The following is a 115,343-nucleotide window of genomic DNA, read 5'->3' as shown; positions in this document are numbered from 1 at the left end:
TAATTAAAAGTAAGTTACAAAACAAAAAAGCCTTGCATAGAGGCAAGGCTTTTTTGTTTTGGTCAATATTTTCAAGGTTGTTCAGAACCTTTATTGCCTAATCCATTCAGCAAGGCCTTAAGAGCTTCAGCGGTTTTATCAGCTTTCGCATAATCTTCCCTCACACTGAGCAATGGGGCATAATATGGAGAGGGCTCCTCAACAAATTGAGAAACAAGACCAAAGATTTTCTTCGAGTCGGAATTTAAAACATCCTGAACCCGCTCTGTAATGCCCGCTTGAGTTTTTTCCAATTCAGAAAGTAGAATTAATATTAGTGCACGGTTCAAGGCAACCTCATAAATGAGATTCTCAACCTCCATTGGGGTGGGCTGTTTCGCATAAGGATGTTCCATTAAATTCGATTTATAATGTTTTGTTGCTAAGGTGACTTTTTTTCTTAAGTTGAGAAGATGCGTTTCGGCACCGGTCTGAACAGTACTTTACTTGCTCCCAATTCTTTTCCCAAGACTTTCGCCACACCATCGGGCGCTGACAAACAAGACAGATTTTTTCGGGCAAAGTAGATTTTGTGTATCGCTTTTTGAGATTCATAAGGCTTTTCTCAATTCAAGTCTAAGCCATTCTAAGGCATACACTCTAAACAGAAGTGGGTAACGATAAATTTAATCTTACCTCGCATTCTTATGTTTGCAACACCCCAACCCGAAATGGGGGGATTTCTGGATTCATATCGGCGATTTCAAGGCACTCAGCAACAATTTTGCGAGTCTCTCGCGGGTCAATAATGCCATCGATCCATAATTTTGAAGCCCCGTACATTGGGTTCATTTGCGATTCGTACCGGGCAGAGATTTCTCTTAAAAACTTTCCCTTTTCCTCTTCACCAATACTTTGCCCCTTTTTCTCTAATTGCCCAAGTTTTATGGAGAGCAAGGTTTCAGAGGCTTGTTTGCCCCCCATCACCGCAATCTGCGCAGTCGGCCAAGCAAAAATAAACCGAGGGTCATACGCCTTACCGCACATTGCATAATTGCCGGCACCGTAGCTATTGCCAACAATGATTGTAATTTTGGGTACTACAGTGTTAGAAATCGCATTGACAAGTTTTGCACCATCTTTAATGATTCCTCCGTGTTCTGCACGTGAGCCAACCATAAAACCAGTAACATCTTGTAAAAATAAAAGAGGGATTTTTCTTTGATTGCAATTCATGATAAATCTGGCGGCTTTATCGGCACTATCAGAATAAATTACACCACCAATTTGCACTTCCCCTTTCGCATTTTTTACAACTAACCGTTGATTCGCCACAATACCAACAGCCCAACCATTTATACGGGCATACGCGGTAATGATTGTTTTCCCATATGAGGATTTGAATTCAGTAATAGAATCTTCATCGCAGATTCGTTCTAATACGCCCATCATATCATAAGGCTTGGCGCGGTCTTCGGGCAAAATGCCAAGCAATTCATCCGGCGGATATTTTGGGCTTCGCGCCTTAAGCCTTGTAAACCCTGCTGACTGCGGCTTTGGAAAGTGAGAAACAAGTTCCCGAATTTTTTCAATACATGCCTCATCGGTTGGAACTTTATAATCAATGTTGCCTGAAATTTCTGTTTGAGTGGTGGCACCGCCAAGTGTTTCATTATCGATTACTTCGCCAATTGCCGCTTTAACCAAATGTGACCCTGCGAGAAATATGCTGCCCGTACCATCCACGATAAGGCTTTCATCGCACATAATTGGTAAATAAGCGCCACCCGCTACACAAGAACCCATCACGGCGGCGATTTGTGGAATACCCATTGCACTCAGTTTTGCATTATTCCGAAACTGCCTTCCGAAATGTTCTTTATCAGGGAAAATTTCATCTTGCATTGGGAGAAACACACCGGCGGAATCGACGAGATAAATCACCGGAAGCCAATTTTCCATTGCAATCTCCTGAGCCCGCATGTTCTTTTTTGCTGTCATCGGAAACCACGCACCAGCTTTGACCGTGGCATCTCCGGCAACAATCATAACCCACTTTCCGTGAATTTTCCCAATACCTACAACCACACCTGCCGAGGGACAACCGCCTTCTGCTTCATACATTCCCTTCGCAGCAAAAAGCCCTATTTCAAGAAATTCAGAATCAGTGTCTAATAGCAACTTGATTCTTTCGCGTGCAGGAAGTTTGCCTTTCTCTTTCATTTTTTTCAAAGCCTTTTCACCGCCGCCTAATTTGACGATAGAAGACTCATGAGAGAGCTTTTGTAAAAGTGTTTTAAGAAGATCTTCTCTTCGGTAGAATTCAGGTGGATGTGGCAAGGTGTGGTGGACTTCAGAAGTCTGACTGTGCATGATCAAATGAATTGGAATGGATTCAAAAATACCGTGTGTAAGTTAGGAAAGTCGAAAGAGAAAATTGGATTTATTCAATTGAAGCAAATAGAGATGGTCGAAAGAAATGATATCTAGATTGAATTACAAAGAGAGCTTTTTTCGAACTTCTTGAGCAATCAATTGACACTCAAGCGGATTCAAGTAAGAGGTATTTTTGCAGGCACAATCTGAATCGAAGGACGAGGATTGCTCAATAGCCGTTTCACAATCTAATAGTTTTCCTTCCTTTCGATACACCGGGTGAGTCTCGTATAAGTAATCAATTTCCTTTTTCGAAAGCGGTACAGAGCCCCCTATAATCTTGGCGTAAAGAACGGTTTTTGCCGCGTGCTCTAATTTGTCCATCCTATAAAATGCGTCTTGTAGATTCTCTGCATAAGTTACTAAGCCGTGATTGGCCAGTAAAATTGCATTTGCGGAGCCAACAAAAGGCTTTAGTGAATTTGGAACTTCTTCGGTACTCGGGGTTGCATATGCAGCTAGTGGTACGGGGCCAATATCCAAAATAACTTCCGGAAAGAGTGCGGCTTCAAGGCTAAGACGAGCGACCGCAAAAGCCGTTGTAGCTGGAGGATGTGCGTGAACAATTGCGTTAACATCGGGGCGCATTGCATAAATCAATAAATGCATCGCAGTTTCGGTAGAGGCCGGTCGCAAGCCTTCTATAAAACGACCATCAGGTGAAACAAGACAAATATCTTGAGCCGTAGCATTGCTCTTCAATGTTCGGGTAGAAGTGATATAAATCCCTTCGGCGCTTCGGATACTTAGATTTCCATCATAAGCCGCGACAAAATTTTTTTCAGCACAAAGTCTTGAAAAGTGGGAAAGGGATTCTTGAAGCTGCTTTTGCATCTATTCTACTTCGGTTGATTTCGTTGACTTGGGTTGATATCGCTCAAGTGTAAAACTTTCGCCAAAATAAAGGCGGCGGGCTTCTTCGCTCGAAGCCAAGTCTTCAGCGCTACCTTGCATTAAGATCTTTCCTTCAAAGAGAAGATACGAGCGGTCCGTGATGGAAAGGGTTTCGTGAACATTATGGTCTGTGATGAGAACGCCAATTCCACGCTCTTTCAATTTTCGAACAATTTCCATAATGTCTTCAACGGCCTTAGGGTCAATACCGGCAAAGGGTTCATCTAATAAAATAAATTTCGGTTCAATGGCGAGAGCCCTTGCGATTTCAGTTCTTCGGCGCTCTCCACCCGAAAGGCCATACCCGTATAACTTACGCTTGTGGGTCATTCCGAAATCGTGGAGCAAAATTTCTGTTCGCTCGAGTCGTTCTTTTTTTGTTAAGGGAGAAAATTCAAGAATACTGAGAATATTTTCTTCTACGGTTAACTTTCGAAACACCGAGGCCTCTTGGGGTAAATATCCTATCCCAAGTCGAGCCCGTTTGTACATTGGCAAGGAGGTAATATTTCGTTCATCCAGATAAACCGTTCCCCCTTCGGGTTGAATGAATCCGACAATCATATAAAACGAGGTTGTTTTTCCGGCACCGTTCGGGCCAAGCAACCCCACAATTTCACCTTGTGAAACTTCAATCGTATCATACTCACCCTGCAGCCCTACCACCGTTCGTTTCTTATAAACTTTCTTAAGGCCTTTAGCTTTGAGTGTGGACATATTTGAAGAAAGTATTACAAACAATTATTGAAATTTAATTTACAATCATAGCAAGAAATAGCCACAGAGTCCATTCAAAAGCCTTATTTTCTTTGTAAAAACGCAATGCTTTTGTTATGTTATTTTGAATTTTGCTTTGTTTACAAGGGTTTTTACCATTTATGTGATGCTTCGCTCAATTTTAATGTTGAAAAGAAAGTCAAATTGATGACCGTCTTTTCATTAATTTTGCAAGAATGAATAACCCTAAAGCGTGGATTCACTTGAGAAATCAAAGGAATACAGTGGAAGCAAAGTAGAAATGGGTTTCCCATTTTAATTCGTCTCGTTTGAACTTTATCGATTGAAACCGGTATGGCAGAAAATACAACAACAGATCTTTCAGTAAAATCGGGTGTAGGAAAAAAACTCACTCGCGATTTTATTCTTGCAGCCACAATCCCTGCCTTTGTTGGAGGATTGCTTTTGGTTCTTGTGATGCTTTACTTCGCAGGGCTGCTTGTTGATCAATCAAGCCGCGAAACAGATCGTCAGAGTCAGGGCCGACTTCAAGAACACTCACGAGTTCTACAGAATATTGTAACACAAAAATTGCAATCCATACAAGAAAATGTTGCTAGCGAAATCAGCAATGATTATTACGCCCTCATTGTTTCACCAAAACAAAATGCTTTGAATCCTGCTGATACAAAAGATAAGAAAGCACAAAAAACCGCGCCAAAAGAAGAGGTCTCAAGTCCTCGCGGAAAATCAGCAAAAGATTTTTTATATGCTCAAATGCGTAAAGCGATGACCACTTATGGTTTAAGTATGTTTACGCTTTTAGATAAAAATGGAAATGTGGTTTTACGAGCAACGGATTCTACCCGTTACGGCGACGATGTCTTCCGAATTGATTATTCAAGGACAACAAAGGGCGCCGTTGCAATGTTAAAGCTTGTAGAAACTTCGCTTCAAAATGGAAGAACAACAACTTCTTTCGAATTATATCCCTCTGAACTTTTAAGCACTGAGCTGGTCATTAACGAAAACATGATTCCGGGTGTAACAACGCCTCAAAAAAACACTTTGGCCGACCAAGCAAAAATTGATGCAACAGCCTTACAAGGTCAAGTCACCAAAGATGACCGAGGGTTAATGCTAAGCACGGTTCAACCTATTCGAAATATCGAGGGGCAAATCGTTGGCTGCGCGATTGCAGCAAAATTATTGAACCGAAATCCGAAATATGTACTCAGCGAGTATCATCAAATTGTTCCTGAAGATATTTCAAAAGCAGGTATTACGGTTGACGATATGCGCATTATTACTTCTGAAACCGCGGAAAATAATGCTGCCGCAGAAGGATTTAGAATTCCTGAAGAAATTTGGAATAAACTTGGCTCAGAAAAGGAATATTTCTCCCGCGGTGCAAGTACCAATGTGATGCAGAAAGCATTTTCACAATACGTTGGAATTAAAAATAGTCTTGGAAGCTCGATCGGAACTTTAATGGTGGCAAGCGATTATGAGTTTTTCAATAAAGCGATCGAAGAAGAATCTCAAAGCTACAAAGCCCTGATGCTTTATGCCGCCATATTGTTTCTTATTGTAATTGGCTCAGCGGCCTTTGTGAGTTACTCCTTTGCACGTCGCCAAACCAATCGAATTTCTGCTTCACTTGAAGACATCAAGAATTTGATGAAAAGCGTTTTGGCAGGAGACTTTAACGCAAGGTCAAACATTTCGTCTGGTGATGAATTCGAAGAAATCTCTGAGCAATTCAACGAAATGATTCGACGTCTTTCGGCCCTGATCGAAACAGAAACTGAGCGAGATGCGATGCAAAAGCAGCTAACGGATTTGCTTATCGTTGTGTCGAACTCCGCAGAAGGTGACTTTACTCAGCGAGCAATTGTGACCGAGGGTGCCTTAGGAGCATTGGCCGATTCATTTAACCTGATGGTCGATGACCTTGGAAATCTAATCTCGGAAGTTCAAACGGCCGCGGAGCAAGTGCGTGAAGCAGCATCGGAAATTTTATCTTCAACGGAACAAATGTCGCGTGGGGCAGAAGAGCAGTCAGTTCAGGTTGCGAACGCGTCGGCGGCCGTAGAAGAAATGGCGGCGTCTATTCGGCAGGTTGCGATGAACGCTGACTCTGCAGCAGAAGCCGCTCAGCGTGCTGTGCAAGTGGCACAAACGGGGGGTAATACCGTTGTGGAAACCATCGAAGGGATGAGACGCATTCGTACAACCGTGCAAGATTCAGCACAAAAAATTAAATCACTTGGGGAATCATCACTCGAAATTTCCAAGATTGTTCAAACCATCGAAGACATTGCAAACCAAACAAACCTTTTGGCGCTAAATGCGACAATCGAAGCTGCACGAGCCGGTGAAGCCGGGCGCGGTTTCGCTGTCGTTGCCGATCAGGTTCGCGAACTTGCAGAACGCTCCGGAAAAGCAACTAACGATATCTCTCAGCTGGTGCAAACGATTCAATCGGAAACGCAAGACGCTGTGTCAGCAATGGAACGCGGAACGCTTGAAGTGGAACGTGGGACAAAACTTGCAGACTCCGCGCAAAAGGCCCTTGAAGAAATTCGAAACGTGGTCAATCAATCGACAGAATTGATTCAAGAAATCTCCTTGGCAGCTAAACAGCAAGATATTGCTTCATCGGGGGTTGTGAGCGCAATGGCGGAAGTATCTCAGATTGCAAAGCAATCGCTTTTAGGGTCAAAACAATCCGCTCAACTTGCGATGCGGCTCAATTCTATTACTCAGCAGCTCTCTCGATCTGTGGCTCGGTTTAGAATTCCTCAATCTCGCCTAACGCAAGAAAAGATTGGAGAGTCTCCGCTTGAAATGATGCGTCAGGCGGCAAATCAAGGGGTAAGCGACGGTGTATTTAAATCTTCCGGTGCTTCAGCGGGAGATGATTCGAACCTTCCTCCGCTTCAAACCGCCGATGATTTATTTTTGGAAGATGATATTCCAAACTTGAAGTAACTGCCGTCTTTTTGAAAAACACGGCTAATCTTGAAATTTAGAGATAAAAAGGAATGGGATATTTTGGATTAGGGACATTACCGGTGCGAGGCGAAAAAGCAGTCAAGAAAACTGCGACTGCTCAGCCTTATGCCTTGGCAAATGAAACACTTCGGCTTTTTATCTCCGATATTGGTGAGCGAATTCGCGAACTTCGCCGTTATTACAATACCCAAAACAATTCCATTATTCTCGAGTTTCTCTCCAAACTTTCATCAAGTCAAAATCCGGTAAGTGACCTTGAACTCATTGATTTAAGTGAATTTTCAGATTTATTGCAATTCCTTAGGGCTACTCGTGATAAACTTCAAGAAGAATTTGTAACCGAATCTTCACCGGCAGTCTATCAAACACTCACCGAAAATTTAGAATCAACGGCTGAATATATAAATGAGATTCTTTCAGGAGTTTATCAGAATTCAACAGCCTTATTGCGACTTGACGATTATGTCAGTGAAACACTTCGGAAAACGGAGCCGGTTGTAGAAGAAGCAGATTCCTTTGAAATACCGGCCTTAAAACCGATTGAACCAATCGTAACAAATTTTCGCCCACCCGAACCCTTTGGGTTCTCTCTCGCTGAATTATTTGAAAACGGAACGAACGGTACTTATGATGATATTCCACAACCTGCTGTAAAAGCGCCCGTCTTAAAGCAGCCTGAGATTTTGCAAGCACCGACTTTCCACGATTTGTATGTCGTGATTGCTGAAACCATTGATCATATTTGCTTAAAGAAGAATAAATCGGATATAATCGCAGAGGTGTTTCGACAAGGGCAAAAGGTAGGCAGTGCAGAAAGCCTTTATCAATACCTAAAGCAGTTTCAATTTATTGATGGCATTTTAGATTTCATTGATTTCCTCCATTCAAACGAAGGCGTATCACGGGCTTCGATTTCACGAGAATTGACTGAACAAGTGAGCGCTCATCTTATCTCAATTTTCGAATCTGTACTCGACCACTCCGCGACGAAACTTCAAATTGAATCCATCCTATTTCCGCAAGGCGTTTCATTACCCGATTTCACATCGCTCAGCGAAACCGAGTCAGCCTTAGAAGTTTTAAGCCATACCGAACCACTGAAAGAATCTGTTGAGGCTTTACCTACATTTGATTTAGATGACTTAACCTTTGACCTCGAATCGAATTCCACGCTTTCAACAGAACCGTCAGAGCAAAACTATGCGCAATTCGCAAAAGCAATGCTGGAGCAAGTCGCTTCACAATTACCCTCTGAAAGTGCTGCTGCGAAATCGTTCGTGAATACAATGCTAAAAGCGAGTGATGTCCTCACCGCTATTGCTGAATCCGGTATCGGGGAATTTTCCCTCTTCGGTGATTATTTAGGAGAATCTTGGCTGAAGAAGGCGACACTTGATCAATTAGAAATTAGAAAAAGCGAATGGGTGACTCGGTTGTTACGAGCGGTTCAGCAAGAATTTATGGCACAAACAAGCGAGGAAATTAAAATCCTTGAGCCATTGAGCGAGTTGCATGAGCCAGTTGAACTACCACCACTCGATGATTTAAATCTCACTGAGTCATTTGAGGTGGATTCAGTGATTGAAGCGTTTAGTCATAACACCGCTTCGCTCGAAGAAAAAGCGGATGATTTACCATTGATTTCGTTGGGTGACCTCACCGAAAGTTTAGATGTAGTTGATCAAAGTTCAAATCAAATAGCAGAACCGCTTCATACATCTCTCTTGAATGAGCCATCTCAACTTCAAAAAGAAAGTGACGAGAACACATCTTCATTAAGTTCGTTACCGGAATTAACCAACATCTTTGAAGATGACTTTGAAGGAAAGCCGCTTGAAGAAACTCAAAGCGATACGCCTTCGGATAATACCTCTATGCTTCTGACAACGGATAATATTTTTCTCAGAGATGATGTCCCTCCTTCGCCTCAAGCGAAAGCATATTCAGATCTTCAATATTCGGCAATCCTCAAAGAGGCGATTCGAAAATCGCAATCAAGAATTCCTCGCTCACAGTATGGATTGAAGGCCATTGATTATTTGCAAAACCTTCAAGAGGATGACAATCTGCTTAACACGCTCGAGGAAGAACCCTACCGTGGAACAAAAGCACTCTACGAATTATTTATAACTGCAAAAAGCAAAGGCCAATCGCCGGTATCGCTTGCGAAGCCTGCCGAAGAACTGGGTGTGATGCTTTCGGGTGAGTTACTGGCGTTTTATGCAAAAAATGAAGTTGCCGATTCAGAATTGGAAGAAACCGGTTTCAGTATAGGTGATTTTATCGCAACTCCTGAATCTGATGACAATTTGCCAAACCTCACCGATGAATCAGATGAGATGGTCGTTGAAACTGCACCAATTGCAATTCAACCTCCTCAAAGCAATCATCTTGACTTTGATGATTATGATGATGATATTCTCACCGTAAAAAAAATGCCGTCGAAGGGAACTGTTTCAGAACCTGAGGAATCGCTCTCTACCGAAAAACCAAATCCCGATGATGAACGGCTCCATCAAAGTCCTGAATCTGAAACGATATCTGAACTAAGCCAAGCAAATGACGAGCTTTTTGGGATTGATGACAACTTTATTCTCGATGATTCTTCACTAACCTTAAGTGATTCTGCGCTTGATCAACCAAGCGAATCAAAATCAAAAGACCCCCTTTCATCGCTTCTTTCAAAAGCAACGCCGGAGCAAAGTGACCAAAATCTTGGTGTTGATTCATTGGGTGCCGATTTGCTATTGCCCGAGGATGATGTATTTACACTGAGCACACCCGAAGAAAATCTACTCGCTAAAGACTCGAATCAAGAAAGCGAATCAAGTTTGCAAAACGAGTGGGAACAACAAAACTCCTTGCCTGCATTTGATTTAACTTACGAACTCAGTGAAACTCCATCACTCTCATTTGCTGAGAAAGATGAACTTTCTTTTGAAACAACAGAAGTATTAGAGGAATCTCCCCTTGAATCGATGCCTGAAATTCAAGATGAAATGCTGGAAGATTTGCCTCTTCTTTCCACGGAAACTCAGCTGACAAACGATGCATTTGCAGATTCGTTGCTTTCAAATGAAGATATGCTTTTTGATGACATTGCCGAACAAGCCCCGCTGTCTCAAGAGCAAACCGATACAAAACAAAGAAATGAATTGAAATCAATCAGTAAACTCTCTGATAAATCCACCGAATCGAATGCTGAAGATTTGGCAATGGGCGAGGATTTAGTGCTTGATTTTGATGAAGGATTTCTCTTAAAAGAAACTGATGATGAGCTTTTAGGGAATCCCGAAATCGAGACAGCTTCAGAAAAGGAAAGTCCAAAACAAGAAGAAATTCTTTCTGGTTTAGATCCAGTTAGCGACCTTTTACCCGAAACCGAGTTATCCTTTGATACCAATGAACCGGATTTAAATTTTACTACCACCGAACTTGAACAAGAAACGGCGCCGGTTCAAAATAACGGATTGGATTTTAGTACACTAAATGCCGACATCCAACTCTCCGACCTTTCGGATGAGAATATCGAACTCAATGCCATTAAGGATGCGATTCTCTCCAGCCTAAATCCACAACCGGAAAAAAGAGAACGCAATACAAATTTCGTTCCTGACGAAATCCAGCAGATATTTTTGGAAGAAGCAAAAGAATATCTCGAAAAGCTGAATGAAGACTTGCTCGCGTTGGATAAAGTCGCAGAGACGGTTCAAACCGATTTGGTCCACCGTATTATGAGAGGGTCTCACACCTTGAAAGGCTCTGCTGCGATGGTTGGACTTAAAAATATTGCAACACTTGGCCACAAAATGGAAGACTGCTTGCAAGTGGTTCGCGATGGAAATCTTCCGGCTCAGAAAGTTCTTTTGGATGCCTTGTTTCAGGCCACCGATGCGCTCACCTTTATGGTGAATGAATTCAAAGAAACAGGAAAAGATGATTTCGATCATCTCGATGAAATTACCCAAGTTCTTGCTGGTTACACTCAAGAATTGCAAAAGAGCGGTAAAATTTCAGTAGCAACAAGTGCCCAAAAAGAAGTAGCACAGGCTCCTGCCAAAAAATTTGTTCCCGATGAAATCCAACAGATCTTTTTAGATGAAGCCAAAGAATACCTCGAAAAGCTAAGTCAGGATGTTTTAGAATTGGATAAGCTGATTGGTACCGAACAGCCTGAATTGGTCAATCGTGTCTTGCGCAGTTCACACACCCTGAAAGGCTCTGCAGCAATGGTGGGTCTTAAGAATATCAGCGAACTTGGGCATCATATGGAGGATTGCTTGCAAGTGATGCGCGATAGAAATTTGAAAGTTTCTCGTGAAGTTATCGACCTGCTCCTGCCTTGCAGCGATATGATTGCAACATTGCTTAAAGATTTTCGCGAGACCGGCGGTGATTCAGGGGGCAAGCAAGCTCCGTTTGTAAAAGCACTTGGGAACTACACGGAGCAGTTGAAAACAGTAGGAAAGATTACTACGCCTATCAATATTACTGAATTAAAAAAATCAGGTTCAGAAACCTTGCAAAGCCAAGGGCAAGAAGCCGAAGGTGGTCAAGGAAAACGACCGGCGATTGCGGCAGAACAAACCGTTCGTATCGATATCAAATCGCTGAACTCGCTCGTGAACCTCTCTGCAGAATTGGTTATTTCACGTAACCGGTTGAATAATGAATTGCACACACTCCAAAAGTTTATCAATCGTGTGATTAAAGACCGTACGCAACTTACCCAAGTTGCAAAAAAGGTCAATACGATGATTCAGAAGTCAAATGAAAGCAAGGAACTTGAAAAAGCCCAAGCTTTCAGCAGCGAAGTGCTTAGAGAGTTCTCTGATACAGAGTTCGATCGATTTAGTGATATGGATATCATTAATCGCGATTTGAAATCGACAATGCTCAACTTAGACGACTCGATTTCAGACCTTCGCGATATCACATCCACATTTAACCAAAATATTGCAAAGGTTACCACACTTGCCAACGACTTCAACCGCGAAGTTGTGACGATGCGTATGGTGCCCGTCAAGCAAATGTTTACGCGCTTCAACCGTTCCGTTCGCGATATCGCTAAAACAGAAGGAAAGGAACTCAACTTCACAACGGAAGGCGAAGAAACAAAGCTCGATAAAAACGTGATGGAAGAAGTTATCGAGCCCGTGATGCACATCGTCCGTAATGCCATTGGCCACGGAATTGAAACGCCAGAAGTCCGGCTCGATAACGGTAAAGACCCGATGGGAAATTTATCAATGCGTGCCTACCAAAAAGGAAGCCGATTTATTCTTGAAATTGAAGATGATGGCGGCGGAATTAAAGTGGCTAAAGTAAAAGCAAAGGCCTTAAAGCAAGGAATTATTACACAGGAAGAAGCCGACCGGATGTCAACCGCCGAAGCCTCCGCGCTCATTTTCAAAGCTGGATTTAGCACGGCAGATAAAATTACCGAACTTCAAGGACGGGGCGTCGGGCTTGATGTCGTTGCCAATACCATCAGAAAATTAAAAGGCAGTGTGCATATCGATTCTGTTGAAGGAAAGGGAACTAAATTTATGATTTCACTGCCCCTTACGCTTGCAATCGGTCAAGCGCTTTTGGTAGGTGCAATGAATCTTACTTATGCCATTCCGCTTGAAATTGTCACAGAGACTGCGTTCGTTTTAACCGAAACCGTTGAAACGGATGAGGATGGAAAAAAATGGATTAACCTTCGTGGGGACCAAATTGAACTTCGCTATCTCAACGCCATCTTAGGTGATTCCTCAGATGCGATGCAGTTTAAGGCAAAAGTTGCTGTGGTCGTCGTGGAAATTGAAGATGTGGGTAAATTTGCGATTGCTGTTGAAAAGCTTGGAAATAAAGAAGAAATCGTTGTTAAGTCACTCGGCAAACATCTTCGAAATGTTAAGGGCGTTATTGGTTCTACCATTTTGGGCGATGGTCAAGTGGTTATCATTTTAGATATGGAGTATCTCCTCAAGTCTGAAGCCGCACGTGCAGATGTGGGTGTTTCTGTTGAAACTGCACCGGTTGAAGTAGAACCGGATACACCGCAAGTGGTACGCAAAAAGAGAAAAGGCGAACGCATCTTGGTGCTGCATGCCGACGACTCACCCTCCGTACGCAAATATGCCTCGTCCGTTCTTACTCAAGCCGGGATTGATGTCGTTTCCTGCGATGACGGGCTCAATGCGCTTACACGCCTTCCGAAAACACCCGCCGATATTATTATTACCGACCTCGAAATGCCTCGTATGAACGGCTTCGAATTGGTCTCGGAAATTCGAAAAATGCCCGAATACAAAGATATTCCCATCATCATCGTCTCTGCTCGTGCCGGCGATAAACACCGCCGTACCGGTCTTGAATTGGGAGCGAATTCATTCCTCAATAAACCCTTCGACCCGCAGCAACTTATTGAAACGATCGAAAATTATATCGCCTAAACACAATCGGTAAAAAAAAGGTCGGAACAATCCGACCTTTTTCATTCTATTCTTTCGCTGTTAACGGTAATCCACCTCTGAGGAATCGCCCACATTCACTCTTCTGAAATTACCGACAATGGTTGCATTGTTGCCAACAATCGATTGCTTCATCAATAGCCCCTCAACTTTCGCGTTTTCACCAATAATCGAATTCTGAATCATTGAATCCTTCACCATCGCTTTGCTGGCAATTGTTGCATAAGGACCAATAATTGAATTGGTGATAACGGCATCCTCTGCAATGTAAACCGGCGGGTTCACGATGCAACCAAAAAACTCACGATGCCGCGGCTTATGATTCAAAAGCTTTTCGTTAGTGTAAAGCAAAGTATCCGGCTTGCCACAGTCGTACCAGCCACTAACAGGGAAGGTGGAAAATTTCTCCCCCCGTTCAATCATCAGTTGCAAGGCATCCGTTAATTGAATTTCACCTTTGGTGCGAATATTACGATCAATGTTATGCTGAAGCGTTTCAATCAGGAGATTCGGATTCTTGATATAATAAAGTCCAACAATCGCAAGGTTTGAAATTGGAACTTCAGGCTTTTCGACAAGTTTTTTAACGAAGCCGTCCTGTACTTCGGCCACGCCAAATCGACGGGGATCCTCTACTTCTTTAACACCCAATGAAGAATGCTCTCGCTTAAACACCGAGGAGAGTTCAACCTCAAAAATTGTATCGCCTAAAATGATAAAGACAGGATCATTTCCAAGATGCTCACGCGTCATCCAAATGGCGTGGCCAAGCCCTTGTCGCTCTTCTTGCTCAATAAAAGTAAATTTGATGTCGTAATTTTGTGTCAGGTAATCTTGAATCATATCGCCTAAATAACCGACAATCACTACTGCTTCTCGAATACCTTCTTCAATGATTTTATCGATAATATGTCCGATGATCGGCTTTCCGGCGACATTTAACAGAACTTTTGGTAATGTATAAGTATGAGGGCGAAGCCGGCTTCCAACTCCGGCAACAGGAATAATTGCTTTCATAAAAAATAAAGAGAATTGTGCGCATTGCGCGAAAATGAACATTGAACTTCAAATTAAGAAAAAAACCGAAGCCACAATGTGAGGAAATCATCAACCGTTCGCCAAAACGATGAAGGGAATTCCAAGATGGAAGAACAAAAAAGAAGTCAGAAAAGGAAGGCGACAAACAAAAAAGCAAAAGGCTCAAACCGAAAACCAAAAGAAATTGAGATCAAAACCGCAACGCCAAGGCGCGATGCGTTGATTCATCTTCAATATGAACTTATGATTGAACGCAAAAAGTGGATCAGAGGCGAAAGCTCAGTTGAGAAAATGAGAGAAAAGGCATCTCGATTTATTCATGCCCTTGAAACGAGGTATCGCGATAAATTTGAATCAAAACGTGGAATCAAATTCAAACTCCACCCCGCGGAAATCATCGCAATGCCGCTCTTCTCAAAAATGGAGTAAAGAATGAATTGAGGAATGAATTGACGAATGAAATTAGAAAAGGAAAAGGATAAAAAATGGTTTGAAACGCAACGTGTATATTACGCGGTTTAATCGTTTTAACGGTCTCTCCCGAAATCAATCAGCTAATTGCAAATTGAATGCCTGAATTTAGTCATCAAAAGGAAATAGAAAGCTCAACCACTGAAATGGAAAACATTATTGTGCGCGGGGCAAAAGTGCACAACCTGAAAAATGTCAGTGTTGAAATCCCAAGAAACAAATTGGTGGTAATTACCGGGCTTTCGGGGTCTGGGAAATCAAGCCTCGCCTTTGATACCATCTATGCCGAAGGGCAACGGCGGTTTATGGAAACACTTTCGTCGTACGCTAAACAATTCGTCGGCGCAATCGAACGCCCCGATGTCGAGTATATCGATGGACTTTCACCCGTGATTTCGATTGAACAAAAAACCACTTCCCGTTCGCCGCGTTCAACAGTTGGAACAATTACTGAAATCTATGATTTCATGAGGCTCTTGTATGCCCGTGCCGGAACCCGTTACGACCCCAAAACCGGCCGGAAACTTGAAAAGCAAAGTGAAGCAGATATTCTCTCCGCGATTCTTTCTTTGACAAAAGGCACTAAAGTTCAACTCTTAGCCCCGCTTGTTTCGGGAAGAAAAGGACACTACCGCGAGCTTTTTGAAGATGTGATGAAGCGCGGCTTCACAAGGGTGAGAATCGATAGCGAAACAGTGGAACTTAAGAAAGGACTGAAGGTCGATAGGTATAAAATCCACGACATCGCGCTGGTTGTTGATCGCTTCATTATTGCTCCCGATATCAAAGATAGGTTGAAAGATGCAATCACCTTGACGATGAAACTCTCCGAAAATAAAGCGTCAATCATCTGCGAGACTTTAGGAGAACTTGAAAATAAAGATCTCTACTTCAGCAAAAATTTTGCTTATTCCGATGGCTCTAGCTCCCTGCAAGATTTAGCCCCAAACAATTTCAGTTTTAACTCGCCCTATGGTGCTTGCCCTCGCTGCGAAGGCTTGGGCGAAGTAATGGAACTTTCGGAATCGCTCATCATTCCCGATTTAACCAAAACCATTGCCAATGGTGCATTGGCTCCGCTCGGCAAAGAAGGGCGAGACAATACTTGGCAATTGATCAAAGCCTTGTCAAAAAAATATAAGTTTGCCATTGACACCCCAATTGAAGATTTGCCCAAATCGGTTTATGATATTCTGATGAAAGGGGCGAAGGAATCGATTGATGTTACTTACAATTACGGCGCAAGAGAATTTAAGTACCCACAAGAGTGGAAAGGCATGATTGACTATGTCCGTCAAATTCATACTACAACCCAATCCACCAGTGTCCGCGAGTGGGCAGAAGGCTTTATGCAAAAAGAAGCTTGCCCGGAGTGCGGCGGGGCAAGGCTTCGCAAAGAAAGCCTCTTTGTGAAAATCAAAGGGAAAAATATTTCTGAAATTTCTGACTATTCCATTGGTGAAGCCAAGGAATTTTTTGAATCGCTTCCCGAAACAATTTCGGGAACAGAGAAAACCATTGCTGAGCCAATTATTGCTGAAATCACCAAAAGGCTTGGATTCCTGCTCAATGTCGGGCTCGGTTACCTTTCCCTTTCACGCTCTGCAGCAACCCTTTCGGGCGGTGAAGCACAGCGAATTCGCTTGGCATCACAGTTGGGCTCTCAACTAACGGGTGTGCTTTATATTTTAGATGAGCCATCTATCGGCCTTCATCAGCGCGATAACATCAAACTCATTCGTTCATTGCTTGACCTTCGCGACCTTGGTAATAGTGTTCTCGTTGTGGAGCACGATAAAGAAACAATGCTTTATGCCGATCATATCATCGATATGGGCCCGGGCGCCGGAGAACACGGCGGCGAAGTGGTGGCTCTTGGTACAATGCAAACCCTTGCTGAAATCGGAGAAAAGAAATCATCAACCATCGGCTATCTCAATGGCACACGACGGATTGATGTGCCACTCTCAAGGCGTGAAGGAAATGGAAAGAAAATTATACTGAAGGGGTGCACCGGTCACAACCTGAAAAATGTGACTCTCGAAGTGCCGCTTGGGAAGCTTATTGCCGTAACGGGTGTCAGCGGAAGTGGGAAATCCTCGCTCATCAATGAAACGCTTTACCCAATTTTGGCCAATCACTTCTACCGCTCCCGAATGCTCACCTTGCCTCACAAAGGGATAGAAGGATTAAAGGAAATCGATAAAGTCATTGATATTGATCAATCGGCGATTGGCCGAACGCCGCGCTCAAATCCCTCAACCTATGTGGGCGTTTTTACTCTCATTCGCGATTTCTTTGCCACTTTGCCAGAAGCGCAAATTCGTGGGTATAAAGCTGGGCGATTTAGTTTTAATGTCGCCGGTGGCCGCTGCGAAGTGTGCGAAGGCGATGGAATGAAGAAAATCGAAATGAACTTCCTTCCGGATGTCTATGTCCTCTGTGATGTTTGCAAAGGAAAACGCTACAACCGCGAAACGATGCAAGTGCATTATAAAGGCAAATCCATTGCCGATGTGTTGGATATGACCATCGAAGAGGCCGCCAATTTCTTTCAAGATTTCCCACGAATCCGCCGAATTCTTTCAACAATGGAAAGTGTTGGACTTGGCTATTTAAGGCTCGGGCAATCGTCAACCACCCTCTCCGGCGGTGAAGCACAACGCGTGAAACTTTCAACCGAACTCGCGAAAATTCAAACAGGTAAAACACTGTATATTTTAGATGAGCCTACAACCGGTCTCCATTTTCAAGATATTCAGCTCTTGCTCGATGTTTTGCAACGCCTTGTTGAAAAAGGAAACACGGTGGTTGTGATTGAGCATAATTTGGATGTTATTAAACAAGCAGATTGGATAATCGACTTAGGCCCTGAAGGCGGTGCAGGCGGTGGTGAGATTGTCATTGCAGGTACACCCGAACAGGTTGCTTTGGAGGAAAAATCAATTACCGGGAAATTTCTCAAGAGCGAATTAGAACAATCGGAAAAGCAAACGCAAGACTAATACTTTTGGCATACTTTCCTTCTAACTGTAAGTTTTAGTAAAGAGAAAATGAAAAGAATTTTCAATAGTTAAAAACCGAAAAATTATGAACATCATCCTTAAAAACGCCCTCGTTTTCATTCTTGCCTTTGTCTTGGGCAGCATCGCGAATATGGCATTGATTTTATTGGGTGGTGTATTGATTCCCTCTCCGGCAGGCGGCGACACCACAACAATGGAAGGCTTAAAAGCCGTGATGAGTCAAATGGGGCCGCAGCATTTTCTTTTTCCCTTTTTAGCGCACGCAGTGGGTTCGCTGGTGGGTGGATTTATCGTTGGGAAATTTGGCGAGAAAGTCACGCTTTATTTGGCCATTGGTATCGGCGCATTGTTCTTTGCGGGAGGCGCATTCAATGTGGCCGTGTTGCCCTCTCCGTTGTGGTTTACCATCCTTGACCTTGCTGTCGCCTACTTTCCAATGGCTTATTTCGGTTATTTCCTCTCCGCCAAAAAGCCGAATTGAAATATTCATAAGGAAATACATGTTGATGTGATACTTGAAAATCCCCCATCAATTCTTGCCAATATTAAATTTCTATATGGTATTTGTTCCCCCCGAAACCACTTAGTATTTTTAAAAATGTTCTCTCACAATCTGCCCAAACTCTCCAAAAGTTTCAATTCATCGGTATTCAATTCACTCGTTAGTATTGTCAGAACTTTGGTCAAAGAGTTCAATGCGATTGGGAGAAAATCAAAAACGACTATCGGGTAGTTAACAAGTGCCCCTGCTCGAAGTTGAAAATTTGGGCACTAAAATAAAGGAGAAAAAATGAAATCGATTGTTATTCTTACAGCGGCAACTGTGTTTTTGACTTTCACCGGCTGTGCGTCGATAATGAGTGGAAGCTCGCAAGACATTGCAATTTCAAGCACACCGAGCGGAGCTTCGATTACGGTTAATAATGTGATACTCGCCAAAACACCCGCAAAAGTAAAATTAAAACGAAAAGACGAACATAAAATTAAACTCGATCTCGCGGGATTTTTACCTTATGAAGTTGTTCTTACAACTTCAAGCAACGGATGGGTTTGGGGAAATATTCTGTTTGGAGGATTGATTGGGCTTGCGATTGATGCCATCACCGGCGCGATGTATTCCCTTGAGCCGAATATCATTAATGCAGAAATGAAAAAGGAAGAGATTGGGGCAATCCCCGATGCCGATCTTTACATTTCAATCGTTTTGAAAACTGAGCCCGGCTGGAAAAAGATTGGTCAGTTAGAAAAAGCGAAATAAAGAAAAATTGATCAGAAAAGGCGGCTTTTCCACTTCAGACCTGTTGATTTTTTTATTCATTACACGATCTGAATTAAAAAAAGGACTTGACAAGAATTTGTTTCTCTTTTTATATTTCATTGTAGGGTAACTACTGGCATAAGGCATAGGGAAGCGCATTGATTGCTGGGTGTCAATGCGCGGATGGTGGAGGAGATGCCGCACTTGTAAAAAGTGCGGCATTTTTTTTGTTCCCACCAATGAAACAAAAATAGAAAAAAGGACTTGACAAGAATTCGGTTCGCTTTTTATATTTCGGTGTTTTCTATTGGTATATGTTATGTAGGAAAAATGCACTGAATGTGGTTGGTCAGTGCGTTTTATTGGAGGGATGCCGCACTTTTGAGATGGTGCGGCATTTTTTTTAACAAACTCGTTTCGCAGCAGTTCTTTTCCACCATTGTAAATCGAAGAGACTTCGAAGGAATCACATTGAATTTATCTGATGCCCTCTCTGTAATTCAACAGTTACAAAATGAAGACCCTACGAGGGCGAGGGTTCTCTTCACAAAAGGGTATCAACCGTTAATTCTTCAGTAGAAATTACTCACAGCAATGCCGGTCAAATACAACTTACAGTTCAATCACGTCTCGCGTAAACGCAAGGAATTCATTGCACGAGTTCGTCCCAATCATGTCTATAACACTGAAAAAATTATCCGTGAAATGAAATCCTACGGAACAATGGTCTCCGAAGCGGATGCAAAGGCGGTATTGGATTTATTTTTTCATGTGGTCACAGAAGTTGTGGCAGATGGGAATTTTGTGAACCTTCCGCTCGTCAATATTCGCGTGGGAGTTTCAGGGGTGTTCGATAGAAGCACTGATCGATTCAATGCAAAGCGGCATAAAGTGAAAGCAACCCTTTCTGCCGGAAAGCTGCTTTATAGCAAAATGGAAACCCTCACGGCAGAAAAGGAATCCCAAGCGCCGGCGGCACCAGAAATTTTAGAATTTCTTGATATCGCCTCAGAATCTCAAAACCAAATTCTTACGCCTAAAGAAATTGGGAAAATCAGAGGAAAACGGTTGAAGTTTGATCCAAAGAACGCAGAGGAGGGAATCTTCTTCATCAGTGAATCCAACACCGAAACGAAAGCAACCACTGTTGCCACACGCACCGAATCGAAACTCATCTTTCAAATTCCTGCGCTCAAGCCCGGAAAGTATTGGCTCGAGGTGCGGCGTGCCTACACCAAAGCAAAAGCAATTCGCACAGGAACAATGGTCAAACCCTTGCAAGTCTTGCTCCCCAACAATTTGCCTTAAAGGGCGCTGCAAAGCCTCAAAGTCAACCAAAAATCAAGGCTTCCAAAAGCAGAAAAAAGGCTATTCTAAAGCTATTTTTAAGTTAAAAACATTTTGTTTTTAACCTTAAAACAATTTGTTTTATGCCTATAAATTTTTTGTTTTAAGCTTAAAAACACTTTTCCGAAGCCTTCTGAAAAAGTCACTTTTGCCTTAAAAACAACGCGGGAAAGCCTTGAGGTGAGCAAGAGGAAGGGCGAGAAACAAAAAAAATCTATTTTCAAATACCCGTGTTTCTTGTATATTTGCGGCTCTTTTCTCCAATCGATGTTGAGAAAAGAACGATTCAGACGGGTGGCGTGAAGCGATGAAACAAGAGAGAGATAGCGAGAGAGAAAAGGAGAAGAGTTCTGAGAAACATAGCGGAGATGCCCGCGTGCCAAAGGAAGTTCAATCTTTTCCGCCGTTAGTGAAAATCAAAATCACCGGCCTAAGCCTTGGCAAGCATACTTATGAATTTGTGCTCAAAGCCGTCGAATTCGGAGATCAAGAAATCTCAGAAGAAGCCTTTCCGGGCGAAATTTTCGTTTCGGTGGCGTTATCGAAAATGCAGGATGCCATTTTCGCTGAAGTTTGGGTAGAGGCCGAGGGATGTGTTCCGTGCAATCGATGCCTTTCACCAATTCAAAGACCGCTCTACAGTGAATGTTCTGTTGCGATTCTCTTGCATCAAGACGCCAAACTGACCAAAGAGGAAGAATCGATTGCCGATGATGTTCGCTTGATGAAAAAGAACGATTCGGAAATTGACTTGACAAGGGATGTCCGTGAAGCCCTGCTGCTTTCGATACCGATGCGAAATGTCTGCCCGAAAGTTTTGGCCGAAGACCCGGAAGCAGACGATGAAGAGATTGAAGAAGCAGAAGAATTTATCATACCGGACTGCCGCTACGAAGAGTCAGAAAAATGGCGTAAGGAATTGCAAGACCGCAATCGTGAAGCCGCCGTTGAAAGCGAATGGTTAAAAGCCTTAAAACAGTTAAAAAAGAATTAAGAGAGAAGATTTAAGTGACGAAAAGTTGGGTGTCGTGATTTCATGATTGAGAAATCGATGGTCAACGCAAACTGAAAAGCAGCAAAAGATTATTCATAACTAAAACTAAAAGAGGAAACAATGCCAAATCCGAAACGCCGCATGTCGGCATCTCGCCGCGATAAACGCCGCGCCCAATTTAATGCCAAGCACAGTGTTGCACCGGCGCTCGCCGTTGATAGCGCAACCGGTGAAGCACACCGTCCGCATCATGCGCATTGGGTTGGCGATAAGCTTTACTACAAAGGCCAAGTGGTAATGGATAAGAGCAAGGTCAATAAAGAAACCAAGTAAGGTTTAACTTTTGTGGGTTTTAACCCCAAATGGCGCAACGTATTCGACCAAAAAGCTCAATACCCTCGGGTATTGAGCTTTTTTTATTGAGCGGCTTTTATAACTTTGCGCCTTGATTCAAAAAAATGTGAAGCCCTTTTGAAGTCATTTCAAAATGCGGCGGCTTTAACCATCAAGCGAAAACCACAAGTATGAAAATTGTCTTGGATGCAATGGGAGGCGACTTTGCGCCGAAGAATGAAGTGCAAGGGGCATTAATGGCGCTCCGTGCCGCATCGAATCGCTTTGAAGTTTTGCTTGTTGGAGATGAGGCAAAGCTTCGGCCACTTCTCCAAGAGAATGGATATTCGAACGAAAAACTTACAGTGGTTCACGCTTCCGAGGTCATTACAATGTCGGATTCACCGGCACTTGCAATGAAGCAAAAGAAAGATTCCTCAATGGTTCGAGGTCTCACGCTTTGCAAAGAAGGAAATGGAGATGCTTTTGTCAGTTGTGGGAACACGGGCGCACAAATGGCCTGTTCACTCTTCATTTTGGGTCGAAGCCAAGGCGTCTTGCGGCCAACCATCGGAACGCCTTTCCCAAGTGAAGCGAAGAATATGATGATTTTCGATGCCGGTGCGAATGTTGATAGCAAACCCGAACACCTATTGCAATATGCCGAAATGGGCAGCATTTATCAGAAACTCGTCTATGGCAACCCGGCGCCGCGTGTGGGTTTATTGAATATCGGCGAAGAAGAAACAAAGGGAACGGATTTGATTCAAGAAACCTACGGCTTGTTAAAGGAAGCCTCTGAAAAAGGAAAAATCAATTTTGTGGGAAATATCGAAGGGCGCGACATTTTGATGGGCTCCGCAGAGATTATTCTTTGCGACGGCTTTGTCGGGAACATTGTGCTCAAATTTGGCGAAAGCGTTCCGAAATTCCTCAAGGCGCGATTCGCGGAATTTGCTAAAAAGAGCCTCTTCAATAAACTCTTGATTGGCCTCATGCGCCAGCCGCTACGCGCAATGTTTCGCACTTGGGATCCGAATGAATTTGGAGGCGTTCCGCTTTTAGGGCTGAACGGAGTTTCGCTGATTTCGCACGGAAAATCTTCACCACGAGGAATTATGAACATGATCTTTCGTGCCGAGGAAGTGGTGAACTTGGAAGTCACCAAAAAAATTGCCGAAGCATTAAGGAAAGAGAAAGTTTAATTATTAAACGGAAACTCTTTATCTTCCCCCTATCAACAAAACAACATTGACATATGCTGCAAAACATTCGAGACCCGAAAAGGGCTTCCCTGTTTACTCTATTAATTTTCTCCCTAACTGTTCTCTTTATCGTAAGTTGCGGTAAAAAGGAGAATCAAAAATCCGATAAACCGGCGGTTGCGGAGTACCTTGTCTTGATGAAAGAGAAGGAAAGCGGTAAATACGGCTATATGGATAGTAACGGAAATACAGTGGTTCAACCGATTTACTTTGAGGCAGGAAAGTTTTCAAGTGGCCGAGGCCGCGTGAGGCGAAATCAAAATGACCCGTTTATTTACATCGATGCCACTGGCCGCGTTGCAATTCAAAGCGAATTTGTGGATGCGCGTGATTTTTCGGAAGGACTTGCCGCGGTGAAATTGGGCGACTTGTGGGGCTATATCGATACCACGGGAAAGGTCGCGATTGAACCGAAGTTTCAAATCGCAAGCGAATTCGACCACGGACGCGCCAAAGTTCAATTGAAACAAGATTTTAACGGGAAGACAATGGTGACAACGGTTGAAATCGACCCGAAAGGGAATTTGCTGGATTAAATCAAGGCACCCACAACACCTAATGAATATTGATTTTTCACCTATTTAAAAAAAAGGTTATTTGCGGGTGAATGGATTGTCTGATTGATAAAAAGAATCATTTTCCCAATTCAAGGGGTTGGCGATGATATAATGATGGATGCGTGTGTATTCCTTTGGGTTACGAATAATATGATCGTGAAAACGCGATTGCCATTGAAAATCAGGATTGATTTTTCGGATTTCAAATGAACACCGGCCTTTATACCATCGGATGATTCGGGATAAATTATCATGATTCATTGGATTTTTATCGCCGGTAATCCCGCCGGATATTTTGTTCCCGTTATTGTTTGCGTTATCGTCAGGGGTTTCGTCCCGTAGAGACGCGATTAATCGCGTCTCTACAATATCCGCGTTATCAACGATATTGGCGTCATCAACAATATCCGCGTCATCAACGATATTGGCGTTAACAACGGTATCCCCATTCCCATCAAATTCCGTGGTTTCACCGTTGGGTTTTGGTGGATGGGGTTTATTCGGATTATTGATAATGATTATTCCGTGAATATGATTAGGCATCACAACAAACGCCCCTAAAGCCGCATAGGGAAATTGGTGAGGAATTTCGGCCCAGAATTTTTCAGCAACCTTACCTGCCGGGGTTAGATTCAATTCCTTTTGTATGAATCGTTTTGCTAACTGATATTCACGATTCGCAACAAAATTATTCGGTGATGGATGAATAGGAACAATTTCCCCAAAATGATGAACCCTATTGTGCGTGCAAATGGTGATAAAATAGGCGGCATGATTGCCATAATCCCACCAAGAGGCACGCGCTGAAGGAATCCGGTATTTGTTACGAAATTTATCCATCCCGTACAATTTTTTTACACCAACCTTGGAATCACAAAAATGTCAATGACCATTGCCAGCATCGAAATGCCGTGAATCAGAACGCCTGCCCATACATTCTTCGTTTTTGCGATCACATAGCCGTTGATGATTCCCAAGGGTAAGGCCATCATTGCCAGCATTCCTCGCTCCTTAAACCCAACCGGCGCAACCGCAAAATGATTGACCACAAATAATAAGGTTGTCAGTAAAATTGCCCAATGCTTATTCATGCCCCGCTCAAGTAATGACGAAAGCATCAGGCCTCGCCACAAAAATTCTTCACCAATGATGAGAATTGGAAAGAGATAAAGAAAATTCATCCCGACAAGGATTTCTTCCATTTGCCCCATCGGTGCACCGCCTCGCTTGAGATAAAAGAAGGTGTTCACAATATCCATCGCAAAAAGAAAGAAGCCAATTGAAAGACTCCATTTTAGAACTTCACCGAAGTTTTCGGAAGTGATAAATGACGGTTTCCAAGAGCCTTCCAATCGAGCGACATAAAACGCAAGCCCAATTGCGCCAAGCACATATAAAAACAATGCAGGCCATTCTTTCAACGGAGTGAAGTGGCCGATGAACCCCAATACCCAAACCGTGAGCATCAATTCGAGGGAATATTTTAAGCGGCGGTCGGCGGCGGTTTCGGAGGTGAAAATTGATAAACCAGACATAATGAAATGCAATTTAAAATGTGTTCTCAAAAAAAAAGCCCCCACAGCCCCAAAAGGCCGCAGAGGCAAATCAAAAAAGAAAAAAATGCTTATCCCAATGGTGTTGGTTTTCGTGATGCCAAGAATTCGTACAATTGATACCGAACGGTTATATCGTTCTGAACCTCTTTGAAGAGATGCTCGGCCTCCTTCGGGTTCAATTTTTCAAGCGCATTAAAGCGGTTTTCAAGATGCAAGAAATCCGACGCTTGTATCTTCGGCGGTTTGCTATCCAACTTCAACGGGTTTTCACCTTTTGCGATGAAATCGGGGTTGTAGCGATAAAGCAGCCATTGACCAGAATCAACAATTGCTTTTTGATGCCCGAGCGACTCCGACATTTCCATTCCGTGCGCGATGCAATGCGAATAAGCAATGATTATCGAAACCCCTTCATATTGCTCAGCTTCCAAGAAGGCCTTAAGCGTATGTTCATCGCGGGCGCCCATTGCTACCGAGGCGACATACACATTTTCATACGTCATTGCAATCAGCCCCAAATCTTTCTTTCGGCCGGGTTTCCCGCCAGAAGCAAATTTCGCGACCGCGCTGCGCGGTGTAGCTTTCGAGGCTTGACCGCCGGTGTTGGAATAGACTTCGGTATCAAGCACAAGAATATTGACATTCTTGCCGCTTGCAAGAACATGATCAAGCCCGCCGTAGCCGATGTCATACGCCCAGCCGTCGCCGCCGACAATCCAAACCGATTTCTTCACGAGCATATCGGCAAGGAATCGAAGTTCAATGGCATTCGGTGTAGTTGAAACAGCAAGCTTCTCTTTCAAAATGTCCACACGGGTGCGTTGATCATAAATTTCGGCTTCGGTTTTTTGCGAAGCGTTGAGAATGGCTGTTGCTAGATCATCTCCAATTTCTGAGGCAATGCTTCTTAAGAGATATTTCGCACGATCTTCTTGTTTATCAATCGAAACACGGAATCCGAAACCAAACTCCGCATTGTCTTCGAAGAGCGAATTTGCCCACGCCGGCCCTAAGCCTTGTGCATTTTTGCTCCACGGTGTGGTGGGTAAATTTCCACCAAAAATGGAAGAGCAGCCGGTGGCGTTGGCCACAACGGCACGGTCGCCAAAGAGTTGTGTAAGAAGTTTCAGATATGGTGTTTCGCCACAGCCGGAACAAGCACCGGAGAATTCAAAGAGCGGCTCTTGCAACTGCTGTTGTTTAATGGCACTCACATTGATTTTGCGGCGGTCATACTCGGGTAAGTTTAGGAAGTAAGACCAGTTTTTCTTTTCAGCTTCCAAAAGGGCTGCCTGAGGCGACATATTCAAGGCATGATGATTGGGGTCGGTTTTGCTCTTCGCGGGGCAAATATCCACGCAAAGCGTACAGCCGGTGCAATCTTCAGGTGCGACTTGAATGGTATAATTCAGCCCTTGCCACGAGCGGTCTTTTCCGGCCGTAGATTTGAAGGTTTCAGGCGCATTGGCCACCAGTTCAGGTTCATAGACTTTAACGCGGATGGCGGCGTGCGGGCAAATCATTGAGCACTTGCCGCATTGAATGCAGAGATCCATATCCCACACCGGGATGTTTTCGGCAAGGTTGCGTTTTTCATAACGAGCTGTGCCAACAGGATAAGTCCCGTCAACAGGAAAGACGCTTACAGGCAAATCATCGCCTAAGCCGCTGATGATGTTCCCAAGTACATCGCAAACAAAATCGGGTGCGTCTTCTGTAACGGCGTGTCGCATTGGAATATTGCTGGTGATTTCCTTTTTGATAGCCACTTGATATAAATGTGCCAAGGTGTCATCAACCGCTGCAATATTTTTTGCCACGACAGCATCCCCCTTTTTTTGATAGGTTTTTTTAATCGAATCTTTGATTTGATGGATTGCCTCGTCTTTGGGTAATGCTCCTGAAATGGCAAAGAAACAGGTTTGCATCACCGTATTGATTCTGCCGGTCATTCCGTTATCTCGCGCCACTTTATAGGCATCAATCACATAAAACTTCGCTTCTTTTTCAATCAAGGCTTCTTGAACTTTGGCGGGCAATTTATCCCAAACCTCTTCAGCCGAGTAAGCAGAATTCAAGAGGAAAGTGCCGCCTTTGACGAGCAATTTGAGCATGTCATAGCGATCAAGAAAAACCCATTGATGGCATGCAAGAAAATTAGCGCGGCTTACCAAATAAGTCGATTGAATTGGCGAGCTGCCAAATCGCAGGTGAGAAATTGTCATTGACCCTGATTTCTTTGAGTCGTAGACAAAGTAGCCCTGCGCGTAGAGATCGGTGTTTTCACCGATAATCTTAATCGAATTTTTATTGGCTCCCACGGTTCCATCGGCGCCTAATCCAAAAAAGAGAGCGCGGACAACCGTATCGGGTTCAGTTGAAAATGAGGCATCATAAGGAAGGCTGGTATGCGAGACATCGTCGTTGATGCCAATCGTAAAGTGATTTTTGGGTTGAACGGATTTCAGATTTTCATAAACCCCTTTTACCATTGCAGGTGTGAATTCTTTTGAAGAAAGGCCATAGCGGCCGCCAACGACTTTCGGCATCCGGCGAATTTTCCCGTATTCATTTTGCATCCCTTCATAAAGAGCGCTAATGACATCAAGATAAAGCGGCTCGCCGGTGCTGCCGGGTTCTTTGGTACGGTCAAGCACGGCAATCGTTTTAGTTGTGGCGGGCAAAGATTCCACAAACTTTTTGACATCAAACGGGCGATAGAGATGCGAAGTCACAAGCCCATACTTTTCCCCTTGCTTGTTAAGAACAGCGATGGTCTCGCGGACGGTTTCGTTACCGGAGCCCATCATGATAATAATATGCTCGGCATCGAGTGCCCCGAAGTAGTTGAAAATATGATAGCTGCGCCCGGTGAGGTCAGCAAATTCATTCATTGTTTTTTGAATGATGTCGGAAGCGGCAGCATAAAAAGGATTTGCGGTTTCGCGGCCTTGGAAATAGACATCGGGATTTTGCGCCGTACCGCGAATCACCGGATGCTCGGGAGCAAGTCGCCGCTCGCGATGGGTGCGAATGAGTGACTCAGGCAGCATCTGACGGATGATGTCATCCGAAATAACCGAAATTTTTTGAATCTCGTGCGAGGTGCGGAAGCCATCAAAGAAGTGCAAAATTGGCACGCGAGATTTTAGTGTGGCCACTTGAGCAATCAAGGCAAAATCATGAGCTTCTTGCACTGAGCTTGAAGAGAGCATCGCAAAGCCTGTTGAGCGAACCGACATGACATCGCTATGATCGCCAAAAATGGAAAGGGCTTGCGTAGCTAAAGAGCGTGCGGCAACATGCAAAACGAAGGGTGAGAGTTCGCCGGCAATTTTATACATGTTTGGAATCATCAGCAATAGCCCTTGGGATGCCGTAAATGTGGTCGTGAGTGAACCGGTTTGTAATGCCCCGTGAACAGCGCCCGCTGCGCCGCCTTCGGATTGCATTTCAACCACACTGGGAACCGTGCCCCAAACATTCACGATTTCTTTGCTTGCCCATTCATCGGAGAGTTCACCCATCGCAGAGGCGGGCGTAATCGGATAAATGGCGATAACTTCGTTGGTGCGGTAGGCGATGTGTGAAACCGCTTCGTTACCGTCCATCGTTTTAAAACTTAAGTCTTTTGCAACAGGGTCGAGTAATGCAGACATGTTGAACTCCTTACAGATAAATGAAAAATAAAAACGTCAGAAAAACCGTATGTACGGAACAGTGTAATTTACCCAAAGGAGATGCGCAATTTTCTCTAAAACAAATTAAGTAAAAGCCGATTTAGCCGAATTCAGGGCGAGAAGGCGGGAAAAGCGGGGGTTGGAGCAATCAATCGAAAAGATTAGGATTTTGAGGCAGGCGGAACGTCTTCATCGCGTGCACCGCCGTGCAATCGTATATGCGGGTAATGAGCGCCTGTTCTTTCAACCCAAACATCGCCGCCCTGCATATGGCTTGCTTCGTTGTTGGTAACAGAAAATCGATTTCGAGCAAGCGCAAAAACCTCTTCGGCAAAATTCAGATTTACTCGATCTGCATTGGTTGCGGTGTCATCGGCCGCTTTTGAGCGCAAGCTTAATAATTTTTCTGAGAGCACTTCGCCAATGACTTGATGAAGCCTTTGAAGTTCTTCAGCCGTTAATGTGGTGGTATTCATCGGTATTGTTGTTTACAGTATTTAATCCAGTTGGAAAAATAGCGATTTCAATCGAGACCGAGCATTATTTAAATGTGTTTCAATTTCTCGTTGTTCTATATGCTGTTCAATGGCAATTTCACTTAAAGATTTTTTGCGAATCTCAAAAAGCGTAATGATTTCGCGCTCGACTTTCGGCAAGGCATCAATGCAAGCCAAAAGCCGCTCGTGGTCTGTCTTCGGCGGCGGTGCTGGCTTTTCGGCCAAAGGGTTCTCAGCGCGCGACGCCAATTTTCTTGCGGCCATCGGTGGCAATTTTTTTGCAGGAGCTTTTTTGATGAATTCATCTGTTTCTGGAAGCGATGCCGCATTGCTGCCAATCGCCACTTTATCGCCCATTGTATTTTCAGCTTTTGGCAATTGAATCGAAATCAATCCGCTACCTTCGGCCTTAAATCCGTTTGCGATAAATGCTTCCTTCGCGGCTTCCTTTTCCAATTTCTCTTTGACCATTGCTGCGGCATCGAGATCTAAATTTTTGGAGAGCCGCAAGTCTTCGGGATGAGCGGGGTCTGGTTTGCGGGAATCAACTTCGCCGAAAAGCCTCATAAAATCATCATAATTCAGCCCTTTCGCTTCGCAATATGGCACTTCGCGATTCCAAATTTGATCGCAAAGCCTATGGTACTTTTCCCCGACTTCGGGCAAATGAATTGCTAAATCAAATCCATCGGCTTTATCTCGCGCTTCGGAGTTGTAAGGCAATTTCATCAGAATATTAATCCCTGCGGCTTCGGCGTAGCGATCGGCAATGCCGCTGCCATCATCGCGGTTAACGATGAGCCCCAATAGCCGCGAAGTTCCGCCAACGGTTTTGAAGTGATTATTGGCGATGCAAATATTATTGGCGGCGAAGATGGATTGCCGGTCATTCGAAACCACCAAAATCACTTCTTCGCAAAGCGAACGCGCGAGTGGTGTTGCAAAGCCGCCGCATACGACATCCCCAAGAAAATCCATTAAAATCACATCCAAATCCCATTTGAAAAGACCGAGCTTTTCGAGCACATCAAAGCCTGAAATAATGCCTCTGCCGCCGCAGCCTCGCCCCACTTCAGGGCCGCCGAGTTCGATGCCAAAAATATCGCCCCACGAATCGGTGAGCGAATCGGGGTGGCGTTTGAAGACGATGTCTTCCACTTGCACTTTTTCGTGTTTCATAGTGCGTTCGCCAAAGACTTCAGTAACGGTGGGCAATGAGAGTCCGCCGAATAGGGTGGTTGTGGAGTCGTGCTTTGGGTCGCAGCCAAGTTGAAGGGCGCGTTTGCCCGATTTGGCAAAAGTTGCTGTTAAGTTGGTGGTGGTAAAACTTTTACCGATTCCGCCTTTTCCATAGATGGCGATCGTTCTCGCAGGCATTGGATTCATAATTTGTGCATTGCAAACGGTCAATGCGATGATCAAAGATGATTGATGAGAGTGCAAATTCATTGCACCCGTCAAAGTTCTTCACACAGTTAATCGGCTTCCCACTCCAGTACCAATTTCAGGCAAGAGGAATCGTGAAAAGCGGCATCATAACTGTGTGCAATGTCTGTCCAAACGCTCTTTTGATGTGTGATAATCTTTTCAAACCCGATTTCGCGCTTTGCCATAACATCGAGTGCGCGGTCGAGATCGCCCATTGCCCACTGCTTCGCGACGAGAAAGCGTAGCTCTTTCATAAAGGCCATATTGTAGGGCAAGTCAATTTTTTCATAATATCCGCCAAGAATGACAGCGGCATTCATTTTGAGATAGCGAAGGCTTTCAGCTATTGCATTCATTGAGCCCGTGCAGTCGATAACTGCGTCAAAGGGTGTTGCCATCAAGACATCGGCACTGCCGGTTTCGGTGAGGTTGATTCGTAAATGCGCGGCGGATTTTTCCAATCGGGCGGCATTGAGATCCGTGGCGGCAATAAAACTTGCGCCAAAAAGCCGCGCAAATTCAGCCACTAAAAGCCCAACCGCCCCTTGCCCTAAAATGAGAATGCGCTTGTTCCTAACTGCCGCGAGATCGATGATATGAAGCGCGGTTGATGCAAGGGGAAGGAGAATGCCAAGCATTGGATTTTCAAGTGAATCAAGAAGTGTGACTTTATGCGCCGGCGAAACCAAATTATGAGAGGCACCGCCAAAGGCTGCATTGACGCCCACATAACCGAAAGAGCCTGAAACATAAACATACTTTCCTAAAAGCTCTTCGGGAACATGATCGCCGCGACCGATGATTTTTCCGACGGTTTCATAACCCGGAATTACGGGGAATTGGGTCATTTGCATTGTGGGCAATTTCCCCGAAAGAAGCATTTTTTCCGTTCCTGCGCTGACGCTTGACCAAACGGTTCGCACCAACACATCTTCATCCGTCATTTCGCGCAAGCCAACATCTTGAATTTCAATTTGGTTGGGGCCTGTAAATACCACGGCTTTCGTTCTCATCCTTTACTCCTTTCGACCTATACCAACCCTTGGGCTTGCAGGCGTTTTTCGTTTCGTTTCTCTAAATAAATCCGTATCAAATATTGCAATGCATTCAAGAGGTAGCTGATGTAAGCGGCAAATGCAGCCCAAACCAATACTTCTCGATCGTGAATAAAAATTGCCAAAATGAAATACAAAAAGTGAATACCCATTGCAATTGAACTGCCGACATCTTCCCAATAAAACTCCGGCGAAAAAACCCACTCGCCGAAGACCTCCTTTTCAAAAAAGGCACCGGTTACAAAGAGTATGATGAAAAAGAGTGTTTTGACAGCTACACCAATGGTAACCCAATAGAAATCGTGTATTTGATCGATGTAATAGAGGTAGGTAATGACCAAGCCGCCGAGGAAAACAAAAAATTGAATCGGGGCAAGAATGATTTGAATTTTTGTCCAAATCGATGCGTTGCGCAAACGGAGTTGCTCCGGTGTATAGCGTGGCATTGTTATGATTCCTTTTTCAAATATTGAGCTAAAACTTCACTCACACTGCTATAAATCTAAGCAAAAGGGATTCGGCTTCAAAAGAAAAAAAATTCCCTTATACGTCACAAACCGTCGATAGCTCAAAATACTTACTCAATCAAAGAGAATCGCCACGATTCACGTATCTTTGCCCGCTCTTTTTCTCCTCCGATAAAAGTTTCATCATTGATTTAATTCATACGCAATGCAACAGCTTGTTCAAAATGCCCAAAGCGGCACCATTAAAGTCAAAGAAGTTCCGATGCCCGCGCTCAAACCCGGAATGATTTTGGTTCGAAACCGATACAGTTTAATCAGTGCCGGAACCGAACGCACGAAAGTGGATTTCGGAAAAAAATCTTTGCTCGAAAAAGCACGCTCTCGCCCCGACCTTGTGAAGCTTGTGCTCAAACAAATGAAAGAACAAGGCATATTGGAAACATTGGACCGCGCCTTCAATAAGCTCAATAGCGATACCGCAATGGGTTATGCCACCGCCGGTACCGTGCTTGAAGTGGCGGATGACGTTGCAGGCATTCGCCCCGGCGATAAAGTGGCGTGCGCCGGGCAAGGCTACGCTTCACATGCCGAATTCGTGGTGGTGCCAAAAAACTTGTGTGTGAAAATTCCTGAAGGCGTCGGCGAAGATGCCGCATCTTACACCACTTTGGGCGCGATTGCCATACAAGGGCTTCGTCAAGCCAATGTCACACTCGGTGAAACGGTGCTTGTGCTGGGTTTGGGACTTGTGGGGCAATTGCTTTTGCAATCGCTCAAAGCCTCCGGCGCAAAAGTTATAGGCGTCGATGTCAATCCCGATTCCGTAAGGCTTGCCAAGGAACTCGGCGCTGACCTTGCACTAACGCGTTCAAGCGAAACCATCTTGGAAGAAATCAAAGGCTTTACCAATGGCTTTGGGGTGGATGCCGTTATTATTACCGCTTCGACTTCGCAAAACGATCCCGTCGAATTCGCCGCCGAAATCATGCGCGACCGTGGCCGCGTGGTGATGGTTGGCGTTACGGGAATGAACTTGCCCCGCGGCCCATATTATATGAAGGAATTAGACTTTCGCCTGTCGCGCTCTTACGGCGCAGGCCGCTACGATACCAATTACGAAGAAAAGGGAATTGATTACCCCATCGGGTATGTCCGCTGGACAGAGCAGCGCAATATGCAAGCCTTCCTTGACCTTTGCGCCGCCGGACGAATGAATACCGATAAACTCACCACGCATCGCTTCCCGATTGAATCGGGCGCGGATGCTTATAAACTCATCAGTGGTGAGGTGAAAGAGCGTTACATCGGCATTCTGCTTGATTATGGGACTTTCGACTCCACCGATGGTTATTGGGAAAAAGCGAAACACGATTCATCCACTAAATCAACCACGAAGCCAAAGCCAATGGAAGGTAAACTTGGCATCGGCTTTATCGGTGCGGGCAGTTTTGCGCAAGGCTATTTGATTCCGGCGCTGAAAGCGTCGGAAGTGGTGCGCTTAGAAACCGTTTGCAATGCTACGGGAGTCACGGCGGAAAATGTGAAATCGAAATTTGGCTTCGCGAAATCGACTTCGGAGATCAAAGCCGTTTTAGAGAACGACGCGATTGACGCCGTTTTGATTGCTACCCGCCACAATCTGCATGCCGAGATGGTGGTTGCTGCGCTTGAAGCCGGCAAGCATGTGTTTGTCGAAAAGCCACTTTCAATTGATGAAAACGGGCTTCGCGCGATTGTGGAAGCCAAAGCCAAACATCCGAATTTGGTGGTGCTCACCGGATTTAACCGCCGCTTCAGTGAGCCGGTTCGCGCACTTCAATCGTATTTTTCAGCATTGAAAGAACCAATTTCCGTGCATTACCGCGTGAATGCCGGCCCGCTTCCGCCCGACCATTGGACACAAGATCTCAGTGAAGGCGGCGGCAGGCTCATTGGCGAAGGGTGCCATTTTATCGATACGCTTCAATTCCTCATTGGCTCGGCGATTGAAAAAGTCTATGCCGAGCTTTTGCCGACGGCCGTGCGTGAAAACTTGGTGATTACGCTGCGGTTTAAAAATGGCAGTGTGGGGTGTGTGCATTATCTCTCGAATGGCGATAAGCTTTTCCCGAAAGAGCGGATTGAAATTTTTGGCGGTGCGCGAATTGGGATGATGGATAATTTCAAAACCGTGACACTTTCGGAGCAAGGGGCGCAGCGGGTGCGGGAGTTTTCGGGATTGAAAGGCCACCGTGAGGAAGTCGCGGCGTTTCTGAATGCGATTCAAAAGGGCGGCGCACCCATTTCATTCGAAAGTCAAGTCATGACAACTCTCGCAACCTTCAAAATCAACCAAAGCCTCAGTACGGGAATGCCGGAGTGGATGGAGTGAGTTAAGATTTAAGAGTTAAGTTTCAGTTGGCTGTCATTTCGAGCGCAGCGAGAAATCTCGGAACTTCCGCACACCAGAGATTTCCCAACCCTCTTCAAACCGCGTTGCTCCGTTCGAAATGACAAGCGTTAAATGAGAAGGCTACGCAAATCAAGGTGGTTGAGCTTGTCGAAACCACCGTGTCGTGAAGGGAGTCATTTCGACAGGCTCAATGACCCCCTTCACTTTGTCATTTCGAGGCTTAAATCTGCTCGTCAAGCTCGCCGCGGAATCCAGCTCGCTAATCATCCGGCATGTCATACCGACTTGTTCGGTATCTGACATGCCGCGAAGAGGAAATGAATCACCGGTTGAGCCTGTCGAAACCACTATATGAGGCTACGGGTTCTCGCAAAGCCGCAAAGGTGGATTTTCATTAAAGCAAACTGATATCTTCAACAGATATATCACATTGATTCAGAATGGCGCGGAGCGTTCCCCTAGGAATTGAGCCTGCGTGATGAGGAATCGTTGTTCTTTTTTTTGTTTTGGGGTTATACCAAATTTCATGACTTCCCTTCGCTTGTCGGTCAAATTCAAAGCCTGCTTTGCGAAGCTTTTGAATCAACTCTTTGTAGGTGAGGGTGGGTAGCTTACTCATTGTGAAATCGCAACGGGGATTTTAAGCGTGATTTCACGATTGGGATGGGCAAATTGAGCTTTGATCTTGTCCGGTAAGGCGTCGCCGTGTTCAAGGTATGATTCAATCAGTTTTCGGGCGACATCTTGCGCGATTTCAATGGTTTCGGCATAAGTTCTGCCTTGTGCCAAAAAGCCTTGAAGATCACTGCTCGTAGCTAAAAACCCACCTTCGTCTAAGGCTTCAATTTGTAAATCAATAAGAATTTCCATCGTGCTTATGGATAATGAATGATACTGGTCTTATACAACTAATTCCTAATTCAAATATAACGATGAATATTTTCAAGTAAAGATAAAGAGAGATGTTTTATTCAATTTCATGAAAGGAGAAAAAAGGGTATAAAGAACCCTTCAAATGGAGGAGATTTAGATCGTTGGAAAGAGCAAAGAATTGAGCATATATAAATCACTGTACCGCACGCCACAAAACTCTGTCTGAACCGTGATTCTTAGGATTAAAGGATGAACAGGATTAATACAACCAAGAGTGGTGGTTGAGCTTGTCGAAACCACCGTGTCGTGCACCACACTTCCGCAGCAAGTCATTCCGGCTTGTCCGGAATCCTGCACGCCACTCACCAACCGCATGTCATTTCGAGCGCAGTGAGAAATCTCAGACTCTTAACAAGCTTCAAAATTGAGGTGGTTGAGCTTGTCGAAACCACCGCGACGTGTAGGGGGGCATTTCGACAGGCTCAATGACCCCCCTTCACTTTGTCATTTCGAGGCTTAAATGTGCTCGCCAAGCTTGCAGCGAGAAATCTCCGACCTTCCGCACGCTTGAGATTTTCCAACCTTCTTCAAACCGCTTCAAGCCTTTCTAATTGACAGATTTTAAGCCGAAAATCGTTCGTTTTCATAACTATTCGCGTCTGATTCGATATTTGAAACATCTGATTCAAAATCAGGGGTGTCTGATTCGATATTTGAAGCATCTGATTCGATATTAGGTGGCTCTGATTCGAAATCAGGGGCGTCTGATTCAATATTTGAAGTATCTGATTCGAAATCAGGGGCGTCTGATTCGAAATTAGGTGGCTCTGATTCGAAATCAGGGGCGTCTGATTCGATATTTAAAGCATCTGATTCGTAATCGGAGGCGTCTGATTCAATATTTTAGGCTCTTGATTCGAAATCAGTCGTATCAAAATCAATATTTTGTCAAAAGAAATCGATATTTATCAGGTGCTTTCAATATTTATTGCAGTGATTTTAATTATTGAAGTCGTGTTTTCGATAAGCAGTGTGGTGCTTTCGATTATATGTTCAGTGCTTTCGATTTATCGGCCATAAGAATTTGATTTTTAATAAGAGGATTCGTTTTCAAGGAAAATTTCGGCGTTGGAATTATGTTATGAATAGGTGAACTTCACTGGTATAAGTGTAAAGGTGTGTTGAAGACATGTTCAAGGTTTGAAGAATTGTTTAGGGTCAAAAATCGTCCAAATCAACTTTTGAATTTTCGAGAAAGCGACGTTTGCGGGTGGATAAAAGGGTAACTTTACGAAGTTCTGTGAAGTTCGCTTTCAAACCCAAAAAAGGAGTGATTATGAAACCTATCCTTAATTTATCTCGCCGATTCGCCTTAACTTTTGTGTTATTAACGGGAATTTTCTCATTACAAATACTTGACGCCCAACCTATTCCCCCTTTTGATACCACCGCCTCACTTTACACTTTTAATCTACCGATGGAAGTTTATGGTGTAACCGAGTTTAAGGGGAATCTGCTGTTCTCAACCAAAACGAAATGGCTCATTACCGACCGATTTGGGAAAATCTTAGATAGCAGCAGAAGTGGAAGTTTTCAAGCCAATTTGACCAACAGCAACGGTAGGCTATTTGCCGCAAAAACCTCGCCACTTTTCAAGGGCTTGTATGAATTAGATACGGCTACTTTTTCCATTCAAGCGACTTTAAATGTAAAGAACAAAAATATTGGTGTCGTTAGTGTAGCAAATGAAAAAGGGGTACTTCGTTACATTGATTTATCAACTACGCCGAATACTTCAATGTTTCTCGTATCATCAGATACGATTTCAAACCAATACACATTTGAAAAGCAATTTCCACCTTATTTCATATTGACGTTAAATCTTCCCTCTGTAACGATAGAGCCGCAAGAAATCCAAACAAACCGATATTGGTTTGCCAGTACTTGCTATTTGGGTAGTAGCAGAAAGGGCGTTGTGGTGAATATCGATTCAAGCTTTCAAAGGCCCAAAAGGCAGTTTATTATTAATGACGTAAACTATGAAACAAACGCGACTCCTATTACCGGAATTACTTTCGTCCCAACCGGCGATACTGCGGCAGGCAAAACGGCGCTGCTTGTTGTCGCACAAAGAAGTGGGAAAGTAAAAGTATTTGACCCCTCGCAAAATGATTTTCAATATGACCCGATTCAACCCATTTCACCCACGTTCAACGCGCCAATCAATGCTGATAAAGGATTTACCCCTATATACACGGTTAGAAATCAAACCTACTTTTTTGTTGATAGCATTTATGCAGAATTAGAAATAAAAAATTCTCAAAATCAAAGCATTTATAAATCCACCAAGCGGCCAAAGCCCTTAGGCAATTGGGATGAAGACACGGTGGTATTCAACCCCATCACCGGACTACCAAAAGGCGAGTATTCATTAACCATAAGCATAAAACGAGATACTCTTCAGCCCGCGATTTCTTCCCGATCCCATACATTTACGGTTGAAGTCGTGGGATCGGAGAAATTGAACCGAAGAGTTGGATATCTCGCTGCGAATCGCGTGAAAACCAAGTTCCAAAACGACGGATTGATTGGAGGTAAAACATACATTTCACCTTTACTTCCTTCGCTTTCGTGGCCGGTAGAAGCCAATGAATACATTTATGATTTAAGTTTGATTCTTGGAACGGAACGCGTCTTCAGAGATACATTAGTGCTACCCTTTGTTGGAAGCTCAAACTATACTCGTTTAAGAGACAACAAGTCGGTTCCAGCACCACAACCCAACCCGAGAAGGGTCATTTTGCCGTTGACTTATCAAGGTAAAGATGCTTTTGATGTAACCGATACCGCCGTCTATGTCACCACTCATCAAGGTCCAAGGAGCGGAGTTTATCGAATTATCAATGGAAATTTTGAAGGGTTGCAACCTCAAAGCACCGATTTTAATCCGTTAAGCGCAAGCCCGGCATTGAAATCAGACCCCACAACTTACCCTGCATCGTGGGGTGGGAAATGGAAAACCCGCAGAAATGACGGCGTTTCGGATGCGAATGAAGAAACATACTTTGTCTTGGATGATGCCACAGACGGGCGTTGGTTCGAGCAGTATGGCTACCTTCCATTTAATAAGGCAGGCATTTACGGAGTTGGTTTTACCGTATCCGCGCGCTATTTGCAATTTACTCGTAGCGATTTGCAGGATGCGATTGTCTTTGCGTATGACATTAAGAATAACACCGCGTCACCGATGCAAAAAGTGGTAATCGGTAATGTGGTGGGAACTGCTGTAGGAAGGATGTTTAATCTAAATACTTCACTTTACAACAAAACGTTGAATTTAACTTATTCCTATAATCCGGGTTCAGAAGTTGATGCCTCTTGGGATAAGAGATATCCTGTTGGATATGTGGGCTTAAAACTTCTTGAAACGCCTAATCAATTAGGGTTAACCAGTTGGAAATTTGATTTGTCCTCTTTGCCAAGAATGGGGGAATCTGATAACCTATGGGAAATATCAAAACCGGGAACTTTTGATGAATTAATCCCCGATCCCAGAGATGGCGATTATACGCAAGGGACAGGTTACTTTACCCTGAATGCCGGTACAACAAAGCGATATGCGTATGCCATCGTATTTGGTGAAAATTATGATAAGCTTGTTGCCAATTCCATTGCGATTCAAAGTGCGTATGATTCTGTAATGAATGGAAATCCCGTCGATGCCCCACTTAGCGTTCAAAAACCGAAACAAGGTGTTGAGCGGTTTGAAATCATGCAAAACTATCCCAATCCGTTCAACCCTGCCACAACGATTCAATACCGTGTTCCCAATCGGAGCAATATCGAGTTGGAAGTATTTGATGTCTTGGGAAGAAGGGTCGCGATTTTAGATCAAGGCGTGAAAGAAATGGGAAGCTACTCGGTTGTATTTCGAGCGAGTGGCGTTGCAAGTGGCGTTTATTTTTACCGTTTGAAGTCATCAACTGGATTTATTGAAACCAAAAAGATGATATTGGTGAAATGAGGTCTTGATTCATTTTATGGAATTTATATGGGGTGAGTATCATTCATTTTTTTTGAATGAATGGGTCTAAAGCAACCTGATTTTATTCATGTCCACAACTCATATTGCGCTATGAAAAAAACATTGAATCTCTTAATTCTCTCTGTGTTATGCGGAACTGGAAATGGTTTAACACAAACCGTGAATGAAAACCTTTGGACTACAAATGGTCAAGTGAATGCTATAGCTATCGTGGGTGATACTGCATTCATCGGTGGTAATTTTACAATAGTTGGTCCTGCTTCGGGACAAGGAGTGGTTTTGGATACGAGTTTAGGTCTTAGAGATGATAAGTTTCCAAAAGTTGTAGGCGTAGTTCTAACTGTAGTTGCCGATGGCACCGGTGGCTGGATTATCGGAGGAGAATTTACGGCGGTAGGCGGTGAGCCAAGAAATAGGCTGGCTCGAATTAAGGAAGATAAAACGCTTGACCCGACTTGGAATCCGAATGTGAATAACATTGTCTATTCTCTGGCAATCTCGGGAAGCACGGTTTATGCAGGCGGAAATTTTACGACAGTCAATGGCAGCACACCGCGCAATTATTTAGCGGCGTTTGACTTGACCACAGGAACAGCAACCGGGTGGAATCCGAATGCTAATAGTAATGTCTATGCGCTAGCGGTTTTGGGCAATACGGTGTATGCAGGCGGCGATTTCATAATGGTCAATGGCAGCACACCGCGCAATTATTTAGCGGCTTTTGACTTGACTACAGGAGTGGCAAAGGAATGGAATCCGGAATTGAGCGGCGTTATTTATCCTACTGTCCGGGCACTAGCGATTTCAGGCAACACGGTTTATGCGGGCGGTGAATTTAAGATCGTCAACGGCAATGTAGGTCGCAATAACTTGGCGGCATTTGACCACACAAAAGGCACGGTGAAGGAGTGGAATCCAAATGTAAGCGCCGGTGAAAATTATCCTATAATCCGGAGTCTGGCCGTTTCAGGCAACACGGTTTATGCAGGCGGAAATTTTAGGATGGTCAATGGTAGTGTCGATCGCAAATTTTTGGCGGCGTTCGATACGACTAACGGCACGGTGAAGGAGTGGAATCCGAATGTAAGCGGTGGCTATTTTCCCAATGTCAATGCACTGGCGGTCTCTGGCAGCACAATCTATGCCGGGGGTGATTTCACAATTGTCAATGACAGTGTCAAGCGCAACTATTTGGCGGCGTTCAATACTAACGACGGTACGGCAACGGTGTGGAATCCGAATGCGAGCGGCGGCAATTTATTTTCTAAGGGAATTACGCCGGATTCTAAACTCTATGTCAGTTCTCTATCCGTTTCGGGCAACTCGGTTTATGCGGGTGGAAATTTTACGATGGTTAATAGCATTATCGAGCGAAATAATTTGGCAGCAATTGACCTCAAAACAGGTGCGGTTACATCGTGGAATCCGAATGTTAATGGAGATGTCAGCGCTTTGGCTGTCTCGGGCAGCACCCTCTATGCCGGCGGTATGTTTACAAAGGTTAATGAAAATGTCCGTCGTATATTTATAGCAGCAATTGACCTCAAAACAGGTACGGTTACATCGTGGAATCCGAATGTAAATGGAGATGTTAGCGCGTTTGCTGTCACTGGCAGTGCGGTTTATGCAGGCGGCTATTTCAGCAGGGTCAATGACAGCGTCGCGCGAAACAATTTGGCTGCGTTTGACCTGACCACCGGCACAGCAATTGAATGGAATCCTAATGTGAGCCACTTAAGAAATGGCTGTTGTCCTTTTATCAGTGCACTGGCCGTCTTAGACAGCACAGTCTATGTGGGCGGGAATTTCACCTTAGTCAATGGCAGCACGACGCGAAACAACTTGGCAGCATTTAATATGAAAGATGGCACCGTAACTGCGTGGAATCCGAATGTGAATAACACTGTCTTTGCACTGACCGTCACGGGCAATACGGTCTATGCGGGTGGATTATTCACAGCGGTTAATGGCAGCACATCTCGTAACAGAATGGCAGCGTTTAATACAAACGATGGCACCGCAACGGTGTGGAATCCGAATGCGAGTGGCATTGTCAATGCTCTGGCGGTTTCAGGCGGCACAATCTACGCCAGCAGTTTTAACACCTTGGCGGCGTATGACCTTGTGAATGGCGCAGCTATGGCTTGGACTCTCAATGTGAACGGTGAAGTCAGAGCGCTGGCAGTTTCGGACAACGCGGTTTATGCGGGCGGCAGTTTCAAGGCAGTCAAAAACATTCCGCAAGCAAATTTTGCTGGAATTAACACTAACCTTTTATCCACTAAAGAAACCAAAGCGATACAATTAAGCCAAATCGCGCTTCAGCAAAACTATCCCAATCCATTCAACCCTGCCACAACGATTCAATACCGCGTGCCAAGTCGGAGCAACATTGAATTGGAAGTATTTGATGTGTTGGGAAGAAGGGTCGCGATTTTAGATCAAGGCGTGAAAGAAATGGGAAGCTACTCGGTTGTATTTCGAGCGAGTGGCGTTGCAAGTGGCGTTTATTTTTATCGGTTGAAGTCATCAACTGGATTTATTGAAACCAAAAAGATGATTCTTATCAAGTAGTCAGGCGGTCATTTTAGTAAAAGGCGCAAGTGAAAAGACTTGCGCTCTTTTTATTTAATGACACCTACTATTGAATAAACTTATGGTCATTTCGAACGGAGCGAAGCGGTTTGAAGAATTTTGGGAAATCTCTGGTGTGCAGAAAATCTGTGATTTCTCGCTTCGCTCGAAATGACTCCTTCAAATGAAGGGTTCACAGATTCCCGACGCGTCGCTAAAGCGACTTGCGGGGATGACATGTAAGGAAAGATTCACCCTTAACTCATAACTGAACACTCTTAGCTCTTCCCTGAACTTTCATTTCTCAGCTTGCTATTGCGGTAGCCATATCCGAAGTAAATCACAAGTCCAACCCCGACCCACACCAAAAATCGAATCCAATTTTCAACCCCAAGCTCAGTCATCAAAAAGAGATTGACCAAAATCCCAAGCTGCGGTATTAAAGAAAGCCGAAGCCTCACACTCTGCACGGCAAGACCGAAAAAGACTATCCAAAAAATGAGTTGCTGCGGTTTCTCAAAAAAAGACGCTGTGTAACCCTCCATTTGGGTAAAGGCAACAGCAAGCGAAAGCACCAATAGCACCGGAATAATCACTTGCCCATTCACATACGGCACACGGAATTTCGCCGCCGTGTTTTTCCCTTCCGGATCCAAAACGAGCACACCACCACACACCAAAATAAACGCGAAGAACGTGCCCACACTTGTAAGGTCGGTAACCACTTGCATATTCAAGAAAAGTGCGGGAACGCCAACAAGAAAACCGGTGAGAATCGTCGAAAAGTCGGGTGTTTTATACTTCGGGTGAATGCGTGAAAAGATTTTCGGCAAAAGCCCATCGCGGCTCATTGCCATCCAAATTCGCGGCTGGCCCAATTGATACACCAATATCGCGCTCGTGATCGCAACCACCGCGCTTACGGCAATCACGCCCGATATAAAATGCATCCCAACCTTTGCAAAGACATACGCAAGTGGGTCAGAGACGCCAAGCTCTTTATAAGGCACCATTCCTGTAAGCACCATTGTAATCGCGACATAGAGCACAGTGCAAATAATGAGCGAGTAAATCATCGCTTTGGGCAAATCGCGCTGTGGGTCTTTGCACTCCTCCGCAGTCGTCGAAACGGAATCGAAACCGATAAACGCGAAAAACACCGCCGCGACACCGCTGAGCACACCGCCCACCCCATTCGGCGCAAAGGGCGTCCAGTTTTCGGGCGTCACAAAAAAGACGCCGGCCACAATCACAAAAATGATTACCCCAACCTTAAACACCACAAGCGCATTGCTGGCGGTGCGCGATTCCTTAATCCCGACATAAACAAGCGCGGTGATAAGAAGAACGATAAGAAGTGCAGGGAAATCGGCGATGAATTTCAATCCTAAAAAAGAAGGTGCGGACTCGTAGGCCTTTGCCGCCGTGAGAACGGAAGAAGGAAAATCACTGAGCGGCTTTCCTGAAGCAAGTGCCGCTTGCACATCTGCAAAAGACTTGCTTGCCGTTCCGAAGTCCATTGCTAAGTATTCGGGCACATGCAAGCCAAATCCCGAAAGCATCGACGTGAAATACTCCGACCACGAAATGGCCACCACCATATTGCTCACGGCATATTCTAAAATCAATGCCCAGCCAATCATCCACGCTGTCATTTCACCGAGCGAAACATAGGCGTAAGTATAAGCACTGCCACTCACGGGAACTGTAGAGGCAAACTGCGCATAGCAAAGCGCCGTGAATACACAAGCAATGGCCATCACAATGAATAGAATCGAAATGGCGGGGCCCCCGTTGAAACTTGCATTCCCGATGGTTGAAAAAATCCCTGCACCGATAATGGCCGCCACACCAAGCGAGGTAAGGTCAAAGGTCGTAAGCACCCGATTGAGGCTGTTTTCACCGTGCTTTTCGGGCGGTGCAATAATTTTCTTTTGAAGAAGCGATTGAAAAAAGGGTGGAGTGGAATCGGATGACGATGAAGCCATAAAAACGTGTTGCTTGAGATGTTGTTGATAAAAAAAGAAGATACATCTGAAATTGCCGTTTGAGGAAAGGAATGCGAAAGAAAAAAGAGATAATTCGTTGAAGAAATCAATGTTGTGGAAACTAATGAAGGAATGCAATGACGAGAAGAGTTAATTCAACTGCGGGTTTTCGGGAAAATTAGCGAGCAGCGCGAAATCTCCGCCAAGCCGCTTAAGCGCACGGCTCCAGATGCGGTCGGCAGGTTCATCAAAAAGTTGCGCGTCGGAAATATCGCCCATAATCCAAGCAGATTCGGTGATTTCACCGGCAAGTTGACCTGCCCCCCATCCGGAGTAACCCAAAAAGAAACGAACGTCATCGGGAGAGCCAATGCCTGAGTCGAGGAGGGTTTTGACCAATTCATACTCGCCGCCCCACCATATTCCCGGGCTAATTTCAAGACACTTGCCCGCCTTGGTTCCAAAACGATGCAAGAAGTGAATGGTATTCGGTTGAACCGGCCCGCCCAAGTAGAGTGGGGCATCCCAGCCTTCAATATTTTCCATTACCTCGCTTACCGTGAGATTGAGCTCGCGGTTTAAGACAAGCCCGAACGTACCGCTCTCATTATGCTCGCAAAGCAACACGGCTGTTCGCTTAAAGTTTTGATCTTCAAGGGTAATGCTTGAGATGAGGAGTTTTCCTGCTTCTATTTCAAATGCCATAATCTTCTTTGAAATCATTCCTTAACAAAACGCACCGGAAACCTTTTTTTGTCCTTTTCACGAATGTAATACCCTTCAAGCGGTTTTCCTTTCCACGCTTTCGTGAAGTAAAAAGTGCCTAATAATTTTTCGCCTTCGTGCTCCATAAAGACAAACTCAAATTTGGGGTCTTCGGTGAGTGAAGCCATAGTCCCTACCGTATCGCCTTTGGAATAAACGATGTTAAAAAGCCCGGCTTCGCGGTCAGCCTCTGAAAGTACTCGCGCCCGAAAGGTCGTTTTACCAATCCGATAAGTCCCTTCAAAGCTTTGTGCAGAAAGGGAAAGCGAGCTTAGAATAAGAAATACCGCGAAAAGAAATGCAGGCAAACGGTTCATGAAACGATAGGTTTAAGTATTACTAGAAAGTATAGATAAAGTTCTACTTGGCCTGTGCTTTAGGTAACGACAAATTTTTTAATTCCCAAAGCCGCCACCACTCCGTTCTCGGCGACTCGTGATGCTCCCAATGGTAGCCAAAAAAGTAGCACGAAAAAAAAGACCAGAGATGATTCTTCGCCTGCGAGCGCGCCCGATGCGGTTGCATTTGTGGTTCGAGCGGCAATCGATGCGGCAGATAGGTGCCGAAGTAAAAGAGTTGTAACGAACCCCAAAGCGAAGGGATGACCCAAAACAACCAAATGGTGATTTCTGAAATCCCTAAAACGCGTTCAAAAAAGTTGTAGAGAAGTGCCATTAGGATGATTTGCGACCACGTTTTATACCGCCAAATAAACGAGCCAAACCAAACAAAGAAATTTTGCGATGCAGCGTTGAAATCAGGGTCTTCAGGCGTCGCAGGGCCTTCGTGATGCTTAAAGTGATTTCGCCGCAGCATTGGGTAGCTCATTGCTGCATAGAGAAACGAGGCAACTGCACCAATCAAATGATTGAGCCACTTTATGCGGCTTACGGTGCCGTGCATTGCATCGTGCGCGGTGATAAACAGCCCTGTTGTCAGCCACCCTTGAAGCGCAAGGTGAAAAAACGCGGTCAATATGAAAGCGCCTTGCCTATTGCTTGGCTCAAAAGTCGTAAAGAGATACGCCAAATGCGTGCACCACAAAAAGATGATAAGAAGCCCGATTGCCGAGCCTAAAAAGGCCGGTCTTGGAGGTAATGGATAAGCGTTCGTCATACAGTTTAGCTGAAATAAAAGAAAAGGAAAGAAGGGCGAAAAAGATTTCCTAATTCTATGGGGTCAAGATAAAAAATTAATTTGCAGGATTTGTGAGATGCCGTATATTTGCGCCCTTGATTTTTTTTGTGATGTATTTCGTTTTGTTGAGTAGGTAAGATAAAGATGAAAGAGGTTTCTTGGTCAAGGTTTTGGTCGGAAACTGTATCAGGCGCGGGGTTATGGGCAAGTCCTATACAGCGGCCGACTACCCAATCATGTCAGGTCCGGAAGGAAGCAGCATCCGGTAGTTCGGGCGTGTGATATAGATCGCTTGCCCTTTTTTTATTCCCAAAGGTATAACAAACAAGTTGGTATTATTTCTGTTAAATTGATAAACTGTTAAACTGAATAGAGGAGATGACAATGCCTTCGAAAAGCGATTTCTTGAAAGAAACAATTCAGCACATCGATATGAAAAAATACGATGTGGTTTCTATGGTTGAAGATATGGATAAAATGGCCTTTCAGGCCCGCAACCTATCAAAAGCCGCCAAGTATTTTGATATGATGCAAGCCGATAAAGATTGCGCCGTGATTCTCACGCTCGCCGGCTCTCTGATTAGTGCCGGGCTCAAGCAAATCATTATTGATATGGTTGAAAACAATATGGTTGATGCTATTGTCTCAACCGGCGCTAATATTATCGATCAAGACTTTTTCGAAGCATTAGGCTTTAAGCATTACATAGGTACTCCGTTTGTTGATGATGCCATTCTTCGCGATTTGCACATCGATCGTATTTACGATACCTACATCGATGAAGATGATCTTCGCGTTTGTGATGATACCACCGCCAATATTTTCAAATCTTTGGAGCACAAAGCCTATTCTTCACGCGAATTGCTCGTTGAATTTGGCCGTTATATCAACGAACATCATCCCAACGCCAATTCGATTATTCTTTCGTGCTTCAAGAAAGGCGTGCCGATTTTCGTTCCGGCATTTTCCGATTGCTCCGCCGGTTTCGGTATTGTTCATCATCAATGGAATAACCCCGAGTCGCATATTTCTTTCGATAGCGGAAAAGACTTTTTAGAACTCACCCGCGTGAAAATCGAAAATCCAACCACCGGTATTTTTATGATTGGTGGGGGCGTTCCGAAAAACTTTACGCAAGACATTGTTGTCGCGGCAGAAGTATTAGGTTACGAAGATGTTGCGATGCATAAATATGCCGTTCAACTCACCGTTGCGGATGAACGCGACGGGGCGCTTTCGGGCTCAACGCTCAAAGAAGCCAGTTCGTGGGGCAAAGTGGATACCACTTACGAACAAATGGTTTTTGGTGAAGCCACGGTAACCCTTCCATTGATTGCCGGCTACGCTTATCATAAAAAGAATTGGAAGAGCCGCCCTGAGCGCAATTTCAATAAAATGCTCGCTACAAAGCATGAACCTGTTGGTGCCAAATAAGCACTCATGAATTGGGGAAATAAAATTCAAGCCCCGTGAAAAAAAGTTCGCGGGGTTTTGTTTTTTTTGGTAAGTTTCAACATTACGATGTTATCACGGAGTTTTTTGGCAGCGCATTGAGTGTTCGATTCGCTTGCACTCTTCAACACTTGAAATTGTTATCTCAGCCGAACTATGAAATTTTTTATTGATACAGCCAATCTCGAAGAAATCAAGGAAGCGCAATCGCTTGGTGTGTTGGATGGTGTAACCACCAACCCGACACTAATCGCCAAGGAATTGAAACCACTGACATACGACGCATTTACCAATCATATTTTAAAAATCTGCCAATTGGTAGATGGCCCGGTCAGCGCTGAGGTGACAACCCTTAAGGCCGATGAAATGATTGCCGAAGGCGAACACTTGGCAGATATTCACGAAAATGTTGTGGTAAAGGTTCCATTGACCTACGAAGGAATTAAAGCCACAAAGTATTTTAGCACCAAGGGGATAAAAACCAATCTCACGCTGGTTTTTTCAGCCAATCAAGCGTTGCTTGCGGCAAAAGCCGGCGCAACTTATGTTAGCCCGTTCATTGGTCGCTTGGATGATGTTAGCACCGACGGAATGGCGTTGATTGAGCAGATTGTCACGGTTTTCAGAAACTACGATTTACCAACACAAGTTTTGGCGGCGAGCATCCGCCATCCGGTTCATGTGCTTGAAGCTTCGCTGCTTGGCGCCGATGTTGCCACTATTCCGCTTAAGGTGATTGAGCAATTGGTGAAGCATCCACTGACCGATTTAGGGCTTCAGAAGTTTATGGAAGATGCGAAATCGATGCGTGAAAAAACGGCAAAAGTTTAATTAAGAAGTACTATTTTTGAGTTTCCAACTCCTTAAAAACATCAAACCAGTACAACAATGACACGATTTGAAGAATTGAAGGCAATGATTTCTGAAATGGAAGAAGATTTTCGGAAGTTTTACGACAAGGGCAATAAATCTGCGGGCACGCGCGTCCGTAAGCATATGGCCGACCTCAAGCGGAAAGCACAAGAAATCCGAACGGAGGTTCAGAACCTGAAACAAACCGATTCCGGCAAAGAGGAATAAGTTTCGCTTCAAAACAATAATTGAAAAAGCCGCATTTGCGGCTTTTTTTGTTTGAAAGTGTTTCTGTTAAATGTGATTTTACTTACAACCTACACCCCTTCCTTTTGAAATGGTCCCTTCATTTTGTCATTCCGGTGCTATATGATGCTCGTCATGCTCTCTGCGGAATCCTGCAAGCCACAATGTGAGGTGGTTGAGCTTGTCGAAACCACCGCGTCGTGAACCACTCATTATAATGAATTCATTTCGAGCACAGCGAGAAATCTCAGACCTTCCGCACACTTGAGATTTCTCACTTCGCGTTGCCCCGTTCGAAATGACCCCCATTTTAGTTTGTCACTCCGGGCGATGAATAACGCTCGTCAAGCTCACTGCGGAATCCTGTACGCCCCAAAATAAGGTGGTTGAGCCCGTCGAAACCACCGTGTCGTTGCCAATAAACTTAAAGAAGTCATTCCGGCTTGTCCGGAATCTGAATGCCCTTCACTTAAAAGAGTCATTTCGAGGTGTTGATGTGCTCGTGAAGCTCACTGTGGAATCCCTCATGCAATGAATTCGTGGCTCACTTCAGTTTCCCGACGCAACGCTGAAGCGACTTGCGAGAATGATAGTAAGGATATCCAAGAAAAAATAGATCATTTCGGTAAGGAAGCGCATTCGGAATCATTCTAAACCTTAGATTTCCGAGAAAACAATAAAAAGATTGCAGGAAGAATAGTAAGTACAAGGAGTGTGGAAGAAATCATCCCACCGATTGTCCCGATTGTAAGCCCGTACCAAACGCTTGATTCTTCGGCACGAATTAAGATTGGAATGAGGGAAGTGATGGTTAAAAATGAAGTGATTAGAATCGGTCGTGTTCGTTCATAAGTTGCTTGAACAATGGCATCAATCCATCGACTTGGATGAAGCGATTGGGTATTTTTTATAAGACGATCAATTAAAATAATTGAATTATTTACCGTAATTCCACCTAAAAGCAATAAAGAAATATATCCGCCCCTGCCAAAATTCGCATCAAAAAAATAAAAACTTAAAAATACACCAATAAGAGCCATCGGTGCTGCCAAAATAATTAAAAATGGTTTGGAAAAGGATTCATAAAGCGCAGCTGAAACAATAAAAACAATAAAAAGAGATAATAATACTGCAAAAATAAAATCCATATAATTCCTTTCTGAAAAAAGGAAAAATCCTTCCTGCTTTAAATTAATAGTATAACCCGGCGGAAAGGGAAATCGTGATGCAACTGCTTCAAGATGACGCTGCCCATAATCATATCGACCTTTATAGTCAAAAGTAATCCAACGTAGATTCTGCTGATTTTCTCTTAAAATATGGGATAAAACGGATTGCTTTTTTATTGATAAGTAATCGGCGAAACGGCTTTGCTTCTCATTATCAACATAAGATTGATTCAAAAAATCCTTTGCGGAAAATCGCGGGGCTTGAGAGAGAGTGAGTTCAGCAGGAAAAATGCGTCCATTTAAATGAACCATTTGATAAGAAAAAACATCGTCGCTTTTCTTTCTTATGTTTTGAAATAAATTGGTTAAAGAGATATTTTCATGAAATAGTTTTTCTCGATTTATTGATAAAGCGAGTTCTTTCCCGACCTCATAAAAACCATACGCCTTATCAATTTTGCAATTATCGATACGGGGGTTTTTCTCTAATTCACCCTTAAACTTTTGAGAAAGTTGTTTCAATTCCTCGTAGTTATATCCTGTAATTTTCACGCGATAGGTTGAAGTTTCATTTCCACCGGAGTAAAAGCCCGGTCCAAACCCATAAACTCCAACATTCGCCCCGCCAACACGTGCAGCAATCGCGGTTAAATGCCCTTTCAGAATATAAGGGAAATTGGCAGGCGCATCTTTTGAAAATGAAACCGTGATGGTTGATTCAGTTGTATTAATTTCTGTAGTGAAATTTGAAATACCTGTTGAATATTCTGAGAGTGGAATTTCAAAACAGCGTGCAATTTCGTTCAGCCGTTCCGGGCTTGTTCCCTGCGGGGCAGTTATATCCACAGTTAGGAAAGTTTCTTCTCCAAAACCAAAGAATTCAGCCCGTGAGACATAATGATAAAATAAATATGAAGATCCGCCTAAAACGTAATTAAGAAACGGCTTAACGGTTAAAAAAGGGTCACTTCCTAACGTTGAATTATAGGATTTCTCAAATAAAGTTGGATTTATACTTCGATCATCGCCTATTTTTTCGGGTAAAAGATAAATCGGAAAACCTATTAATAGAGCAGTAAGAGTTATAAACCGCTTCGGACGATTTAAGATATAAATCAAAACCAATTTATAAATATCAAATTTGAAATTATATGGTAATGAATGATGAATTTGCCGATCTTTTGCAAATTGATATACAAGTGTAGGAATAAGGGTGAATGAAATGAGAAGAGATGACAGGAGAGAGACAGAAATTGAGGTTACAAATTCAATAAAATAAAGGCGTATTTCATCCGGGAGAAATAAAACCGGTAAAAGCGCCCCGATGGTGGTGAGTGTTGAAGCAAGAACAGGGAGAAAAACTTCGATGGAAGCCGCGGCAATAATGGCATCGCGATTTCTATCCAATGTAAGTTTTCTTTCGATATTATCCATTACCACAACGGCATTATCGGTTAAAATGCCAAAAACAAGAATCATTCCTGCAATCGTGATTAAATTGAGGCTAAATCCTAACGCAGAAAGAACTAAGACGCTTGCGGCAATTGAGAATGCTATGTTAAGCAATACAATGAAAGTAAAATGAAGATTCCGCAGAAATAAAAAGAGCACGAGAGAAAGCAGAATTAAAGCAAGAAAAAAATCAACTCGTAAATGACTCAGTTCACGGCGAAGCGGTTCAGTGCGATCAAGGGCTTTAATATAATTTAGGTCAGTCAATTCAGAGTTTAGGATTCGATCAAGAGTGACTTGAATTTTATCAGCGAGTTTTAAGCTGTTTGAAGTTGCTTCACGGTTTATATAAAGTGTTACGGCGCTTTTTCCATTAATTCGAAAAAAATTATTTTGCTCGGGCATTTTAATTTTAATTTTTGCAAAGCTGCCCAATAAAATAGCTCGGGAGATTCTCTCTTTAGATGTATCGGAGGTCGATTTAATTACCAATTGCTCAAGTTCTCGAAGATTGCGAAATTCCTGATGAGACCGCAGAGAAAGGGTGTGCTTATTTTCAATGATGGTGCCATACGTTTTTTTATCTGATGAGGCATAGAGGGCATTTTCTACATCAGAAATGGAAACTCCGAAAGATTTCATTAGTGCTTCATCTAACTCAATTTCAATGAGTTCTTCAGCAGCACCAAAGAGGGTCATCTCTCCAATTCCATCAATAGGACTCAGTGCCGGAATCAGCAATTGGTCAATCGTCTCTTTGATTAATGCCGGAGAGGTGGATAAATTACTTTTGGGATAAAATTGATAAACTAAAAAGCCTTGTAAATCTCTAAATTCTTTTGGCACAAATTTTTCTAAAGCCGGGCGTGAGACTCCCGCCGGGAGCTTTTGCCACAAGGCTTCAAGTTGTTCCATCAATTCGATTTTTATCAGATTCTGGTCAATTGACTTTTCAAATTCTAACTGAACGACCGACGAGCCTTCGCGGGTTGTAGAATTCACTTTTTTAACTCCGCGAACCGAAGACGCAACCTCTTCAATTGGAGCTGTAACCTGCTCGGCCATTAATTCAGGAGAAGCACCGCTCCAAGAAGTTCGTATGGAGAGACGGGGAAACTCCGCTTCGGGTGCTGTCGATATGGGTAAGCGAATGGCAAAGAAAATAGCTAATCCCAAAATCAAAAATCCAACCATAGAAAGGGCTACCGGCCGATGCAAAAGAGATTTGAGAAAGTGATGCATAAGTTGGAGCAAATGAACTTGTGAGAGTTAAATGGTTGACTTTTTATTTAATTATATATTACAAATTATTTATGAAATACAAAAGTATATTTTATTTCACTAATCATCAGATTAAAATACTGGTTCTTACTTTAAGCATATTTACAGTTAATGACGTTATTTATGGTCAAACGCAATGTATCCCTCTCTTAATAGAAACAATTACATTCAAAGGAAAAAATAATAAGGAAATCCTTATCGGTGAGATAACCGCAATTAATATCAATTCTAAAGGGATGATAGCCCTTGCAGATAGTAAAACAAAGAAAGTTTTTCTGCTTAATAAAAATGGTGAATTGATTAATGAAATATCAGATCAAGAAATTGATGCAATCGACCCCGGAAGAGGGAAACTTTTTGCACCTGAAAGAATTATAATTAATAAAGATGATGACATCTATGTTCAATCACCGATTAATCACCTTGGGTACTTGTACCGTTTTAATTCAAACTTAAAATTTATTGAAAAATATGAATATAGTAACATCAACAATGGACACTCATTCATTTTTAATCAAAAAGGAGATTTATTTAGTTATATCATTTCAGATTCAGAAAAGCCCTTATTGCTTATTCAAGGAAAACAAATCGTAGAAAAGAAAATTGCTCTAGATGATGAATTTAAGAACATTAGTCGCAGGAGGCCTATTCAAAATGCTCATGCTCTTGAAGAAAATGGGAATATAATAGTGGGTTTTTCTGGGTCACATAAGATTCACGTTTATGATAAAAATGGGACTAAATTATATATAGTAGATAACAAGCCAAAGGAATTTATTGAACCTGTAAAAGATTACCCCGATAAAATAACTACACATAAAGATTTTCAAGAGATTGCGCGCAATCAAAGCAGTTGGATGATGGGGATTTATCTCATTGATAAAAACGCTCTTCTAAGGCACTTTGTGAATAAAGAGGGTGAGTATTACGATGTCATTGATTTAAAAGGAAAAACAATTTGCGAGACGAAAATTCTAACAGAACGATTTCTTTTTGCCAAAAACGGATATGTTTATTCCGAATTTAGACAAACAAATGGGAATAGGGAAGTGAATCCACAGATAAATATGTATAAAGTGAAGCGAAAGTAACAACGTAAAGTTCTTAACCAAAGTGAGTTGTAAAATTCATTGCCTTTTCTTAAGTTTTGGAAACAACACACAACCAAAACAAATCAACCTCTATGCTATCCTCACTTACTCCCGTTAACGCATTTCAGAAAAATAACAACAGAAAACAACCCGAGACGGCCTCGCGCCATTTGGAATTAAATACCGTGTTTGGCTGGGCACACGAAGCGGAATACAAGGTGGAACGCGTTGCTAAAAAACTGGATGTTAGCCCAAAACACTTTTGGCAGTACTGCGCCACGCATTATCACAGCGCGCCAAAGGCACTAATCGACCTTGCACGTGCAAGTAAATTCATAAATCTTATACAGGAGCAAAGCGAAGTGAAGTGTGTGATGCTGAAAAAACTTCTTGGCTTTAAAAGCGAAAGCACATTTCATGCGTTTGCTTACAGAGTCTTTCACTGCTCACCTGAACAAGTGAAACTAAACCCCAAATTAGCAACAGAAATTTTGGTTAAAAAGATAAATGAAATATTAGATAAGTTGCCAAAAAGCGATGACGAAAGCAGAAGGGAAGAAAGGGAGAATGATAGAAGAAAACCGAAAGAGAAAACCGAAAGAGAAAACCGAAAGAGAAAACCGAAAGAGAAAACCGAAAACGATTTTCCTTGACAAAAAAGAAAAGAAAAAGTAAAATGAGGTAATTCCTCAAGTGAAGGAAGACTATTTTATAACTAAAATATTAACAAATATGAAAAAGAAGATTTTTCTCAGTTCTATCGCGGTGCTGTTTGCTTTAGCAAGTTCAACACTAATTGACATCCAGTCAGCACAAGCTGACGGAACAAAGCCAAAAAAAAGATGGAATTTCACGAAAGATACTTGCTCGAGCGGAAGCAATGAATATTGTGTTGACGAGATAATTGTAACCGGAAATCAATAGTATTAGGGGGGTTAAATTCCCCCTATTTAATTAATCACATGAAAAGATACATTGTAATTATATTTTGTTTAATCGTTTCCTGTAAGGAAAATAAAAGTAAACATAATATTAGCTTAACGAATACAAATAAAATTATATTGAACGAAAAGGAACGTAAGATTGGTTCGTTAGCAAGTGTATTAATATCAAAAAATGAAGAAGTATTTCTGCTAGACGAATCCGCGTCAACAGTTAACGTATACTCAACTGAAGGTAAGTTATTGAATGTGTATGGGAAGAAAGGATCGGGCCCTTGTGAAATAGAAGAAGCATCAGAATTTTGTATTGACAGCATTAATAATAGGCTAATAGTTGTAGAAGGAGGTAAGGGATTAAAGATAATTCCATTAAATAGTAAAAAGGAGGATTCTAAATCTATATTTATTAAGGATGATGGGTTTATGGTTGTTCACGGTTATATCTCTATTGATAAAAATGGTAATTTAATTTTAACATCATTTTGGAATCCGAAAGATATTAATACTAATTTAATTGTAATAAATGAGGATGGTATAGTGTTATCTAAATTTAATTTCTTACCCAGTGGTTATGAAAAATTTGGATTTGGAAAGGAGAATTGGCATGATTGTAATGAAAAAAACGAATTTGTAGTGACTTTTCTGAAATCACCATCATTATTTGTAGGAAATTTAGAAACAGGTATAGTTAATGAATATTCGTTTGAAAATCTCAAAGAAAAATATATTTCTGAAAAAAGAAAAAGTAAAATGAGTCTAAAAGAAAGTATCAAAATAAATAGAGAGGAACGGATGAATTACACTGTTAGGTTTGTAAATGATACAATTATTGCAAGAGCTACACATATTAGTACAGAAGCATCCTCAAAAAATAGAAGCTTTGTACAACGAGCAGAACAACGGGTTGAGTTTATTACTACAAAAGGTGAATATCTTGGAGAAACTCTAATAAATGGAGTATTGAGATGCATTTATAACGGTCAACTTGTTATAGAGGAGTCTGATGAGCCGGATAATAGAATACTTGGCTTTTATAGGGTAAAAATTACTGAAAAATAAAATAAGGTGTGAAGAATAACTTATTGGTCTTCGGTTTTGTCTTCTTTTTTACATTCTCTATAATCCTTACTTTAAGGATTATTTTAAATGCGAAAAGTATTGAAGGTAGAAAAATTGAAACTAGTCAATCCCATTTTAATTTTAGTCGATGGCTTCAAGAAATTCCCATTAACTTACCTAAAAATGTTTCTGTTCTTATTATTGGTTCAGACGATAATGGTTGTAATTTATGTCTCTATGAGGAAATACAAGATTGGCAAAAATGGTTAAAAAAGGATTCGATAAATAATGTAAATAAGATTTTTTTACTTTTAGAAACATCAAGACCAAAAAGAGCAATTCGTGAACTTGAAGTTGCCGGTATCACTTATTCCATTTTGATTGATAGTACAAAAATAGCTAAAATTCTAGGTATTACAGATTATCCTAGTGTTATTTTTGTAACTAACGGTCGAGAAATAATGCGATATGTACCTGATATAAATAATAGAGAATTGACAAAGCAAATGCAGCAGAAATTTGATACGCTTTTAAGCAACATGAGATTTTAAATAAAATTTTACAATAAGGTGTTCAAAAAAATGTGAAATATCTCCCTAAAATTATTCAATACTTCCTTGCTTTAGTTCTTGTCCTTTCTTTCATCGGAAAAATTCAAGACCTTTCGAATTTTGAGCTTCAGGTGAAAACGATATTTATCATATCCGCAGAAAGCATTGGGTATTCTAAAGCCGATACTAAAGTGATAGTTGAAAATGGAGCACTAATTTTTGAGTTAATTACCCTTGCTGTCCTTTTCGCCGAATTGCTGCTTGCTCTCCTCTTATGGCTAAATCTTTATACAAGAAGTGCTTTACTTCTTTTAATTGCACTTTTTGGTTTATTTAGCCTTTCTACGGCAATACTTCTATCCAATCCAGCAAGTGAATTCCTTACCTGCGGCTGTTTCGGGAAATTGTGGGAAGAGTCGCTATCTGGTTGGGCTCTGGTGAGAAATGCTCTCTTAATTGCAATGGCGGTTTATGTTTATCGCTATTCACCTAAGGTAGTAGAAATCGATAAAAGCGATAGCCCATTCAGAATGAGAGAAAGGTTCTAGAGATGACTTGCATATTTCCTTGAGGTTTATTAAGTTTTGGAATCAACTCAAACACCAAAATAAATTTACCTCAATGAAACCCACTGTTTCTCCGGTACGCTCACGAAGCATTACAAGTCAACTGACCCAACTCACCACTGCAAAGAGTGGAATATCTCTAAACAACCTTTTTAGGATAGCGCAAGAAGCGGAATATAAAGTAGAACGCGTGGCAAAGGCACTTGAGAGTAGCCCTTCTCACTTTTGGCAGTATTGTGCGACAACCTTTCATTGTACGCCAAAAGTCCTCTTAGACCTTGCACGAGGAGATGCGTTCATAAAACGAATAATGAGTGAAAGAGAGATAAAATGTGTTCTCCTTAAAAAAATGCTTGGGTTTAAGAGTGATAGTGCATTTAACGCTTTTGCAGCCCGCGTATTTAGCTGTACACCCGAGACCGTAAAGTTTAACCCCAAAAGAGCAAAACTGATTTTAGAGCAAAAGCTCAGTGAGATAGAGGATAGATTGAAGATAGGCGATAATGAAAGAGAGGGGAAGAAAAGGAGAATGATAAAAGAAAACCGAAATGCAAAACCAAAAGAGAAAACCGAAAGAGAAAACCGAAAGAGAAAACCGAAAGAGAAAACCGAAAACGATTTTCCTTGACAAAAAGAAAAAGAAAAAGTAAAATGGTGTAATTCCTCATGTGAAGGAAGTGTTTTACAAATAATTAAATTGTCATAACGATGAAAAAGAATAATTTCAGTTTATATGTGTTTCTAGGAACAGTAGCTTTAGCTTTAGTAGTTAATTTAACTACAATTACTGATGCAAAAGCAAATAGTGGCAAGCCAAAATACTGTTACAAGTCTAACCCAAATCATCATTGTGGAAAGGGTGGAAGTATTTCATGTGGACAACATCAATCAAATGGCAATCAATAAAATAAAATTTAAGCAGGTTAATAATATGTTAACCTGCTTAAAATATTAAATATGAATAGTAAGTTAAATATCATAAGCTTAGCTGCATTGATACTAATAGAAATACTTTTTTGCAGTTGTAATCAAAAACATAAATCAACAGAAAAAGAAATTGAATTTGCATTATTAGTAGAAAAAAAAATAAAATTAGAAGAAAGCACAAAACCAATAGGATATATAGGTGGTGCTTTAGTTACGAAAGATTCTCTGCTATATATACTAGATTATTCAGCATCGGACATAAAAATTTATAATCTTAATGGAGGTTTAGTTAACTCAATGTTTAGTAAGGGAAATGGTCCTTTAAATTTAAGAACTCCAAGGAGTTTTGCCTTGTTTAATGATAAAGTAATTGTGGGTGATGTAGGATTTTACTCATTTAAGCTTTTTAATAATAATGGAAAAGAACTGAAAACAAGTATTTTTATCAATGGAATAAGACCTATAGGTGGTGATACAAAGTTTATTGATGTTAATTCTATTTTATCAACAGGCTTTTGGGATTATGAATTTAACGGTGAAAGTAAAAGTGCGTCTAATTCCTGTATTATTTTTGATACAAGTGGTAACATTAAAAAAAGATTTGGAAAGTATCCTCTACAATATGAAAAGTTTAAATACTTAGATGGGTCATCATTTTTAGATATAAATAATTTTGGTGATTTTGTAATTGTGTACTCACAATCTCCTGACATTTCAATTGGAAATATTTACCGTGATAATATATTTGAATACAAATATCCTGAAATTGAAGGAAAATATATAATAAGTGATCTTGAAAACGCAAAACCAACGGAAGAATTTTGGAATCAAGTAAACACAAAAATATTTTATAATACTGGTGTGCATTTCTTGACCGATTCACTGATAGTTCGTTCTCTTTCAAGGCATAATATTGAATCGGTAAAATCCGGTTCTTTTGTTAGTGCAGAAAATTATATTGAACTGTTTACAATAGATGGTAAAAAAATCAAGGAATTCAAAACTGATGGCACACTTATTGCTGTGCAAAAGAAAACAAATCTATTATTTTTTGAATCAAGTGATTTACCTGATAACCGAATTATTACAATTTGTAAAATTAAAATCCATTGATGAAAAATACTATCTATATTATTCTCTCTCTCTTATTAATTATTTATACACTTTTCAATGTGTTAAATAGAAATACATTTGTAGAAACAAGTGAGATAGATATTGAAAGTAAATTCAATACAAATTCTTTATCTTATAAAGAAGAGTTTATTGATTCATTAAAATTAATTGATAAATTCGGTAATAAATTTGAAATTGGGGATGGGAGCAGAGAGATTTTATTTGTATATAGTGATAATATTAACGAGGGTTGCAGAGAATGTCTTGGTCTTGAACTAAATGATTGGGAAAAATTTAGCAATCAATATAATAAAAAATTCATTTTCTCATTAATCATAAGTAAACCAAGAAGTAAGTTGAAATTAGAACAAGAATTAAAAGTGATTGGTTATAAAGGAGCTATATATTATGACGAAAACGGAAAATTATATAATTCGCTGAAACTAAAGTGGTCTCCTGCTATACTGATTTTTGAGAAAAAGAACCTTTATAAACTTTATATTGGCGATATGAACGATAGAAATAAAACTCAGGAAATTTTAGATAAATATCAAACAGAAATATTAAGTGCCAAAATATAAGGTCAATTGAATATTGGTGTTTCTGTGAAAATCATGAAGTTTTATCTTATTCAGACAAATTGAGTTTAATAAATCATTTTAATAAATTATTTTTGGACTTTATTGAAAATTGTGGCAAGAGCCGCTTTCAGGTTGGTCGTTGGTGAGAAATGGGGTGCTTATGGCTATGGGGGTATTTGTATATCGTTTTACTCCCAAAGAAACGGATACCAACTCCTTAAGGTTGAATATATTAAGTCAAGGATAATGATATGAAAAGTCATTAGGAAGCAATTGAATTTTCTCTTATAAATTATTCCAATATCCCCTTATCTTATAAGTAAACACAAAACTAGTAACACCTGAAAACCCTCTTTTGTCAAGTTCATTATGCGATCTCAGTTACTTCGTTATTTGATTGGTACTATTCTGATTATTGTGGTTTTAAGTTGTTCAAAAGAAACGGAGCGTACACCAAAAACCGAGACAGCTCTTCCCGAGATTCGAATTGAACCCCTAAAGGTTAAAACAGAGCAAGCACGTAAACGAGCGTTAATTCAATCGGTAACCGCAACTGGAGTATGTGAAGCCATTCAACGGGTGCAAATATCCGCTCGAATTGCTGCCGAACTCCAACGCTTAGATGCAAAAGAAGGGCAATATTTCCGCGCCGGTGATACCCTTTTGAAATTGAATGACCGTGAATACCGGATTACACTCCAAGAAGCGAAAGATGACTACCTGAAAACCCAAAGCGATTATGCAACACAACGGAATGATTACGGTGGTTTAAGTTCCTCTAAGGAATGGAAAGAAAAATTAAATGAACTTCGGCGAAAACTTTCGAACGCAACTGAAGCCTTTCGAAAAGGTGAAGTGGAAATCAAAGAAGTTGAAAAGATAAAGGAAGAAACGGAATTGGCTGAAATTTTAGCCGGTGAAAAACTTGACGATGTACTCAGAACACGAACCGGATTTTCAGGAGCAAAAACACGGCTGCAACGTGCGGAATTGAATTTTCAAAATACAGCCATTCTTGCCCCATTTGATGGTTATGCTTCGGGTATTCGGGTGTCTCAAGGGCAAGTGTTATCCATCGGGCAGGCCTGTATGGAATTTGTGAATTTATCACGGATTCGGGTGGAAGTAGGCATATTGGAGAAGGAAATTCCGATGATAAAAATTGGAAACCGTGCGCGAATCATTTTAGGGGCTTTCTCAGGAGATACCCTTATCGGCAATGTTACGGCAATAAGTCCTGTAATTTCCCTCGATTCCAAAACAGCAAAAGCCGTCATCGAACTTCCGAATACGACCTTCAAGATAAGACCCGGGATGTATGCCACGGTTTTAGTCGAAGCCGCGCGATACGAAAATAAACTTGTGGTTTCCAAAAGAGCGATTCTGGAGCGAGATGGGAGGAAAATCATTTTTGTTTTGGAGAAATCGGCAGATGGAAAAGAATTGGCTAAATGGAACTATGTTGTAACGGGTTTAGAAAATGAAACGGAAGTAGAAATTAAAGAAGGCATTAAGGCAGGGGATGAGGTTATCGTAGAAAACAATTTCACCCTCTCGCACGATATGCCTGTGACTAAAATCCCCTAAGCGAAAATGCATATTGCCGAGCTTTGCCAAAAAAGACCAATCGCAACGCTTATGGTCTTTATCTCATCCGTTTTGGTTGGGATAATTTGCTTTCAAAAGCTGAGTGTCAATTTTCTCCCCGATATTTCAACGCCACGCTTAACGGTAAAAACAACCTACCGCAATGCCTCGCCTGATGAGGTCTCGCGGCTCATTACAGTGCCGATTGAAGAATCAATGAATACGCTGCAAGGCGTCAAAAATATTCGCTCGCTTACGCGCGAGGGAATGGCGCTCATTCAGGTTGATTTTTATTGGGGCACCGATATGAATTATGCCTTTATCGATGCAAGAGAAAAGCTCGATCGATTGAAAGCACAACTGCCCAAAGAAATTGACCGACCAACCATTTTACGGGTGGACCCGGCAAGCGAACCGATTATGATGCTCGTCATTTCGCCAAAGCGGGATTCACTTCCGAAGGAGATGAGCAGTATAAAAAACACGCAGCGAGGGCGGAGCAAAATAGCAGAACTTGCCAATGCTGTGATTAAACGCAGAATTGAGCAGCTTGAAGGCGTGGCGCAAGCGGCAGTTTTGGGGGCGCCAACCCGCGAAATGCGAGTGAAATTAAATACGGTTGCAATGAATTCGCTTGGCCTTTCAATCGCCGACGTCTCGCAGCAATTGGCCGGGCAAAATGTCATTCTTTCGGGTGGAAGCCTGCGTGATGGAAATTACCGCCTTCCTCTGCGGCTTGAAGGGAAATTAAAGACGCGGCAAGATATTGAACGCGCGGTAGTAGGCCGTACGAAAGATGCCCGAGCGATTCTCCTCAGTGATATCGGAACGGTGACCGACGACTTTGCCGCCCCAAAAGGGCTTTCGCTTTGGAATGAAGAAGAAACGATTCAAATCTTAATCCGAAAAGAATCGGATGCCAATACTGTAGCCACTGCCGAAAAGGTGCGGGAAGTTTTAAGGGTGTTAAAAGGCGAGTTGCCCGCCTATGAGATTGAGGTCATTTCAGATCAATCTAGTTACATTAAGCGTGCCATAGATGATATCATTGGCGCCATTTACACCGGTGCATTTCTGGCCTTTTTTGTGCTCTTCTTTTTTTTGAATGAACTTCGCTACTCCGCAGTCATTGCAATTGCAACCCCGCTTTCAATTATTCTCACATTTATTTTTCTCTACGCGTTCGGTGTCGATTTAAACATCATCTCACTTACGGGAATTGCCGTCGGTATCGGGATGCTGGGTGATAATGCCATTATTGTGGTTGAAAATGTCTCGCGGCTGTGCGATGAAGGAATGGAGCGGCGGCGGGCGATTATTGAAGGTGTGAAAGAAATCAATCTGGCGGCGGCAGCTTCTACCTTTACCAATGTGGCAATTTTTTTGCCGGTGATTTTTACCGACGGAATCGCGCGGGAGATTTTTCGGGATATGGGTTTGGCAATGACCTTTTCGTTGCTTTCTTCGCTCATCATTGCCATTTCATTGGTGCCGGCACTCCTTAGTTTGGGTTTTGGAGAAATCAACCTATTAAATTTCTCGCCACGCTTGCAAGCCATATCCGAAAAGATTGCAACCAAGCGAATGAAGATTCAATTACGGTTGATTGAAGCGTATGAAAAACTTTTGAAGAAAATTTTGTTTCATCGGGGTAAAGTGATTTTAGGGTCGTTGGCAGTGTTGGGGCTGACGGTGTATTTAGGCACATTTATTCCGGTTCAAATCGTACCGAAGTTAGCGCATAAAGAGCTCACCCTCACCTTAATGTACCCTGCGGGGTTTTCATTCGAATCCATCACTGCTTCGGTCAAAGAAACTTCGCGGGCACTCCGCAAAGAAGCGGGCGTGAAAGCGGTTAGTGCGGAAATCGGGCAAGTATCTGAAACGGAATCGATTTTTTCGTTGGATGAATCAAGAACTACCCATTCAGCTTTTCTAACTATTTCACTTCAAGAAACGATGAATGACAAAGTAGAAGAGGAGAAATTGGAAGAAAAGAATGTAATAGAAGGGTTGCGGAAAAAATTGGAATCGCTGTCAAGTAATACGGCGTTCGAATTTTCGTTGCATCGAAAGCAAACCACGCTCGAAAGAATATTCCGTCCCGAAAAGGATGATTTCAAAATAAAGATTATCGGAAACCAAGTTGATGAGCTTCAGCGCTGTGCCCCCGCAGTAGAAAAATTGGTGAGAGAAATTCCGGAAGTAAAAGACATTCGAACAGGAAAGGAAAAGGTTCAACGAGAGCTTTGGGTGTCGCTGAATCGTGAATCGATTGCTCGCTACGGCTTGCGTGCAAGTGATGTGGAGCGTTTTCTGGAATCGGCGACAGGTGGCCTAAATGCAACCGTTCTGCAAGAGGCGACTGAAAAAATTGCCTTAACACTTTACTTGGAAAATGACTCTCCGAAATCTGCCGAAGAGTTACTGTCAAAGCGAATGAAAACCCCTTTTGGCGATATTGAACTGCGTAATCTTCTCACCCTTCAGCCGATTACCTATTATGGTGAGCGGTTTCGGGAGAACGGGAAAAATCAACTCGTACTCAAGGCCAATGCAGCGGAAGGGGCATCGGCTACGGAAGTAAGCGCAGTGATTGAAGAGCGGATTAAAAGGGCTGGGATTTTACCGACCGGACTCAGAGTGGAAATCGGGGGAGAAAATGAAGAAGTGAAGTCGTCGTTTAAGAGTCTTTTTATCATTCTCCTGCTTTCGCTTCTTTTGGTGTATATGATTTTAGCGGCTGAATTTGAATCGTTGCTTTATCCTTTAGTTATTATGCTCACAAGTCCGTTGGCAGTGGTTGGCGCAATTATTTTGATGATGATTCTTGGAGAAAGTTACAACTCTCTTTCACTGATTGGGCTTGTGATTATGATTGGGGCGGTTGATAATGATGCGGTAATTGCCACCGATTTCATTGTGGAATTGCGTCGAAACGGTTATTCACAAAGTGAAGCCATCTTTCTGGGCGTTTCCAAGCGACTTCGATCAATTGTGATGACGACGGTAACAACAGTCATCGGAATTGTGCCTTTGCTTTTTAGCGGCGGAAGCGGCTCGGAACTCGGCGCATCGATTTCAACGCCTTTAATCGGTGGTCTGATATCAGCTACCGTGTTTACGCTGGTCACAATTCCGGCAGTGTTTACTTATTTAGATAAGCACAAAAGTTCTTGAAGCATTGATTTCCTTAATCTGCTCAGGCTTACTTAATGATCCCCTTCACAATGTCATTCCCGCAAGCTAAGCGCGTCCGGAATCCTGCACGCGAAATAAAATGATGCTCACACAAATTCTCGACGCGTCACTTCGTGACTTGCGAGAAAGACATGAAAGGTATTACACACTTGAGATTTCCCAACCTTCTTCAAACCGCGTTGCTCAGTTCGAAATGACTGAAAATTAAAACCAATATCGCGCAAGAGGTGTATATTTGCGGCACTTTGCGTATTCATTTGTTTTCAAACGCTAATCACTGAAATTATGTCTCATAAGGAACCAAAGAAATTTACCCATTCCTATCAATTTGATTTTCTCATTGTTGGCTCCGGACCGGGCGGCTATGAAACCGCGATTCGCGCGTCCCAATTGGGCTACAAAGTTTGTGTTGTCGAAAAAGAAACCACGCTTGGCGGCGTTTGTTTGAATTGGGGATGCATTCCCACCAAGTCTCTTCTAAAAAATGCAGAGATGATCAATGGACTCAAGCACGCCGCAGAATTTGGGGTCAAGATTGATAAGTATGAAATCGACTTTAAGAAGGTGATTGAGCGAAGTCGCGGCGTGGCGTCGCAAATGGCGAAGGGCGTGGAGTTTTTGATGAAGAAGAATAAGATTACGGTGAAGAAGGGCTACGGGACTTTGAAATCGGCGCACGAGGTGGAAGTTGCCGGAGAATCAAAAGAAACCGTAACGGCGCAGCATATCATTTTAGCGACCGGAACCAAAGCCCGCTCCATTCCTTCCGTACCCGTTGACCGCAAACGAATCATCACGAGTTATGAAGCAATGATTCTGCCGGAAAAGCCGGAATCGCTCACGATTATCGGTGCCGGCGCAATTGGCGTTGAATTCGCTTATTTCTATAACGCTGTGGGAACAAAGGTGACCATCGTAGAAGCCCTGCCGCAACTTCTTCCGAATGAAGATGAAGAGATTGCCACCATTTTGCAGCGCGAATTCAAAAAACAAGGGATGACCATTTATACCGGCGCGAAGGTGGATTCAGCAACGGCCGAAGGCGATAAGGTGAAAACGGTTGTCACCGATTCCAATGGCAATAAGCAAGAGCTCATTTCGGACTATACCCTTGTCGCTATTGGTCTTACGGGAAACATTGAAAATCTTGGCCTTGAAAAAGTGGGCGTGAAAACCGATCGTGGATTTATTGTCACCACAGGGTTTGGGAAAACAAGTGTTGAAGGCGTTTATGCCATTGGCGATGTTGCCGGCGGCATGCTTTTGGCGCATAAAGCCTCAGTTGAAGGCATCAATTGCATTGAAGCCATTGCCGGGTTAAATCCCTCGCCGATTGACCCGCTTGAAGTTCCGGCTTGTACCTATTGCCAGCCTTCGGTGGCGCACATCGGTTTAACAGAAAAGCAAGCCAAAGACAAGGGTTATGAAGTAAAAGTGGGCCGATTCCCCTTTAAAGCATCGGGAAAGGCGACCGCTGCCGGCGAAACCGCAGGAATGGTAAAACTTATTTTTGATGCCAAGTATGGCGAAATGCTCGGCGCGCATATCATCGGTCATGAAGCGACGGAAATGATTGCTGAACTTGGAATCGCCAAGAAGTTGGAAGCCGACGCGCATTGGATTCATAAAACCATTCACGCACATCCCACATTTTCGGAAGGGGTTAAAGAGGCCGCCGCTGATGCGTATGGCGAAGCGATAAATATTTGATTGACTAAAAATTGGGGAGGAGAAATCCTCCCATACTTTTCCTTTCAATAATGATTTAATGGAGAAGAAAAGATGTTAACTGAGAAGAAAAAAGTGAAAAAAGTGGGTGAGATTACTCCAAAGAAAGTGAAACCCAAAGTAAAGACGTTGGGGAAAACAAAAGGAAGCCAACAATCATTCTTTGAATTATCAAAAGATCTTTGTGGTGTAATTGAGGCTGATGAAGATTTGTCATCAAATAAAAAACACCTTGCAAACTACGGAAAATGAGCGTCATTGTGGATACGGGTCCTTTGGTTGCATTTATCAATAAAAAAGATCAGTTCCATTTATGGTCTAAAAAGGTATTCGAAAGTATCTCACCACCTCTCATTACTTGCGAATCTGTAATCTCTGAATCAGTTTATTTGCTAAAAAAATATCCTAATGGTGTAAATATTATTTTTCAAATATTAGAGAGGGGTTTGGTGAAAGTTGATTTTAGCCTTGCCAACGAAATAAATAATGTAAAGGGATTAGTTGAAAAGTACTCAGATGTACTAATGTCTGTTGCAGATGCTTGTTTAGTAAGATTAGCCGAATTAAACCCAAAAACACCAATTCTTACGGTTGATAGTGACTTTCTTATTTACAAAATGTTTGGAAATAAATCTTTAGTTACAATTTCGCCCATTTCCTAAGCGAGTATTCTAAACCCTATAAAAAAAAGTACAATTACATACCAAATTTATTCGTGACAGATCTCGAAAAAGAAGCCATCGAAAAGAGCCCGTACGACGACCCCCGCGAAATCTTCGGGTGGGCGATGTACGATTGGGCCATCAGTGCCTTCAGTGCCACCGTGGTTACGGTCTTTTTCGGCCCTTATCTCACCAGCCTTGTGAAAGCCGCTGCCGATTCCGCAGGAAATGTTTATCTCGGCCCGCTGCCGATTCGTTACGATTCATTTTATGCGTATGTGGCGTCCTTCTCGGTGTTTCTTCAAATATTTTTTCTTCCGTTTCTCGGCGCGATTTCCGATTACTCCAACCGCCGTAAGCGCTTTATGCAGTTTCTCACCTTAATTGGCGCTGTTTCAACGTTTATGCTATTTATGGTAACTGATGGGCGGCATTGGTTGGGCGCGGGACTTTTTACGATTGCCAATCTTGCCTTTGGAGCCTGTATGGTTCTTTACAATGCCTATCTCTCCGAAATCGCTAGTGAAAAGGAGCGAGACCGCGTTTCGGCTTACGGTTGGGGCTTGGGATACATTGGAGGAGGAATTTTGCTTCTAATCAATTTAATCGTCTTTCAATTTCGTGAGAGCCTTTTGCTCGAAACGGGCGATGCCGTGAGGCTTTGCCTTGCTTCCGCAGGGCTTTGGTGGCTCATCTTCGGTCAATTTTCCTTTGACAGGCTTCGAAGGCGAAAGGCCGAGAAAGCTTTGCCGGCGAATGAAAATTACTTTTCACTTGGACTAAAGCAGATTTTCCAAACCTTCCGCGAAATTCAGTCGCTCCCTGAAACGCTTAAATTTCTTATCGCCTATTTACTTTATAACGATGGCGTGCAAACGGTAATTGTCGTCGCCACTGTCTTTGGTTCAGAAGAACTGAAGATGGAAGCAGGCACGTTAATTTCTGTCATTCTGATGGTACAATTCGTTGCATTTTTAGGGGCTATCTTTTTTGGGAAAGTAGCCGAGCGATTTGGAACCAAGGAAGCGATTGTGATAACCCTTGTCATTTGGTGTGGAATTGTGGTCTATGCGTGGCTATTGCTTTCGACGCCGTTGCAGTTTTGGATAATGGCGGCGGTTGTCGCTTTGGTAATGGGGGGCTCGCAAGCTTTAAGCCGAAGTTTGTTTTCGCGGATGATTCCAAAAGGAAAGGAAGCGGCATTTTTTTCGTTTTATGAAGTCAGCGAACGCGGAACCTCTTGGATTGGCACATTTCTTTTTGGGTTTGTCAATCAAGTATTAGGTGGGCTGAGATATGGAATTTTATCGTTAATCGTGCTATTTGCTTTTGGACTTTGTTTGCTATTTTTTGTCAATGTGTCAAAGGCGATCTCACGTGCTCAAATTCAAAGCGGATCATAAATTTTTTCCGATGAATGAGATAGTGTTTGTTCAACGCGGCAAGGATGTGTATTTTAGCCCGAAATTTATCTGTTCGAATAGGAACGCTAACACCAAATTATTCAACCTAACCTTTCATATTTATGTCAGCAAAAGCAGCAGCCGCGCCGGCTAAAGGCGAAAAGCACATTGGAATGGAGGATAAGATTGTCCATATCGTCAGTTTGCTGAAAACCAAGTATTCGCTTGGATCTTATGAGATGGCCTTTCATTTAGACCCTGATCGAAATAAGGGCAAGGGAGAAGTATTTTATGATCGTGTGGTAGAATCGATTGAAGATGTCGGTGGATTTCGAGCACGATTTCGCGATAAAAGTTCCGTTGATATTCCCTTGAGTGCAGTCAATGATTATCAAAACCCGAAGTTCCTTGAAAAATGGGGTGAATCCATTATGAAGACAAGACGCGAACCCTAACCGATAAAATTTTTTCTGAATTTAGAAGCGGCAGAAATTCTGCCGCTTTTTTCACTTTAGGGTTCCGATTTATGTTTAAGCGTTTTTTTCAATTTCTTCATTTCCTTCTTGGTGCGTTTAGCGAGCTTTTTCATCATCTTCTCTCGGTATTCCTTGGCTAATCGAAAAGCTTCCTCTTCACCAAATTTGGCTATTGAAAAATATTTTCGGCGAAGCTTGTAACGCTCTTCATGCCACTGCGCTACATAGTCTTCCCGAAGAATGCCATACTGTGTTCGTGAAAGTTTTAAGACCCCGGTATAACCCGATTTGTTTCTCTTGTTTTCCTTTAAAAATCGGAAACGCGGAATTTGAATCCCGGCAATATGATCCAATTGCCCAAGCATTTCATCTCTGAATTGAATCGCCTTTTGCAGAGAAGCATCTTTACCCCCGAGCTTTCGATCACTAAATGTTTTTGAAAACACTTTCCCGTTACGCCGCATCCTAACAAACCACGCGTGGGTCGCGCCGCTATCAATCCGCGAGATATGATCTAAATTTGAAGAAATCCCTTTATCCTGAGAGGGTTTGCGTTTAGCTGCTTTTGACTGTGCCTCTTTGGGTACAGTGTCTTTTGGCTCATTGGGTTTAATATGAACTTGACGTGGGTCAGGCGTCTTGTCATTCTTTAGCTTGAGTTTCGCAAGCTTCCCCAACTTTTTAGGTCGATTTACGCTACTTTTCTTCTCTCTTTTATTTTTATTCTTTTTAGGCACAGATGATGAATTCAAAAAAAATTAGTTATTTGATAAAATGAATCAGCCATCTTATGAATCGTTGAATCAAATTATTGATTTACTGTCAACTAAATGACGGAATTTATTGTCTTAAAATCAATTTCCCTTTTCAATGAGAAGAAATCGCGTGAAACACTGTTCTAAGTCTTATTTTCTTCTATATTCTTATTGAATACCCTTTTCAAAGCGCTCTCGGTTCGATTTCGGTACTGGTTTTGGAGTTGGTTTAATATTTGGATTTATAGTCTCAGGTTTTGCTGAAGGCCCTTGAACTTGAGACGATTTCTTTTTCACAGCGGGTTTTGTTCTCTTATTCGATTTCGATTTTGGACTAACCGGATTCTCGGTAACGGGAGGCAAGGTAAGCCTTGGGCGTTCATTCTCTCGCCATTCAAAGCCCTCAAGGTTGTTTAATCGAGCAAGTAACCGCTCGGGATATTGAGCACCTTCGACATCACCTTTAACAACAATCTTTGTCGCACTCCCGTCTTCAAAAAACAGATTGATTTCATCGCCGCTCGTCAAATTCGCACCTTTGGCAGTGCTATCGTCATAAGTGAAATAAAGGCTCTGCGCCTCTCGGTAAACATCGGCACGGGAAAGCCGCGAGTCATTATTAAACGAAAGAAAAATATTTCGCCCAGAAACCTGATTAAACTTATTCCCCTCGGTGTTCATTGTGTCACGCGAAACCAAAAACGCGCTGCCATAAACGGCAATTGACTTTAAGCGTGTTTTTTTTCTGGATGGACTTTTATTGACTTTTCGCTCGGTTGTGACCTCTTCTTGAATTTTCCCTTTTGCGGATTCAAGGGAATCGGAAACTTCCTCTAATTGCACAAAAATAGAATCGCCGGTGAGTTGAGACGCATCGAACCACAAAATGGGTGACTCGTAGAGCGAAATCCGTAAAGAATCAAAAAGGTAAACCGCCTTTTGCGCCAAAGCAGAAAGTAACCCGCGTTGAATTTTAACGCTGTCAAGCATTTCAATTCTTTTGAGCGTATCCTCAAAACCACGAAAACTCTTCATTTCTTTAGCGACAATGAGAAGTGTATCAATTGAGAGATTCGCTTCACTTTTTGACGAATCAAACTTGAGCAGCATAGGTGAAAGGGTGATGCGGCTTCGGTTTTGTTTTAAGAAATGCTCAGCAAAGCCACCGCGTATTTCCACATTGTCGGCAGTGTTAAGAATGCGGGTATTTCCAATGACAATCGTTCGGTTTTCTCTTCGAAAAAAAATTAAACTATCAGTAAACACAGTATTGGTGCTATCGCGCAGCGAAACATTTTCAGAAAAAACAGCGCGCTGCTCCTCGGTGAAATAGGTTCCTAAAGCGCTTCGCAAGGTCACGGTGTTATCGCGCAGCGAAACGGAGCCTTTCATTTCAGCACGGCTATCGGAAGGGAAGTAAAATCCTTGAACCCCTTGAATGGTAACGGTATCACGAACAATGGTAGCAAGGCCATTCTTTTTCGAGGCAAGCCGCACTTTTCGTGATTGAAGATATTCAACGGCGGTATCGCAACGAACGGAGGTAGTTGAATCGCGCAGCCGAACATTGCCAATGAGAATCCGAACCGGCTCGGAGGTAAGAAGCGAGTCATTCAATTCAGTGAGTGTTCCTCCTCGAATTTCATCGGCGTGTTCCAATACAACACGGCGTGCAGCAGCAGAATCGGCCGTTTGTGAAAAACCAAAGTCTATGAAAGAGGAAAAAAGAATCAAGCAAAAGAAAGAACGAAAAGAGTTGTTCAAATTGAAAAATGATGTTTGACTTGCTTGTTGCGTTAAAGCAAGGGCTTGATACTGTTGGCATTCGAATGAAAAAAAATGAACCTGCGGCAATGAATCTCTGTGATGAATGATTTTTTTCACGCTTAACATAGCACTATTTTTGCGCTCTTAAAACGACGGCATTACGCCGGTCACATATGAATTAAAAAACGACTCAGTTGAAAAAGATTATCCTTGTTGCCGGTGCCCGCCCCAACTTTATGAAAATTGCACCACTCCACCGCGAATTGCTAAAAACCGGTTTGTATAAAACACTTATCCTTCACACCGGCCAACATTACGACGAAAAAATGTCAAAAGTTTTTTTTGAAGAATTGGCATTGCCCGAGCCGGATATTTATCTCGGTATCGGCTCCGGATCTCACGCGGTTCAAACGGCGAAGGTCATGATTGAATTTGAAAAAGTCTGTTTGGAGCATGCCCCCGATTTGGTCATTGTTGTAGGTGATGTGAATTCAACTTTAGCCTGTACGCTTGTGGCGGCAAAGCTCTGTATTCCGGTAGCGCATGTCGAGGCGGGGCTTCGCAGTGGCGACCGCACAATGCCCGAAGAAATTAATCGCATTGTTACCGATTCGATTTCCGATTTGCTCTATGTCAGCGAACCCTCGGGAATTCATCATTTGATTATGGAAGGCATAGCGGATGAAAAATGTGTGCTCGTCGGTAATGTGATGATCGATTCTCTCGTTTCGCACATTGAAAAAGCCCGCACAAGCGATGTGCTCGAAAAGCTTGGGCTAACCCCAAAATCCTATTCATTGGTAACCTTGCACCGCCCAAGCAATGTTGATGAAAAAGAAAGCCTTGAAAAAATATTAGGTCTCTTTGAAGCAATTTCAGAAAAGACCGATATCGTTTTCCCAATTCATCCCAGAACCCGAAAAATGCTTGAAAATTTTGGATTGCTTCCACGCGTAGAAAAGATTCGCGGGCTGAAGCTCATTGACCCACAAGGCTACATTGAATTCTTAAAACTTATGAAAGAATCAAAAATGGTGCTCACCGATTCAGGGGGAATTCAAGAAGAAACCACTGTGCTTGGCGTGCCTTGCCTAACAATGCGCGAAAACACAGAGCGGCCAATAACGGTTGAAGTTGGAACAAATATTCTGGTTGGTACCAATGCCGATGATGTTCGCGAGGAGGCCTTAAAAGTGTTGAACGGAACCATAAAAAAAGGGTTGATTCCACAGTATTGGGATGGCCGTGCAGCCGAGCGAATTGTCAAGCACTTGGGTGAAGTCTTTGCAGAATTAAAATCGAATCAGGAAGCATTGGGCGAAAACAAATCAAACCCCTCGCTGAACTGATATGGTACACGGCAAAAAAGTGGTGGTGGTGCTGCCGGCTTACAACGCAGCAAGAACGCTTGAAAGAACCTACCGCGAAATCCCGTTGGGGGAAGTCGATGAAGTGGTGCTTGTTGATGATGCCAGCCGTGATGACACGCTTGCAGTGGCAAAGCGTTTGGGAATTCGCCACATTATTCCTCATCAAAAAAATCGCGGTTACGGCGGTAATCAAAAAACCTGTTACGATAAAGCGCTTGAACTCGGCGCAGATATCGTTGTGATGTTACACCCCGACTATCAATACACGCCAAAACTACTTTCGCCAATGATTGGCATCATTGCCAATGAGGTTTATCCCGTCGTTTTGGGCTCACGTATTTTAGGCGGGGGCGCGCTCAAAGGTGGAATGCCAATCTACAAGTACATTTCAAATCGATTTCTTACCCTTGCGCAAAACATTCTGATGGGGCAAAAGCTTTCGGAGTATCACACCGGCTATCGTGCTTTTTCAAAGGAAGTGCTTACCCGCATCGATTATCATAAAAACTCGGACGATTTCATTTTTGATAATCAAATGATTGCACAAATTTTTTACGCGGGCTTTGAAGTCGCCGAAATCACCTGCCCAACCAAGTACTTTGATGAAGCTTCATCAATCAATTTTACCCGAAGCTTGAAATATGGCTTTGGTTGTTTATGGGTTTCGGTGCAATATGCCTTGCAAAAAATGGGCGTTGCAAATAATCCGATTTTCTTGAAGCGTTAAAGAGTGGCTCCTTTTCCTTAGTTCAAGTTTAACTGTTTTGCCTTCTCTTTGAGATATGCGTCCTGAATCGTTGCTGAAAGCCGAAAGAAGAAGAAAGGGAGAAATAGCGAAAAAAGCAGAAAACCCACTCCCAATTGAATCACAAATTGCCACGAAGCTGAAAGCTGCAACGCCGATTCTTTGGGGTTACTTGGATTGATAAAAACTTCCACAGTATTGCCAGCAGAATACTCTTTCAGAAGTTCGTTTGAGGTTTTTTTACGGGTTTCTTTGCTGCCAAATTGGGGCGCATAAAGTTCCGTTTCACCGGTGAAGCGTTTTCCTAAAAAATTGTATTCATAAGTCACAAAGGGAATAAACGCCTTTTTGCCCTTCATTTCCGAAGTTAATATTAAAGCCTTGCTTACGGCCCAAGAGCGCATGTCGCTGCTCTTTTTCAACTTAAGATAGTTAATTGAAACAAGGCTTGCGCCAATAAGAATCAAAAAACTAATAAGTGCAAGCAGCCCACGGTGCTTGATAAAAGCCCAAGAGCTAATCGGAGATTTCATCCAAAATGCAGGCAAACCCCCTAAAAAGAGGCTTGCGATCGTGATGGTGAATAAAATCAAAAAAACTTCACTCACTGTCCCCCCGTTTCCTGCGGTGCTTCAAGCCCTTGCGATTCAATAATCTCTTCCAATTTCATCGATAAATCGAGCGGTGTGCCGTCAATGAGTGTTAATTCAGGCTTTGGATGGCCTTTTTCATGTGCACGATATTCAGCTTCATATGCTGCCTGCTTTTCTTCATCAATATCTTTCCACGATTTTATTCCGCGACATTTTGGGAATCTTGTACAACTAAACCAAAGACCTCGCTTGCTTTCGCGCAAGTACATTGGCGATGAACATTTTGGGCAAGATTCTACAGTTGTCAGCGGTGGGGTTTTCGGCGGTGTTACTCTGCCGCCTTTATCCAAATTTAAAAGCCCATCGCAATTCGGGTAATTGGTACAAGCCAAAAACTTTCCGAATTTCCCAATGCGAACCACCATTCTGCCGGTTTCGCATTTGGGGCACTTGATGCCGGATTCTTGCGGGGCTTGTTTAATCGTGGCAATGGATTTAGCGTTATCACACTTGGGGTAACGAGAGCAGGAAAGAAACTTTCCTGACTTCGTCCACTTGATCACCATTTTACCTTTATTGCATTTATCGCAGGTTTCGGCATTGTCGTTTTGCGGCAGAATGGGCGACTTTTCCCTCAGTTCCAATGCTTTTGAAAAGGGCAGATAAAAATTATCCAAAAGCTTTTCATAGTCGTCTTTTCCTTCAGCTACTTTATCAAGCTTCGTTTCCATCTGCGCCGTAAAGTCAGTATTGAACAGCTCCGGAAAATTGGCAATTAGTGTGGTATTGACATCTTTCCCCAATTCAGTTGGGGTTAATCGGCGGTTTTGATTGATGACATACCCTCGGTCGGCGAGTGTCGAAAGAATTGATGCGTAAGTTGATGGACGGCCGATACCAAAGTTATCAAGTTCCTTCACCAAACTCGCTTCACTATATCGCGAAGGCGGCTTGGTAAAATGCTGATTCTCCTTGAGTTCACTGAGTTTCAGTGTATCCTTTTCATTGAGAACACGTGGAAGATTTGCGGGCTTTTCATCTTCGTCGTCTTCGTTTTTAGTGGTTTTACGGTCTTCATAGTCAAGTTCTTTGCTATCGCCATAAACTTTCAAAAATCCTTCAAAGAGCACCACATTTCCCGAGGCGCGGAAAAGAAACTCGCGTTCCACATCTTCAATATCAACACTGGTTTGCTCGATTTCTGCGGCCGACATCTGAGACGCTACAAAGCGCTTCCAAATAAGTTCATAAAGCCGGTGTTGATCTTTGCTCAGATAACTTTGCATTGCTCGCGGTGTACGGTCAACTGCCGTTGGGCGAATCGCTTCGTGGGCATCCTGCGCAGCATCGTTCGATTTATACGCAATCGGATTTTCCGGAATGAATTCATTGCCCATTTGAGAGCGGACAAAATCACGTGCTTCGTCTTGAGCCTCTTTTCCAACACGCTTCGAATCAGTTCTCATATAAGTAATAAGCCCGACTGCACCTTCGGAACCGATTTCAATTCCTTCATAAAGCTGCTGCGCAAGGATCATCGTTTTTTTGGAACCAAAGCCCAATTGATTTGAAGCCGCTTGCTGCAAAAGAGAAGTCGTGAACGGTGAAGGCGGGTTGCGACGCGTTTTCTTTCTTCGAATTTCCGAGACGCCAAAAAGCCGTTTTCGAATATCTTCAGCAACTTTTCGCGCATCGGCTTCATTTCCCAGCTCAACATCTTTCCCTTGTATCTTGGTGAGTTTGGCGGAAAAAACTTCACCCTTTGGGGTTTGAAAATCCGCAAAAATCGACCAGTATTCGCGGGGTTTGAACGCCGTGATTTCCGCTTCTCGCTCGCAGACAAGGCGAAGCGCAACAGACTGTACCCGCCCCGCAGAAATGCCGCGCAAAACGGTGTTCCACAGAAATGGCGAAACCTTATAGCCCACAATTTTATCAAGGGCTTGACGGGCCTGCTGAGACCGAACCAAATTAAAATCAAGGTCACGTGGCTTGCTGACCGCTTCACGTACCGCTTTAGCTGTGATTTCATTAAAGAGCACGCGTCGAATCGATTTTTTGGCCACTTTGGCATCATCTGTAATCACGGAAGAAATATGCCAAGAAATGGCTTCTCCCTCGCGGTCAGGGTCGGTGGCTAGAAAGATTTCAGAAGCGTCTTTGGCGAGCTTCTTCATCTCTCGAACAACCTTTTCTTTACCAACAATGATGTCGTAGCGAGGCTCATAATGATGGTCGAAATCGAGTCCGATTTCCTTTTTTGGCAATTCGCGAATGTGCCCAACAGATGCAAAAACAGTAAACTCTTTGCCGAGATATTTATTGATGGTTTTAGCTTTTGAAGGGGATTCAACAATCACAAGGCTTTTGCCAAGGGCGCGTGATTCTGTAGTTGAATCGATGTCAGCTGCATCGTCCATTTTTTTCTTCGATTTTGAAGCAGCTGGCGATTTCGATGTCTTTTTTGTAGGCATATAAATTGAATGTGCTTTTTGAACGCGTTTGTTTATGGTGTGCGCTTACCTTGAAATAACAGCAAATGAAGGGTGATTTGCCGGCGCGAAAAACAATATTTTCTTGTCCCTCTCGTAATAGAAAGGCGGTAAAGAAAACCCTTTACACGAAAAAAAACAAATCCCGGATAAGTCTCTCCGGTTTTCTCACAGTATGTGACGAAACTTCTCCATCCCTTTGAAATTCAAAAAAGTGAATGTGGCTAGGGATTTTTGATGATTTTACCCGATTCAATCCAAAGGAAAATCTCAGGTTTTTCACTTTCGTTCCATATTTCATATAGCCCTGAACCGTTTTCATAAATATGGATTTTATGAATTAGAGGAGATGCGCCTTTGAGTCGCGAGGAATAATAGGTAAACGTGATTTCCGAAAGTGAGTCAAGTTGTCGCCAACTAAAATACTTATACGGGGCTGTGAAGGCGAGATCATAATAAAGTTGAAACCGCCCAAAAGCGACATTTTTCCCAATCGCAACTTCATAACTCGATTCCGGTTTTCCTGATTCTCCAAAAAGGAAGCCGCGCTCCAACAATGTCTCAACTTCATAAGGCTTTGAGAGCTTATTTTTTCCACCAACACCGGTTCTCCCTTTTTGAGAAATAAATTTTGCTGTACCAAAAAAATCGACTGAGATAGTCGTTATTATGCTGTCAAGCTTTCGAGACAAGGTATCTTCCAAAGATTTCCTTAAAGAAGTGACTGTTGTTAATTTGGCTCGCTTAACCGAATGAAAAAGTTTTGATGCACTTTGAGCCAGTGTAGCTCCGCTGAAGCATAAATGGGTAAGGACAAAAAACAAGAGAATTTGGATCGCTCTTCGAGTGGGTTTAAACTTCATGTGTATTTTTGCCGTATTAATTAAAAGCGTTTAGGTAAAAGCAAATGACGGGTTTCACTTTTTCAAGACCAAAGTTAGTTTCCAAATCGCGAATCTCTTATTTCAATTTTTCCTCAAAATGAAAAATTCTAATTTTAATTCAGTTCTCAGTAAAATCTCCATCACGCTTTGTTTACTTCTTCTATTTTCAGTAGCAATGCTTAAGGCACAGCCTGTTTTAACGATTGAAGGAAAAATAGGGACTTCAAAGAGATTCAGTGACCGCGTTTTGATTGCATCTCTACCCGAAGCAGAAAAAGCAGTGTCCATCGAAGAGCTTTTTGGGGCACTCAAGATGCGCGCATTGCCGTTAGCCGATACCATTTATGGCATCGCGCCGCCCCTTGCCGGAAAAGTACAAACCCAAATCCGTTTAATGGTTGGAAATCACTTCGCGGTAATCATTTCCGATAGCGGAACCTCAGCAATACAATTTCTTTACACACCATTAAAACAGGACGGAAGACTTTTTCTCCCGCTTGAAATGATTGTACCCGTCTTAGAACAATGGTTAGCGCCATCGGGTGTTAGAGCGTTTTTGAATGAAGCTACAATGAAACTCACGCTATCATTTCCCCCTTTTGTTGAAGCGGCTGCACCGGTAATTGTAAAAAATGATAGTACTTCACGCATACCCGAGCCCGAATTTGCATTACGAAGCATTCATGTTGATGAAAGAACCAATGGTGTCATTATCCGAATTTTAGCTGAAAAAAATTTGCAATATGAATTTATTCAACCCGATAAAAACGGTATCGGATATGTAACATTCATTAAAGCCACCGGAAATTTAGATTCCCTCACGAAATCATTTGAAGGCGGATACTTGAAAAAAATCAAACCGATGAAATTGAAAAGTGGCGCCGTTCAACTAACACTTGAATTCGATTACAAAAAGTACAAAGCAACATCGATTCAATTTCAACGCGAGCCCCGCACCAACAATTTTATTCTTCTTGCCCTTCGAGAAGCCAATGTTGGTCAAATCCATCAAACCGAAAAAGAGCAGGCAATTCAAGAATCTTTAGAGCAAAGCCGTGAAAAATGGAAACTTGATGTCATTGCGCTCGATGCCGGTCACGGTGGAAAAGATGCTGGCGCAATTGGCAAAGGCGGAAATTATGAGAAGGATGTTGCGCTTAGTGTCATCTTGAAAGTCGGGAAAATTTTAGCTCGGGAGTGGCCCGAAGTCAAAGTGATATACACCCGTGAGGAAGATAAGTTCATCGAGCTTGATGAACGCGGGAAAATTGCCAACAATGCCAAAGCAAAGCTTTTTGTGAGTGTTCATTGCAATGCCAGTATTAATCGAAATGCCGAAGGCGTTGAAGTTTATCTCTTAGGCCTGCATAAAACCGACGCCGCTCTTGCGGTCGCGCAGCGCGAAAACAGCGTCATTCGCGAAGAGGTCGATTATGCAACCCGCTATAAAGAGTTTACTGACGAAAATGTCATCATGATTGCAATGGCACAAAGCGGATTCCAAAAACAATCACAAACCCTTGCTGACTATGTCAATCGAATGATTACGGCACGTACTGCACAAAATAATCGCGGAGTAAAGCAAGCCGGATTTATGGTTTTATGGACGCCCTCAATGCCCAGTATTCTCATTGAAACCGGATATATCACGAATCCAAAAGAAGAAAAGTTTTTGATTTCCGCAGACGGTCAAGAGAAAATCGCGAGCGCCATTTTTGAAGCCCTTCAAAAGTACCGCGCGGAATACGAAAGCCATTAAAGACGCTGTTCTAAGGTGTTTCGAATTTTTTTTGAATCATCTTTACCTCTTTCTGAATAGATTCATCTTTTGTCAAATAAGGCTTTAGGAGAATCGGAAACATTGCCTCTACAATCAATTCGTTTTCTGAAGTTTCATGATGACTACGGTGAGTTGAAAGCTTTACGGAAGAGACAAATTCTCCGTCATGCCCTGTTGAGACAATAAACTTTCCTCTTTCTGTCTCCCCAATTTTTAAAACCTCGCTTTCTTCTTTCAAATAGATTTCTGAAGTTGTAATCATGCCATTGATCTTTGGAAAAGCAAAAAGAAGTTTTTTTTCCACTTCAGGGTCGTAGCTGTTTGAAAGCAAAATAACGGCATCAATTGTCTTGTCATTCAATTCTTGTAAAACTAATCCGATTGCAGAGTCTTCTTTAATCCAGAAGTATTCCTTTCGTTCAAGAGAATCGAGAAGCATGAAAGCGTCTTTTGATAAAATACCAATAATTGCAATTTGCTTTTTTCCTCGCTTAAGAATGCGATATTTCGGGAGAAAAGACTTTCCCTTCGCATCAAAAATATTCGCAGCTACAAATGGTAATTTCTTTTGTTTTTTCAAGTGACGAGCGCCTAATCGCAAATCTTGCCAACCGATATTAAGTGCATCATAGTTTAATTTTTGAAACAAGGAGCCAATTGCGCTTGCCTCGGCTTCCAATTTCCGATGAGCAGATAAACGATTTCCTGCATCAAGAAGGAGATAATATCGGCCGAGGGAATCATTGTGAAGAGAAGGTTGAAATCGACGAATCGGTTGAAAAATACCCGCACGAATCGCAACTCCACCCAAAAGTTCCTTTGAACAAGGGCAAGGCTCTAAATAACCATTGGTGTTTCCTGTGGCGTAAATCGTTAGTGATTTTAAATCGACGCTGCTTTTCGGTTCAATTGCCTGTGCATTTATTGATGTAGAAAGGCGAAGAAAAATGCACAAAACAAAAATCCCTGTAATCCAAACCCTCATATTACATTCCTTGAAAATCGGCGGGGAGTGTCACACCTAAAGCATCAGCCGATTTAATGCTGAATATCCGCTTTCTTACTTTTACTTCGTCCGGTGCGGGTATCGGTTCACCTCGGAGCACTTTCACTGCGGCTTGCCCTGCTTGATATCCCCACGAATACATGTCTGCGCCATAGGCGGCAAGAGCACCTCGAGAAACGAGCCCGGCTTCGCTGGAAAGAATAGGCTTTTTGGCTTCGGTCATAACACCGTAAATGGTTTCGAAACTTGAAAAAATGATGTTATCGGGAAGTGCAAAAAAAACATCAATATTATCTGAAAGAAGAGCAAAGGAAGCTTGCTGTGTTTCATTTGAGTTATTGACCGAGCGAGCGGAAAGCTCTAAGCCAATGCTTGAAGCAAAACTTCGAAGGCGTTCAAGACTATTAAGCGAATTGGGTTCGCTGCTGTTATAGATTGTTCCGATTCTCTTCGCATTCGGAAAAAGTGTTCGGATTAATGTTACACTGGTATCAATGTAGGCTAAAGTTTCATAAGTACCTGTAAGATTTGCTGGTGCCTTCCCATTGGCATCCGTAAGCTTTGCTAAATCGGGGCGAGGAGAAACCATCATACAAACAGGAATTGTTTGGGTACGTTGGACGGCCGCGATGGTTGACACCGTTGGATTCGTTGCAATTAGATCAACGCCCTCACCCAAAAAAAAGTCAAAGATTTGGCCTTGAGTAGTGCCATCACCTTGTGCATTTCTATAGTAAAACTTTAGATTTTTCCCTTCTTCAAAACCGCCGTCTTTGAGGGCGGCTTCAAAACCGGTTTTGGCATCCTGCAACGTCGCATCTTCAAAAAAAAGCACATAACCCACTTTTTTGAAGGTTGACTTTGGTTGACAAGAAAAAGTAAATGCAGTTAAAAAAGTAAAAAGTAGAATTCGTATCGTTGATGAAAATGTCATTGGTTCAGGTCTTTAGTTAAAAAATATTTGTGGAGAGCCCTTTGTGAATATGCAAAGTTTCAATCAAAAAAATTGAAAAAGTAATTGAAAAAAAGATAAAAAAAACCCTTGCTTCAAGCCTCTCTTGTTTCATTATATTTGCCGCTTCAAAAATTAAACAAGTTCTATTCTATGTCTGAATCGCGCCGTCATAAAAATTGCGTCGATAATTTACACATCTGTAAGGCCAACTGCTGCCGAAATGGAGTTTGGGTTGATATCGCGCAGGCTACCGAAATTGAAGCGTATGTTAACCGTACGCCGGAACTTTCAGACCTGCACGGCAAAACACTCTTTATTGAGGAAGACATCGATTCCGACTATTATCCATCAGGCAAAGCCGTTGGAACAAATCTTCAAAGCCCCGAGGGACCGTGTATCTTTTTAAGCAAAGAAGGGTTTTGTAGAATTTATCAAGTAAGGCCTCATTTCTGTGCCGACTACCCCTTTATGCACCCGCTTGTTGGCAGTGAGCAACCAATTATGCTCGATAACATGTTCGAATCAATGCCCGAATGTATTTACCACGATTTGCTTTCGGCAACTCTCAAAAGCATTGATGAAGAAAAGAAAGAAGCCGAACAAAAAAAATTAGCATAGAATTTCTTTCGTTGAATGTTGTAGGATGAAGGAGTAAAAAGGGAATATGGGAGTTATCGTACAAAGTGTATGTGTGTTTTGCGGGTCATCGAATGGAAAAAAATCCTCATACCTCGATGAAGCACGCGAAATCGGAAAGTTTTTTGCAGAGCGTAAAATTCGAGTTGTTTATGGTGGTGGCTCAAATGGGCTGATGGGCACTGTCGCAGAAAGCGCCCTCAAGGCCGGCGGGGAAGTTATTGGCGTTATACCTGAAACCCTCCTGCAAAAAGAAGTGGCACACCAAAAACTAACTAAACTTCACATCACCACCGGGATGCACGAACGCAAGGCATTAATGGCCGAACTTTCAGACGCATTTATAGCTCTGCCCGGTGGTCTTGGAACTATGGATGAACTTTTTGAAATCTGGACGTGGTCACAACTTGGCTTGCATCGTAAGCCTATCGGTCTTCTTAATGGTTCACATTACTACGACGACTTACTGAAATTTTTAAAACACACCGCTGAAGAGCAATTCGTAAAAACAAAAAACTTAAATACACTGGTCGTTGCCGATTCTGTGGAAAAACTTTGGGAAAAAATCAACACACACTTTCTTGCCAATCAACTAAGCGGGTCATAAATAATAAAATAAATTTCCGCATTTGTTATTTATTTCTGGCTTCTAAACCCACTATGGCTTCGTGTTGCTTTAGAGATGAATTAAAACGGGACACTTGAAATCATCACTGCCACAAAATGACAAACACTTCCAACAAGAACAAATAGATGCCAAACCCCGTGATGATAAGGCAGCGATTTCCAAACATAAAAAACTACCCCGCCTGTGTAGAAAAGCCCACCCGCGATAAGCCACCAAATTCCCGCCAACGGAACATGAGCAAGTATGGGATTGATTGCAACCAAAATCAACCATCCTAACCCGATATACAACACTGCGCTAACCCATTTCTTTGCCCCAATCATGAAAAATTTCAAAGCAATCCCGAGGGACGCAAGGAGCCAAACAACAACCAGCAACGGAATTCCCCAATCTTCACGAAGATTAATCAGCGTGAAGGGCGTATAAGTACCGGCAATAAGTAGATAAATGGATGTATGATCCAGTATTCTTAAGCGAGATTTCACCCCTTCATTTTTTGCACCGTGATAAAGAGTTGAGGCCAAGTACAATAAAATCAATGAACTCCCGTAAACTGCAAAACTCACCACATGCCAAGCCGTGCCGTTAGTAAGTGCAAATGTTAAAAGTGTAACCAATGCGCCTGCGCCAAAAAAAATACCGATAATATGGGTAATGAGATTAAAACGCTCTTCAGATGGCGAGTAGTGCGGTAAACTGATATTCATGTTTTGCAATGTTTATGATTCATTACAAAGATAATTCTTTCGTTTTGGCATTCTTAACAGAGGCGTTGAAGGTATTTGCAAAAAAAAGCTGCACCATATAAGTGCAGCCAAAAAATTCTAAACAAAAAAAATCAAAAAAAATGGTTAAGGTGTAATAAAAGCGTTCATAACAGCTGCAACACCGCTGCCAACCTCAAAAGGATGTTTGATTTTTGCGAGAGTCATTTCAAGTGCGCCAATGACCGTAAGCATATCCAATTCATCATAATATCCAAGATGTGAAATTCGGAAAATTTTTCCGGCAAAATCATCTTGCCCTGCCGCAACCGTGATTCCGTTTTCCATTTTTAAGACCTTGTTAAACGCCTTCCAATCAACGCCTTCCGGAAGCCAAACGGGCGTTACGGCAAAGGAAGGCGAATTGCTGAAAAGTCTCATCCCAAGCGCTTCGCACCCTCTGCGGCAAGCGGCAGATAATCGCTCATGCCTAGCCCAGATGTTTTCAATTCCTTCCTTTTTTATCAATTGAAGCGATTCATCCAGACCAATGATGAGTGAAACGGCAGGGGTAAACGGTGTGTCATTATCTTTATGAGACTTAAGTGCTTTTTTGAGGGAAAAGTAATAAGAAGCAAGCTTTGCAGTTTCAACCGCTTGAATCGCGCGTTCAGAAAGTGCAACAAGCGCAAGCCCCGGCGGCATCATCAATCCCTTTTGAGAACCCGTAACACAAACATCAATGCCCCAGTCATCAAATCGCATTTCGTGAGCACCCACTGCCGTGATTCCATCAACGCATACCAAAGCTCTTGAATTTTCTCGAATCGCTTTCGCCATTGCCTGAACATTGGTGGCTGTACCGGTTGAAGTTTCTGAATGCGTAAAGTAAACAGCTTTTGCATCGGGGTGAGTTTTGAGTGCCTGAATGATATCTTCGGGCTGAATGCTCGTCCCCCATTTGACCTTTAACTCCACACAATTCCCCGTAAACTTCTTTACCATATCTACCCAACGTTCACCAAATTTTCCACCATTAACTGCAATTATTTTGTCACCGTGTGAAAATAAGGAAGTCATTGTTGCCTCCACACCGCCTGTGCCAGAACAGGTTAAAACGAGCACAGGCTGTTTGGTCTGAAAAAGGTATTGAAGGTCTTGATGAACCCGAGTTAAAATCTCCATAAATTCAGGGTTGCGATGATGAATCATCGGAGCTGCCATTCGCAACATCACTTCTTCAGGTACAGGGGTCGGGCCGGGTGTAAAAAGTCTTTTTTTCATGTTTTCAATATTAACAGTGCTTAATTATTTAGTTGCTTTGCGCGAAATCATTAAAGCACTTTCGTTGAGTTCAAATTTGAGCGGCAAAGATACGAAACATCCCCTTGAGATGGCGGTGCTAAACAGCAGATAGTTCTTTGGAAATAAGAGAGTAAATAAAAATGTTGAAAGGATTTTGGAAAAATGAAGCCGTCGCTTATTTTTGCAGTCCTCTTTTGATTTTGGGTCGTAACAAAAAGGGGTTCGAAGGATATCTTTTATCCCAAGAAACCACACAAGACCGCCGATTGCGATGGTGTTTGAGTGTTGAAAATGAAAAGAGGTTGTTTTTTTAGGAAGGGTTTTGATGCAGAATTTTCCGATTCGCTCTTTTCTATCCTACCCTAAATAAAAATTAAAAAAAAAGATTCCTTAGAGTTCACCGTAAAGGCTTCGAATCGGTATTGGATTCTGTTATTTATAGTTAAAAGACGATATGACTGAAAAAAAATTATACGAAACAACTGCCGTAATGGACGGTAGCCTTGAAGACGACGCCATAAAAGCGATTGTTGAAAAGGTCAAGAATACCTTGACCAATTTAGGTTGCGAAATCAAATTGGTTCACGATTTGGGGCGTAAAAAACTCGCCTATAAAATCGGTAAAGCGACAATCGGTTATTATATCCACATTGAATTCGTATCCGGCCCTGAAGCCATTGCGGAAATTGAGCGACAGTATCGTCTCAATGAGCAAATCATCCGATTTTTAACCATCATTTTGGATAAACGTCTCCTTGAAATTCGAGAACGCGTTGCAAAGTATGGCTCAGCTCAACCGCAGGCAGTTGAAGTACCAGCCGAAGTTGTAGCCCTTAAAGACGCAGAGTAAGGATCTTTCAAAATTTAGGCCTATTGTTCTTTATCAATTAGAAGAGAAAGTTTTTGAAACCATAGACGAAGAGTGTGATAAATGGCTGAATTAAAAATGCCGGAAATTAATAATGTGGTTATTGCCGGTAATTTGACGAAAGACCCGATTTTTAGACAAACCACGACAGGCACGCCGGTTGTTAACTTTACCATTGCTTGCAACCGCCGCTTTCGTGATAGCAATAATGATTGGCAAGAAGATGTTTGTTATGTCGGCGTTGTTGCTTGGAATAAACTTGCAGAAAGCTGCCGAGATAATTTGCATAAAAGCAGTGCCGTTTTAGTCGATGGTGAACTCCAAAGTAGAACGTGGAAACAGCAGGACGGAACGACTAGAACAGTGGTAGAAATCAAAGCAAGAAGAATACAGTTTTTGAACAAGCGTAAGCGCAATGATGAAGAAAGTGTGGTTGAAGAATTTAACGACGATGCACAAGTTGACAGTAAAGACCTTTACGAGTACAAATATCTTTCGGGCGATGCCGAATTAACCGGTACCCCGTAGTTTAGAAGCTAGTTTTTTGGTGAATGCCAATTGAATTTAATTAACCACGTATATCAATGGAAAAAAGAAAGCCGACCGGAGCCGCCGGAAAATTTGCCGGGAACCGCTCCGCAAACGCGCAGCAGCGCATGTCCGCATCGGCTAAGCAGAATGCGCCGGCAAAGAATCAAGTTGTATTTTTTGATTATCGTGATGAGCGCAAACTTAAGCGTTTTATCAACGAGCAAGGTAAAATCATACCTCGCCGGATAACCGGTCTCTCGGCTAGTGAACAGCGACTGCTCACAAAGTCGATTAAGTGGGCACGCCACCTTGCGGTGATTCCTTTTGTGTCTGAACAAATTCGCTAAGCAGCAATTTCTATATTGAATTTATAACAGGAGATTATATCTAATGAAAGTCATACTTAAAAAGGCTATCGAAAAACTTGGTGAGCAGGGGGAAGTTGTCACTGTAAAAGACGGATATGCTCGAAATTATTTGATTCCGCTCGGAATGGCTTCACGCGCGACTGAGGGCTTGCTTGTTGCACTTGAAAATGAAAAAAAGCAAAAATCATTTAAGATTGAGCGTGAGCGAAAAACAGCGCGAGAATTAGCTGCTTCGATTTCACACGTCACCTTAACTGTCAAAGCAAAAGCCGGAGAAGGTGGTAAGCTTTACGGAACGGTTACGAATCAAATGCTTGCTGATGCCTTGAAAGTAAAAGGGTTTGAGATTGATCGGCGAAATATCGAAGTCGAGCATGTTAAGTCGCTTGGGAATCACACCGCGAAGGTCAAGCTTTACAACGATGTTTTTGCTGAAGTACAAGTCAGCGTAGAAGCGGAGTAGTTTTCACTAAGAAAGCTTAGCCATTGAAAAGTTTTTGATACACCAGTTGCATCTGCATTTGGTGTCTTTTCGGAGTAACTTGCTTTAATCCTTGAACGGTGTAGGCAAAAAGCAAGTTCTCCGATTCCATTTCATTTCCAATCATACCGGAATCGCCAGTTGGCAGTTCCAAACGGAATAGGAAGTTCGCTTCCGAATCAGCTCTCCGGATGATTGAAGTACTAACAAAAAGCAGCTGATTATTTTGCGTCGCAAATTCCTTTTTGCGATGAATCGTTTTTGATTTTATAAGCCTTGCGGACTGCAAGAAAAATATGAGTGATTTAATTCGCCTGACTTTGCCCGATGGCTCTGTTCGCGAATACCCAAAAGGGTCTTCCGGGCTCGATGTGGCAAAGTCTATTGGCAAGCGTCTTTTTGAAGATGCCTTGGGTATCAAACTCAATGGGGTATTAAAAGACCTTGCTCTGCCTATAGAGACCGACGCTGCAATCGAAATTTTAACTTTCGATTCAGATGAAGGGCGGGAGCTTTATTGGCACAGCTCAAGTCACTTGATGGCGCAAGCAATTGAAGAACTGTTTCCCGGTACAAAGTTTGGCGCCGGTCCTGCAATCGAAAATGGGTTTTATTATGATATTGACTCCGAGCATCGATTTAGCGAGGAAGATTTTCCGGCAATCGAAGCGAAAATGCTTGAAATCGCAAAGCGAGATATTGAAATCGTTCGTCAAGAACTGACTTATCAAGAGGCGATTGAATATTTCAAGACCAAGAGAATAGACCCTTTCAAGGTTGAAATTCTTGAAACAAAAAAAGATCTGACAACCGCTTCGATTTATCATCAAGGGAATTTTACAGATCTTTGTACAGGGCCACATTTGCCGCGAACTTCGAAGTTAAAAGCGGTTAAGATTACCGCAGTTTCTGGGTCGTATTGGCGCGGTGATGAAAGCAGGCAGAAATTGCAGCGCATTTACGGAATTTCGTTTCCCTCCGAAAAATTGCTCAAAGAGCATTTTAATAGGATTGAAGAAGCCAAAAAGCGCGATCATCGCAAAATCGGGCAAGAACTTGAGCTCTTTACACTTTCTCCAAAAGTTGGCGGAGGTTTGCCAATTTGGTTGCCAAAGGGAGCGTTGATACGACAAGAACTTGAGAGTTTCCTGAAAGAGGAGCAGCGAAAGCGCGGGTATCAAGCTGTTTACACGCCTCATATCGGTAGTATTGAGCTGTATAAAACTTCAGGGCATTATCCTTATTACAAAGAGTCGCAATTTCCGCCGCTCGAGTTTGAGGATGAAACCGGGAAAAAGGAGCAATACTTGCTCAAGCCAATGAATTGCCCGCATCATCATCAAATTTATGATGTAAGGCCGCGTTCGTATCGTGAACTGCCCATTCGGCTTGCTGAATTTGGAACGGTTTATCGCTATGAGCAATCCGGAGAATTGAATGGATTGACTCGGGTGCGAGGATTTACGCAAGACGATTCGCACATTTACTGCCGGCAAGATCAACTCTTGGATGAAATGTGTCGTGTTATCGAACTCACCCAATTGGTTTTTTCAACACTCGGGTTTAAGGATTTTCAAACAAGACTTTCATTCAGAAACCCGGAAAACAAAGAGAAGTACGGCGGCAACGACGAACTTTGGGCTCAGGCTGAAAAGGACATCTTCGAAGCCGCTCAAAAAATGAATTTGAACTACTTCGTCGGAATTGGTGAGGCAAGTTTTTATGGTCCGAAGATTGATTTTATCGTCCGCGACGCCATAGGAAGAAAGTGGCAGTTGGGTACCGTTCAGGTTGATTATGTAATGGCCGAGCGTTTCGACTTAACCTATGTTGGCGCCGATGGTCAAAAGCATCGCCCGGTGATTATTCATCGAGCTCCCTTTGGCTCATTTGAGCGATTTGTGGGTATTCTCATTGAAAATTATGCAGGTAATTTTCCGCTATGGTTAGCGCCTGTTCAGGTCAGTGTTTTGCCGGTAACTGATGCGGCTATGGATTATGCCGAGCTTATAGCCGAAAAGCTTTCGAGCGATAAAATTCGGGTTGAACTTGACGATCGATCCGAAAAAATAAATCGCAAAATTCGCGATGCCGAAACGATGAAAGTGCCTTACATGCTTGTTGTAGGCGAAAAGGAAAAAGCGGCAGGCACCGTTGCACTTCGTAAACATAAAGAGGGCGACAAAGGGGTAATGCCATTAGATGAAGCAGTTGCAAAATTAAAAAAGGAAATCGCTCATAAGGAATAATCCTTAGAGCAAGTATAAAACATAAACGAAAGGTTGGAACCTTATCCGAAATAATAGCATCTCGAAGCCAGTGATGAAAGAGCGTAGACACAGAATCAATGCCGAAATCCGCGTTCCTCAATTGCGGGTTCTTTTCCCTGATGGCGCTTCTCAAGTCATGAGTTCAATCGATGCGCTGCGTGAAGCGCAAAAATTGAATCTTGATTTGATCGAAATTCAGCCGCAAGCCTCGCCACCTGTATGCAAAATTGCTGATTATGGTAAATTTGCGTATGAATCGGAAAAACGAGATAAAGAGCAAAAGAAAAAGCAAAAAGTTTCAGCCTTAAAAGAAGTGCGGTTCCACCCAAATACGGATAAGCACGATTTTGACTTCAAAGCCAATCACGCAGAAGAATTTTTGCGCAAAGGTGATAAAGTGCGTGCAACAGTGGTGTATCTCGGGCGCCAAATTGTTTATAGTGAACAAGGTTACGCTCTTATTGAAAGGTTGACTGAAAGGCTTTCAAGCGTTGGAAAACCGGAAGCACCGGCAAAACTTGAAGGAAAAAATCTCTTCATTTTCTATGTGCCCGATAAGCCGAAAATTGAGGCCTTAGAGCGCAAAGAGCAACAAGATCGCTTTGATGAAGAAAGAATGCTCAAAGCCGAGCGTGAAGAGCGCCAACGAAAAATGAAAGAAGCCGAAGAAAAACGTGCTTCAGAATAATTCAAGATTTCATTATGGGAGATCGAGAAGTTTCAAAACAGTTTTAGAGGTAGAATTTATTAACAAGGATTTCAAAAAAAAAGACAGAGGAAAAGAGATATGCCTAAGATGAAAACACTCAGCTCGGCAAAGAAGCGTTTTAAGGTCACTGCCACAGGTAAAATTAAGCGCAAAAAAACCGGAAAGAGACACAATTTGTATCAAAAACCTACACGCCGTAAGCGCGAACTCTCAAATCAAACCATTGTAGGGCCGGGTCAAGAAGCAACCGTTAAGGAAATGCTTGTAAACTATAAAGCCTAAACTTGAATTTCATTGAACACTAAACGATAAGAAAAAACTATGCCACGCGCTAAAAATGCAGTCGCTTCTCGTGCTCGACGCAAACGAATTTTAAAGAAAGCAAAAGGGTTTTGGGGAAAACGCGGAAATGTATTAACTATTGTTAAACACGCCGTTGATAAAGCCGGTCAATATGAATATCGTGACAGGCGTCAGAAAAAGCGCAATTTCCGCGCACTTTGGATTACACGTATCAATGCGGCAGCCCGCTTGAACGGAACTACTTACTCAAAGTTGATTTCCGCAATGGAAACCAAAGGGTTAGAAATTAACCGCAAATCACTTTCAGATTTAGCAATTAAAGACCCAGAAGCATTTAGCGCAGTTGTAAAGGCAGCGCTAAATTAAACTGCGGTTTGAATTAAAATTTAGCCGTTGATTTTTCCTATTTGGAAGTTCAACGGCTATCGTTTTTATAGGGTTCGACTTGGCGCCAAATGATACGCCTTCACAATTGAAACGCATTAACAAAACCGAACGATGAGCATCATTGAAAAAGCAACGGCTTTGAAATCGGAAATAGAGTCTCTTCGCCTCGTCACTATTGAGGATTGCGAAGCTTTTCGATTGAGGTATCTTGTGCGAAAAGGGATAGTTGCAGAACTTTTTGATGAAATGAAATCTGCGACAAAGGAAGAAAGACCCCTATTAGGAAAGTTACTCAATGAAGTGAAGCAACTTGCGGAATCGAAATGGGAAAACGTTAAAACGACACTCGAAACCGCAGCCAAAGCCAAGGAAGAATCGACCGTTGACCTTACTCTTCCGGGTAGAAGACCGTTTATAGGCGCAGAACATCCGGTACAAAAAGTCTTGCACGAAATGGAAGACATCTTTCTGGCGATGGGCTTTTCAATCGAAACAGGTCCTGAAATTGAAACTGATGAATATAATTTTTCAATGCTCAATTTCCCTCCTGATCACCCCGCGCGCGATATGCAGGACACGTTCTTTATCCGAAAGTCAAAAGACGAAGGCGATGTGGTACTCCGAACGCACACCTCTCCGGTGCAAATTCGAACGATGCTGAAGCAAAAACCACCAATTCGAGTAATTTGCCCGGGGAAAGTTTATCGCAATGAGGCCATCTCGGCAAGAAGTTATTGTGTTTTCCATCAGCTTGAAGGATTGTATGTCGATAAAGGTGTGACTTTTGCCGATTTAAAGGGAACGCTATTTTCATTTGCCAAACAACTCTTCGGTAGTGATGTCAAAACCCGATTTCGCCCAAGTTTCTTCCCTTTCACAGAACCCTCAGCTGAAATGGATGTCACTTGCTACTTGTGCGGCGGCAAAGGCTGCCGCGTTTGCAAACATACCGGCTGGCTTGAAATCTTAGGCTGTGGAATGGTTCACCCGAATGTTTTGCGTGGTTGTGAGATTGATCCGCAAGTGTATTCCGGCTTCGCTTTTGGAATGGGCATCGAGCGGACGGCATTATTGCGATATGGCGTGAGCGATATTCGACTTTTCTACGAAAATGATATCAGAATGCTTTCTCAATTTGAGTAAACTTGGACGAAAAGATTTAATTTTCTAACCCCGGGGGGAGCCCTTTAGGATACAATTTTTTTATTGTTGCTTGAATCTTTTCAACGCGATTTTCAGGATTTGGGTGCGTGCTGAAAAATTCAGGTTGACGCCCACCGCCACTAGCCGCTTCTAAAACCTTCATCACTTCTATCATAGAATTGGGGTTGTAGCCCGCCTCTGTCATGTAGCGAATTCCAAGCGCATCCGATTCCAGTTCATCTTCTCGACCGTACTTCATATTGATTAAAGATGCCGCCACAGCCGCCATTTGACCCACGGCCATTTTCCCGGGATTATCAGGGTCAAATGTGGCTAAAAAAATGGCTCCTGTAAGCCCTTCTGTTAATTCTGCCTTTGCCAAGCGTTGCGCACTATGGCGTGCAATGACATGTCCGATTTCATGCCCTAAAACGCCGGCAATTTGGCCTTCAGTTTTTAACTTCGAAAAAAGAGCATAAGTAATAAAAACCTGACCACCGGGCAACGCAAAAGCGTTGACTATTTTTTTATCTTTCAAAAGATGAAATTCAAATTTGTACGGGGTTTCTTTTGCGTGCGATTTCCTCAATAGTCGATTCCCGATGGCATCAACCAATTTTTGTAATTGTTCATCGGGATGAAGCCCGCCATATTGTGCAATCAATTTTGGTGTAGATTGCAAGCCAAGCGCAATTTCTTGTTTAGGAGAGAGAGAAACAAACTGCATTTCGCCGGTTTGTTCGTTATAATCACCTTTAGAGAGATAAGAGAAAATGGAAAAGCCGGCAATCGCGACGGCAATCCAAAGTTTTAAACCCCCAAATCCTGAACCGGATTGTGGGTAGAGTCGATTTCGAAACATTCTATTCGCTATAAACTTAAGTGTTTCTAAAATTAAATCGTTAAGGAATGAAACCGATATTAATCTATGACGGTCACTGTAATTTATGTATTGGGCTTATTAAACTCATTGAAACGTGGAATGTTTCGACAAGCGGAACACGGGTAAATCTCGTGCCATTTCAAGAAGCAAAAAAAGAAATCGACGAATTTTCGCTTGATCCAAAAAGGATGGAAAAAGAAATTCATTTTATTTCAATGAAGAGAGAAGTTTTAACCGGTGCAAAGGCTGTTGAAGCACTGAAGGAGATCTTCCCTTTACTTTCAATTGGGGCGAGTTTCTTTGGAGGGGCTACAGGGTCATTACTTTATCAAGTGATTGCTGAAAACCGAGTACGGTTTTTTGGATGCTCAGAAGCGTGCTATGTTTCCAAACAAACAGAATAAAAGTCAATCAAATTTCATCCAACCTCGGCGATTAAAATCATAATAAATACCGGCGGCTGAACAAATCCCAATAAAAAGAAGAATTGAACCGAAGATGACTTGACCAAAAATAAATTTCCCAATTGCAAATAGAAATGCAAACACCATCAAACAACCCAAAATCCAATCGATAAACAATCTGAAAAAATCTTTATCTGATTGAACTTCGGGCAAGTCTTTCGAGATTTCATACCATAGAATGCCGCCGACGCGAGTTCGACGGTAGAAGTTAATTAGATGTTCACGGCTATCCGGCTTCGTGATAAATGTTGCAATGAGAGTTGCGGAAATCGTGAATGAAACAATATAAAAAAGGGAATTTGGAAAGGGAATTTTAAGCAACAACGAAAAAACGATATACGCAAAAATTGGAGCAATCATCGCTGTGATTTCAGACCACGCATTGAGCCGCCACCAAAACCAACGCAAAATCAAAACAAAGCCAACACCTGCACCACACTGAAGAATAAATTCCCAAGCCCCACGAATGGTATCAAGAACAAAAAAAGTGATGAAAAGCGAAAAGAGCGTAAGAAGCGCGGTAAAAATTCGGGATACAAAAATGTAATGTTTCTCAGTTTCATCGGGCTTAAAGAAACGCCTGTAAAAATCATTCAGGATATAACTCGTCCCCCAATTCAGATGAGTAGAAAGGGTTGACATATATGCAGCTAGAAAAGCGGCAATTAATAGGCCTCTTAAACCCGCTGGAAGTAAATCTCGCATCAAATAAACAAAACCATCTTCTTTACTTTCCGGCGGAAGGTGAGGATAAAGTACCGCGCTGACAAGCCCCACCATAATCCAAGGCCAAGGCCTAACGCAATAATGGGCAACGATAAACCAAAGAGTCGCAAAAAGTGAATGCTTTTCATCTTTAGCCGACATCATACGCTGTGCGACATATCCGCCGCCGCCCGGCTCTGAACCCGGGTACCAACTCGCCCACCATTGAACCGCCACTAAAGCAAGAAAACCCATCGCCGTAAGTTCAAAAATTCCCGAAACATCAGGCGAAGGAGCCGCTTCTGAAAGACGAGGTAAAAATTGAAACATCCAATCGGGAAGAATTTTCATAAGTCCACCCGAGTCCGTTACCGTAGGGTGGTGAAGCGCAAGCACTGCTAGCACAATACAGCCAAACATTGCAATTACAAATTGAACGGCATCTGTAACCGTAACTCCCCATAAGCCTGAGAGAACTGAGTAAAAAGCCGTAGTAAAAGCAAGCGCAGTAATAACCAATTCGGTATTGACCGCAGGGAGCATAATCTTGATGATTTTGTACATCGCCAAATTTACCCACCCCAGAATAATGGCATTCATTAAAAGCCCAAGGTAAAGCGCCTTGAAACCACGCAAAAACTTTGCGGCTTCACCGCTATAACGAAGTTCAATAAATTCCAAATCGGTAAGGATCTGAGCTCTTCGCCAAAGCCGCGCGAAGAAAAAAACCGTAAGCATTCCACCAAATACAGAAGCCCACCAAATCCAATTTCCTGCAATGCCGTTTCGTGCCACGATTCCCGCCACGGCAAGCGGAGTATCAGCTGCAAAGGTTGTGGCTACCATTCCGGTTCCCGCTAGCCACCAAGGCAGCCTACGGCCCGAAAGAAAAAACTCCGTGGTATTCTTGGAAGCGGTTTTGGTATAAAGTAACCCTACCAAAAGACTGATGAGAATGTAAACGGTGATAACTGAAAAATCGATGAGTGTCAGACTCATGATAAATAAGACTTAAAAATGTGTCAATTGAAAATCATCAAAGATTGAGGGCTCAAAATGGAGAAAAAGAGACGATTGGGCAAACAATTGAAAAAAAAACTTCTGAACTCAAAATCATATTGATTTTCGAATGAGATGTATAAGAAGCCCTTACACCTTGTTCAAGAAGGGAAATTTCAGTACTATTGCCGCTCAAAATTTCACAAAGATTAAAAAATAGACTTAACCACTGAATCGTAATGAAAACAGTCATTCAAGAAAACTCTGGATCAGGGTTCAAAATATTTATCAGAAATGGCATTTTAGGACTTCTTCTCACCGTTGGTTTCTTCGGTTGTTCCGAAAAGTCTAATGAACTCCCTCAAGATTTACCGCTTGCAACGCTCTCGCAGGGTATAGAATGGAAAGAAACCATTACCGTAAAAGAATTTGAATCCCGCTACACCGAAAACAGAAAAATTGAAGATGCGATAAAGGACAGTGTCTCGGCCTATCGCGATTTTTTAGATCGCTTTATAGACTTCAAATTGAAAGTGAAAGATGCCAAGGATAAGAAAATTGATAAGGATACAACCGTCAAGGCTGAATTTGAGAACTATCGAAAAATGATTGCAAAACCTTATCTCTTGGAAAAGGAAGTATTTGAAAAAGCGGTAAAGGAGCAGTATGAAAGAAGCAGAACCGAAATTGAAGCATCCCACATATTAATTCGATTTTCAGAAGATGCTCGCCCTGAGGATACCCTTAAAGCTTATGAGAAAATTACAGAGGTCTATCAAAAAGCAATCAAAGGTGATAGTTTTGATTCATTGGCAGCCGCCTACTCAGAAGAGCCGAATGCTGCTCAGAGCAAAGGGCGTTTACCGATTTATAGTGCAGGGATGATGGTTTATCAATTTGAAGATAAATCGTTTGAAACCCCTGTTGGCGGTGTTTCTCAGCCATTTAAAACGCGTTTTGGTTACCATATTCTAAAAGTGTGGTCAAAGCGTCCGCGCACGCCTGATGTACGAATTGCTCATATTATGATAATGGCTCGGCAAGGTTCATCGCCAGCTGATACCGTGAAAGCTTATGAAAAAATTTCATCAATTGAGGCTGCCCTAAAGGCCGGAGCTGAATTTGAAAAATTGGCCCGTGATAGCTCAGAAGATCGAAATTCTGCCGGCCGCGAAGTCGGCGGTGACTTAGGGGTGGTATCACGAGGAACTTTTGCAAGATTCCCAACTTTCGAGGAAGCCGCGTTCTCTCTTAAAAATCCGGGCGATGTTTCAGCGATTGTAAGAACCGCTGTTGGATTCCATATCATCAAGTTGCTTGAAAGACGCTTTTTGCCGCCCTTTGAAAATGTGGAAGAAGAAATTCGCACTGCCCTAAAAAATAATACAGAAAAAATGGATGCTGAATTGGAGCGGGTGATTGCGCGTTGGAAACCGGAACTGAAGTATTTCGAAAACCCAAAAGCCGTAGAAATTATCGCTTCAGTTTATGAAAAAATCGATACTTCAAAACAAGGAATCGTGCCTGACCAGTTTCGATTTGAAGAACCCGAAAACCAAACCACTGCCTTTTCATTTGCTGGAAAAAGCTTTTCTCTTGCGAATGTTGTTGGCCGATTCAAACGAAGCCCCGAACCAAGAAAGTTTAACCGCTCGTTTGTTACGAAAGAAATTCAAGACTATGCACGAGAAGAAATTCTGGAGCACGAAGTGGCGCGGTTAGAAAACCGTTACCCTGAATTCAAAGCCTTGATGCAAACTTATAACGATGCCAATTTACTTTTTGCAAATGCAGAAAAAACGGTCTATTCAAGATCGCAGCCAAATGATAGCTTGGCAAAAATTTATTATGATAAGAATTCTGAAAGTTTCAGATTTGAAGATCGCGTTTCGATCACACAGCTTGTTCTTTCAGATTCTTCAAAAGCCAATGCACTTTACGAAGAGTTAACGACAGGAAAAAGAACGCTTGATTTGATTACACCCACAATGATTGAGGCAAAAAAGAAAGCACTTTCTGCAGAACTCAAAAAGCTTAAGTCAGCAAAAGCTAAAAAGAAAGCTGATAAGGCTAGAAATGATTCACTAAGATTGGCGAAAGAAGCTGAACTGAAAGCCCTTAAACCCGATTTGACCGTCAGAACGCTTGAACAAATGATTGAGCGATATGGTGAAGAAATCGAAACACCAAACTTGGGAACCGTGTCATTGCCAATGAATTCTGGTGCGATCGGTCTTTTTCAAAAAGGTGAAAACCCTATTGCAACCGAGGTTTTTGATGAAAAACCCGGAACGATTGCTCCGGTGAAATCAATTGGTGGTGGATTTGTGATTGTCAGAGTTGATTCAAAAGAACCATCAAGAAAAAAGACTTTTGAAGAAGCAAAAGCAGAAGCTTCGGCACGTTATCAAGAAGAAATGATTCGTAATCTTGAAGATGATTGGGTAAAGGCTTTGCGCGCTAAAACAGTCATTACAATTGATGACGCAGCACTTTCCAAACTCTTTGGAAAAGGTTCGAAATAGACTCATAACTTTTTTGTAATTAACGCAAGGCTGCAGTCACTTCAAACGCGCAGTCTTGCGTTCATTTTTTATGCAGAAATTCATCTTAAATCGATTATTGAATAAAAGACTCTTTTTGCTGCACCTTCACTTTGTGGCGGCGATCGTATTTTTTTCTCTAACCTCTTGCTCTAAAAGCACGGAAACCGCGTTGCCGCTGATGCAAATTGGTCAGAGTAAATTATTCCGCGAAGAACTTGAATTGGTTCTTAAAGGGCTTTCAAAGGAAGACAGCATTACGCAAGCTTCTTTATATATCGAAGACTGGAAAATGAACGCCATTCTTTACGAAGCAGCAATAGAAAATGAGATGCAAGAGGATACGCTTACAAAGTATTTGATTGAAAAAATGAAGCGAAGAATTGTGGTTCAGCAATATGTCGATAAGCGTATGAAAGAAGAAGAAGCCAGTGGGCGATTCGATGTCGATTCAATTGAAGCAAAAGCGTACTACGAAAAAAACGCCCCTGAATTCACTTATGGATTGCTTTCTATGAAAGTATTGCGTTTATATGCACAAAGTGAATCAAGAGCAAAAGAATATGCCGAGCTATTTGAAAAAAATACGCCATTGGATACAATTTTGATAAAAGCGCTGGAGCTTGAGCCTGAACTTGGGGAGATGAATAATTCTCAACGAAAATTTGCAACCCAACTTTTGCCGATTTCCAAAATATATTTTGAAACCGCCTCATTAAGGACAATGGCGGAATCAATGGTGCTAAATGTTCCTTCAAAACCGCTTAAATTAGCCGATACTCTTTTTGTGGTAATGACTGTGCTCGAAAAAGTGACGCCCGGAAGTCGCAAATCATTTCAACAAGCGTATCCTGATGTGAGTGAGCAAATCAAGATTTTAAAAGAGAAGAAATATATGAACGACCTAATTCGAGAGTCGCTCGGAATGATAGAAACAAAATAAAATGAAAGAGAAAAATACACCTTCTAAATCCCGCTTCTATAACCGGTTCTACCGACGAATCCTGAGGTCGCATTACGCGATACTAACAATCATTTTATCTTTAAGTCTTGCTAAACCTGCGGCTTCACAGGAATCATTTCTGGACGGGGTTGTAGCGATTGTGGGCGATGAAATCATCTTAAAGTCAGATGTTGATGCACAGCTTCAATTTTATGCCTATCAAAATCAAATTGAACCACGAACAAGCGGATTATGGCGCAAGATGCTCATTGCAATGATTGATCAAAAGATTCTCGTTGCAAAAGCAAAAATTGATAGTATTCAAATCTCAACAAATGAAATCGATGAAGAAGTCTCTCGTAGAGTTGATTACATCAAAGAGCGATTGAAAACCGAAGAAGAAGTTCAAAAGTATTTTGGGAAGTCATTTTCGCAATTGCGAAGCGATATGCGAGAGGAAGTTCGCTCGCAACGAATGGCACAGCGATTGGAGCAAAAGAGATTTGAAAATTTATCGGTGTCGAATGTCGAAGTTGTCGAATTCTTCAATACCTATAAAGATTCACTTCCTGATATCCCCGAAGAAATTGAAATGGCTCATATCTTGATTCGGCCGAAAGTAGATAGCACCTCGAAATCCGCAGCAATGAAAAAAATTCGAGATATTGAAGCAAAGTTAAAATCGGGCGAAGATTTTGCTTCAGTTGCAAAATCGTATTCCGAAGATCCGGGCTCAGCGCAGCAGGGCGGCGATCTCGGATTTTTTAAACGAGGTGAATTGGTCAAGCGGTTTGAAGAAGTGGCTTATGCTCTTCGCGAGGGTCAACGTTCGAAAATATTTGAAACTGAATTCGGTTATCACATCATTGAACTCCTTGAGAGAAAGGGAGAAGCCATTCACACTCGGCAAATTTTAATCCGATTTGATAAATCAAATCTCAACGAAAAAGCGGCACTTGATACGCTTTCAATGATTCGCAAGAGTGTTCTGAATGGAGAGGCTCCCTTTGGATTTATGGCAAGAGTTTACTCGGAGGATGAAGAAAGTGCTGTTCGTGGTGGCGATATCGTTTCTCCACAAACGATGAGCAATCGCATCCCACTTGAATCCATCGAAGAACCTTTTCGATCCACGATTTTAAAAATGAATCAGGGCGATATTTCTGAACCTTCTAAAATTGATTTACCGGGTGGAAATTATGCCTTTCATATTATTCAATTGAAATATCGGGCGAAAGAGCATAAAATGAACTTGGAGCAAGATTATGTTCGAATCAAAAATTTTGCCCTCCAGAAAAGACAAAGTGAATTACGTGAGGAGTGGCTACTTCAATTGAGAAAAGAAGTTTTTTGGACTGTAAAACTGTAATGATCAGCCAATGAAATCACATTAAAATGAGAAAAGCCGCAAAAATGCGGCTTTTTTTTGTGGCGGGGGCAGGACTTGAACCTACAACCTTCGGGTTATGAGCCCGACGAGCTACCAATTGCTCCACCCCGCGATTTGCTTTGTGAACATCATTCGTTCATCAAAGGGACGCAAAGATAATTGAATCAGACAACAAAACCAAGAAATATCTTATTCAAAATCCAAGAATTGTAAGCCAAAGATAGGTTCCGAAAAAGCCCAGTACCGCTCCTGCAAGGGTTTGCAGTGGGGTGTGCGCCTTGAGAACTACTCGAGCCCACATCAAAACCGGCAATAAAATAATCAGCCCAAAAAATGGGGTTCCAAATACATATCCAAGTGATGCGATAGGCCCACCTAAAGAGCACACATGAACGCTTATTTTCCAAAGAAGCGAAATCAATAATATGAGAAAAGTCGTGACACCGTAGAGAATCATTAAACTCACAATAATTGGGTCTGCCGCACTTAGCCAAAGTAGGAAAGCACCGAAGAGATAAGTCACCGTTCCAATTGCCATAGGAATTGAGCGCTTTTTTCGGTCTGAGATGTCATAATCATTGACTAACCCGACTTTCTTCAACAAAACCACTGTAATCGCCGGCGCAATGGTGCAAATGAGGAAGACAATGAAAAATTGAAGAATTCGATTTGGAGCAGCACTCTCCCGAATAAAAATTAATACGCCAAAATTGGCCAAGGGCAAAGTGATTGGATGAAAAATCGAAGAAAATATTTCTGCAAATCGAAGGGTGAGTGAAATGCTGCCCGTGGATGCATCACTCGCGCGAACGGCCATTATGTGATTGTTTGGTTGTGAATATTTGCGTCAAACCGAAAAATAGCAAAATTACTCATCTGTTTTGTTAGGGGAATATAAAATCAACGAAAGGTAAAGTCACTAAAAGGAGCTACTCGTGAGATAAATAAAACCCTTGATAGGATGAGGATTGGGCCATTTCATTGTCGAATTTGGACCCTAAAATCAAGGTAAGTACCGCCTGACCTTCCTCTTCTTTCAGAGATGAAATCCCGACAAGACCACGAATTCCCGAGGCGATCAGTGCGTTTGAAACCGACTGAGATTCCAAAATACGATGTAAATCGAGGCGAAGCGACGCCGGCCGAAGTTCATTACCGCAGAGCCGAAAGGCAGGTAAATAAGATACCCCCGCTATACCTTCGGCTAAAGCCCGCAATAGCTTTGACTCTCCAAAACGTGAGTTGAGATAAGCTTGATAAAAAACATTGCTAAAATGTTGGAAAAATGTACTCGGTGCGAGCGTCACTTTACCAAATCGGGTAATAACAGCCTCAGCGCGGTGGGCATCATAAACGATGTGATCAAAATGAAGTGGTAAAACACAAAAAAGCGGCTTATTTTGATTCGTCAATTTGGGCTTTTCTTTTCCGTTTTCTTCTCGAATTCTTGAAGGAACAAGAAAGAATTTTACTTCAAAGAATCCATCATGAATCGCTAAATGCGGTTGCTCAATTGGGCTATTCCGCTCTATCCCAGCTTGCAAAAGAAGATTAATCAGTTTTTCGGGAATCGCAACCTCCTGTAACTCAGCGGTTTGCGTGAGTTTCGCACGATTTATTTTGTGGAGCACCCGAAAGGTCAGCCCCAATGTTTGCGAAAAAAGCGAGGAAATTGACATTGCTTGTTAGCGTTACAAATTAATTAAAGTTCCACACGCTCAAGACACAGTCACGTTACCCATTTTTCAACCAACAACAAATGAAAAAAGAAGTGGGGCATAGCCTCTTTAGCCGATTCATAATTGCAAAATAAACTTTAAAATAGGTTTCTGCTCCCATAATTGACCCGGTATGAAAATTCTTCGAGTGAATCGGAACCGCTGATTCCAATCCTTAAGAGCTCATATGGGTCTCGGATTGGAAGGGGGTTAAGTTTGTCTTTGATTCGAAACGCAACCTGAATCCCATATTTTTTTAGGAGACGTTTGATCGCTTCTTTTTCTTTCTGCTTTTTAGGTAATCCTCCATAAGGGTATGCAAATGCTGAGACAAATGGGATGGTTTCTTTCAAAAGAGTTTTTTGCATCATCTCCAAATCTTCCTCGATTTCACGCTCTGTTTTGAATCGATAATTCATATGTGCAAATGAATGAAGTGCAAACTCAATTGTCTCGCCGTGGTTTTGTTTAATATGCTCAACATCGACGAGCGGTTCATTTCCATTGTCCCAAACATTCGTGCCGCCGATATGTTGAATAGGAAGAAAAATGGTGGCTTTCATACCGTATTTTTTTAGAAGTGGCAGCCCGATGTCAAGATTATTAATATACCCGTCATCGAAAGTAATTAATACAGGCTTTGGCGGCAAAGGGGCATTTTGGTAAAGGTGAAGAATAAGTTCTTGACTGCTAATGGATTTGTAATGATTCTGCTTGAGCCAAAGTAGTTGCGCCTCAAAGTCGGAGCCAAGTACAGTAAGTTCATTTTTGGTGGTGTTCGATAATTTGTGATACATTAGGACACGAAGTACCTGATTTTGAATCGGAAACAAACTGCGAAACCTCCAATAAGCAAAGCTTAGAATGAGACTGGCTAGAATTGCTGAGATGAAAATGACAAAGATCATAAGCCTTTAGAGATTCGTTTACTTTTTACAACTTAGAACATTCACAAATAACTTATGCCGGAGATTAGCGTCCTCTTGGCAGTGCACAATGCAGAGCGATTTATCGAGCACTCGCTGAACAGTGTTTTTGCTCAAACCTTTCGCGATATTGAAATCGTTGTTATCGACGATGGCTCTCAAGATAAAACGCTTACAAAATTACTTTCCATTAAAAATCAATCGCCCTTTCCATTTATTATTGAAACCAACCCTGAAAACCGTGAACGAATCTACAGTCGAAATCGTGCAGCGGAAATCGCAAGTGGCGAGTATCTCTTTTTTCTTGATCACGATGATGCTTGGCGTAGCAATCATTTAGAACTTATGCTTAATCTAATCAAGAAGTCTGATGCGGATGCCATTTGCAGCCCACTTCGAAGCAAAATGAATATGGAGGGGGTGCAAACCTATACATCCAAAAAGGCGCTTTCCAATAATGTTGGCGAGCTCATTTTCGCTGCGCTTGTTGGTGGAACACCCGGAATTGGATTCAAGAAATCAGCCTTCCCAAAATATGAAGATTCGTTTCTTTTCAGAGAGGATTGGGAATTGATGATTCGCTCGTATCTGAAAGGCTTAAAGATTGTTTGCGGCGATTTCGATACAGTGATTGTACGCGAACATCCCAATCGCTCAAGCGACTGCATTCCTTACTTCATTAACAGCTTAAAAGTATTTGAGACTTATCGCAATCAAGTTCCAAAAAAGTACCAACATCTCTTTCAATTTGAAATCGGTTCAACGGCAATGCGCTTCGGCGATCTCCCGAAAGGCTGGGCGATGATGATTCCTTCGCTTATTCAAGATCCCACGCTGAACCGAAATCCACGCATGTGGCTTCTGCTCTTAAAAAGAGGGTTCAGAATCGACAAATATTTAAGGCATTATTCGAAAGGCAAAAAAAATTAAAGAAGTGGTCTCCCCTTTCGCTTTTTGAGCCGGTAAAAAGTGATAACTTGTTCAAGTTTTAATGAACAAAAAAGTACTGTATTATGCCCGTAACAAATTCCGGACAATCTGATTTTTCAAACCTCTTTAATATTCTCAGTCAAAACGCCTCACCGGAAAAAACTGATGAAAAGAATTTACATCCCCAAACGATGTGCCCTGCCTTTGGAGGGCTTAGGGTGCTTACAAGAATCAATGGCGCGCAAGTGTGTTTAGCAACTGATAAAGGTTGTATGTATGGACTAACATTTGTTTCGCATTTTTATGCAGCGCGGAAGTCGATTGTTTCGCCTGAGGTTATGAATCATCAACTTTCAAATGGCACCATCATTGCAGATTTGAGAAATACCGTTGAAGAAATTGCAAAAGATGAAAGTATTCGCCTGATTCCAGTTGTAACACTGTGCGTTTCAGAAACGGCCGGTGTGGCTGAAGAGCTTCTCCCAAAAAAAGTTGGGAAGGCTGATGTGGTGCTCGTTCGGTTACCGGCATACTTGATTAAATCGCATCCTGAAGCCAAAGATATTGCGGTTGAAACGCTTCTAAGAAGGTTTGGTGGTAGCAATGAATCAAAACAAGAAAAGCGAGTGGCAATCGTCGGGGAAATTTTTCCACTCGATGCAATGAAAATCGGCTCGGTGCTTGAGAGAATTGGGGTGAAAGAAATTGTTACCATTCCCTCAGCGCACATTGATGATTTTCGTGAGGCCGCAGATGCCTCTGCCGTTGTCATTCTCCATCCCTTTTACGAACTCACTGAACAGTATTTTACTGATAAGGGAATCAAGGTAATTTCCGGCAATCCGGTTGGCGCCAGTTCGACATACCGTTGGATTAAAGATATTGGCGAAGCATTGAATCTTGATGCAAAAACGGTAGAAGCTGTGGCAGTTGAAGAGCGTGATAAAATTAAATCCGCCATTGCCGAAAACAAGGTCACCGGCACCGTGTTGGTTGCAGGGTATGAAGGCAACGAATTTCCGTTGGTTCGCTTGTTGCTTGAAGCAGGGGTGAATGTACCTTATGCCTCAACCTCCATTGCTCTGACAACACTGGGAGAATCGGACGATAAACTGCTAAAAATGTTTGGTACAGAGATTCGATATCGAAAATATCTTGAAGAGGATCGGCGAGCTGTGTTGAAATACAATCCCGACCTTGTGGTCGGTACAACCTCTCTTGACAGTTATGTTAAGGAATTAGGAATCCCTTCAGTTTATTATACCAATATCATTTCTTCAAGGCCAATTTATTTTGCTGAAGGGGCTGCAACAATGTTACAACTCACCCAATCCTTGATAAACAAACGACCTGCCTACGAAGTGATGAAATCATTTTTTGAAGGGTAATTCAACGCAACATTAAAAATTAAAACGGGCACCGTAATGAAGTGCCCGTTTTTTTATGAGCGAGCGACGGGGTTCGAACCCGCGACATCAACTTTGGGAAAGTTGCACTCTACCGACTGAGTTACGCTCGCAATTCACAAAATTACAATGCGAGATAAGATTCTTCAAATTCAAAAAATGCGAATTAGAGCCCTTCGCTTAAATTCTTAACAACATATCCTTGACTTTGCTTTCGATTAAATCACGTACTTTGCGAAATTCTTCCGGCTCAAGATGTTTGGGATCCGGAATCGCCCAATCTTCCCGTTGCTTGGCACGAATAAATGGGCATTCATCGCCGCAGCCCATTGTTGCAACAAAATCATACTCTACATCAGGAATTTCCGTCAGCGCTTTGGAGTGATGCTTCGCAAGGTCATACCCTAATTCCTGCATCGCTGCTATTGCTTTAGGATTTACTTTACCCGACGGTTTTGAACCTGAACTAAATGCTTCAAGTGTTGAACCGCCGTGCATTCTTGCGAAGGCTTCTGCCATTTGGCTCCGGTTTGAATTTTCAATGCATACAAAGAGAACGCGTTTCATTGTTTTGAAAATTTAGTTTGAATAAAAACGGCGTTGAAACCAAAGCGAGAGATATACAAGTGACACCAAAGCAGGAACTTCAACAAGTGGACCAACCGTAGCAGCAAGAGCTTCACCTGAAGTAATCCCAAAAGTGCCGATGGCAACGGCTATGGCTAATTCAAAATTGTTTCCACTTGCCGTAAATGCGATTGAAGCACTTTCTTCATAAGTATGTTTTGTGACATAGGAAAGCCAAAAGGAGAGCGAAAACATGAGCACAAAATAAAGCAGAAGAGGAACAGCTATCGATACAACGGCAATGGGTTTTGAAAGGAGTGTATTTCCTTGCATTGCAAAAATGAGTACAATGGTATAAAGAAGACCCAATAATGCAAAAGGCGAGATAAAGGGTAGAAACTGAGATTCAACCCACGCTTCACCCTTCCATTGAGTAAACAAAAATCGAGAGAGAAAACCAAGAAGAAACGGAATCCCCAAAAAAACGAGAACACTTTTTGCAATTGACCAAATGGATATTGATAGTGCGGCGGATTCACTGCCGACCCACATTGGGAGAACGCTCATAAAAAACCATCCAAAAAGTGAATAAGTCAGGATTTGAAAGATTGAATTGAGTGCTACGAGAATCGCGGCAATTTCAGAGCTTCCACAAGCAAGTGAATTCCATACTAAAACCATTGCAATACAACGTGCAAGGCCAACAAGAATTAGCCCATTTCGAAATTCAGTTTCGTTGGGAAAGAATATCCACGCTAAAGCTGTCATTAGAATTGGGCCAACTATCCAATTCAAAAAAAGGGAAACTTGAAAAAGCCGCCACTTTGTCACAAACCCTGAAAGCATATGGTAACGAACTTTCGCCAGCGGTGGATACATCATCACCAAAAGACCAATGGCAATCGGTAATGAGACGCCTTCGATTTGAACAGATTCTAAAGCTCTTGGCGTAGAAGGGAAAGACTGGGATAAAAGCAGTCCGGCCCCCATTGCGAGAAGAATCCACAACGGAAGAAATCGATCAAGGGTGGAGAGTCGCTTGAGTTGTGAAGCTTGTTCTGGCAAGTTCATTCTTGATTGAGGATTGGGATTGAGAGTTGAAGTGGTTGTGCATTTTCCATTGGGCTGCAACACATTTCTTTCGTACCGGGAGCATCGTCACGAAATGACTCAGCGTCGGAAAGAACGGTAAATACTTCCCAATCGATTCCCTCGGGTGAGCGAACCCAGAATTTATCTTGAACGGCGTAGCAGCAAGTCGTGCCGGTTTCAACAAGCGTTGGTTGAATCCCGCGTTCTTTGAAAAGTTCAAGCATCGAACTGACCTCTTCTGTCGAAGACACTTGAAACCCAAGGTGACTCAAAACTGAATTGTGAACCTCGAAAGTGGGTTGCTTTTCGTTAAGTGTAAAATTCCATTTTGGATTATGCAATTCAAACTTGGCATAACCGGGCTTAACTTTAACAGGATTGACCCCAAAAAGCGTCGTGTAAAATGCGATTGATTCTGCGAGGTTAGGCGTGTAAATGGCCGTATGCGGAAAAAGAATGGTCGGCTTCGTCATAACTTTTTTTTTGAATTTAATCGTAAAGTAGCGATTGAGATGTTGAATCTATAAACTTGAAACTTGTTTTTTAAATCGTTCCAATTCAATTTTATTAAGCATGTAACAAACTTTTGTGCCTTCGGTTTCACCAATAATAAACCCGGCATTTTTCAATACTTTTAGGTGCTGAGAGACAGTAGCTTGCGATAAAGGAAGGACATCAACGATCTCACCGCAAATACACACTTTATCTTTTAAGATTTCAAGAATCTGAAGTCTTACCGGATGTGAAAGCGCTTTAAGTTTTATCGATAAAGAATCAGTATCCGATTTTTGCAATTTTTTCACTTTTACATTTTAATTTTACATTCTTTCATCGTCAAATTACGATAATTAAGTTTAACGGCAAGTAACCGCGATGTAAAATTTCCTTATGCTTACCGTACCTTGTGAAATTGGAACTTTAATGAATTGAACTAAAGGATGAAATCATCGAATGCAATGGATTTGAATAAACAACAGTTGCAAAATGTGCAAGGTGTAACACTTGGTGAGAAATTTGAAAGGCTTTACAAAATTGTTCAGCTTTTAAGAAAGGAGTGCCCTTGGGATCAAAAGCAAACGCCCGATTCGCTTTTGCATTTGACAATTGAAGAGGTCTTCGAGATGGTTCACGCGGTTGATGTCAAGGATGACAATGAGCTAAAAAAGGAATTGGGCGATATTCTTCTTCATTTATGCTTTCAAAGCATATTGGCTGAGGAGCGCCGTGCCTTTGAGATGGAAAGTGTGTTGGATGCAATTTCAGAAAAACTCATTTTCAGACACCCGCATGTTTTTGGTGAAGCAACGGTTTCGGATGAAGGGGATGTAAAAAGAAAATGGGAAGAGTTAAAACTCAAAGAAGGAAGAAAATCGGTATTAGAGGGCGTACCAAAAGCAATGCCTCAGCTCTTAAGAGCATTTCGTATGCAAGAAAAAGCAGCGGGCGTTTCATTTGATTGGAAGCAAAGCGAAGAAGTTCTCTTAAAGCTTGGTGAAGAAATGGCAGAGTTGAAAAATGCATCTTCACAGGAAGAGCGCGAAGGGGAATTCGGTGATATTCTTTTTACGCTGGTCAACTACAGTCGGTTTATTGGGGTGAATCCTGAAGATGCGTTACGCAAAACGAACGAAAAATTTTTCCGTCGGTTTCAGCACATTGAAAAGCGTGTGGCTGAGAGCGGAAAATCGTGGAAAGATTACGATTTGACTGAATTAGATGTTTTTTGGAATGAGGCTAAGCAAATGGAAGCACAAAAAAATTAAATTAATATTCATTCAAACCATCAAGAATTAAATACCGTTGATAAAGAGCCACAAATTCACTCCAAAGAATTGCATCAGCAGTAGAAATTTACACATTCAATCATGAGAATCATTTTTTTTACGGGAAAAGGCGGGGTTGGTAAAACAAGCTCTGCCGCGGCAACGGCTATTCGTTGCGCCGAATTGGGTCATCGGACAGTGATTATGTCCACCGACCCGGCCCACAGCCTTGCTGATTCACTTGGGGTGCCGCTCAGTGGCGAAATAAAAACGGTTATCACAAATCTTGATGCCATTGAAATCGATCCGTATGTCGAACTCAACGAAAATTGGGGTGTGATTCGCGAATATGTTGCTTCGCTGCTGATTACTTTAGGAGCAGATTCAGGGATTTCCGGCGAGCTTGCCACCGTTCCCGGAATGTCGGAACTCTTCAGTCTTCTTCGAATTCGCGATTTTTTTGGAAAGAATAACTACGATGTCGTGATTGTTGATATGGCACCAACCGGTGAAACGCTTCGATTGCTTTCATTACCGGAAGTATTAGAATGGCTGTTGAAAGTCACACGAACGGTTGAGAAATTTATATTAAGTCCCTTACTTCGTCCTATCTCAAAAGTAACGCCGGGTCTTAATAAAATTGTTGCGCCTGAGGAAGTGGTTGGCGTTTGGGATCGCTCGCTTGATCGGTTAAAAGACATCCGAAATATTTTAGATACCAAAGCAATAACTTCCGCACGATTGGTCATGAACCCCGAAAAAATGGTGATTGATGAATCGCGGCGGGCATTGACTTATTTGAATTTATACGGAATGAGGGTAGATGCTGCGATTGTTAACAAGGTAATTCCTGACGACGCGAAAGAAGGATATCTTTCAGAATGGTATGCTTCGCAGCAAAATCATCTCAAAACGATTGACCAAGATTTGTCACCAATGCCGATTTTCAAAGTACCTCTCTTTCGCTCTGAAGTTAATGGCATTGAAAGATTAAGAGCGCTTGGAAAAGCATTGTATGAAGATACCGACCCGGCCGCTTTGCTTTATGACGAAAGACCAGTTGCTGTAAGATTTGAGGAAGATGGCGCTGTGCTCAAAGTAAAGTTGCCTTTCGCCGCAACAGAGCAAGTTGAGCTTTCCCGATTAGGCTCTTCTTTGAAATTAACAGTTGGAAACCGTTCAAAGGAAATTGCTCTTCCGGATTCCTTGGCCGGTCTTGAGCCAAAAGAAGCTCAAATGTCTGAGGGGTATTTAGAAATTAAATTTAAACCGGCACTCAAAGCAGAACCGGTGGCAGTTTGATTTGCTTTATTCAAAACGAAGTGCCTCAATTGGATCTAAAGATGCCGCCTTAAAAGCCGGATAAATCCCGAATCCAATTCCGATAATTGAACAAACAAAAAGTGAGATAAAAGCCCAATCCCAAGGGAAAACCAATGGGGCGTTGAAGGCAATTGCAAATAAGTTTCCCCCAGTAACACCCACAATAATTCCCATCAATCCACCCATTTCAGAAAGAAGCACGGCTTCAATCAAAAATTGCTTTAAGATGCTGAATTTCTTTGCACCAATTGATTTTCGAATTCCAATCTCTTTCGTGCGCTCTGTAACACTTACCAGCATAATATTCATAATCCCAATACCGGCCGTGATTAATGCAATAAAGCTAATGATAAATGCCCCGATTCGAATTACACCTGCAATTTGCTCGAAAGTACTAATCAGCGATTCATTCGAAACCATTTCGAAATCATTTTCTTCAGTGGCATCAAGCCCTCTTACGACGCGCATTAAGCCAATGGTTTTATCCAACAATTGGTCATAATCGCTTTGTGAAAACGCCTGAACAGAAATTTGAAGGCTACGAAATGTTTTTCCATAGTTTTCAAAGAATTTGGTGATTGGTATTGTGACAAATAAATCTTGACTTTGCCCAAATGAAGTTCCCTTTGGAGAGACGACACCGATTACAACATAATTTTTCCCTTGAACTTTAATCGTTTTACCAATCGGATTTTCTGAAAGAAAAAGCTTTTGTGCGACATCATAACCGACGACACAAACATTTCGAGCATAAAGAACGTCTTCTTCGGTAAGAAATCGACCGTTCTCCATTTCGTAATTATTGGTTAAGAGTGCAAATTGATCAGTACCGTAAATGTCAAGGTTCGGATTAGTTTTTATGCCATTGTAAACCGCAGTGCGCCCTCCTGTTCCAACTTCAAGTCCAACGGATTTCGCGTCGTTTCCCAAAAGTTTGCGAAGCCTTAATCCTTGTTCATAGGTTATTTTTGGGCGGTTCGCGAAGCGAGAAGAACGCGGCCCTCCAAAGTTTATTGCAGGATACCGTGAGATTTTAAAAGTCCCCGAACCCAAAATATTTAAACCTTCCTCTACTTGTGCCTGTAAAGAAGAAATGATGGTCATTACACCAATGACAGAGAAAACACCCACTGTTATCCCAAACATTGTAAGAATGGAGCGAAGCGTGTTCGCCTTCAAAGATGAAAGCGACATCAAAAAGATTTCCTTTAAAAACACGATATTTTTTGGTTTGCTGAATCGTATCCCTCATTACTCACGAAGCAATCATTCACATAAATTTGCTTAATGAAAAATCAATGAATTAGGATCGATGTAAAGGCAATAAGCTGAAATAAGATCACGTTCAAACCTAACACAGTTCACAGATAGAACAGTTCAAACATTACAGTGAATTTGGGAATTGATAACTTGTAAAAGTAAGAAAGTAGAATTTCGAATTACGAATTCGGGAAAAAAAAGGAGGCTTTCGCCTCCTTTTCATCAACAATTAAAGTCAATAAAATTAAACCAATTCTTCCAGTTCCCGTTTTTTCGGTTTGGCTTCGTATGTCGGTTCTTCGATTCCAATGGAAGCGTGGTTATAAATCGATTCATTATGAATGCTTGTATCAAGTCCGGTGACTTCCTCTGAGGCTTCTGCACGGAGCGGAATGATGATGTTAATGACCTTCAAGATGACAAAAGTCATAATCATACTATAGGCAATAACAGCGAAGGCAGAGATTAAATTTGAGATAAGCAATGAGGCACTTCCAAAGATCAGACCATCTGCACCAGCGCCATTGACGGCTTTGCTTGCGAAAATGGCGGTTAAGATTGTTCCTAATGTTCCACCTACCCCGTGACAGGCAAAAACATCGAGCGAATCATCAAGAGGGATTTTTTTCTTAACAAGTGTAGCGGCAAGGTTGCAAAGAACGCCAGCAATCAATCCAATCACTAAGGATGAGGAAATAGAAACAAACCCTGCTGCTGGAGTGATGGCGACAAGCCCTGCGACAGCGCCGATACATGCACCAATTGCAGAGGGTGTTCCTTTTGTAAACCAATCAAGAAGCATCCAAGAAAGAAACGCCATTGAAGCAGCAGCCATCGTGGTAACAAATGCATGTGCGGCAAGACCATTTGCACCCAATGCAGAACCGCTATTGAACCCAAACCAACCAAACCATAGTAACGCAGTGCCTAACATTACATAGCCTGAACTGAACGGCTTTACTTCTGAGTGAGCAACTTTACGATGGCCAACCAACGCCGCGGCAACAAGAGCTGAATACCCGGCCGTCATGTGCACAACCATACCGCCTGCAAAGTCCAATGAACCCATCGAGCGAATCCATCCTCCAACACCCCAAACCCAATGCGCTACCGGTGAATACACGATAAGGGACCAAACCGCCATAAAAACAAGCCAAGCGCTAAAGCGGACGCGTTCAACAATTGCACCAATAATCAATGCCGGAGTGATAATGGCGAACATACATTGAAAAATCATAAACGCGAGATGCGGAATAGTGGCGGAGTAGTCACTAAAAGCTTCTTGCCCAACGCCATTCAAGAACAACCAATTTAATCCACCGATAATCCCTCCGTTTGATGGCGCAAAAGCAAGGCTGTAACCACAAACGACCCATAAAACACCGACAATTGCAATTGCAGAAAAATTCTTAAAAAGAGTGGAAACCACGTTTTTTGATTGTACCATTCCACCATAAAAATATGCGAGCCCGGGAGTCATGAGCATCACTAAGGCTGCACTAATTAACACCCAAGCGGTATCACCGGCACTGATTGGCGGAGCGGCAACCGAATCTTGAGCGAATACGAGATTACTTGTTGAACAAATGGCCAACAGGGTAAGCGCTAAACCGCCAGAGATTTTTTTCATCATAAGAATTTAGGATAAAATTAAAAAGAAGTTGCTTTATTGATAGATAAATGGAAAATGATCTTAATTATGAAGGCAAATATACGCAACACCTAAATAATTTAGGGAACATTTCTTTAAAATCTATTTGAAGTAATCAAGCTTCGTAAAAAAAATAGGATAGGAGAAAAAAAAGCGAGCCATTTGGCTCGCTTTATCATGAATTGGTAGATTCGGAAGTTATGAAAGATGGATTGCTTTAACGATTTCTTGAGCGAACTCAGAGCATTTCACTTCTTTAGCCCCTTCCATCAGTCTCGCGAAATCATAAGTAACCGTCTTATTGCTGATCGCGGCGTTAAGGCCTTTCACTACAAGATCGGCGGCTTCATTCCAACCCAAATGACGAAGCATCATTTCGCCCGAAAGAATGACTGACCCCGGATTAACTTTGTCTTGACCGGCATATTTCGGTGCGGTTCCGTGGGTGGCTTCAAATACCGCGTGACCGGTGATATAATTAATATTTGCTCCGGGTGCAATTCCGATTCCCCCTACTTGGGCGGCAAGCGCATCTGAAATATAATCGCCATTCAAATTTAAGGTGGCAATAACGTCGTATTCTGCTGGGCGAGTAAGGATTTGTTGAAGGAACGCATCTGCGATTGAATCCTTAATGATGATGCCTGCGCCGCGCTTTCCTTCGGGAATTCGACACCACGGACCACCATCAATTTCAACAGCACCGAAATATTTCTTCGCCACTTCATAGCCCCAATCGCGGAAGCCACCCTCGGTGAACTTCATAATGTTGCCTTTATGAACAAGCGTTACATTTTTGCGATTATTCTGAATCGCATATTCAATAGCGCTATGCATCAAGCGTATGGTTCCACTTTGTGAAACCGGTTTAATTCCTAATCCTACTTGAACGGATTCATCAACGGTTGTGCCAACCAATTGCCAGAAGTCGTGAGCTTTCAACTCCGTTCCAAAGCGGATTTTCTCAAACATCTTTGGATATTCTTTTTGAATGAAATCCAAGAGTTTTTGCGATTCCGGAGAGCCTCCTTTGAATTCAATACCGGCGTAAATGTCTTCGGTGTTTTCACGGAAAATGATCATATCAACAAGTTCCGGATGCTTAACGGGAGAAGGAACTCCTTTGAAATACTGAACCGGACGCAAGCAAACGTAAAGGTCGAGCATTTGTCGCAGGGCAACATTTATGCTTCGAAAACCGCCCCCAACTGGGGTCGTTAAGGGTCCTTTGATTGCTACTAAATATTCACCGATGGCTTTAATCGTGTCATCAGGTAGCCAGATTTCCTTTTCATAAACTTTGTTGGCTTTTTCGCCGGCATACACTTCAAACCACTCGATTTTTTTCTTTCCTCCATAAGCTTTGGCTACTGCGGCATCCAAAACAAGTTTAGAGGCCGGCCAAATGTCAACCCCGGTGCCGTCGCCTTCAATAAATGGAATAATCGGATTATCGGGAACGGTGAGTTTCCCATTGACGGTCGTGATTTTTTCTCCCTTTTGTGGTGGAATTAAACGTTCATAGGTAGGGGCGGATTCGGTGACTAACTGCATGTTACGAATGATTGGATTAAAAAAAAGTGCCGCTTTTGGAATTTCTTTTCATTTTTTCGGCACGGAATACAAAATTACCAAAAAAACTATGGGCGGAAGGTCTTTTTTTACCCCTATGTATATGAAAAAGCCGAACATAAGTCCGACCTTTTCATATAGGAAGGATAAAATTAAGCCAATTCGCCTTGCTGTTGAAGTTTGATAAGGTTCAACGCGGAGCCTGATTTAAACCACTCGATTTGATTTTCATTGTAAGTATGATTTGCCAAAATCTCGTCTGTGCTTCCATCTTGATGATGAATCACAACGGTAAGCGGAGTGCTCGGTGCAAAGCTCGTAAGCCCAACAATATCGATTACATCATCTTCTCTCACCTTGTTATAATCCTCTTTGTTTGAAAAGGTAAGTGCGAGCATGCCTTGCTTTTTCAAGTTGGTTTCATGAATGCGTGCAAAAGATTTCACCAAAATGGCACGAACACCCAGAAACCTTGGTTCCATTGCCGCATGTTCGCGTGAGGAGCCTTCACCGTAATTTTCATCTCCAACGACAATTGAGCCAATTCCCGCAGCTTTGTATGCACGCTGCACTTTGGGAACTTCGTCATATTGACCTGAAAGACTGTTTTTTACCGAGTTAATTTTATCGTTGAAAAAGTTTGTTGCACCGGTAAGCATATTGTTTGAAATATTGTCCAAATGCCCACGGAACATCAGCCATTTTCCGGCTGGGGAAATATGATCGGTGGTGCACTTGCCTTTTGCCTTAATGAGTAAACGAAGGCCTTTCAAATCTGTCCCTTCCCAAGCAGAAAAGGAAGCTAAAAGTTGAAGTCGGGTTGAGCTTGGTTCTACCCGAATCGCAATGGACTCACCATTTTGCGAAGGCGCTTGAAAACCGGCGTCTTTGACATCAAAACCTTGAGGTGGAAGCTCATCACCGGTTGGCGCGTCAAGCATGACCTGTTCACCCTTTTCGTTGATGAGTGAATCGGTGAGGGGATTGAATCCCAAATCGCCGGCGATGGCAAGGGCTGTTACAAGTTCCGGTGAGCCCACAAAGGCATAGGTATTAGGATTACCGTCTTGCCGCGCTTGAAAATTTCGATTAAAGGAGTGGACGATGGTATTTTTCTCTTTCTTTTCAGCCCCCATTCTTGACCACATTCCGATGCACGGGCCACAGGCATTGGCAAAAACTTTTGCGCCAATTTTATCAAACACATCCAAAAATCCGTCGCGCTCAATGGTATAACGAATCTGCTCCGAACCCGGGGTAATGGTAAACTCAGCTTTTGTCTTTAAGTTTTTGGCAACCACTTGTTTGGCAAGAGAAGCTGCGCGTGAAATATCTTCATACGATGAATTGGTGCAAGAGCCAATCAATCCGACTTCAACTTTCATTGGCCAACCGTTTTTCGCGGCTTCTTCTTTAAGTTTAGAAATTGGTGTGGCTATGTCTGGGGAGAAAGGACCATTCAGGTGTGGTTCTAATTCTGAGAGATTGATTTCAATGACTTGATCGAAATACTTTTCGGGCGATTCATACACCTCACGGTCGCCGGTTAAGTGCTCGGCGACGGAATCGGCAAGTGCTGCAACGGCTTCGCGGCCGGTTGCACGAAGATAGCGAGACATCGAGGCGTCGTAACCAAAGGTTGAAGTTGTAGCACCGACTTCTGCGCCCATATTGCAGATTGTGCCTTTGCCGGTACATGAAAGCGCGATTGCGCCGTCTCCGAAGTACTCAATGATTGCACCGGTTCCTCCTTTAACGGTAAGAATACCGGCAACTTTAAGAATGACATCTTTTGCAGATGCCCAACCATTTAATTTCCCCGTCAGCTTCACACCAATCAGTTTTGGGAATTTCAATTCCCAAGGAAGGCCGGCCATCACGTCGCACGCATCGGCTCCGCCAACGCCAATCGCAACCATTCCAAGCCCGCCTGCATTGA

General features: G+C 42.5%; 105 protein-coding genes, 2 tRNA genes, 1 other RNA gene and 1 pseudogene (2 of these 109 running past the window's edge). 61 read left to right on the top strand and 48 right to left on the bottom strand.

Translation table 11 applies throughout. From position 1 onward, the window contains the following. A protein-coding gene (gene yidC / locus SFU91_03790) for a membrane protein insertase YidC (protein ID MDX2128137.1) crosses the window boundary here: on the top strand, positions 1–3 show its 3' portion. The gene continues 1,731 nt to the left of window position 1, outside the view; 3 of the gene's 1,734 nt are visible here — the last part of the coding sequence; its start codon lies off the left edge, out of view; the stop codon is at positions 1–3. A 68-nt stretch (positions 4–71) separates the two neighbouring features. On the opposite strand, the gene SFU91_03785 is transcribed toward yidC, so the two are convergent. From SFU91_03785 to lptB, 4 genes are all read right to left on the bottom strand, one after another. Further along, positions 72–395: a hypothetical protein gene (locus SFU91_03785; protein ID MDX2128136.1), complete on the bottom strand. Its 324-nt coding sequence runs from the start codon at positions 393–395 to the stop codon at positions 72–74. A 289-nt stretch (positions 396–684) separates the two neighbouring features. After that, positions 685–2,352 (bottom strand): acyl-CoA carboxylase subunit beta, encoded by a 1,668-nt coding sequence (locus SFU91_03780; protein ID MDX2128135.1) that lies wholly within the window; start codon positions 2,350–2,352, stop codon positions 685–687. 123 nt (positions 2,353–2,475) lie between these two features. Further along, positions 2,476–3,249 carry a class II aldolase/adducin family protein gene (locus tag SFU91_03775; protein MDX2128134.1) on the bottom strand — a complete coding sequence of 258 codons (774 nt, stop codon included), beginning with the start codon at positions 3,247–3,249 and terminating at the stop codon, positions 2,476–2,478. After that, complete coding sequence (gene lptB, locus SFU91_03770; protein MDX2128133.1) at positions 3,250–4,026, bottom strand: LPS export ABC transporter ATP-binding protein; 777 nt, start codon at positions 4,024–4,026, stop codon at positions 3,250–3,252. It lies immediately after the preceding gene. A gap of 354 nt (positions 4,027–4,380) precedes the next feature. Between lptB and SFU91_03765 the strand changes: the two genes are divergently transcribed. Next, positions 4,381–7,020 carry a methyl-accepting chemotaxis protein gene (locus SFU91_03765; GenBank protein ID MDX2128132.1) on the top strand — a complete coding sequence of 880 codons (2,640 nt, stop codon included), beginning with the start codon at positions 4,381–4,383 and terminating at the stop codon, positions 7,018–7,020. A gap of 53 nt (positions 7,021–7,073) precedes the next feature. Next, positions 7,074–13,487: an Hpt domain-containing protein gene (locus SFU91_03760; protein ID MDX2128131.1), complete on the top strand. Its 6,414-nt coding sequence runs from the start codon at positions 7,074–7,076 to the stop codon at positions 13,485–13,487. Positions 13,488–13,547: 60 nt separating this feature from the next. Here the strand turns inward: SFU91_03760 and SFU91_03755 are convergent, their stop codons facing one another. Next, positions 13,548–14,522 (bottom strand): sugar phosphate nucleotidyltransferase, encoded by a 975-nt coding sequence (locus tag SFU91_03755; GenBank protein MDX2128130.1) that lies wholly within the window; start codon positions 14,520–14,522, stop codon positions 13,548–13,550. 78 nt (positions 14,523–14,600) lie between these two features. Here SFU91_03755 and SFU91_03750 point away from each other — a divergent pair, with 78 nt between their 5' ends. The 9 genes from SFU91_03750 (at position 14,601) to SFU91_03710 (ending at position 23,773) form a co-directional block, all read left to right on the top strand. Continuing rightward, a complete protein-coding gene (locus SFU91_03750) occupies positions 14,601–14,972 on the top strand; it encodes a hypothetical protein (protein ID MDX2128129.1) in 372 nt (123 codons plus the stop codon). A gap of 140 nt (positions 14,973–15,112) precedes the next feature. After that, positions 15,113–18,019, top strand: a complete 2,907-nt coding sequence (gene uvrA / locus SFU91_03745) for an excinuclease ABC subunit UvrA (protein MDX2128128.1) — start codon at positions 15,113–15,115, stop codon at positions 18,017–18,019. A gap of 85 nt (positions 18,020–18,104) precedes the next feature. Continuing rightward, a complete protein-coding gene (locus tag SFU91_03740; protein MDX2128127.1) occupies positions 18,105–18,521 on the top strand; it encodes a hypothetical protein in 417 nt (138 codons plus the stop codon). A 309-nt stretch (positions 18,522–18,830) separates the two neighbouring features. Next, on the top strand, positions 18,831–19,298 hold the full coding sequence (locus SFU91_03735) for a PEGA domain-containing protein (GenBank protein MDX2128126.1): 468 nt from the start codon (positions 18,831–18,833) through the stop codon (positions 19,296–19,298). A 594-nt stretch (positions 19,299–19,892) separates the two neighbouring features. Next, on the top strand, positions 19,893–20,606 hold the full coding sequence (locus SFU91_03730; GenBank protein ID MDX2128125.1) for a DNA-binding domain-containing protein: 714 nt from the start codon (positions 19,893–19,895) through the stop codon (positions 20,604–20,606). Positions 20,607–20,952: 346 nt separating this feature from the next. After that, positions 20,953–21,639, top strand: a complete 687-nt coding sequence (locus SFU91_03725) for a DUF177 domain-containing protein (GenBank protein ID MDX2128124.1) — start codon at positions 20,953–20,955, stop codon at positions 21,637–21,639. Positions 21,640–21,759: 120 nt separating this feature from the next. After that, complete coding sequence (gene rpmF, locus SFU91_03720) at positions 21,760–21,972, top strand: 50S ribosomal protein L32 (protein ID MDX2128123.1); 213 nt, start codon at positions 21,760–21,762, stop codon at positions 21,970–21,972. A 191-nt stretch (positions 21,973–22,163) separates the two neighbouring features. Beyond that, the gene (gene plsX, locus SFU91_03715) at positions 22,164–23,177 is read left to right on the top strand and encodes a phosphate acyltransferase PlsX (GenBank protein ID MDX2128122.1); all 1,014 of its coding nucleotides are present in this window, start codon (positions 22,164–22,166) and stop codon (positions 23,175–23,177) included. Positions 23,178–23,230: 53 nt separating this feature from the next. Further along, positions 23,231–23,773: a WG repeat-containing protein gene (locus tag SFU91_03710; protein MDX2128121.1), complete on the top strand. Its 543-nt coding sequence runs from the start codon at positions 23,231–23,233 to the stop codon at positions 23,771–23,773. A gap of 57 nt (positions 23,774–23,830) precedes the next feature. Here the strand turns inward: SFU91_03710 and SFU91_03705 are convergent, their stop codons facing one another. From SFU91_03705 to bchF, 8 genes and pseudogenes are all read right to left on the bottom strand, one after another. After that, positions 23,831–24,634, bottom strand: a complete 804-nt coding sequence (locus SFU91_03705; GenBank protein ID MDX2128120.1) for a transposase — start codon at positions 24,632–24,634, stop codon at positions 23,831–23,833. Between the two features lie 14 nt (positions 24,635–24,648). Further along, positions 24,649–25,329, bottom strand: coding sequence for a CPBP family intramembrane glutamic endopeptidase (locus tag SFU91_03700; GenBank protein ID MDX2128119.1), 681 nt, complete (start codon positions 25,327–25,329; stop codon positions 24,649–24,651). Between the two features lie 89 nt (positions 25,330–25,418). After that, positions 25,419–29,009 (bottom strand): pyruvate:ferredoxin (flavodoxin) oxidoreductase, encoded by a 3,591-nt coding sequence (gene nifJ, locus SFU91_03695; GenBank protein ID MDX2128118.1) that lies wholly within the window; start codon positions 29,007–29,009, stop codon positions 25,419–25,421. Positions 29,010–29,191: 182 nt separating this feature from the next. Beyond that, positions 29,192–29,506: a hypothetical protein gene (locus SFU91_03690; protein MDX2128117.1), complete on the bottom strand. Its 315-nt coding sequence runs from the start codon at positions 29,504–29,506 to the stop codon at positions 29,192–29,194. Between the two features lie 21 nt (positions 29,507–29,527). Next, positions 29,528–29,791, bottom strand: a complete 264-nt coding sequence (locus tag SFU91_03685) for a sigma factor-like helix-turn-helix DNA-binding protein (protein ID MDX2128116.1) — start codon at positions 29,789–29,791, stop codon at positions 29,528–29,530. A 243-nt stretch (positions 29,792–30,034) separates the two neighbouring features. After that, a pseudogene (locus SFU91_03680) lies at positions 30,035–30,904 on the bottom strand (chlorophyllide a reductase iron protein subunit X). Positions 30,905–31,002: 98 nt separating this feature from the next. After that, a complete protein-coding gene (gene bchC / locus SFU91_03675) occupies positions 31,003–31,968 on the bottom strand; it encodes a chlorophyll synthesis pathway protein BchC (GenBank protein ID MDX2128115.1) in 966 nt (321 codons plus the stop codon). A gap of 17 nt (positions 31,969–31,985) precedes the next feature. Further along, positions 31,986–32,456, bottom strand: coding sequence for a 2-vinyl bacteriochlorophyllide hydratase (gene bchF, locus SFU91_03670; GenBank protein ID MDX2128114.1), 471 nt, complete (start codon positions 32,454–32,456; stop codon positions 31,986–31,988). Between the two features lie 226 nt (positions 32,457–32,682). On the opposite strand from bchF, the gene SFU91_03665 reads away from it, so the two are divergent. After that, positions 32,683–34,848: a bi-domain-containing oxidoreductase gene (locus SFU91_03665; GenBank protein MDX2128113.1), complete on the top strand. Its 2,166-nt coding sequence runs from the start codon at positions 32,683–32,685 to the stop codon at positions 34,846–34,848. Between the two features lie 150 nt (positions 34,849–34,998). On the opposite strand, the gene SFU91_03660 is transcribed toward SFU91_03665, so the two are convergent. From SFU91_03660 to SFU91_03645, 4 genes are all read right to left on the bottom strand, one after another. Continuing rightward, entirely contained in the window at positions 34,999–35,172 is a 174-nt protein-coding gene (locus SFU91_03660; protein ID MDX2128112.1) for a hypothetical protein, read from the bottom strand. A 91-nt stretch (positions 35,173–35,263) separates the two neighbouring features. After that, positions 35,264–35,488, bottom strand: coding sequence for a type II toxin-antitoxin system HicA family toxin (locus tag SFU91_03655; GenBank protein MDX2128111.1), 225 nt, complete (start codon positions 35,486–35,488; stop codon positions 35,264–35,266). Next, a complete protein-coding gene (locus SFU91_03650) occupies positions 35,485–35,739 on the bottom strand; it encodes a type II toxin-antitoxin system HicB family antitoxin (GenBank protein MDX2128110.1) in 255 nt (84 codons plus the stop codon). The genes SFU91_03655 and SFU91_03650 overlap by 4 nt, the downstream gene beginning before the upstream one ends. A 156-nt stretch (positions 35,740–35,895) precedes the next feature. After that, positions 35,896–36,117 (bottom strand): hypothetical protein, encoded by a 222-nt coding sequence (locus SFU91_03645; protein ID MDX2128109.1) that lies wholly within the window; start codon positions 36,115–36,117, stop codon positions 35,896–35,898. A gap of 322 nt (positions 36,118–36,439) precedes the next feature. On the opposite strand from SFU91_03645, the gene SFU91_03640 reads away from it, so the two are divergent. The 4 genes from SFU91_03640 (at position 36,440) to SFU91_03625 (ending at position 42,361) form a co-directional block, all read left to right on the top strand. After that, on the top strand, positions 36,440–36,622 hold the full coding sequence (locus tag SFU91_03640) for a hypothetical protein (GenBank protein MDX2128108.1): 183 nt from the start codon (positions 36,440–36,442) through the stop codon (positions 36,620–36,622). A 65-nt stretch (positions 36,623–36,687) separates the two neighbouring features. Beyond that, a complete protein-coding gene (locus SFU91_03635) occupies positions 36,688–36,822 on the top strand; it encodes a hypothetical protein (protein ID MDX2128107.1) in 135 nt (44 codons plus the stop codon). Positions 36,823–37,078: 256 nt separating this feature from the next. Continuing rightward, the gene (locus SFU91_03630) at positions 37,079–39,766 is read left to right on the top strand and encodes a T9SS type A sorting domain-containing protein (GenBank protein ID MDX2128106.1); all 2,688 of its coding nucleotides are present in this window, start codon (positions 37,079–37,081) and stop codon (positions 39,764–39,766) included. Between the two features lie 111 nt (positions 39,767–39,877). Next, the gene (locus SFU91_03625; GenBank protein ID MDX2128105.1) at positions 39,878–42,361 is read left to right on the top strand and encodes a PQQ-binding-like beta-propeller repeat protein; all 2,484 of its coding nucleotides are present in this window, start codon (positions 39,878–39,880) and stop codon (positions 42,359–42,361) included. Between the two features lie 278 nt (positions 42,362–42,639). Here the strand turns inward: SFU91_03625 and SFU91_03620 are convergent, their stop codons facing one another. From SFU91_03620 to SFU91_03605, 4 genes are all read right to left on the bottom strand, one after another. Next, entirely contained in the window at positions 42,640–44,349 is a 1,710-nt protein-coding gene (locus SFU91_03620; GenBank protein MDX2128104.1) for an amino acid permease, read from the bottom strand. Between the two features lie 150 nt (positions 44,350–44,499). Continuing rightward, the gene (locus SFU91_03615; GenBank protein MDX2128103.1) at positions 44,500–45,054 is read right to left on the bottom strand and encodes a YqgE/AlgH family protein; all 555 of its coding nucleotides are present in this window, start codon (positions 45,052–45,054) and stop codon (positions 44,500–44,502) included. A 14-nt stretch (positions 45,055–45,068) separates the two neighbouring features. Then, positions 45,069–45,431, bottom strand: coding sequence for a hypothetical protein (locus SFU91_03610; protein MDX2128102.1), 363 nt, complete (start codon positions 45,429–45,431; stop codon positions 45,069–45,071). 43 nt (positions 45,432–45,474) lie between these two features. Continuing rightward, on the bottom strand, positions 45,475–46,230 hold the full coding sequence (locus SFU91_03605; protein ID MDX2128101.1) for a fatty acid desaturase: 756 nt from the start codon (positions 46,228–46,230) through the stop codon (positions 45,475–45,477). Positions 46,231–46,453: 223 nt separating this feature from the next. Between SFU91_03605 and ffs the strand changes: the two genes are divergently transcribed. The 4 genes from ffs (at position 46,454) to SFU91_03585 (ending at position 48,783) form a co-directional block, all read left to right on the top strand. After that, positions 46,454–46,552: signal recognition particle sRNA small type (gene ffs / locus SFU91_03600), an RNA gene on the top strand. Between the two features lie 68 nt (positions 46,553–46,620). Then, positions 46,621–47,685, top strand: coding sequence for a deoxyhypusine synthase (locus tag SFU91_03595; protein ID MDX2128100.1), 1,065 nt, complete (start codon positions 46,621–46,623; stop codon positions 47,683–47,685). Positions 47,686–47,859: 174 nt separating this feature from the next. After that, positions 47,860–48,534, top strand: coding sequence for a fructose-6-phosphate aldolase (fsa, locus tag SFU91_03590; GenBank protein MDX2128099.1), 675 nt, complete (start codon positions 47,860–47,862; stop codon positions 48,532–48,534). 57 nt (positions 48,535–48,591) lie between these two features. Further along, entirely contained in the window at positions 48,592–48,783 is a 192-nt protein-coding gene (locus SFU91_03585) for a histone H1 (protein ID MDX2128098.1), read from the top strand. A gap of 368 nt (positions 48,784–49,151) precedes the next feature. Here SFU91_03585 and SFU91_03580 read toward each other — a convergent pair whose 3' ends face one another. Further along, entirely contained in the window at positions 49,152–49,283 is a 132-nt protein-coding gene (locus SFU91_03580; protein MDX2128097.1) for a hypothetical protein, read from the bottom strand. Positions 49,284–49,451: 168 nt separating this feature from the next. After that, positions 49,452–52,664 carry an efflux RND transporter permease subunit gene (locus SFU91_03575; protein ID MDX2128096.1) on the bottom strand — a complete coding sequence of 1,071 codons (3,213 nt, stop codon included), beginning with the start codon at positions 52,662–52,664 and terminating at the stop codon, positions 49,452–49,454. A gap of 71 nt (positions 52,665–52,735) precedes the next feature. Here SFU91_03575 and SFU91_03570 point away from each other — a divergent pair, with 71 nt between their 5' ends. From SFU91_03570 to SFU91_03485, 18 genes are all read left to right on the top strand, one after another. Next, positions 52,736–53,794, top strand: a complete 1,059-nt coding sequence (locus tag SFU91_03570) for a hypothetical protein (protein ID MDX2128095.1) — start codon at positions 52,736–52,738, stop codon at positions 53,792–53,794. A gap of 92 nt (positions 53,795–53,886) precedes the next feature. After that, complete coding sequence (locus SFU91_03565; protein ID MDX2128094.1) at positions 53,887–54,447, top strand: helix-turn-helix domain-containing protein; 561 nt, start codon at positions 53,887–53,889, stop codon at positions 54,445–54,447. Between the two features lie 79 nt (positions 54,448–54,526). Beyond that, complete coding sequence (locus SFU91_03560; GenBank protein ID MDX2128093.1) at positions 54,527–54,718, top strand: hypothetical protein; 192 nt, start codon at positions 54,527–54,529, stop codon at positions 54,716–54,718. Between the two features lie 38 nt (positions 54,719–54,756). Then, the gene (locus SFU91_03555; GenBank protein MDX2128092.1) at positions 54,757–55,794 is read left to right on the top strand and encodes a 6-bladed beta-propeller; all 1,038 of its coding nucleotides are present in this window, start codon (positions 54,757–54,759) and stop codon (positions 55,792–55,794) included. A gap of 8 nt (positions 55,795–55,802) precedes the next feature. After that, complete coding sequence (locus SFU91_03550; protein ID MDX2128091.1) at positions 55,803–56,345, top strand: hypothetical protein; 543 nt, start codon at positions 55,803–55,805, stop codon at positions 56,343–56,345. 32 nt (positions 56,346–56,377) lie between these two features. Continuing rightward, complete coding sequence (locus SFU91_03545; GenBank protein MDX2128090.1) at positions 56,378–56,893, top strand: hypothetical protein; 516 nt, start codon at positions 56,378–56,380, stop codon at positions 56,891–56,893. 73 nt (positions 56,894–56,966) lie between these two features. Continuing rightward, positions 56,967–57,539, top strand: a complete 573-nt coding sequence (locus SFU91_03540; GenBank protein ID MDX2128089.1) for a hypothetical protein — start codon at positions 56,967–56,969, stop codon at positions 57,537–57,539. A gap of 80 nt (positions 57,540–57,619) precedes the next feature. Next, on the top strand, positions 57,620–57,817 hold the full coding sequence (locus SFU91_03535; GenBank protein MDX2128088.1) for a hypothetical protein: 198 nt from the start codon (positions 57,620–57,622) through the stop codon (positions 57,815–57,817). Positions 57,818–57,868: 51 nt separating this feature from the next. Next, positions 57,869–58,951, top strand: a complete 1,083-nt coding sequence (locus SFU91_03530) for a hypothetical protein (protein ID MDX2128087.1) — start codon at positions 57,869–57,871, stop codon at positions 58,949–58,951. After that, positions 58,951–59,532, top strand: a complete 582-nt coding sequence (locus tag SFU91_03525) for a hypothetical protein (protein MDX2128086.1) — start codon at positions 58,951–58,953, stop codon at positions 59,530–59,532. The genes SFU91_03530 and SFU91_03525 overlap by 1 nt, the downstream gene beginning before the upstream one ends. Positions 59,533–59,901: 369 nt before the next feature. Continuing rightward, the gene (locus SFU91_03520; protein ID MDX2128085.1) at positions 59,902–61,119 is read left to right on the top strand and encodes an efflux RND transporter periplasmic adaptor subunit; all 1,218 of its coding nucleotides are present in this window, start codon (positions 59,902–59,904) and stop codon (positions 61,117–61,119) included. Between the two features lie 6 nt (positions 61,120–61,125). Then, positions 61,126–64,299: an efflux RND transporter permease subunit gene (locus SFU91_03515; GenBank protein ID MDX2128084.1), complete on the top strand. Its 3,174-nt coding sequence runs from the start codon at positions 61,126–61,128 to the stop codon at positions 64,297–64,299. 100 nt (positions 64,300–64,399) lie between these two features. Beyond that, a complete protein-coding gene (locus SFU91_03510) occupies positions 64,400–64,528 on the top strand; it encodes a hypothetical protein (GenBank protein ID MDX2128083.1) in 129 nt (42 codons plus the stop codon). Positions 64,529–64,605: 77 nt separating this feature from the next. Beyond that, complete coding sequence (lpdA, locus tag SFU91_03505) at positions 64,606–66,030, top strand: dihydrolipoyl dehydrogenase (GenBank protein ID MDX2128082.1); 1,425 nt, start codon at positions 64,606–64,608, stop codon at positions 66,028–66,030. Between the two features lie 72 nt (positions 66,031–66,102). Further along, positions 66,103–66,300, top strand: coding sequence for a hypothetical protein (locus tag SFU91_03500; GenBank protein ID MDX2128081.1), 198 nt, complete (start codon positions 66,103–66,105; stop codon positions 66,298–66,300). Next, positions 66,297–66,710: a PIN domain-containing protein gene (locus SFU91_03495; GenBank protein MDX2128080.1), complete on the top strand. Its 414-nt coding sequence runs from the start codon at positions 66,297–66,299 to the stop codon at positions 66,708–66,710. The genes SFU91_03500 and SFU91_03495 overlap by 4 nt, the downstream gene beginning before the upstream one ends. 53 nt (positions 66,711–66,763) lie before the next feature. Continuing rightward, positions 66,764–68,113 (top strand): MFS transporter, encoded by a 1,350-nt coding sequence (locus SFU91_03490; GenBank protein MDX2128079.1) that lies wholly within the window; start codon positions 66,764–66,766, stop codon positions 68,111–68,113. A 122-nt stretch (positions 68,114–68,235) separates the two neighbouring features. After that, complete coding sequence (locus SFU91_03485; GenBank protein MDX2128078.1) at positions 68,236–68,568, top strand: hypothetical protein; 333 nt, start codon at positions 68,236–68,238, stop codon at positions 68,566–68,568. A 56-nt stretch (positions 68,569–68,624) separates the two neighbouring features. On the opposite strand, the gene SFU91_03480 is transcribed toward SFU91_03485, so the two are convergent. Together SFU91_03480 and SFU91_03475 are read right to left on the bottom strand one after the other, a co-directional pair. After that, positions 68,625–69,326: an AP2/ERF family transcription factor gene (locus SFU91_03480; protein MDX2128077.1), complete on the bottom strand. Its 702-nt coding sequence runs from the start codon at positions 69,324–69,326 to the stop codon at positions 68,625–68,627. 186 nt (positions 69,327–69,512) lie between these two features. Further along, complete coding sequence (locus SFU91_03475; protein MDX2128076.1) at positions 69,513–71,108, bottom strand: OstA-like protein; 1,596 nt, start codon at positions 71,106–71,108, stop codon at positions 69,513–69,515. 197 nt (positions 71,109–71,305) lie between these two features. On the opposite strand from SFU91_03475, the gene wecB reads away from it, so the two are divergent. Together wecB and SFU91_03465 are read left to right on the top strand one after the other, a co-directional pair. Further along, on the top strand, positions 71,306–72,460 hold the full coding sequence (wecB, locus tag SFU91_03470; protein MDX2128075.1) for a UDP-N-acetylglucosamine 2-epimerase (non-hydrolyzing): 1,155 nt from the start codon (positions 71,306–71,308) through the stop codon (positions 72,458–72,460). Between the two features lies 1 nt (position 72,461). Further along, the gene (locus SFU91_03465) at positions 72,462–73,208 is read left to right on the top strand and encodes a glycosyltransferase family 2 protein (GenBank protein MDX2128074.1); all 747 of its coding nucleotides are present in this window, start codon (positions 72,462–72,464) and stop codon (positions 73,206–73,208) included. Positions 73,209–73,225: 17 nt separating this feature from the next. On the opposite strand, the gene SFU91_03460 is transcribed toward SFU91_03465, so the two are convergent. From SFU91_03460 to SFU91_03450, 3 genes are all read right to left on the bottom strand, one after another. Next, complete coding sequence (locus tag SFU91_03460) at positions 73,226–73,834, bottom strand: DUF3592 domain-containing protein (GenBank protein MDX2128073.1); 609 nt, start codon at positions 73,832–73,834, stop codon at positions 73,226–73,228. Continuing rightward, positions 73,831–76,293 carry a type I DNA topoisomerase gene (topA, locus tag SFU91_03455; protein MDX2128072.1) on the bottom strand — a complete coding sequence of 821 codons (2,463 nt, stop codon included), beginning with the start codon at positions 76,291–76,293 and terminating at the stop codon, positions 73,831–73,833. The genes SFU91_03460 and topA overlap by 4 nt, the downstream gene beginning before the upstream one ends. Before the next feature lie 242 nt (positions 76,294–76,535). Further along, positions 76,536–77,174, bottom strand: coding sequence for a hypothetical protein (locus tag SFU91_03450; protein ID MDX2128071.1), 639 nt, complete (start codon positions 77,172–77,174; stop codon positions 76,536–76,538). A 118-nt stretch (positions 77,175–77,292) separates the two neighbouring features. Between SFU91_03450 and SFU91_03445 the strand changes: the two genes are divergently transcribed. Then, positions 77,293–78,954: an N-acetylmuramoyl-L-alanine amidase gene (locus SFU91_03445; GenBank protein MDX2128070.1), complete on the top strand. Its 1,662-nt coding sequence runs from the start codon at positions 77,293–77,295 to the stop codon at positions 78,952–78,954. Positions 78,955–78,964: 10 nt separating this feature from the next. Here the strand turns inward: SFU91_03445 and SFU91_03440 are convergent, their stop codons facing one another. Both SFU91_03440 and SFU91_03435 read right to left on the bottom strand, forming a co-directional pair. Next, the gene (locus SFU91_03440; GenBank protein MDX2128069.1) at positions 78,965–79,960 is read right to left on the bottom strand and encodes a hypothetical protein; all 996 of its coding nucleotides are present in this window, start codon (positions 79,958–79,960) and stop codon (positions 78,965–78,967) included. 1 nt (position 79,961) lies between these two features. Then, the gene (locus SFU91_03435; protein ID MDX2128068.1) at positions 79,962–80,915 is read right to left on the bottom strand and encodes an ABC transporter substrate-binding protein; all 954 of its coding nucleotides are present in this window, start codon (positions 80,913–80,915) and stop codon (positions 79,962–79,964) included. A 171-nt stretch (positions 80,916–81,086) separates the two neighbouring features. On the opposite strand from SFU91_03435, the gene SFU91_03430 reads away from it, so the two are divergent. Continuing rightward, on the top strand, positions 81,087–81,554 hold the full coding sequence (locus SFU91_03430) for a YkgJ family cysteine cluster protein (protein MDX2128067.1): 468 nt from the start codon (positions 81,087–81,089) through the stop codon (positions 81,552–81,554). A 46-nt stretch (positions 81,555–81,600) separates the two neighbouring features. Continuing rightward, positions 81,601–82,179, top strand: coding sequence for a TIGR00730 family Rossman fold protein (locus tag SFU91_03425; protein ID MDX2128066.1), 579 nt, complete (start codon positions 81,601–81,603; stop codon positions 82,177–82,179). A gap of 80 nt (positions 82,180–82,259) precedes the next feature. Here the strand turns inward: SFU91_03425 and SFU91_03420 are convergent, their stop codons facing one another. Beyond that, on the bottom strand, positions 82,260–82,907 hold the full coding sequence (locus SFU91_03420) for a hemolysin III family protein (protein ID MDX2128065.1): 648 nt from the start codon (positions 82,905–82,907) through the stop codon (positions 82,260–82,262). 144 nt (positions 82,908–83,051) lie between these two features. Continuing rightward, complete coding sequence (locus tag SFU91_03415) at positions 83,052–84,188, bottom strand: alanine--glyoxylate aminotransferase family protein (GenBank protein ID MDX2128064.1); 1,137 nt, start codon at positions 84,186–84,188, stop codon at positions 83,052–83,054. Between the two features lie 475 nt (positions 84,189–84,663). On the opposite strand from SFU91_03415, the gene rpsF reads away from it, so the two are divergent. From rpsF to rplI, 4 genes are all read left to right on the top strand, one after another. Beyond that, the gene (rpsF, locus tag SFU91_03410) at positions 84,664–85,059 is read left to right on the top strand and encodes a 30S ribosomal protein S6 (protein MDX2128063.1); all 396 of its coding nucleotides are present in this window, start codon (positions 84,664–84,666) and stop codon (positions 85,057–85,059) included. 81 nt (positions 85,060–85,140) lie between these two features. After that, complete coding sequence (locus SFU91_03405) at positions 85,141–85,605, top strand: single-stranded DNA-binding protein (protein MDX2128062.1); 465 nt, start codon at positions 85,141–85,143, stop codon at positions 85,603–85,605. A gap of 50 nt (positions 85,606–85,655) precedes the next feature. Continuing rightward, complete coding sequence (gene rpsR / locus SFU91_03400; GenBank protein ID MDX2128061.1) at positions 85,656–85,955, top strand: 30S ribosomal protein S18; 300 nt, start codon at positions 85,656–85,658, stop codon at positions 85,953–85,955. Between the two features lie 43 nt (positions 85,956–85,998). Then, on the top strand, positions 85,999–86,439 hold the full coding sequence (rplI, locus tag SFU91_03395) for a 50S ribosomal protein L9 (GenBank protein ID MDX2128060.1): 441 nt from the start codon (positions 85,999–86,001) through the stop codon (positions 86,437–86,439). A 16-nt stretch (positions 86,440–86,455) separates the two neighbouring features. Here rplI and SFU91_03390 read toward each other — a convergent pair whose 3' ends face one another. Beyond that, a complete protein-coding gene (locus SFU91_03390) occupies positions 86,456–86,746 on the bottom strand; it encodes a hypothetical protein (GenBank protein ID MDX2128059.1) in 291 nt (96 codons plus the stop codon). Positions 86,747–86,753: 7 nt separating this feature from the next. Here SFU91_03390 and thrS point away from each other — a divergent pair, with 7 nt between their 5' ends. The 5 genes from thrS to pheS all read left to right on the top strand — a co-directional run bounded on the left by thrS (position 86,754) and on the right by pheS (position 91,269). Continuing rightward, on the top strand, positions 86,754–88,706 hold the full coding sequence (gene thrS / locus SFU91_03385; GenBank protein MDX2128058.1) for a threonine--tRNA ligase: 1,953 nt from the start codon (positions 86,754–86,756) through the stop codon (positions 88,704–88,706). Between the two features lie 73 nt (positions 88,707–88,779). Continuing rightward, positions 88,780–89,415, top strand: coding sequence for a translation initiation factor IF-3 (infC, locus tag SFU91_03380; GenBank protein MDX2128057.1), 636 nt, complete (start codon positions 88,780–88,782; stop codon positions 89,413–89,415). Positions 89,416–89,514: 99 nt separating this feature from the next. Beyond that, positions 89,515–89,718: a 50S ribosomal protein L35 gene (rpmI, locus tag SFU91_03375; protein MDX2128056.1), complete on the top strand. Its 204-nt coding sequence runs from the start codon at positions 89,515–89,517 to the stop codon at positions 89,716–89,718. A gap of 39 nt (positions 89,719–89,757) precedes the next feature. Continuing rightward, positions 89,758–90,105 (top strand): 50S ribosomal protein L20, encoded by a 348-nt coding sequence (rplT, locus tag SFU91_03370; GenBank protein MDX2128055.1) that lies wholly within the window; start codon positions 89,758–89,760, stop codon positions 90,103–90,105. 132 nt (positions 90,106–90,237) lie between these two features. After that, entirely contained in the window at positions 90,238–91,269 is a 1,032-nt protein-coding gene (gene pheS / locus SFU91_03365) for a phenylalanine--tRNA ligase subunit alpha (GenBank protein MDX2128054.1), read from the top strand. A 16-nt stretch (positions 91,270–91,285) separates the two neighbouring features. Here the strand turns inward: pheS and SFU91_03360 are convergent, their stop codons facing one another. Beyond that, positions 91,286–92,131, bottom strand: coding sequence for a M48 family metalloprotease (locus tag SFU91_03360; protein MDX2128053.1), 846 nt, complete (start codon positions 92,129–92,131; stop codon positions 91,286–91,288). 47 nt (positions 92,132–92,178) lie between these two features. Here SFU91_03360 and SFU91_03355 point away from each other — a divergent pair, with 47 nt between their 5' ends. Continuing rightward, positions 92,179–92,556 carry a DUF393 domain-containing protein gene (locus SFU91_03355; protein ID MDX2128052.1) on the top strand — a complete coding sequence of 126 codons (378 nt, stop codon included), beginning with the start codon at positions 92,179–92,181 and terminating at the stop codon, positions 92,554–92,556. A 3-nt stretch (positions 92,557–92,559) separates the two neighbouring features. On the opposite strand, the gene SFU91_03350 is transcribed toward SFU91_03355, so the two are convergent. Continuing rightward, positions 92,560–94,323 (bottom strand): sodium:solute symporter family protein, encoded by a 1,764-nt coding sequence (locus SFU91_03350; protein MDX2128051.1) that lies wholly within the window; start codon positions 94,321–94,323, stop codon positions 92,560–92,562. Between the two features lie 236 nt (positions 94,324–94,559). Here SFU91_03350 and SFU91_03345 point away from each other — a divergent pair, with 236 nt between their 5' ends. The 3 genes from SFU91_03345 (at position 94,560) to SFU91_03335 (ending at position 99,175) form a co-directional block, all read left to right on the top strand. Next, positions 94,560–96,845: a peptidylprolyl isomerase gene (locus tag SFU91_03345; GenBank protein MDX2128050.1), complete on the top strand. Its 2,286-nt coding sequence runs from the start codon at positions 94,560–94,562 to the stop codon at positions 96,843–96,845. A gap of 70 nt (positions 96,846–96,915) precedes the next feature. Next, entirely contained in the window at positions 96,916–97,806 is an 891-nt protein-coding gene (locus SFU91_03340) for a hypothetical protein (protein MDX2128049.1), read from the top strand. Between the two features lies 1 nt (position 97,807). Then, a complete protein-coding gene (locus tag SFU91_03335; GenBank protein ID MDX2128048.1) occupies positions 97,808–99,175 on the top strand; it encodes a peptidylprolyl isomerase in 1,368 nt (455 codons plus the stop codon). 60 nt (positions 99,176–99,235) lie between these two features. Here SFU91_03335 and SFU91_03330 read toward each other — a convergent pair. The 4 genes from SFU91_03330 to SFU91_03315 all read right to left on the bottom strand — a co-directional run bounded on the left by SFU91_03330 (position 99,236) and on the right by SFU91_03315 (position 101,822). Then, positions 99,236–99,308: transfer RNA gene (locus tag SFU91_03330), tRNA-Met, on the bottom strand. 81 nt (positions 99,309–99,389) lie between these two features. Next, positions 99,390–100,013, bottom strand: coding sequence for a hypothetical protein (locus SFU91_03325; protein MDX2128047.1), 624 nt, complete (start codon positions 100,011–100,013; stop codon positions 99,390–99,392). Positions 100,014–100,125: 112 nt separating this feature from the next. Beyond that, positions 100,126–100,875, bottom strand: coding sequence for a hypothetical protein (locus SFU91_03320; GenBank protein ID MDX2128046.1), 750 nt, complete (start codon positions 100,873–100,875; stop codon positions 100,126–100,128). Between the two features lie 137 nt (positions 100,876–101,012). Next, positions 101,013–101,822: a polysaccharide deacetylase family protein gene (locus SFU91_03315; protein MDX2128045.1), complete on the bottom strand. Its 810-nt coding sequence runs from the start codon at positions 101,820–101,822 to the stop codon at positions 101,013–101,015. Between the two features lie 54 nt (positions 101,823–101,876). Between SFU91_03315 and SFU91_03310 the strand changes: the two genes are divergently transcribed. After that, positions 101,877–102,770: a glycosyltransferase family 2 protein gene (locus SFU91_03310; protein ID MDX2128044.1), complete on the top strand. Its 894-nt coding sequence runs from the start codon at positions 101,877–101,879 to the stop codon at positions 102,768–102,770. A gap of 191 nt (positions 102,771–102,961) precedes the next feature. Then, complete coding sequence (gene bchY / locus SFU91_03305; protein MDX2128043.1) at positions 102,962–104,158, top strand: chlorophyllide a reductase subunit Y; 1,197 nt, start codon at positions 102,962–102,964, stop codon at positions 104,156–104,158. 58 nt (positions 104,159–104,216) lie between these two features. On the opposite strand, the gene SFU91_03300 is transcribed toward bchY, so the two are convergent. The 5 genes from SFU91_03300 to SFU91_03280 all read right to left on the bottom strand — a co-directional run bounded on the left by SFU91_03300 (position 104,217) and on the right by SFU91_03280 (position 106,638). Next, positions 104,217–104,289: transfer RNA gene (locus tag SFU91_03300), tRNA-Gly, on the bottom strand. A 67-nt stretch (positions 104,290–104,356) separates the two neighbouring features. Then, a complete protein-coding gene (locus SFU91_03295) occupies positions 104,357–104,743 on the bottom strand; it encodes an arsenate reductase ArsC (protein MDX2128042.1) in 387 nt (128 codons plus the stop codon). A 12-nt stretch (positions 104,744–104,755) separates the two neighbouring features. Then, the gene (gene arsB, locus SFU91_03290; GenBank protein ID MDX2128041.1) at positions 104,756–105,814 is read right to left on the bottom strand and encodes an ACR3 family arsenite efflux transporter; all 1,059 of its coding nucleotides are present in this window, start codon (positions 105,812–105,814) and stop codon (positions 104,756–104,758) included. Then, entirely contained in the window at positions 105,811–106,308 is a 498-nt protein-coding gene (locus tag SFU91_03285) for an ArsI/CadI family heavy metal resistance metalloenzyme (protein ID MDX2128040.1), read from the bottom strand. Before SFU91_03285 ends, arsB begins: the two co-directional genes overlap by 4 nt. Positions 106,309–106,356: 48 nt before the next feature. Further along, on the bottom strand, positions 106,357–106,638 hold the full coding sequence (locus SFU91_03280; GenBank protein ID MDX2128039.1) for a metalloregulator ArsR/SmtB family transcription factor: 282 nt from the start codon (positions 106,636–106,638) through the stop codon (positions 106,357–106,359). Positions 106,639–106,773: 135 nt separating this feature from the next. Between SFU91_03280 and mazG the strand changes: the two genes are divergently transcribed. Further along, positions 106,774–107,598, top strand: a complete 825-nt coding sequence (gene mazG / locus SFU91_03275; GenBank protein MDX2128038.1) for a nucleoside triphosphate pyrophosphohydrolase — start codon at positions 106,774–106,776, stop codon at positions 107,596–107,598. A gap of 102 nt (positions 107,599–107,700) precedes the next feature. Further along, positions 107,701–108,900, top strand: a complete 1,200-nt coding sequence (locus SFU91_03270) for an ArsA family ATPase (GenBank protein MDX2128037.1) — start codon at positions 107,701–107,703, stop codon at positions 108,898–108,900. A gap of 6 nt (positions 108,901–108,906) precedes the next feature. Here SFU91_03270 and SFU91_03265 read toward each other — a convergent pair whose 3' ends face one another. The 4 genes from SFU91_03265 to SFU91_03250 all read right to left on the bottom strand — a co-directional run. Then, a complete protein-coding gene (locus tag SFU91_03265; GenBank protein ID MDX2128036.1) occupies positions 108,907–110,115 on the bottom strand; it encodes an ABC transporter permease in 1,209 nt (402 codons plus the stop codon). A gap of 310 nt (positions 110,116–110,425) precedes the next feature. Continuing rightward, positions 110,426–111,814: an ammonium transporter gene (locus tag SFU91_03260; GenBank protein ID MDX2128035.1), complete on the bottom strand. Its 1,389-nt coding sequence runs from the start codon at positions 111,812–111,814 to the stop codon at positions 110,426–110,428. A 216-nt stretch (positions 111,815–112,030) separates the two neighbouring features. Beyond that, positions 112,031–113,386: an NADP-dependent isocitrate dehydrogenase gene (gene icd, locus SFU91_03255; GenBank protein MDX2128034.1), complete on the bottom strand. Its 1,356-nt coding sequence runs from the start codon at positions 113,384–113,386 to the stop codon at positions 112,031–112,033. Between the two features lie 170 nt (positions 113,387–113,556). Next, positions 113,557–115,343 carry the 3' portion of an aconitate hydratase gene (locus tag SFU91_03250; GenBank protein ID MDX2128033.1) on the bottom strand. 493 nt of this gene lie beyond the right edge of the window, so only the last 1,787 of its 2,280 coding nucleotides appear in the window; its start codon lies beyond the right edge, outside the window — the gene reads right to left on this strand; its stop codon occupies positions 113,557–113,559.

The organism is Chloroherpetonaceae bacterium, from assembly GCA_033763895.1.
Taxonomy (GTDB): Bacteria; Bacteroidota; Chlorobiia; order Chlorobiales; family Thermochlorobacteraceae; genus JANRJQ01.
The sequence above is the reverse complement of the archived record's forward strand: the minus strand, read 5'-3'. Positions and strand labels throughout refer to the sequence as shown.

What these genes read in the sequence shown, in the direction of transcription:
- SFU91_03785 (MDX2128136.1), bottom strand. Translation starts at nt 395, where the DNA reads ATGGAACATCCTTATGCGAAACAGCCCACCCCAATGGAGGTTGAGAAT.
- SFU91_03780 (MDX2128135.1), bottom strand. Translation starts at nt 2,352, where the DNA reads ATGCACAGTCAGACTTCTGAAGTCCACCACACCTTGCCACATCCACCT.
- SFU91_03775 (MDX2128134.1), bottom strand. Translation starts at nt 3,249, where the DNA reads ATGCAAAAGCAGCTTCAAGAATCCCTTTCCCACTTTTCAAGACTTTGT.
- lptB (MDX2128133.1), bottom strand. Translation starts at nt 4,026, where the DNA reads ATGTCCACACTCAAAGCTAAAGGCCTTAAGAAAGTTTATAAGAAACGA.
- SFU91_03765 (MDX2128132.1), top strand. Translation starts at nt 4,381, where the DNA reads ATGGCAGAAAATACAACAACAGATCTTTCAGTAAAATCGGGTGTAGGA.
- SFU91_03760 (MDX2128131.1), top strand. Translation starts at nt 7,074, where the DNA reads ATGGGATATTTTGGATTAGGGACATTACCGGTGCGAGGCGAAAAAGCA.
- SFU91_03755 (MDX2128130.1), bottom strand. Translation starts at nt 14,522, where the DNA reads ATGAAAGCAATTATTCCTGTTGCCGGAGTTGGAAGCCGGCTTCGCCCT.
- uvrA (MDX2128128.1), top strand. Translation starts at nt 15,113, where the DNA reads ATGCCTGAATTTAGTCATCAAAAGGAAATAGAAAGCTCAACCACTGAA.
- SFU91_03740 (MDX2128127.1), top strand. Translation starts at nt 18,105, where the DNA reads ATGAACATCATCCTTAAAAACGCCCTCGTTTTCATTCTTGCCTTTGTC.
- SFU91_03735 (MDX2128126.1), top strand. Translation starts at nt 18,831, where the DNA reads ATGAAATCGATTGTTATTCTTACAGCGGCAACTGTGTTTTTGACTTTC.
- SFU91_03730 (MDX2128125.1), top strand. Translation starts at nt 19,893, where the DNA reads ATGCCGGTCAAATACAACTTACAGTTCAATCACGTCTCGCGTAAACGC.
- SFU91_03725 (MDX2128124.1), top strand. Translation starts at nt 20,953, where the DNA reads ATGAAACAAGAGAGAGATAGCGAGAGAGAAAAGGAGAAGAGTTCTGAG.
- rpmF (MDX2128123.1), top strand. Translation starts at nt 21,760, where the DNA reads ATGCCAAATCCGAAACGCCGCATGTCGGCATCTCGCCGCGATAAACGC.
- plsX (MDX2128122.1), top strand. Translation starts at nt 22,164, where the DNA reads ATGAAAATTGTCTTGGATGCAATGGGAGGCGACTTTGCGCCGAAGAAT.
- SFU91_03710 (MDX2128121.1), top strand. Translation starts at nt 23,231, where the DNA reads ATGCTGCAAAACATTCGAGACCCGAAAAGGGCTTCCCTGTTTACTCTA.
- SFU91_03705 (MDX2128120.1), bottom strand. Translation starts at nt 24,634, where the DNA reads ATGGATAAATTTCGTAACAAATACCGGATTCCTTCAGCGCGTGCCTCT.
- SFU91_03700 (MDX2128119.1), bottom strand. Translation starts at nt 25,329, where the DNA reads ATGTCTGGTTTATCAATTTTCACCTCCGAAACCGCCGCCGACCGCCGC.
- nifJ (MDX2128118.1), bottom strand. Translation starts at nt 29,009, where the DNA reads ATGTCTGCATTACTCGACCCTGTTGCAAAAGACTTAAGTTTTAAAACG.
- SFU91_03690 (MDX2128117.1), bottom strand. Translation starts at nt 29,506, where the DNA reads ATGAATACCACCACATTAACGGCTGAAGAACTTCAAAGGCTTCATCAA.
- SFU91_03685 (MDX2128116.1), bottom strand. Translation starts at nt 29,791, where the DNA reads ATGGCCGCAAGAAAATTGGCGTCGCGCGCTGAGAACCCTTTGGCCGAA.
- bchC (MDX2128115.1), bottom strand. Translation starts at nt 31,968, where the DNA reads ATGAGAACGAAAGCCGTGGTATTTACAGGCCCCAACCAAATTGAAATT.
- bchF (MDX2128114.1), bottom strand. Translation starts at nt 32,456, where the DNA reads ATGCCACGCTATACACCGGAGCAACTCCGTTTGCGCAACGCATCGATT.
- SFU91_03665 (MDX2128113.1), top strand. Translation starts at nt 32,683, where the DNA reads ATGCAACAGCTTGTTCAAAATGCCCAAAGCGGCACCATTAAAGTCAAA.
- SFU91_03660 (MDX2128112.1), bottom strand. Translation starts at nt 35,172, where the DNA reads ATGTCAGATACCGAACAAGTCGGTATGACATGCCGGATGATTAGCGAG.
- SFU91_03655 (MDX2128111.1), bottom strand. Translation starts at nt 35,488, where the DNA reads ATGAGTAAGCTACCCACCCTCACCTACAAAGAGTTGATTCAAAAGCTT.
- SFU91_03650 (MDX2128110.1), bottom strand. Translation starts at nt 35,739, where the DNA reads ATGGAAATTCTTATTGATTTACAAATTGAAGCCTTAGACGAAGGTGGG.
- SFU91_03645 (MDX2128109.1), bottom strand. Translation starts at nt 36,117, where the DNA reads ATGCGGTTGGTGAGTGGCGTGCAGGATTCCGGACAAGCCGGAATGACT.
- SFU91_03630 (MDX2128106.1), top strand. Translation starts at nt 37,079, where the DNA reads ATGAAACCTATCCTTAATTTATCTCGCCGATTCGCCTTAACTTTTGTG.
- SFU91_03625 (MDX2128105.1), top strand. Translation starts at nt 39,878, where the DNA reads ATGAAAAAAACATTGAATCTCTTAATTCTCTCTGTGTTATGCGGAACT.
- SFU91_03620 (MDX2128104.1), bottom strand. Translation starts at nt 44,349, where the DNA reads ATGGCTTCATCGTCATCCGATTCCACTCCACCCTTTTTTCAATCGCTT.
- SFU91_03615 (MDX2128103.1), bottom strand. Translation starts at nt 45,054, where the DNA reads ATGGCATTTGAAATAGAAGCAGGAAAACTCCTCATCTCAAGCATTACC.
- SFU91_03610 (MDX2128102.1), bottom strand. Translation starts at nt 45,431, where the DNA reads ATGAACCGTTTGCCTGCATTTCTTTTCGCGGTATTTCTTATTCTAAGC.
- SFU91_03605 (MDX2128101.1), bottom strand. Translation starts at nt 46,230, where the DNA reads ATGACGAACGCTTATCCATTACCTCCAAGACCGGCCTTTTTAGGCTCG.
- fsa (MDX2128099.1), top strand. Translation starts at nt 47,860, where the DNA reads ATGAAATTTTTTATTGATACAGCCAATCTCGAAGAAATCAAGGAAGCG.
- SFU91_03585 (MDX2128098.1), top strand. Translation starts at nt 48,592, where the DNA reads ATGACACGATTTGAAGAATTGAAGGCAATGATTTCTGAAATGGAAGAA.
- SFU91_03580 (MDX2128097.1), bottom strand. Translation starts at nt 49,283, where the DNA reads ATGACTCTTTTAAGTGAAGGGCATTCAGATTCCGGACAAGCCGGAATG.
- SFU91_03575 (MDX2128096.1), bottom strand. Translation starts at nt 52,664, where the DNA reads ATGCATCACTTTCTCAAATCTCTTTTGCATCGGCCGGTAGCCCTTTCT.
- SFU91_03570 (MDX2128095.1), top strand. Translation starts at nt 52,736, where the DNA reads ATGAAATACAAAAGTATATTTTATTTCACTAATCATCAGATTAAAATA.
- SFU91_03565 (MDX2128094.1), top strand. Translation starts at nt 53,887, where the DNA reads ATGCTATCCTCACTTACTCCCGTTAACGCATTTCAGAAAAATAACAAC.
- SFU91_03560 (MDX2128093.1), top strand. Translation starts at nt 54,527, where the DNA reads ATGAAAAAGAAGATTTTTCTCAGTTCTATCGCGGTGCTGTTTGCTTTA.
- SFU91_03555 (MDX2128092.1), top strand. Translation starts at nt 54,757, where the DNA reads ATGAAAAGATACATTGTAATTATATTTTGTTTAATCGTTTCCTGTAAG.
- SFU91_03540 (MDX2128089.1), top strand. Translation starts at nt 56,967, where the DNA reads ATGAAACCCACTGTTTCTCCGGTACGCTCACGAAGCATTACAAGTCAA.
- SFU91_03535 (MDX2128088.1), top strand. Translation starts at nt 57,620, where the DNA reads ATGAAAAAGAATAATTTCAGTTTATATGTGTTTCTAGGAACAGTAGCT.
- SFU91_03530 (MDX2128087.1), top strand. Translation starts at nt 57,869, where the DNA reads ATGAATAGTAAGTTAAATATCATAAGCTTAGCTGCATTGATACTAATA.
- SFU91_03525 (MDX2128086.1), top strand. Translation starts at nt 58,951, where the DNA reads ATGAAAAATACTATCTATATTATTCTCTCTCTCTTATTAATTATTTAT.
- SFU91_03520 (MDX2128085.1), top strand. Translation starts at nt 59,902, where the DNA reads ATGCGATCTCAGTTACTTCGTTATTTGATTGGTACTATTCTGATTATT.
- SFU91_03515 (MDX2128084.1), top strand. Translation starts at nt 61,126, where the DNA reads ATGCATATTGCCGAGCTTTGCCAAAAAAGACCAATCGCAACGCTTATG.
- SFU91_03510 (MDX2128083.1), top strand. Translation starts at nt 64,400, where the DNA reads ATGATGCTCACACAAATTCTCGACGCGTCACTTCGTGACTTGCGAGAA.
- lpdA (MDX2128082.1), top strand. Translation starts at nt 64,606, where the DNA reads ATGTCTCATAAGGAACCAAAGAAATTTACCCATTCCTATCAATTTGAT.
- SFU91_03500 (MDX2128081.1), top strand. Translation starts at nt 66,103, where the DNA reads ATGTTAACTGAGAAGAAAAAAGTGAAAAAAGTGGGTGAGATTACTCCA.
- SFU91_03495 (MDX2128080.1), top strand. Translation starts at nt 66,297, where the DNA reads ATGAGCGTCATTGTGGATACGGGTCCTTTGGTTGCATTTATCAATAAA.
- SFU91_03485 (MDX2128078.1), top strand. Translation starts at nt 68,236, where the DNA reads ATGTCAGCAAAAGCAGCAGCCGCGCCGGCTAAAGGCGAAAAGCACATT.
- SFU91_03465 (MDX2128074.1), top strand. Translation starts at nt 72,462, where the DNA reads ATGGTACACGGCAAAAAAGTGGTGGTGGTGCTGCCGGCTTACAACGCA.
- topA (MDX2128072.1), bottom strand. Translation starts at nt 76,293, where the DNA reads ATGCCTACAAAAAAGACATCGAAATCGCCAGCTGCTTCAAAATCGAAG.
- SFU91_03450 (MDX2128071.1), bottom strand. Translation starts at nt 77,174, where the DNA reads ATGAAGTTTAAACCCACTCGAAGAGCGATCCAAATTCTCTTGTTTTTT.
- SFU91_03445 (MDX2128070.1), top strand. Translation starts at nt 77,293, where the DNA reads ATGAAAAATTCTAATTTTAATTCAGTTCTCAGTAAAATCTCCATCACG.
- SFU91_03440 (MDX2128069.1), bottom strand. Translation starts at nt 79,960, where the DNA reads ATGAGGGTTTGGATTACAGGGATTTTTGTTTTGTGCATTTTTCTTCGC.
- SFU91_03435 (MDX2128068.1), bottom strand. Translation starts at nt 80,915, where the DNA reads ATGACATTTTCATCAACGATACGAATTCTACTTTTTACTTTTTTAACT.
- SFU91_03430 (MDX2128067.1), top strand. Translation starts at nt 81,087, where the DNA reads ATGTCTGAATCGCGCCGTCATAAAAATTGCGTCGATAATTTACACATC.
- SFU91_03425 (MDX2128066.1), top strand. Translation starts at nt 81,601, where the DNA reads ATGGGAGTTATCGTACAAAGTGTATGTGTGTTTTGCGGGTCATCGAAT.
- SFU91_03420 (MDX2128065.1), bottom strand. Translation starts at nt 82,907, where the DNA reads ATGAATATCAGTTTACCGCACTACTCGCCATCTGAAGAGCGTTTTAAT.
- SFU91_03415 (MDX2128064.1), bottom strand. Translation starts at nt 84,188, where the DNA reads ATGAAAAAAAGACTTTTTACACCCGGCCCGACCCCTGTACCTGAAGAA.
- rpsF (MDX2128063.1), top strand. Translation starts at nt 84,664, where the DNA reads ATGACTGAAAAAAAATTATACGAAACAACTGCCGTAATGGACGGTAGC.
- SFU91_03405 (MDX2128062.1), top strand. Translation starts at nt 85,141, where the DNA reads ATGGCTGAATTAAAAATGCCGGAAATTAATAATGTGGTTATTGCCGGT.
- rplI (MDX2128060.1), top strand. Translation starts at nt 85,999, where the DNA reads ATGAAAGTCATACTTAAAAAGGCTATCGAAAAACTTGGTGAGCAGGGG.
- thrS (MDX2128058.1), top strand. Translation starts at nt 86,754, where the DNA reads ATGAGTGATTTAATTCGCCTGACTTTGCCCGATGGCTCTGTTCGCGAA.
- infC (MDX2128057.1), top strand. Translation starts at nt 88,780, where the DNA reads ATGAAAGAGCGTAGACACAGAATCAATGCCGAAATCCGCGTTCCTCAA.
- rpmI (MDX2128056.1), top strand. Translation starts at nt 89,515, where the DNA reads ATGCCTAAGATGAAAACACTCAGCTCGGCAAAGAAGCGTTTTAAGGTC.
- rplT (MDX2128055.1), top strand. Translation starts at nt 89,758, where the DNA reads ATGCCACGCGCTAAAAATGCAGTCGCTTCTCGTGCTCGACGCAAACGA.
- pheS (MDX2128054.1), top strand. Translation starts at nt 90,238, where the DNA reads ATGAGCATCATTGAAAAAGCAACGGCTTTGAAATCGGAAATAGAGTCT.
- SFU91_03360 (MDX2128053.1), bottom strand. Translation starts at nt 92,131, where the DNA reads ATGTTTCGAAATCGACTCTACCCACAATCCGGTTCAGGATTTGGGGGT.
- SFU91_03355 (MDX2128052.1), top strand. Translation starts at nt 92,179, where the DNA reads ATGAAACCGATATTAATCTATGACGGTCACTGTAATTTATGTATTGGG.
- SFU91_03345 (MDX2128050.1), top strand. Translation starts at nt 94,560, where the DNA reads ATGAAAACAGTCATTCAAGAAAACTCTGGATCAGGGTTCAAAATATTT.
- SFU91_03340 (MDX2128049.1), top strand. Translation starts at nt 96,916, where the DNA reads ATGCAGAAATTCATCTTAAATCGATTATTGAATAAAAGACTCTTTTTG.
- SFU91_03335 (MDX2128048.1), top strand. Translation starts at nt 97,808, where the DNA reads ATGAAAGAGAAAAATACACCTTCTAAATCCCGCTTCTATAACCGGTTC.
- SFU91_03325 (MDX2128047.1), bottom strand. Translation starts at nt 100,013, where the DNA reads ATGGCCGTTCGCGCGAGTGATGCATCCACGGGCAGCATTTCACTCACC.
- SFU91_03320 (MDX2128046.1), bottom strand. Translation starts at nt 100,875, where the DNA reads ATGTCAATTTCCTCGCTTTTTTCGCAAACATTGGGGCTGACCTTTCGG.
- SFU91_03315 (MDX2128045.1), bottom strand. Translation starts at nt 101,822, where the DNA reads ATGATCTTTGTCATTTTCATCTCAGCAATTCTAGCCAGTCTCATTCTA.
- SFU91_03310 (MDX2128044.1), top strand. Translation starts at nt 101,877, where the DNA reads ATGCCGGAGATTAGCGTCCTCTTGGCAGTGCACAATGCAGAGCGATTT.
- bchY (MDX2128043.1), top strand. Translation starts at nt 102,962, where the DNA reads ATGTGCCCTGCCTTTGGAGGGCTTAGGGTGCTTACAAGAATCAATGGC.
- SFU91_03295 (MDX2128042.1), bottom strand. Translation starts at nt 104,743, where the DNA reads ATGAAACGCGTTCTCTTTGTATGCATTGAAAATTCAAACCGGAGCCAA.
- arsB (MDX2128041.1), bottom strand. Translation starts at nt 105,814, where the DNA reads ATGAACTTGCCAGAACAAGCTTCACAACTCAAGCGACTCTCCACCCTT.
- SFU91_03285 (MDX2128040.1), bottom strand. Translation starts at nt 106,308, where the DNA reads ATGACGAAGCCGACCATTCTTTTTCCGCATACGGCCATTTACACGCCT.
- mazG (MDX2128038.1), top strand. Translation starts at nt 106,774, where the DNA reads ATGAAATCATCGAATGCAATGGATTTGAATAAACAACAGTTGCAAAAT.
- SFU91_03270 (MDX2128037.1), top strand. Translation starts at nt 107,701, where the DNA reads ATGAGAATCATTTTTTTTACGGGAAAAGGCGGGGTTGGTAAAACAAGC.
- SFU91_03265 (MDX2128036.1), bottom strand. Translation starts at nt 110,115, where the DNA reads ATGTCGCTTTCATCTTTGAAGGCGAACACGCTTCGCTCCATTCTTACA.
- SFU91_03260 (MDX2128035.1), bottom strand. Translation starts at nt 111,814, where the DNA reads ATGATGAAAAAAATCTCTGGCGGTTTAGCGCTTACCCTGTTGGCCATT.
- icd (MDX2128034.1), bottom strand. Translation starts at nt 113,386, where the DNA reads ATGCAGTTAGTCACCGAATCCGCCCCTACCTATGAACGTTTAATTCCA.